The organism is Leclercia sp. M-A074-M, from assembly GCF_965195605.1.
GTDB lineage: Bacteria > Pseudomonadota > Gammaproteobacteria > Enterobacterales > Enterobacteriaceae > Enterobacter.
Genome location: NZ_CBDAHM010000010.1, coordinates 1 through 115,343 on the forward strand (window position 1 = coordinate 1; position 115,343 = coordinate 115,343).

The window sequence follows — 115,343 nt, forward strand, 5'->3', positions numbered from 1 at the left end:
CGCCGATGGTAGTGTGGGGTCTCCCCATGCGAGAGTAGGGAACTGCCAGGCATCAATTAAAGCCGAAAGCCCATCCTCACGGATGGGCTTTTTGCGTTGGGCGTTAAAAAAGCCGGGCGGCGGCTTCGCCTTACCCGGCCTAATACGACCTCATCCATTGTTGAATGAACCCGACGATCTCCTCCGCATTATTGATATCCAGGACCGGTACCTGAAGCGACAGTGAAATATCACTGGCCACCGCAATAACATGCTCATCAAGCGTTAACTCATTAACCTCATGTCCGGTATCGCTGCGAAACAGCAGGATCTTTGCCACCGGTTCATGCTTAAAACCCTCTACCAGGACCAGATCCAGCGTCGAATGATCCATCCGACTGATAAGGTAAGGCAGATCAAGGTCGTTCGCGTCCGGTGTCTCGGTCATTAAGGCCCAACGTTTACTGCTGGCAACAATGGTTTGTGCCGCGCCAGCTCTGCGCAGTTCATAGCTGTCCTTACCAGGAATATCGACATCCATATTGTGATGAGTGTGTTTGATAAGCCCAGGGCGTACACCTCTGGCGCAGAGCGCCGGGATAATGGCTTTTAACAGGGTGGTTTTCCCCGTACCGCTCCAGGCGGCGATCGCTAAAACAGGTATCATTTGTGCCTCTGCATAGTGTCTATCTGTTCGAGAGTATTGATGTTAATAAACGCCTGTTTCATATCGCTAAAATCGACAGAATGTCCGCCAGCTTGTCGCATAAAGACCATCACCCGACGCTCTCCCGCCGCCAGGTAGTTCTTTAATTCCGGCATCAGCTGACGGTGCATTAGCGCAATGGTTGGATGATCGCGTTCGCCGTCATGCGCCCAGACAACCGCTGACGTTTCCCTGTGTTTAACAAAGCGCTCAGCCAGACAATAGGGGATAAACGGTGTATCGCAGGGGCAAAACAGAAACCACTCGGCATCGCACTGCTGCATAACAGAAAGCATCCCCGCCAGCGGCCCCGGGTAATCAGCCAGCGAGTCGGGATAGACGGGGTGTCCACTTTCCCGATAAACGGCGAGGTTTTTGTTAGCACTGATGGCTAGCGTACTCACTTGTTTACTCAGCGTGTGTGCCACGTGCTGCCATAACGGTGTGCCGTTCAACGTCTGCAGGCCCTTATCGACTCCCCCCATGCGGGATGCCTTGCCGCCGGCTAACACCACACCCGTGATCGTGCTTATCTGGCTCAACAATATCGCCTCTTTTATTGTGGGATTGACCCTGCTAACGTGTCACTCTCAATGAAAGGAGTATTACCATGAAATGTAAACGTCTGAATGAAGTTATTGAACTTCTCCAGCCAGCCTGGCAAAAAGAGCCAGAGCTTAACCTCGTGCAATTCTTACAGAAACTGGCGCAGGAGTCAGGTTATGAAGGCGAACTGGCCGACCTTTCCGATGACATCCTGATCTATCACCTGAAAATGCGCGATTCTGGTAAAGATGCTGTCATTCCCGGTATTCAGAAAGATTACGAAGAGGATTTCAAAACAGCCCTGCTGCGCGCACGTGGCGTAATTAAAGAGTAAAAGCTTGTAAGAGGCGCCACCGTAATCGCCGTTAAATGATATCCTCAATCATTCGTATAATTTCCGGATAATCGGATGAACGACCAGGCCTTTACTTTCCAGACCTTACACCCGGATACCATTATGGATGCTCTGTTTGAGCAGGGCATCCGGGTGGACTCAGGTCTGACCCCATTAAACAGCTATGAAAACCGCGTCTACCAGTTTCAGGATGAGGATCGTCAGCGCTTCGTCGTGAAATTTTATCGCCCGCAGCGCTGGTCAGTCGATCAGATCCAGGAAGAGCATCAGTTCGCCCTCGACCTGGTAGCCGATGACGTTCCCGTTGCCGCACCTCTTCAGTTCAATGGTCAGACGCTACTGTCGCACCAGGGTTTTTATTTTGCCGTTTTCCCAAGCCTCGGTGGCCGGCAATTTGAAGCCGATAATATCGATCAGATGGAATGGGTTGCCCGTTATTTAGGGCGCATACATCAGACGGGTAAGAAAAGCGCCTTTACTTCGCGTCCCACAATCGGCATTGCGGAATATCTGCTCGAACCGCGTCAGGTATTTGAAACCTCCACGCTCATCCCCTCAGGGCTGAAAGCTGAATTTCTGGCCGCAACGGATAATTTAATTAACGCCGTCACAGCGCGCTGGGATAACAACGTCAAAACGCTGCGCCTGCACGGTGATTGCCATGCCGGAAATATCCTCTGGCGTGACGGACCATTATTTGTCGACCTCGATGATGCGAGAATGGGACCGGCGATTCAGGATCTCTGGATGCTGCTGAATGGCGATAAGGCTGAGCAGCGGATGCAGCTTGAGACGATTATCGAAGCCTATGAGGAGTTCACCCCTTTTAATTCAGACGAAATTGCATTAATCGAACCTTTACGCGCCATGCGTTTTGTTTATTATCTTGCATGGTTAATCAGGCGTTGGGACGACCCCGCGTTTCCCAGAAACTTCCCGTGGCTTACCGGAGAAGATTACTGGCGTAACCAGATATCCACATTTATTGAACAGGTAAAGGTTCTGCAGGAACCCCCTTTGCAATTAACGCCAATGTATTAATCGAACACATCCAGGAGAGAGTTGATCATGAAAAAAATATGGCTGGCGCTGGCAGGTATGATTCTGGCATTTAGCGCTTCGGCTGCACAGTTCACCGATGGTAAACAGTATATTACCCTCGACAAACCTGTAGCTGGAGAACCTCAGGTACTGGAGTTCTTCTCATTCTATTGCCCGCACTGCTATGAGTTCGAGCAGGTTCTGCATGTTTCCGAGAACGTGAAAAAGAAGCTGCCTGAAGGCACCAAAATGACCAAGTATCACGTTGAGTTCCTTGGCCCGCTGGGCAAAGACTTAACGCAGGCGTGGGCAGTCGCTATGGCCCTGGGCGTGGAAGACAAAATTACTGCAGCGATGTTTGAAGCCGTGCAGAAAACCCAGTCTGTACAGACCACTGCTGATATCCGTAAGGTATTCGTTGATGCAGGCGTTAAGGGTGAAGAATACGATGCAGCCTGGAACAGCTTTGTCGTGAAATCTCTCGTGGCACAGCAGGAAAAAGCGGCCGCCGATCTGCAACTGCGTGGTGTTCCAGCCATGTATGTTAACGGTAAGTACCAGCTGAATATGCAGGGGATGGATACCAGCAGCATGGACATCTTCGTGCAGCAGTATGCCGACACCGTGAAGTATCTGGTTGAGAAGAAGTAATAAAGAAAACGCCGGTCAATGACCGGCGTTGTTGTATTGGGCTTTAATCCTGTCGATTAGCACGTCTTTTTCCGTCCACAACGTATTCAGCCAGAGTTGGAAACGTCGCTTAAAGTTCTTATCGTTAACATAGTCCCCATGTAGCTCTTCTGCCACAGGCACCAGATCAATACGCACCACAATCCGGGTTAACTTGCCGCTGAGCATATCGTAAAACGGCGTCCTGTCGTTTTCCGGATAACAGAGCGTCACGTCCAGTAATTTGTCGAACTGTTGGCCCAGTACGTTAAGCGCCATGGCGATCCCCGCCGCTTTTGGCGGCAGCAGGTTGCTGTACGGTGAGCGGGTTTGCTGCTTTTTCTCTTCGGTAAAGCGAGAGCCTTCCACAAAATTGACGATGGTGGTGGGGTGCGCGCGAAACTTCTCGCAGGAGCGGCGTGTCGTTTCAACATCTTTGCCGCGGCGTTCAGGATGGCGGATCAGATAGCTACGGGAATAGCGCTTCATAAACGGCATATCCAGCGCCCAACAGGCCAGCCCAATAAAGGGTACCCAGGCGAGCTGCTGTTTAAGGAAGTACTTATTCATGGGAATGTGTTTGCGGAACAGTACGCATAACACCACGATATCGGCCCAGCTATGGTGGTTGCAGATAAGCAAATACCAGTTTTTCTTGTTAAGTCCTTCCAGACCCTGAACATCCCATTTCAGATGTGGATTAAGACGCAGAAGCACCGCCAGGCCTTCACACCAGCAGTACATCATAACGTTACAGAATGCAGATACGGCACGCCAGACAACGGGGATCGGTAATAGCAGTTTAATTATTCCGGCGATGATGATCGGCACAGAACAGGCGATGGTGACCAGAATAGTTAATGCGATACTTAAGAAGAGGGTGATCGCAGCCAGGAGTCTAGACATGATGAATTTTTTCAGGTAGTTAGCTATGGATGGCGCCTGATAAACAGGCACCGGGCGCTGATTTTACCAGAAAACGGCTAAAGGATGGCGCTTTAACTTGGCGGGCAAGCTGATTTGTATGCGCTGTGGAGAAAAATCCTGTTATGCCGATCCTGCGTGGCTTATATCCACATGGAGTAAATTGTCATCAACCGAAAATATGAGATCGTGATCAAATCACAAGTTATTGATTAATAAGTTTAATAATTATCTCATCGATCCTCATTAAGCACATTTAATCCAGGTTACAGAAAATATTCACAAACTTATCCACAGTTTTAATTTGCGAGCGATCCTCAGGATCACAAAATCTTTGGCTGTATTGGCCGTGAAAAACTGATGTTTTCATCCTTCTGTGGCATCCTTTATTCATAAATTACTTAAAGGCACGGACATTATGGTTCAGATCCCCGAAAATCCGCTTATTCTCGTCGACGGCTCGTCTTACCTCTATCGGGCATATCACGCATTTCCTCCGCTGACCAACAGCGCAGGAGAGCCTACGGGCGCAATGTATGGTGTGCTGAACATGCTGCGTAGCCTGATCATGCAGTATCAGCCAAGCCATGCCGCCGTGGTCTTCGATGCGAAAGGCAAAACTTTCCGGGATGAGCTGTTCGAGCATTACAAATCTCATCGTCCGCCGATGCCGGACGATCTGCGCGCGCAAATTGAGCCTCTGCATAAGATGGTAAAAGCGATGGGGCTGCCTTTGATGGCCGTCTCGGGCGTTGAAGCGGACGATGTTATCGGTACGCTGGCGCGTGAAGCAGAGAAAATGGGCCGCCCGGTCCTGATCAGCACCGGCGATAAAGACATGGCTCAGCTGGTCACGCCGGGGATCACCCTGATTAACACCATGACCAATACCATTCTTGGGCCGGAAGAGGTCGTCGCTAAGTATGGCGTGCCGCCGGAACTGATCATCGACTTCCTCGCGCTGATGGGTGACTCCTCCGATAACATTCCTGGCGTACCGGGCGTGGGCGAAAAGACGGCCCAGGCGCTGCTGCAAGGTCTGGGCGGGCTGGATACGCTGTATAGCGAGCAGGATAAAATCGCCGGGCTGACCTTCCGCGGTGCCAAAACCATGGCCGCTAAGCTTGAGCAGAACAAAGAGGTGGCCTACCTCTCTTATCAGCTGGCAACCATCAAAACAGACGTCGAGCTGGATCTGACCTGTGAACAGCTTGAAGTGCAGCAACCTGCCGTTGAAGAGCTGCTAGGCCTGTTTAAGCAGTACGAGTTCAAACGCTGGATAACCGATGTCGAAGCGGGGAAATGGCTGCAGGCGAAAGGGGCTAAACCAGCAGCTAAGCCAAAAGAGACCCTGGTGATCGATGCAGAAGAGGAGCCGGAAGAAGAAGCCAGCGTGCTCTCTTCTGAGCATTACGAAACCATTCTGGATGAAGCGCAGCTGCAACGCTGGATTGAAAAGCTACAGCAGGCACCGGTATTCGCTTTCGATACCGAAACCGACAGCCTCGATAATGTCTCCGCCAATATGGTGGGCCTGTCATTTGCCACAGAGCCGGGCGTTGCCGCCTATGTGCCGGTTGCCCACGACTATCTGGACGCGCCAGAGCAGCTTACCCGTGAGCGCGTGCTCGAACTCCTTAAGCCGATCCTTGAAGATGAAAAAGCGCTGAAGGTAGGGCAAAACCTGAAGTTCGATCGCGGTATCCTGCAAAACTACGGTATCGAACTGCGCGGCATTGCGTTCGATACCATGCTGGAGTCCTATATCCTCGACAGCGTCGCCGGTCGTCACGATATGGATTCGCTCTCCGACCGCTGGCTGAAGCATAAAACCGTCACCTTTGAGCAGATCGCCGGTAAGGGCAAGAATCAGCTGACCTTTAACCAGATCGCCCTGGAAGAGGCGGGGCACTATGCGGCAGAAGACGCTGACGTCACGCTGCAACTGCATTTAAAGATGTGGCCGAAGCTGCAAAAACACGCCGGGCCGCTGAACGTGTTCCAGAATATCGAGATGCCGCTGGTGCCGGTTCTGTCCCGCATCGAGCGCAATGGCGTGAAAATCGATCCGGCTGTGTTGCATAAGCACTCAGAAGAGATCGCCCTGCGTCTGCACGAGCTGGAACAAAAAGCGCATGAGATCGCCGGCGAGCCCTTTAACCTCTCGTCCACTAAACAGCTGCAGACCATCCTGTTTGAAAAGCAGGGTATCAAGCCGCTGAAGAAAACGCCGGGCGGCGCGCCGTCCACCTCTGAAGAGGTACTTGAGGAGCTGGCGCTGGACTATCCTCTGCCAAAAGTGATCCTTCAGTATCGTGGGCTGGCAAAGCTAAAATCGACCTACACCGATAAGCTGCCGTTGATGATCAACCCAAAAACGGGCCGCGTACACACCTCTTACCATCAGGCGGTAGCGGCTACCGGGCGACTCTCCTCAACCGATCCTAACCTGCAAAACATTCCGGTGCGTAATGAAGAAGGGCGCCGTATCCGTCAGGCGTTTATTGCGCCAGAGGATTACGTCATTGTCTCTGCTGACTATTCACAGATTGAGCTGCGCATCATGGCGCACCTCTCCCGGGATAAAGGGCTGTTGACCGCCTTTGCTGAAGGGCAGGATATTCACCGGGCCACGGCAGCCGAAGTGTTTGGTATGCCGCTGGAGAGCGTCACCGGGGAACAGCGCCGCAGCGCGAAGGCGATCAACTTTGGTCTTATCTACGGCATGAGCGCCTTTGGCCTCTCCCGCCAGCTCAATATTCCGCGCAAAGAGTCGCAGAAGTATATGGATCTCTATTTCGAGCGCTACCCGGGCGTGCTGCAATATATGGAGAACACGCGCGCCCAGGCAAAAGAAAAAGGCTATGTCGAAACCCTGGAAGGGCGTCGCCTCTATCTGCCGGACATCAAATCCAGTAATGCGGCCCGCCGTGCCGGTGCCGAACGTGCGGCAATCAACGCCCCGATGCAGGGGACGGCGGCAGATATCATCAAACGTGCAATGATCGCCGTTGACGCCTGGCTGGAGAAAGAGCAGCCGCGGGTGCGGATGATCATGCAGGTACACGATGAACTGGTGTTTGAGGTGCATAAAGACGATCTGGAGCCGGTCTCGAAAAAGATCCATGAACTGATGGAGAACAGCGTCAAACTGGATGTGCCGTTGCTGGTGGAAGTCGGCCAGGGAGAAAACTGGGATCAGGCTCACTAACGCTTTCTGGGATATGAACACTTTCTGTAAGTAAGCAACATATCCATGAACGTTTTGTGACGATCATTAGAATTCCCTATGTAAAGAATGAAAAAAAACTACAAAAAGTGCTTTGTCTGTAGTTCAAAAAAGGGTAGAGTTATCCACGTAGGGTACAGAGGTAAGATGTTCTATCTTTCAGACCTTTTACTTCACGTAATCGGATTTGGCTGAATATTTTAGCCGCCCCAGTCAGTAATGACTGGGGCGTTTTTTATTGCGGCAAAGAAAAGGTCAGCGCAAAAAAAAGCGCGGACATCGCCGCGCTCATCTTTACTCATCCGCTTCTGACGCGGGTTCCAGCTCGCTGTACCAGATATCCAGTTTCTCACGCAGTTTGTCCACGCCTTGCTTCTTCAGCGAAGAAAACGCCTCTACCTGGATGTCGCCGTTAAACGCCAGCACGGCTTCACGCACCATATTCACCTGCGCTTTACGCGCGCCGCTGGCCAGCTTGTCGGCTTTAGTGAGCAGTACCAGCACCTGGATCCCGCTCTCTACGGCCCAGTGGATCATCTGCTGATCGAGATCTTTAAGCGGATGACGAATATCCATCAGGACGACCAGGCCCTTCAGACACAGACGTTTTTCAAGATATTCCCCCAGCGCGCGCTGCCACTTGAGTTTCATCTCTTCCGGAACTTCTGCATAGCCGTAGCCTGGTAAATCCACCAGGCGCTTGCCCGGTGCGACTTCAAACAGGTTAATCAGCTGGGTGCGGCCAGGCGTTTTAGAGGTACGCGCCAGGCTTTTCTGATTGGTCAGGGTATTCAGAGCGCTGGATTTCCCCGCGTTGGACCGGCCAGCAAATGCCACTTCAAGACCCGTATCGGCGGGTAAATGGCGAATATCAGGCGCACTGAGGAGAAAATGCGTCTGGTGATAATTCAGGTTGGTCACGTGGTTGTCTCCAGAAATTCGTAACGTTGGGGGGATTATACCTGAACAGAGAGAAAAGGCTTTTCCCATCGGCAACCCGGCTGTAAGTAAAAACCCTGAGCTTTGTGAGAGATCTGCCATTTTTACTATGGGATATTTAAGAAAAATCGCAGCGCATTAAAAAATCAAAACGATTAAAATCAACCTATTAACTTTTAGTCTTAGTCTGAAATACTCGGTAAAAGTGCGTTTGTGGCTTGTGCGTTTAGCCGGAAACGGTAAAGTAGCGTTCAACGGCGAGGATGCCGACAGGAGCCAGACTTAAGGATTAGGGTCAGGAGCGCCAGGAGGCGAAGACACAGGAAAGTCAGGAAGACGTACGCCTTGGAGGCGTTACAAAGGGAAATGGAACCTATCACGGACGGTACCTGCTAATGGATAGACAGGGTGAGTCGTAAGCAAACAGGGATTGTCAGACCCGTAATGGGTTGTGAGTCAGGAAAAAAGGCGACAGATTGCTCTGTCGCCTTTTTTCTTTGCTTGCTTTCTGCTAGATTTCGCCGCAATTCTATACTCAAGAAAACGACTTTAAGACAAAACACATGAAAAAACCGACCTCCGCTGCAGGCGCTAAACGTCCTGCTAAAGCACGCCGCAAAACGCGCGAAGAACTGAATCAGGAAGCGCGCGATCGCAAACGCGAGAAAAAACATCGTGGTCATGCTGCGGGTAGCCGCGCGAGTGGCGGTACTTCGGGCGCGTCTGCGAATAACAAGCAGCAGAAAGACCCGCGTATCGGCAGTAAAAAACCGGTTCCATTAGGCGTGACCGATGCCCCGGTCACCAGGCAGCACAAACCGAAGAGCGAGAAACCTATGCTTTCACCGCAGGCTGAGCTGGATTTGCTGGAGAATGATGAGCGCCTGGACGCGCTGCTGGAACGTCTTGAAGAGGGCGAAACCCTGAATGCCGAAGAGCAGTCATGGCTAGATGCCAAACTGGATCGCATCGATGAACTGATGCAGAAGCTTGGCCTCTCTTACGACGATGAAGACGAAGAGGAAGAAGAAGAGAAACAGGAAGACATGATGCGCCTGTTGAAAGGTGGAAACTAACATTTGCACCCGGCAGGTTCTATTGTCCTGCTAATAACCCTTCCGGTTATATGTTATCTGGTGTGGTTATTCGTTAAACTACGGCGGTTGTCGCGGCGACAGAAGTGGCTGCGCACCCGATTCATGGCCCGCACAGGGGGCAGAACGGGCCGCCGTATACGAACGCGACACCAACGGAAGGAGTGAGCATGTCTGTAGCAACCATCGACTGGGATCTGGCCCTGATCCAGAAATATAACTATTCCGGGCCGCGTTATACCTCGTATCCCACTGCGCTGGAGTTTTCCGACACGTTCGGTCAAACCCAGTTTCAGCAGGCGGTAGCGCGTTATCCTGACCGCCCGCTCTCTCTGTATGTTCATATCCCGTTCTGCCACAAGCTCTGCTATTTCTGTGGCTGCAACAAAATTGTGACCCGCCAGCAGCACAAGGCGGATCACTATCTGGATGCGCTTGAGCAGGAGATCCTGCACCGCGCGCCGCAGTTCGCCGGTCGTCACGTCAGCCAGCTCCACTGGGGCGGCGGTACGCCGACCTACCTGAATAAAGCGCAGATCAGCCGTCTGATGACCCTGCTGCGGAATAACTTCCGCTTCAATGGCGATGCTGAAATCTCTATCGAAGTAGACCCGCGGGAAATCGAGCTGGATGTGCTCGATCATCTGCGTGCCGAAGGGTTTAACCGCCTGAGTATGGGCGTGCAGGACTTTAATAAAGAGGTCCAGCGGCTGGTCAACCGTGAGCAGGATGAAGAGTTCATCTTTGCTCTGTTAAATCATGCCCGGGAGATTGGTTTCACCTCCACCAACATCGATCTGATTTATGGCCTGCCGAAGCAGACGCCAGACAGTTTCGCCTACACGTTGAAGCGCGTGGCGGAACTCAACCCGGACCGCCTGAGCGTCTTCAACTATGCGCATCTGCCGACGCTGTTTGCTGCCCAACGCAAAATCAAAGATGCCGATCTGCCATCCGCGCAGCAAAAACTGGATATCCTGCAGGAAACCATCACATCGTTAACCCAGACCGGCTACCAGTTCATCGGCATGGATCACTTTGCCCGACCGGATGACGAGCTGGCGATTGCCCAGCGAGAAGGCGTTCTGCATCGTAACTTCCAGGGTTACACCACCCAGGGCGATACGGACCTGCTGGGGATGGGCGTGTCGGCCATCAGCATGATTGGCGACTGCTATGCGCAAAACCAGAAAGAGCTGAAGCTCTACTATCAGCAGGTGGATGAGACCGGCAACGCGCTGTGGCGCGGCATCGCGTTAACCCGCGACGACTGTATTCGCCGGGACGTGATCAAGGCGCTAATCTGTAACTTCCGTCTCGACTTCCGCGCGGTGGAAGCGCAGTGGGATCTCGTTTTTAAAGATTACTTTGCGGAAGATATAAAGCTGCTGGCGCCGCTGGCGAAAGATGGGCTGGTGGAGGTGACGGAGAGTGCGATTGAAGTTACGCCGAAAGGGCGTTTGTTGATTCGTAATATCTGTATGTGCTTCGATGCCTATCTGCGGCAGAAAGCCCGTATGCAGCAGTTCTCGCGGGTGATTTAAGCCGCATTACCGGGTGGCGGCTTCGCCTTACCCGGCCTACATTTCGCGCTTTCGTAGGCCGGGTAAGCGAAGTGCTAGCTAAACAACCCCACCAGCGCCGCACACAACACAGCTGCAATGGCCGTTTGTGGTGTATGTCCCGCTGCTGCGCTGGCTTCAAGGCCGCCAGACAACAAATTCACGATCGATTCCAGCATGATGACCCCCCCATTTTCCGGGCAAGATCATACTCAACTCATCAGTACAGTAAAGCGCAAAATAGCATCACTTTGCGCTTAATTAACTCTCTTTACACAGGGGGGAGGCGATCACTCCATCCCCAGTTCTTTTAACTTACGCGTCAGGGTATTGCGCCCCCAGCCGAGCAGGCGTGCCGCCTCCTGCTTGTGGCCCTGGGTATGGCGCAGCGCGGTGGTCAGCAGCGTGCGCTCCATTTCGGGCTGCGCCTCGGAGAGCAGGTCCTGATGACCGGAGCGCAACGCGCGATCGGCCCACTGCGCCAGCAGTGTCGCCCAGCTGTCGGGCAGGCTCTGGCCGGTGCTGCTTTCCGGAACGTGGGTTTCGAAAAGCTCGGGTGGGAGATCCTGAATCAACACCTCCTGGCCGGCAGCCATCACCGTCAGCCAGCGGCAGGTATTTTCCAGCTGACGCACGTTACCCGGCCAGGCCAGACGCGTCAGCGCCGCTTCGGTTTCCGGGTGCAGCAGCTTGGCTTCCACGCCCAGTTCCCGGGCGGCATCCTGCAGGAAATGACGCGCCAGGCGCGGGATATCTTCCCGGCGCTCACGCAGCGGCGGCAGGTGTACGCGAATGACGTTCAGGCGGTGGAACAGGTCTTCACGGAATTTGCCCTCCTGGACGCGCAGCTCCAGGTTCTGGTGGGTGGCGGCGATAATACGCACATCCACTTTGACCGGGGCGTAGCCGCCCACGCGGTAAAACTGGCCGTCCGCCAGCACGCGCAGCAGACGTGTCTGAACGTCGAGAGGCATATCACCGATCTCATCCAGGAACAGCGTCCCGCCGTCGGCCTGCTCAAAGCGACCCTGACGGATGGTGTTAGCGCCGGTAAAGGCCCCTTTTTCATGGCCGAACAGCTCGGACTCAATCAAATCCTTGGGGATCGCCGCCATATTCAGGGCGATAAACGGGGCTTTGACGCGCGGGCTGTGGCGATGCAGGGCATGCGCGACCAGCTCTTTCCCTGTGCCTGACTCGCCGTTAATCAGCACGCTGATGGAGGAGCGTGACAGGCGACCAATGATGCGAAACACATCCTGCATCGCCGGCGCTTCACCAATGATATCGGTGGTAGGCCCGAAAACCGGGGCATTACGCGGCTGCTGCTGTTCCTGATAGTGGCTAATGGCGCGTTCAACCAGCGCCACCGCTTCGTCAATATCGAACGGTTTTGGCAGATAATCGAACGCCCCCTGCTGGTAAGCGCTGACGGCGGCGTCCAGATCGGAGTGGGCGGTCATTATGATGACCGGAAGCATCGGATGACGCTGCTTGATCTGTTTTAACAGCGCGAGCCCATCCATTCCCGGCATACGGATATCGGACAGCAGCACATCCGGGGTTTTGGTGGTGAGTGCATCAAGCACATCGGCACCGCTCTCAAAAGCGGTGCAGCTTAAACCTGCTCCGGTAAGCGCCCGTTCAAGCACCCAGCGGATGGAGCTATCGTCATCAACTACCCAGACTATCCCTCGTTGCATAACCTAACCCTCTATTTCCTGATTGGCAGGTAAACCGAAAACTCGGTATGACCCGGCCAACTGGTAAATTCAATTTTGCCGGAATGCTGATCTATCAAATTACGGGCAATCGATAAGCCAAGCCCGGTCCCGCCTTCACGGCCGCTGACCATCGGGTAAAACAGCGTGTCCTGTAAATGGGAAGGAATGCCCGGACCGTTATCTTCCACATCAATGCGGGCCGCCAGACGGTAGCGTGTGCCGTGCAGGGTGAGCTGAAAGGCGGTGCGGGTACGCAGAATAATCTCTCCGCCTTCCGCCCCCAGCGCCTGCAGGGCGTTGCGCACGATATTCAGTAAAACCTGTTCAATCTGGTCGGGATCGTGCGGCAGTTCCGGCAGGCTGGGATCGTAATCCCGAATTAACCTGACGTTATCCGGCAGTTCCATCGACACCAGCTTGACGACGCGCTCCGCCACTTTGTGAATGCTTTCGGTGACATGCATCCCGGGTTGCTGCGGTCCCAGCAGGCGATCCACCAGGTTCCGCAGGCGGTCGGCCTGTTCAATGATGACGTTGGTGTATTCCGCCAGCGCCGGGTCGGGCAGGGCTTTGGTGAGCAGCTGCGCCGCGCCGCGCAGGCCGCCGAGCGGATTTTTGATCTCATGGGCGAGGCCGCGCACCAGATCGCGGGCGGCAATCTGCTGAGCATGCTGGAGCTGCTCCTGACTCAGGCGACGCTGGTTATCCATCGGCGCCATCTCCAGCAGAATGAGCCCTTCCGGCAGCCGCTGCGCGGTCAGCGACAGAATATGCGAGCGTCCGTCGATCACCAGCGTCACTTCGTTATCGGTAAAACCTTGCCCCGCCTGCAGACTCTCCTGCATCAGGCCGATATTCAGGGAAAAATAACTCAACAGCTCGGGCAGCGGCGCGCCAAACAGTTTGCGTGAACTTTGCGCCAGTAACTGCTGGGCCGCGGGATTGGCGTAATGCACCGCCAGATCGTCATCGACCAGTAAAATGCTGTTGATAAGAGAATTGAGGATCTGCCCAGCATCGGGCAGCGTGCCAGTTGCCATTCAGCAGTCTCCTGGAGTTGTTTGCACTATTTTAGTGCAGTATAGCGTTTTTACGGCGAAAAACGCGTCAGATCAGCTTGTTGGCGGTGAAAAAAGCCCATCCGAAGATGGGCTGAAAAGTTTCCACGGCAACAAAAAAAACGGCTATCAATCTCGCGCGGAAAAGGCCGCGCGACAGGGATTGAAGATTAGACGCTGTAGTACAGTTCGAACTCAACCGGGTGCGGCGTCATGCGAACGCGGTCGTTCTCTTCCATACGCAGTGCGATGTAAGCATCGATCGCTTCGTCAGTGAACACGCCGCCCGCAGTCAGGAACTCGCGGTCTGCGTCCAGCGCCAACAGGGCTTCTTCCAGAGAACCGGCAACCTGTGGGATCTCTTTCGCTTCTTCTGGCGGCAGGTCGTACAGGTTTTTGTCCATCGCTTCGCCCGGGTGGATCTTGTTCTTGATACCGTCCAGACCCGCCATCAGCAGTGCTGCGAAGCACAGGTATGGGTTAGCAGCTGGGTCCGGGAAGCGCACTTCGATACGACGTGCTTTCGGAGAAGCTACCACCGGAATACGGATAGAAGCAGAACGGTTACGGGCAGAGTAGGCCAGCATTACTGGCGCTTCGTAGCCTGGGACCAGACGCTTGTAGGAGTTAGTAGTTGGGTTCGCCAGGGCGTTGATCGCTTTAGCGTGTTTGATAACACCACCGATGTAGTGCAGTGCCTGCTCGGACAGACCCGCATACTTGTCGCCAGCGAACAGGTTAGTCCCGTTCTTGGACAGGGACATGTGGCAGTGCATACCGGAACCGTTGTCGCCAAACATTGGTTTTGGCATGAAGGTCGCGGTTTTACCGAAGCGGTGCGCAACGTTGTGAACAACGTATTTGTAGATCTGAATTTCGTCCGCTTTCTTGGTCATGGTGTTGAAACGGGTGGCGATTTCGTTCTGGCCAGCAGTTGCAACTTCATGGTGATGGGCTTCAACAACCAGACCCATCTCTTCCATAATCAGACACATGGTAGAACGGATGTCCTGGGAAGAGTCAACCGGTGGAACCGGGAAGTAACCGCCTTTAACGGCTGGACGGTGACCTTTGTTACCGCCTTCGTATTTGGTGGAGGAGTTCCATGCGCCTTCGATATCATCGATAGCAACGTGGGAACCGGAAGTGGTCGCACCAAAACGGATGTCGTCGAACAGGAAGAACTCTGGCTCTGGCCCGAACAGAACGGTGTCTGCGATGCCGGTGGAGCGCAGATACTCTTCAGCGCGTTTAGCGATAGAGCGTGGGTCGCGGTCGTAACCCTGCAGGGTGCCTGGCTCAAGAATATCGCAACGGATGATCAGGGTAGACTCTTCGAAGAACGGGTCAATGAGGGCAGTAGATGCGTCAGGCATCAGAACCATGTCGGATTCGTTGATACCTTTCCAGCCACCAATGGAGGAGCCGTCAAACATTTTGCCTTCTTCAAAGAATTCGGCATTCACCTGATGAGCAGGAATAGTGACGTGCTGTTCTTTACCTTTGGTATCGGTGAAGCGCAGATCAACAAACTTCACTTCATGTTCGTTCAGCATCGTCAAAACGTGTTCAGCGGACATACTTAACTCTCCAGATTGGTCATTGTCGTCGTGGTAACGAGGTCTTCAAATTCTGTATAAGGCAGGCGGTGGTGCCTTTTGTTGCCGTATTTTTTATAAAGCGAAATCTGTGCCAACTTTTAAAACACCCCAAAAAGGCGCTATCATGCGCACCGTAGTGCAAAAGGGCTGCACCACGGTGGTTTTGTTGCACCATTATAGTGCTTCAATGTGAACATTGAGCACCATATTGGTGCAATTTACGTTAAAGTGCCCTTTTACCGCTCCGTGAAAGCGATCACAAAGCATCTCTGCGATACTTGTTTGCGGGGGATGTTTGTGATCCTGTTTTGTAGTGCGATTAATCCGTGTACAATAACGCGCTATTTCTAATGCCTGAGGCAAAGTTGTGATCGAAAATCTGCGTAATATCGCCATCATCGCGCACGTTGACCATGGTAAAACTACCCTGGTTGATAAGCTGCTGCAGCAATCCGGTACGTTCGATGCGCGTGCCGAAACTCAAGAACGCGTGATGGACTCCAACGATTTGGAGAAAGAGCGTGGGATTACCATCCTCGCTAAAAACACCGCGATCAAATGGAATGACTACCGTATCAACATCGTTGATACCCCAGGGCACGCCGACTTCGGTGGTGAAGTTGAGCGCGTGATGTCCATGGTGGATTCCGTGCTGCTGGTGGTTGACGCATTTGACGGCCCAATGCCGCAGACGCGCTTCGTAACCAAAAAAGCATTCGCCCATGGCCTGAAGCCAATCGTGGTAATCAACAAAGTTGACCGTCCTGGCGCGCGTCCTGACTGGGTTGTTGATCAGGTCTTCGACCTGTTCGTTAACCTGGATGCGACCGACGAACAGCTGGACTTCCCGATCGTTTATGCGTCTGCGCTGAACGGTATCGCTGGTCTGGACCACGAAGACATGGCTGAAGACATGACCCCGCTGTACCAGGCGATTGTTGACCATGTTCCGGCACCAAACGTCGATCTCGACGGTACCCTGCAGATGCAGATCTCTCAGCTGGACTACAACAACTACGTTGGTGTAATCGGCATTGGTCGTATCAAGCGCGGTAAAGTGAAGCCAAACCAGCAGGTCACTATCATCGATAGCGAAGGTAAAACCCGTAACGGTAAAGTCGGTAAAGTGCTGACTCACCTGGGCCTTGAGCGTATCGAGAGCGACATTGCGGAAGCTGGCGACATCATCGCTATCACCGGTCTGGGCGAGCTGAACATCTCTGACACCATCTGCGACCCGCAGAATGTGGAAGCGCTGCCAGCGCTGTCTGTTGATGAGCCGACCGTAACCATGTTCTTCAACGTCAACACCTCTCCGTTCTGTGGTAAAGAAGGTAAGTTCGTTACCTCTCGTCAGATCCTTGACCGCCTGAACAAAGAGCTGGTGCACAACGTTGCGCTGCGCGTTGAAGAAACCGAAGACGCTGATGCATTCCGCGTTTCTGGTCGTGGTGAGCTGCACCTGTCTGTTCTGATCGAAAACATGCGTCGTGAAGGTTTCGAAATGGCGGTTTCCCGTCCGAAAGTTATCTTCCGTGAAATCGATGGCCGTAAACAAGAGCCATTCGAGAACGTGACGCTGGACGTTGAAGAGCAGCATCAGGGTTCTGTAATGCAGGCTCTGGGTGAGCGTAAAGGCGACCTGAAAAACATGAATCCAGATGGCAAAGGCCGCGTACGTCTCGACTACGTGATCCCAAGCCGTGGCCTGATCGGCTTCCGTTCTGAGTTCATGACCATGACTTCCGGTACCGGTCTGCTGTACTCCACCTTCAGCCACTACGACGACGTCCGTCCGGGCGAAGTGGGCCAGCGTAACAACGGCGTTCTGATCTCCAACGGTCAGGGTAAAGCGGTTGCGTTCGCCCTGTTCAGCCTGCAGGATCGCGGTAAGCTGTTCCTGGGTCACGGTGCAGAAGTTTACGAAGGCCAGATCATCGGTATTCACAGCCGTTCTAACGACCTGACGGTAAACTGCCTGACCGGTAAGAAACTGACCAACATGCGTGCGTCCGGTACTGACGAAGCAACGGTTCTGGTTCCACCGGTTAAGATGACGCTGGAGCAGGCTCTGGAATTCATCGATGACGACGAACTGGTAGAAGTAACACCACAGTCTATCCGTATCCGTAAACGTCACCTGACTGAAAACGATCGTAAACGTGCAATGCGCGGTTCAAAAGAAGATTAATACAGTCAGTCTGTAGGCCGGGTAAGCGCATGCGCCTCCCGGCAGGTAAAAAGCCGCTGAGCGATCAGCGGCTTTTTTATTAGAACGCGTACCGCACGCCCAGACGGATTCGGTACTGCTCGCGGTTGTAATCATTCCATCTGTCCAGCCACTGGAGTTCGAGGTACGGCAGCCAGTTTCTGTCGATTTTATAGCTGAACTCGTTCGTTATTTCCCAGTGGTGATCTTTGCCATTCTTACTGTGGTAATCATTTACCCGCTGGAAAAAGTGCGGCTCAAAGGTGTAGAAAAACGCATCCGTCACTTTAAAATTCCAGTAGTTAGCAAACTCGTGCGTGTCGTTCTTATCCATCTGCCCGTTATAGTCCGGCGTATCGTAATTGTTGTGGTTATAGCGATAGCGGAACGTCAGATTGAACCCATCCGTAAATTTGTAGTTGGTATCTAAATAAACAGCGCCGCCCGACCCTGCGCTGCTGTCGTTAATTAAACCGCCCGGCTGGAAAGTGAGTTTGTCGGTGGGTTTAAAGAGCGGATACCACCCCTCTATTTCGTTATAGCTGTGCTTAAGCTCATCCCATTTCCCCACGTTATAAGCGTTGGTGAACATCAGCCCCGCGCCCATATCGAAGTTATAGCCGGCTCGCAGGATCACCTCATGTAGCTCGGAGGCCGTATTGTATGCTTCTCGTGTTTCGACATACGCCCCGGCAAATACCGGGCAGGAGACAGACGACACGATCAGTACAGTAATGATTCTTTTCATAACTTATCCATGTAACAGATAAAGAAAGGCCACCCCTCCCATAGAGAGGGAAGGGATTAATGGCCGGATTTATTGTTATAAAGTGACTGCTGACGCTTTATCGTTGGTGGTTATCTCAGGGGTATTCGCTGATGGTTTTTTTCGTTTTGCAATCTCCTCAATAATAAAGGCGAAGCGCGCTTCGTTGAGTTTATAAAAGAGTCCCATCGTGATGGCGGCGATAATCGCCAGGCCGCAGGGCCAGAGAAAAATAAGCTGGCGCAGCCCCAGCAGCGTGCCTGCGCTCTGCACCGCATGGGGCACGTAACCGATCTGGGTCAGCATAATGCCAGGCAAGAAACCGGCGAGGGCCGCGGAGATTTTGCGCGAGAAGGTATAGCCGGTATAAACCGACCCTTCGGCGCGAATGCCGGTTTTCCACTCGCCATAATCAACGGTATCCGGCACCAGGGCCCAGTTCAGGCTGTTGACGAAAGCGGTGCCGAAAAAGGCCATACAGGAAAAGAGCACAAACAGCAGGGAGTTGCTCCCCCAGAAGAAGTTCAGCACGTCGCCCACCGCCCATAGCGTCAGCCCGCCCAGGTAAACTGGTTTTTTGCCGAAACGCTTAACCGCGCCGGGCACCAGAAACACGCCGACCAGAATACAGCCCATGCTGAAAAAGCCCATCCACGACAGCAGGTGCAGATCGTTCAGCACGTACTGGGTGTAATAGACCTGAATCGCCAGCTTGATGTTAAAGGCGGCAAGGGTACAGAGGTTGGCGATGCATAAGACCAGCAGCGGCGGGTTGCGGAAAATCGCGCAGAACGATTTCAGAATGCCGGGTTTATGGTGATCGGGTGTGACTTCCACATAGCGCTCTTTCACGCCGCTATAGCACCACCACATGCAGAACAGCCCGCCGGTGACAAACACCAGAGCGGCAACCAGATAGCCGAGGGAGGGCTGGCTGACGAACAGCGCCTGAATGGGCATAAAGCCGACGGTGCAGAGCAACAACCCCACCGTTGCGCCGCCCTGACGCCACGCCGCCAGCTGCGCGCGCTCGTTCGGGTTTTTGGTGATGGCCGGGACCATCGCACCGTAGGCGCAGTTCATCAGGCTATAGCAGAGGCCGAACATCATAAAGAGCACGGTGGCGATAGCCGTTTTCACCGTCAGGCTAAAGTCGTTAGCCATAAACTGCGCCGCAGCAACCAGCGCAACGGGTACCGAAGCATAGAGAATAAAGGGCCGGAATTTTCCCCGTGCGCCGATATTTCGCCGGGAGTCCACCAGCACGCCGGTCAGCATGTCGGTAAAGGCGGTAAAGAACTTCGCCACCAAAAAAATAATGCCGCCATAGAACGCGGGCATGCCCAGTTCGTCGGTGTAAAACTTCAGCAAATAGAGCGTGCCGATACAGAGCATCAGATTCGAGCCAAAATCGCCCATCCCGTAGGCGCACTTCTCTCGCAGGCTCAATTTCAGGGTTAACGGATCAGTGTTATGTGTCATGGTCGATCCTCAGAGCGCCCATAGGGCGCTCCATCTCGTCATTTATGCCGTACGTTTACGCAGTTCGATCTCTTCCACGATGCGCACATACATCTTTTCGTTGAGGTTGTAGAAACAGCCCATCGCCACGATGGTGATGACTGCCAGCAGGCTGGGGTAGATAAATATCAGCTGCCGCAGCCCTTCAACGGTCCCGGCGGATTGCACCACGTTGGGCACATAGCCGATCTGCGTAAGCATCATCCCCGGGAAGAAGCCCGCCAGTGCCTGGGATACCTTCCTGAAGAAGGTAAAGCCGGTGTAAACCGTCCCCTCAGAGCGCACGCCGGTGCGCCACTCGCCATATTCCACGGTATCGGACACCAGCGCCCAGTTCAGGCTGTTCACAAATGCGGAGCCAAAGAAGGCCAGACAGGAGAACGCCACAAAGCTCACCGAACCACCGCCGAAGAAGTAGTTAAGCAGATCGCCCGCCACCCAAATCATCAGCCCGCTGACATAGACCTTTTTCTTGCCGAAGCGCCGCACCGCGCCGGGCATCATAAAGACGCCGATAAAAATACAGCCCATGCTGAAGAAGCCCATGTATGACAGCAGGATCGGGTCGTTCAGCACGTACTGCGTGTAGTAAACCTGAATGGCGAGCTTGACGTTAAAGGCACCCAGCGTGCAGAGGTTGGCGATGCAGAGAATAAACAGCGGACGGTTCCCGGCGATGGCGCGAAACGACTGCAACAGTCCCGGTTTTTGCGCCGGATTAGCAGGCTGCGTTTCGACGTAACGCTCGGTCACGCCCTTATAGCACCACCACATAAAGAACAGCCCGAACAGCGAGAAAAGGGTGGCGGCAAAGATATAGCCAAGCTGGTCATTGCCCTCAATCAGGTTCATTACCGGGACAAAACCGACGGTACAGAGCAGCAGGCCAAGCGTGGCACCGCCCTGACGCCAGGCGGCCAGCGAGGCGCGCTCGTCCGGGTTTTTGGTAATGGCGGGCACCATCGCGCCGTAAGAGCAGTTCATCATGCTGAAGAACAGGCCGTACAGCATGAAGAGCACCGTCGCCATCACCGTTTTACCGGTGATTTCAAACGGCGTGCCGACGAAGTTGGCAATCGCCAGCAGCGTCACCGGGAAGGCGGCATACAGTACGAACGGGCGGAATTTTCCTTTCGGGCCGATCTTGCGCCGGGCGTCGAGCATGATCCCGGTGCCCATATCGGTGAAGGCGGTAAAGAACTTGGCAATCAGGAAGATGATCCCGCCGTAGGTCCCCGGCAGGCCCAGCACATCGGTGTAGAACTTCAGCAGATAGAGCGTGCCGATATCCAGCAGGATGTTAGAGCCGAGATCGCCCATCCCATAGGCGAGTTTTTCTTTAAACGGCAGGCGTAGGGTTGCCGGATCAGAAGTATGTTGACTCATTATTGTTCTCCGTCTGCCCGCAGGTCTCCCTGCGGGCGAGCCTTATCAGATATGACGTAAGGTGCTAAACAGATCTGCCCATTCGCTTTGCTGGCGATAGAAGACCGGCGGTTTGCCGAGTGGGGCCTCAACGGTCACATCACCGCCCTGGCAGGTTTCACCCGTCCACGCATTGACCCAGCTGTCCTGCGGCAGATAGAGCGACCAGTCATGGCGGCCCTCTTCATACACGGGCGCCACCAGCAGATCGCGGCCAAACAGATACTGGTATTTCAGCGTGTAGGCGCGCGCGTCCTCTTCATAGTGCAGGAACAGCGGGCGCATCACCGGCAGGCCGCTTTTCGCGTTCTGCGCGACGGCAGCTTTGATATACGGTTTCAGGGTGGTGAAGACGGTGGTCATACGCGCAAAGTGAGCGATGGTTTCGGCGTCGCCATCGAACTGCCAGTTGTCGCCAGGACGGTTGCCTTCGTGGGTACGCATCATCGGCGTAAAGGCGCTGAAATCGCACCAGCGCAGCAGCAGCTCTTTGGTGCGTTTCATCTCGAACAGGGTGGTATAGCCGCCGATGTCGCTGTGGTGCAGCCCGTGACCGGTCATCGCCAGAGACAGCGCAGCAGGTACGACGGACGCCAGACCGTCGTCCAGGCTCCAGTCGACGTTCTGATCTCCCGCCCACATCATCACCGAGTGCTTCTGGCTGCCGGTATAACCCGCGCGCATGAAGAACAGGATCTCGCCGAGCTTGCCGGTCTCTTCCAGCGCCTCGTAGTTACATTTCGCCCACAGGGCAGGCCAGGCGTTATGCATGATCTCCGCGCTGACGCCGTTGTGCAGGAAGGTATCGGTTGGCAGATATTCGCCAAAATCGGCCATCCAGCCGCCGCAACCCAGTTCGATCAGGTTCTTTTTGATCACCTCTTTGTACCAGCCGTAGGCTTCCGGGTTGGTCAGGTCGATGACGCCCGCGTAGAACTCGCCGAACTCGACGTGGTACTCCTTGCCGTCGGCATTTTTGGTCAGATAGCCGCGTTTTGCCGCCTCTTCGCAGAGATCTTTGTCGCTGGCGACGTAGGGGTTGATATAGGAGAGGAACTGCACCCCTTCCTGTTTCCACTGCGCAATACGCTCATCGAGCTGCGGATAGAGCTCGCTGTTCCACTTCCAGTTCCACATCACGCGTTTGCCGAAGGAGGTCATGCGGATGCCGGACCAGTCCTGCGCCCAGATGCCGTTCACCTTCACGCCACCTTCGCGCATGAGGTCGAGCTTCTGCTGGCACACGTCGGTGCCGCCCTGAATGCCCAGCGTCACCCCGTCGTAAACCCAGTCCGGCAGCTCCGGCTGACGCCCCAGCAGGCCGGTGAGTTTTTCCAGCAGATCGACATAGGTTTCTGCGCAGTCGAAGCGCAGCGTGGCGTTATCTTCCCAGAACGCCAGCTCGTGGAAGTCTGGCGCACTGAAGTCGAAGTTCATGTAGCAGCTGTTATCCACGTGGCAGTAGTACTTCTGGGTGCTCACAAAGGTGGGTTGCGGGAAGAAGGTCCAGTAGTAATCCCCGCCCGCGTTCTCTTTGCAGTCGGCCTGCCAGGTCACGTAAGTCTGCTTATTGCGGCCCACCCCCTGTTCGCTGGTCCACAGCGGGAACGGCTTGCCGCGCAGGTCGAAGTAGGAGAACTGCTCCCCGCAGCCGTAGATATGATCTTCAGGCTGGGCCGCCAGCCGCAGCCAGATGCGGTTATGGCGGGTGGCATCGTTTTTGAGCTTTAACGTCAGGCGGCCTTCCGTATCAAGATCTACCAGCAGCGTGGCGCTTACCGCATCGCCACGGGTGAAGCGGATCGCCCAGCCTGCGCTTTGCTGTGTAACGGTCGCGTCCGTCAGGGCGATTTTTTCGTTGAGCTTGTCTTTGATGCTGAAGTTGCCGCGAAACATTTCGATATCGGCAACGCCCGCGCCGATCCACAGGCAAGGTTCATCGGTGGAGTGGGATAAAATCAGACGGTCCTGCCAGCGCAGGGTGAAGCCATGTTCGTTATTTTTCAGATCAATATTGTGTAGGGTACGCATAGAAAACTCCGTCTTTATTATTTGGCCTGGCTATCCAGTAATCCGGCGGCTACGGCAGGGGCTAAGCCCGGGGCCAGCGGCAGGCGGGGGATCACCAGGCAGTGCAGCAGGTGGTAAATATCCTGCTTGCCGTCCCAGACTTTGGTGGTCACTTCGTTGTTGGTGTCCAGCTCCTGCCACCAGGAGCCGTTCTCGTAATCCATCAGGTATTTGATGCAGTAATCCCACCATTTCTGATACCAGGCTTCGTACTGCGCCTCGCCGGTCACGGTATAGAGGGCATAGGCCGTGCCCATCGCTTCGACGATCGGCCAGCGCACGCGTTCGCGCACAATAGGCTTACCATCCCAGCCGACGGAGTAGACGAAGCCGTCGGCCCCGTCCGGCGCCCAGGCATCGCGGATGGTGGCGTGGAACAGTCCTTTTGCGTCTTCCAGCAGCCACGCTGGCGGGGTTTCAAAGCGGGCTTCCAGTGCGGCGCGCAGATGCAACATCAGACGGCCCCACTCAATCCAGTGTCCCGGCGTACCGCCGTAGGCGCGGAAACGGTGGGCAGGGTTATCGATGTTGTAGTCGCGGATCGGGTTCCAGTTGGTGTCAAAATGCTCGTTAACGCGATACTCACCCTTGCGCGCCACGTCGTGAATAATCACCGAGGCGATGCGCAGGGCGCGGTCGAGCCATTTGCGATCGTGGGTGACGTCATAGACGATGAGGAAGGCTTCCACAGCGTGCATATTGGCATTGCCGCCACGGTAATCTTCCGTTTTGCTGAAGGCTTCGTCCCAGGATTCCAGGCACATTTGCTCCTGTTCGCTCCAGAAGTAGCGCTCAATCACCTCGATGGCGTCGTCCAGCAGCTTGCGCGCCTGCGGATGTCCGGTGGTAACGGCGCTCGCCGCGCCGAGCAGCACGAAGAAGTGCTGATAGCCCTGCTTGGAGGCATCCATCACCCCTTCATCGTTAACGCAGGCGTACCAGCCGCCATGCTGTTTGTCGCGCAGCGGGCCGTTCAGGGCATTGATGCCATGCTCAACCAGGGCGTATGCACCCGGGCGCCCCATATTGGCGGCCACCGCGTAGACGTGCAGCATACGGGCGGTGATCCACAGATGCGTGCCCATATCGCTGCGAACCTGGCCGTTATTGCCCAGCCAGCCAAAGCCGGTGGGAACGGCGGCGTTTTTGCCGAAGTCGAGAATGCGGTCGGTCTCTTGTTCGAGCCAGCGGTTATGGCTCAGGGTGTTAAACCATTTCATATTCGGGTCCTCTCTTAACGGCGGGCCATCATTTCGTCGACGATCTCGCCCAGACGCTGTAGTTTTGGTACAGAAATATCGCGGAGCATCAGCCCGGTGTCCGGCAGGCCAATCACTGATGACCAGACGGCGCGACCAGCTAAAAAGCCTGACGCGCCCGCCTGCATCGCCACGCTTACGGCGCGCGGGAAGAGCTTGTCGTCCACGCCGGAGGAGAGGATGACCCAGGGCATGTTGATCTGTTCGTTGAGCTTCTGCGAGGCCGCCAGCAGCGCCTGCTGCGTGCCTTTGCCAAACAGCGGCATCTCCACTTTGTAGAGATCGGCACCGCTGTCTCCCAGCTCTTTGGCCGCGTCGATAATCGCCTGCTCGCGGTTAAACGCGGCACCGCGGCGCGGCGGACGCACCACCGGCTCGATAATGCTCAACAGACCGTTGTCGTGACACAGCGTGTTGAACGCCTTCACCATCTCCAGACGCTGCTGCGGATCTTCGTCGCTGCGCCACAGCACCAGCAGCTTCAGCGCCTTGCCGCCATCGCGTTTGACCGCCTGCGCGTCGACATTCTTGTCGATCACCACGCTGTCGACAGGAATACCGTTCCCCGGAATAAACTCGTCAGCGGCCACAATCATCGCGCAGCTTTTCGCAACCGCGTGCTGCTCCACGATCTGGCGATAGCAGAACTGCTGGTCGACGAGGATCGCGGAGGCGTATGGCGACAGAATTTTCGCCGCGTTGACCTTAAAATCCGTCAGATGCTGGTCCGTGACCGGCACCGGCGCGCCTGCCGCAGCAAACATCAGGCGCATCGCTTCGCGCTGATCGACGGCCAGCATGGCAAAACCGCCGGAAGGTCGGGTGATATCTTTCAGGGTGTACATCGTCATTCCTCAGTCCTTTCGTATCAGTGTGATTTTTTCAGCCCGGCGGATGCGCGAACCTGTTCGAGAATGGCTGTCCAGTCTTCGCGCCCACGCCCGGCGGCGCGGGCCTGGTTGTAAACTTCGCGGGAGGCGGCGCCCAGCGGCATCGGAACGTGGAGCTGGTTGGCCACGTCCAGAGCGATCCCCAGATCTTTATGTGCAAGGTCGATCATAAAGGCGGGAGAAAGATCCCCTTTCAGCACCTTGTTCGGCCAGGAGGTGGTGAAGTGGCCTTTGCCCGCAGGGGTGCCGCTCATCACCTTCAGCGCCACCTCGAAAGAGAGGCCGAGGGCTTCACACAGCACGGCCGCCTCGGCAGAGAGGGCGTTCAGGGCGATACTCATGTAGTTATTGATGAGCTTCACGCGGATGCCCATGCCCGGCCCGCCGGCGTTAATCAGCTCATTGCCCATCGCCATTAAGACGGGGGTAGCGCGCTCAACCTGCTGCGCCGTACCGCCTGCCAGCAGGAGCAGCGTGCCGGCGATGGCGTGGTCAGAGGTGCGCCCGACGGGCACATCCATCAGGCTGAAGCCGCGTTCAGCCATGTCGCGGATCAGGGCGTCGGTTTGCAGGGGATGAATGGTGGACATATCGATCACCAGCGCATTGCGGGATAACCCTTCGCACACGCCGTGCTCGCCGAACAGTACGCTGCGCACCAGATCACCGTTGGGCAGCATGGTGATAACGAATTCGGCGTCCATTGCAGCCTGCGCGGGCGTAGTTGCTGCCTGGGCACCGCTTGCAACCAGCGTCTGAACCGCCTGGGGGTTCACATCAAAGACATGAAGCTGGTGGCCTTGCTTCAACAGATTCTTCGCCATTGGCGCGCCCATCTGCCCTAAACCGATAAATGCGATTGCTGACATGCCTCTCTCCTGTCATATCTTGTCAATTTTTGCGCGTTTATGTTGTCTGTTTTTGATCGTATTTGTAATTTATAGTCAAAAAATAGACATGGGTCACTTTTTAAACATTTGGTGAAATTAAAATGAGCGCAACAGAAAACGCAGAAGGAATCACCATGACTCGCATCGTTTGTGTTGGCATCACCGTGCTGGATCGCATCTGGTATCTCGATGATTTACCAAAGGAAGGTGGGAAATATGTCGCAAAAAATTATACGGAAGTGGGCGGCGGCCCGGCAGCAACCGCGGCGGTGGCGGCGGCAAAACTGGGCGCGAAGGTGGATTTTATTGGCCGGGTGGGGGACGACGATACCGGAACAAGATTGCTCACGGAGCTGGAATCCCTGGGGGTGAATACCCGCTATACGCGCGTCGTGAAAGGTGCCCGCTCGTCCCAGTCCGCCGTGCTGGTGGATGCAGGCGGGGAACGCATCATTGCCAACTATCCCAGCCCGGATCTCCCTGCTTCGGCAGACTGGCTGCATGAAATCGACTTCTCTCAGTGGGACGTCGTATTAGCAGACGTGCGCTGGCATGAAGGGGCCAGAGAGGCGTTTACCCTTGCCCGCCAGCAGGGCGTGCCGACCCTGCTTGATGCGGATGTCACCCCGCAGGATATCGCGGAGCTGATTACCTTAAGCGATCACGCAGCCTTCTCTGCGCCGGGACTGCGGCGTTTAACGCAACGGGAGGAAGTCGAAGAGGCGCTGAAAAAAGCACAAACGCTCACAAATGGACATGTGTATGTCACCCAGGGGCGAGACGGTTGCTTCTGGCTGGAGAACGGCGCGCTATGTCATCAGCCGGGCTTTGAGGTAGAGGTGGTTGATACCACCGGGGCGGGGGATGTTTTCCACGGTGCGCTGGCGGTTGGCCTGGGGCAAAAGCAATCTCCGTTGGAAGCGGTACGCTTCGCCAGCGCTGTTGCAGCACTGAAATGCACGAAGCCTGGCGGACGGGCTGGTATACCTGACTGTGATCAAACCCGCTCTTTTTTGTCACTTTTTGTATAAAATGCGGGGCGTGATGGTTTTCAGAGGACAGCCCATGAGCCTTACCGAACTGACCGGCAACCCGCGTCACGATCAGCTGCTAACGCTGATTGCCGACCGTGGCTATATGAACATTGATGAACTGGCGCAACTGCTGGATGTCTCCACGCAAACGGTGCGCCGGGATATTCGCAAGCTGAGTCAGCAGGGGCTGATTACGCGTCATCATGGCGGCGCGGGCAGGGCATCCAGCGTAGTTAACACCGCCTTCGAGCAGCGCGAAGTCTCCATGACCGAAGAGAAGCGGGCGATAGCCGAAGCCATTGCCGACTACATTCCCGATGGCTCGACCATTTTTATTACCATTGGCACGACGGTAGAGCATGTTGCCCGGGCGCTGCTTAACCATAATCATCTGCGCATCATCACCAACAGCCTGCGGGTGGCGCACATTCTTTATAAGAATCCACGTTTTGAGGTGATGGTCCCCGGCGGCACGCTGCGCCCGCACAATGGAGGCATTATCGGGCCTGCCGCCACGGCGTTCATCTCTGGCTTTCGCGCAGATTATCTGGTGACCAGCGTCGGCGCGATCGAGCAAGACGGCGCGATGATGGAGTTCGATGTCAATGAAGCCAGCGTGGTGAAAACCATGATGGCCCACGCCCGGCATATCTTACTGGCGGCCGATCATACGAAATATCACGCCTCTGCTGCGGTTGAAATTGGTAACGTGGCGCAGGCGACGGCGCTCTTTACTGACGAGCTACCCGGCTCCGCGCTGCAAACGCACCTTAAATCGAGCAAAGTTGAAGTCATTGAAGTCAATTCAAACGACGAACAGCAGGCGGGTTAACCCTCTTCCGGTCCGACGGTGAGCGTCGGGCCGTTCCTTTCTTTAAGCTGAAGCTGGCGCATAGCCAAACATCTCCTTTCCCGCTACAGTTACTTTTCACGGCAAACAAGGAGAGAGAAATGCTCTATATCTTTGATTTAGGAAACGTAATTGTCGATATCGACTTCAATCGCGTGCTGGGCGCCTGGAGTAATTTCAGTCGCGTGCCGCTGGCGACGCTTAAACAAAGTTTTACGATGGGCGAGGCTTTTCATCAGCATGAGCGCGGTGAGATTTCGGATGAAGTTTTTGCCGAAAAGCTCTGCCATGAGATGGCCCTCCCCCTCAGTTACGAGCAATTTTCCCATGGATGGCAGGCGGTCTTTGTCGGTATCCGCCCTGAAGTGATTGCCATCATGCACAAACTGCGCGAGCAGGGGCATCGGGTGGTGATACTTTCCAACACCAATCGTCTGCACACCACCTTCTGGCCAGAAGAGTATCCCGAAGTGAAAGCGGCTGCGGACAAGATCTATCTCTCTCAGGAGATGGGAATGCGTAAGCCGGAGGCGCGTATCTATCAGGCCGTCCTGCAGGCGGAAGGATTCTCTGCCGCCGATGCCGTCTTTTTTGACGATAACGTCGATAATATAGAGGGAGCTAACCAGGCAGGTATCACGTCAATTCTGGTGACCGGAAAAGAGACGATACCGAACTACTTTGCGAAGCAGTTATGCTAAAAAACGTTCATCAAAAAGCCAGCCACCACACCAGGCCGCTGCGTGCGTGGCTAAAACTCCTCTGGCACCGCATTGATGAGGACAACATGACCACGCTGGCAGGCAACCTTGCCTACGTGTCGTTGCTCTCTCTGGTGCCGCTGGTGGCGGTCATCTTTGCGCTTTTCGCCGCCTTTCCGATGTTTTCGGACGTTAGCCTGCAGCTGCGGCATTTTGTCTTTGCCAACTTTATGCCGGCAACCGGGGATGTCATCCAGAACTACATTGAGCAGTTTGTTGCTAACTCCAGCAAGATGACGGCGGTCGGGGCGGTGGGCCTTATTGTCACCGCGCTGTTGCTGATGTACGCCATTGATAGTGCCCTGAACACTATCTGGCGCAGCACCCGCGCACGGCCTAAAGTTTACTCGTTTGCGGTCTACTGGATGATCCTGACCCTGGGGCCATTACTGGCTGGAGCCAGTCTGGCGATCAGTTCCTATCTGCTCTCTTTGCGTTGGGCCAGCGATCTCAACAGCGTGATTGACGATGTGCTGCGGATCTTTCCGCTGTTCCTCTCCTGGCTCGCTTTCTGGCTGCTATACAGTATTGTGCCTACGACGCGCGTGCCTAACCGGGATGCGATGGTGGGCGCGCTGGTTGCCGCTCTGCTGTTTGAACTGGGCAAGAAAGGATTCGCGCTTTACATCACCATGTTCCCCTCCTATCAACTGATTTATGGCGTGCTAGCAGTGATCCCCATTTTGTTCCTCTGGGTTTACTGGACGTGGTGTATCGTCTTGCTTGGCGCGGAAATTACTGTCACTCTCGGGGTATACCGCGAGCTAAAAAAAGCAGCAGAAGCCGAAAAACAACGAGAAGCAGACCAACCATGATTGCATTGATTCAGCGCGTAACCCGTGCCAGCGTCACCGTGGAGGGGGAAGTGACGGGTGAAATTGGCCCGGGACTTTTAGTCCTGTTAGGTGTCGAAAGGGATGACGACGAGCAAAAAGCCAACCGCTTATGCGAACGCGTGTTGGGTTACCGCATCTTCAGCGATGCGGATGGCAAGATGAACCTTAACGTCCAGCAGGCGGGTGGCAGCGTGCTGGTGGTGTCACAGTTTACGCTGGCGGCTGATACCGAGCGCGGCATGCGCCCCAGCTTTTCTAAAGGGGCGGCGCCGGATCGGGCAGAAGCGCTCTATGAATACTTTGTTGAGCGTTGCCGCCAGCAAGAGATGCATACACAGACCGGACGATTCGCTGCGGATATGCAGGTTTCGCTGGTAAATGATGGCCCTGTCACTTTCTGGCTCCAGATATGAGTGAGCTGACGGTATGGCCGCGGGTAACCAGAGAGAGTACAGCTATGTATCACCTTCGAGTACCGCAAACGGAAGAAGAGTTAGCGCTTTACTACCAGTTCCGCTGGGAGATGTTACGTAAGCCATTACATCAGCCGAAAGGGTCGGAACGCGACGCCTGGGACGCGATGGCGCATCACCAGATGGTGATGGATGAAGAGGGCAATCTTGTCGCGGTTGGGCGGCTCTATATCAATGCCGATAATGAAGCCTCTATCCGCTTTATGGCGGTGCACCCTTCCGTACAGGATAAAGGTCTGGGCACATTAATGGCGATGACGCTGGAGTCCGTAGCCCGCCAGGAGGGTGTTAAGCGCGTCACCTGTAGCGCGCGCGAAGACGCGGTAGAGTTTTTTGCCAAGCTGGGTTTCATAAACCAGGGCGAAATCACCACCCCGCAAACCACCCCGATTCGTCATTTTTTGATGATCAAACCCATCGCCTCGCTGGATGATATTCTGCACCGCGCCGACTGGTGTGGACAGCTACAGCAGGCCTGGTATCAGCACATCCCCCTGAGCGAAAAGATGGGGGTGCGCATTCAGCAGTACACCGGGCAAAAATTTATCACCACCATGCCGGAGATCGGCAACCAGAACCCGCACCACACCCTGTTTGCCGGCAGCCTCTTCTCGCTGGCGACGCTCACCGGTTGGGGGCTTATCTGGCTCATGCTGCGCGAGCGCCATCTTGGTGGCACCATCATTCTGGCCGACGCCCATATTCGCTACAGCGCGCCAATCAGCGGCAAGCCGAGCGCAGTCGCCGACCTGGGTGCCCTGGGTGGCGATCTCGACCGCCTGGCGCGAGGCCGCAAGGCACGTGTGCAGATGCAGGTCGAACTGTTCGGCGATGAAACACCGGGCGCGGTGTTTGAAGGGACCTATATCGTTCTTCCTGCGAAGCCGTATGGCGCGTATGAAGAGGGCGGGAACGAGGAGGAGTAGTGTCCGGGTTCGAGAGTTACCGGTGGTAAAAGAGGTAACTCTCACTTTCATATCGTCAGGCTAATGACTTAAAAACGATAGCCCATGCCCACGTTAAAACCATTAATTGAATAGTCGCGATCCATACTGGCTTTTGTGCCTTCATAGCCGAGATTAATGGAGAGATTATCGACCGGGTTCATCACCATTCCCACTCCCCAGGCGAAAGACGCTGATCGCTCGGAAATACCGTCATGGTGCACTTCATTATGACCATAATTCACCCAGCGGGTATTCCCGGACGCTTTTACCCATGCGGTACCGCCGAGGGCATAGAGTGAAACATAGTCATTAATGCGGTACGCCGGTCCTGCCAGCAAAGAGTAGTAATTTACGTCTATATCATTGTGAACAATGTCGCGGGTTGCTAAATAATCTTGTTTAGTGTGCGTTTTCATCCAGGTAAAAGAGCCAAGAAGGCCGATCGGTGAATCAAATTCATAGCGATACTGGACGTTAACGCCGTTCAGGTTGTCAAAATCTTTTACGTCGCTGTGCGCGTAGCCTAAAGAAAAGGTGTGATGATTTGCAAAGGCCAGGCTGCTGGTCAGAGAGGCAGCCAGTAAAATTACCAGAGCGCTTTTATTCATTGATGTAATCCATTAATCAAAGAAACTAAATATTTAATAATGATGGTAAGAGGGGAGCGTGAAGATTATTTTCCCTTTATCACACTGCCTTGGGCGATTTATTTTGCGTTGCTAGCTTTGCGGGTGCAAACCTTAATTGCTTTATCACCAATGTGGGATTTCTTAATTCGTTTTCTTTGTCTGCTCACCATGCAGAGACCCTGCTGCGGTACTCGCTCGCCAGGCTATATCCTGAATAACATCCCGGGCAGCCTGGCTAATCCCACCCAGTTGAAAGAAGCCGTGGATCACGCCAGACCAGCGTTGACAGGTAGAGTTCACCCCTTGATCGATCAGGTGATGATGCAAGGCTTCGCCTTCGTCGCACAATGGGTCATATTCGGCGGTAATGATATGAGTTTTCGGCAGGCCATAAAAATCGTCCCGCCACAATGGGCTGGCTTCAGGATGTTGGCGCTCGGTATGAAGAAGATACATGTCGTAACCGCTGAGTAGCGTGTCGCGGGTAATTACGTAGTCCAAACCATTGCGGGTGTAGCTTTCAAAACAGGCCGTTGCGTCGAGCATAGGATAGATAAGAATCAGCTGTGCAGGCTGCCACAAACCCGTGGTTTTGAGCCGCAGCGCAGTGACCAGGGCCAGGTGTCCGCCCGCGCTGTCTCCGCAAAGGGTGATACGGTTTTTATCCACCCCCAACCGTTCAGCGTTTTGCCAGAGCACGTTTGCCCCTTTCTCAGCGTCATCGTGAGCAGCCGGAAAGGTGTGCTCTGGTGCGAGCCGGTATTGCACCGCAATGACCCGGCAGTTGCCGTAATAAGCCAGCTGACGCAGCTGGTTATCATGCGTATCGAAGCCGCCACTAACAAAACAACCCCCATGATAATAGATAACGGCAGGCAGCGTTGCGGGTGCATTGAGCGGTGAGAATATGCGAAAAATAATTCCGTCGAGTTCAAGCTTTGTCACCTGTACACGGGTTTCTTTCTCTCCGGCAAGCACTGTACTGGCAACGTAACCCGCTCTCCGGTCATCAATATTCTGGCGACGAGAAGAAGGTCGCCCTGCGGTGATAAATTCCTGAACCAGTTTATTAATACCCTTTTCCAGTGCCATAGATGCCTTCCTTTTCCTGTATGGATACACAGCGTTATAGCCTGGTTTTATGCAGATGAAAACAGAGGATGGTGATGAGGATTAGAATCTGGAAAGCGGCTCGCAAATGCGAATACAACGGTTTGAATGCGCTTCAATGTATGAGGCGTAAGCGGCGTCTTTTTCATACTGTCTGCTAGCCCGGAGGGTGGTCGATAACTTCCGCCTCGTCGAGCCTGCGCTGCTCGCGCACCCAATCGCGGTCACAACGGTTTCACAGGATACAGGTGGGTTCCCACTGCACGCTTCCCTGATTTGCTCCTGCTGCTCTTTTGTCCATGAATCAACGGTTCCCGGCTTGTTGGCCTCTATAGCCGCCAGGACATGCGCCAGCGAATTATTCTCAACCACCGTCTTCCCGCTCTGCGCCCCGGCCACTGCCGCAGCCGTACCGTCACCCGCCAGGCCGCCCGCAATACCCGCCGCGATGGTTGCCAGGCTGCTGATGGTCTGCTTCTGGCTTTCACTCAGCTCAGCCACCTCCTTCCCGTACATCTCCTTCGCAATCGAGCCTGCCAGCTCCCCGGCCACGGCACCTGCTGCGCCCGCCAGGGCGCTCTGCCCCTGCATGGCGGCGAGGGCGGCATTCGCCACCGCGTGGGCCGCGGCTTTTTCCATGCCGTCCTCCAGCCCGGAACGGTGCCCGATGACCTCCGCCACGTACGCGTATCCTTACTTTTCTTCATTAAGTTATTCTCAACAACAAAGTCATTAAGTTAGATATAGTTATCGACAAAAAACCATATTAATTCTTTTGGAAAAAATAAAATAAGGCATCCATATAACCACACCAAGTATTCCACTTACTAATAATCTTATGTCATCTGAATTCAGCTGCACGTTAAAAAGAATAGCAGGTAATACAGTAAAGTAGAGAGCAATAATTAATCCTGTTGCATAATAAGTGATCATTATTTTTCGAGTTCCTTTTTTGTGTCTAAAAAACAACCATGCTGCATAAAGAGAAATAATGAATCCATATATCAGAAACGAAAATGCTCCCATAGCGTAATAAGATAAAAAACCAATTTCATTAAAATGATTGAATGCAGTCATGGTGAAGCTGTAAAGTCCATTAGCACTACCAATAACACCCAAGATGAGCCCCAAAGCAGGAAGATACAGTAGTCCATTAATTTTGCTTAATTCCTCTTTCTCACAAGCATCACACAATCCAGACGTTTTGTTTGCTTCTATGATTTTACATTTTATACATTCCATTTTTATTCCCTCGTTCATTCATGGTGTGGCGATAATGTTTGGTTTTGTACCCCCATCACATGGATGGGGATTGCTATGTCATCTTTTTTTACTTTTCCTGTAGCGTTGGTAATAAATCCACCAACAGCCAGACCCTGAAAGAACCCCACAAAATACGCCAGTTTTTATTGCTTTTATAAAGTTAATATTTAGAAAGCTAAAATTAACTGAGTAATACAATGAATAAAAGAACTCTGTCCCAATCTGGACGAGCATAAACCATAGGGAAAAAACTAGCACAAGAGCTAAGTTGAGATACAAGAAAGTAAATAACCAATTAATTTTTTTACTTTTCATTTCTGCGCCTCCGAATGAACATTAATCCATTTTCCGGCCTGATCATTTGAAAATTCAGTTGTCCCGGAACCGAATATATTTCCTGCAACTCCTGGCAACGGATCTAACGGCAAAGGTTTGGATATACCCATGCCAACATCAACCCATCCCCAGTTTTTCCAGTTTGGGTTAATAAACTTATCGAGTTGCCCCTGAAGCACCTTACCGGCACCATAACCCAGCCCGGAAGCCATACCGCTCATTGCTCCACCAATTAACGGATCATCTTCTTTCAGGTAACTGGACGTCGCTCCGCTGCCTGCATTTACTGCCATAGTGCCCCACAAGCCTGTTCCGGCTGTCAATGCACCAGTCCAGTAACCCAGAATGACGTCATTCGGATTTATTTCATGATTAATCAGCATGCCCACTCCTGCATTGGCACCGGCCCCAATCAGGCTGGTCGTAGCTGCGGCTCCCGGCAATAGCGGCCACGCCATTGCACTTCCCATTGCAGCTACCGCTGTTTCACACGACACCGGTGTTCCACTACTGCACGCTTCCCTGATTTGCTCCTGCTGCTCTTTTGTCCATGAATCAACGGTTCCCGGCTTGTTGGCCTCTATAGCCGCCAGGACATGCGCCAGCGAATTATTCTCAACCACCGTCTTCCCGCTCTGCGCCCCGGCCAGCGCCGCTGCCGTGCCGTCACCCGCCAGGCCGCCCGCAATACCCGCCGCGATGGTTGCCAGGCTGCTGATGGTCTGCTTCTGGCTTTCACTCAGCTCAGCCACCTCCTTCCCGTACATCTCCTTCGCAATCGAGCCTGCCAGCTCCCCGGCCACGGCACCTGCTGCTCCCGCCAGGGCGCTCTGCCCCTGCATGGCGGCGAGGGCAGCATTCGCCACCGCATGGGCCGCGGCTTTTTCCATGCCGTCCTCCAGCCCGGAACGGTGCCCGATAACCTCCGCCACGTACGGCGCAGCTGCCCCGGCCAGCGCGGCGCTGAGGTCGCCTCCGGCCGCACCCTTCACGGCGGCGGTGGCGGCCTGGATGGCCCGCTGGATATCGCTGCCGGTGCCGTACTCCGCCATCGCCGTCCGGCCCGCCTGTTCCGCAATCTCCTGCGGCGTCGGGCTGGCGTTGCCTCCGGCCCTGAGCTGCTCTTCGGCGGCACGCAGGGCGGCGGGGTCCTTCATGGCTTTTTGCTGCGCAATCTGGCCTTCGGTGCGGGCAATGTCCGACATCTGACCGCCGATATCGCTGATAAGCTGCGCTTCGTCGAGCCTGCGCTGCTCGCGCGCTTTGTCGAAGATAACGCCGACGGTATCGTTGGCATTCGCCGTGTCGCGGGAGAGGCGGGCGGTATCCTGCGTCTGGCTGGCCGGGTCGCGGATGATGATATCGCCCTGCGCGACGGCGGAGCGGGTGGTGCTTTCGGCGCTGTCATGGTTGTTAATGCCGGCCAGCAGGTTGCTGGCCATATTGCCGGTGAACTGGCCGTCGATGCTGGCCCCGCCCGAACTGAAGCCCGCGCTCTGATGCTCAACCGAATACTCCGCGTGGTTGCGGATATCCCGCCAGCCCAGGGTCCCGGTGTCGAGGCGGTTGTTTTCAGCTGCCGCGGTGGAGGCAATAACGGCGCCATCCAGCTGGGTGTGGCCGCCCGTGCGGATATCAAAGCCGCCGTCACCCGCGAAGAGCCCGGTCTGCTCCTGCACTGATTTGTAATCGCTGTCCATTTTATCGCGACTGGCGCTGATGCCACCCGAGCCGGTCATCGTCCCGAGGCTGAAGTTGCCGCCTGCGTTGATGCCCTTCTGAGTGCTGTTATAGCTGTCGGTGTCCTGCTGGCTTTGCAGGGTAAGATTGCGGCCAACGTCCGCCACTATGTGTTCCCCGCTGGCTTGTGCGCCTCTCAGGGTGGTGTCGCGCCCGCTCACAATCACGAGATTATTCCCGGTGTTCAGCGTGGTTTCGGTGTAAGTGGTGGAATTGCCTTTCTCCTTACCTTTACCGGCATTGAGGCCAGCAGAGAAATTAATGCCCGCACCGCCGGAGCCATAGCCAATACCGACCCCCGCGCTGCCGCCGTGGCTCTCATTTTTACCGTCGAGCCGGGAGGTATTTTGTGCGGAGATAAGGTTTACGTCGCGGCTAGCCTGAATCAGCATATCGTTCTCTGCCGCAAGGCTGCTGCCCTGTACCAGCACATCGCCATCAGTGGCTACCACGGTGAGGTTGTTCCCGGCGGTCAGGCTGCTTCCGCTGGCGTGTGTCTGCTCACGGGTCTGAGTCGTTTTTGACGACTGAGAGCCGTAAGAAAGGCTGATGCCCACAGTGTTATCGTTGCCTTTCTGGTCGCCGGTGGCCTGGTCCAGGCGTAACGCCTGTGACGTCTGCACGCCATAAAGCCCCGCTTTCACCGCCTGAAGGGCCGCCAGACGACCGCTGTCGGCTTCACTGGCGCGTGTCGTTGTACGTACGGCGCTGTCGAGCGCGCTGCCCGCACTGCCAGACAGGGCCAGCGTCAGGCCTGAGGATTTCTGCTCGACCGTATGGGTCTGGCTGCTGCTCTCCGTGGCAGCGACGATGCGCACGTCTTTACCTGCCAGCGTCATGTCGTGACCGGCCACCAGATCGGAGCCGTTCACCTGAAGCGCATTACCGGCAGTCAGCGTGACGTCGCCATTAACCGAGCCGATTGTGCTGCCCCGGTGAGATACATTCTGCGCATCATCCGTCACCTTCAGAGTGTTGCTGCCGTAGCTAAAGCCGATGCCGCCCGTGCCGGAGAAGCCGGACCTTTTCTCCTGCCGCTTATGGCTTTCCTGGCTGCGCTCTTCCGCCGTGGTGATGGTCAGGTTGTTCTGCGCCGAGAGGCGGAGATCGTTATCACCGACAACATCGCTGCCCTGAACGAGCAGGTCACGTCCTGCCTGCATGGTTACGCTGTCGCCGCTGAAGAGGGAGCCCTGCGCTGTCTCGCTGTTCACCACATCGTGGGTAGTAATGGTTTTTTTAGAGAATGCGCTGCTACTGCGGGTGGATTTATGGTGCGACTCGAATTCGCTGCGATCGGTGGCGGCCACGATAGAAATGTCGCGACCTGCGCTGACGCCGAGGCTTTTGCCCGCCTCGACGGAGGCTGCTTCGGCGTTAACGTCGCGTCCGGCCATCATCAGGAGCGAGCCTTCGCCCGCCACCTCGCTGCCCGCCTGCTGCAGGGTGGCCTGCTTCAGCCAGTTATCTTTATCCCACGTCAGGTTATCGCTGGCTGAGGTGGTCACGGTAGCAAGGTTCAGATCGCGTCCGGCGTTAAGTATCGTCTGGCCGTCGCTGCCGCTGTTAACGACCTGCGCGGCGGTCAGGTTGAGATCCTGCCCCGCGTTTAGCACCAGCTTGCCGTCATCCCCCTGCACGTAGATACCCGCCACGCGCTCAATAGTGGTGCGCTCAAAGCTGTTTTTACCGGTCGTGCTTTCTGCGCTGCGGGTGGTGGTAGTGAGGTTGATATCACGTCCGGCAGTCGCCAGCACTGAATTGTGGCCGGAAATCGTACCGCCGATATTGTTGATATCCGTGCGGGCCAGCAGGCTGACGTCCGCTCCCTGAATCGTGCCGGCGCGGTTGGTAAGCATGTCTGCGCTAAGCTGTACCACCTCCCGGCCATGAAGCGTAACGCTGTTCACCAGATCGCGGTTCAGGTTCATCACTACGTTCTGGCCGCCCATCAGCGCGCCAGAACCGTTAACGTCGCCCGGCTGTACGCGAACATACACCTGCGGCACCATTACCGTCTGCCAGCTTCCATCTGCAAGCTGCACGCGGGTATTGACCAGCCACACCATATCTTCTGTCAGCAGGCTCATCTGTTCGGCAGTGAGCGCCACGCCAGGTATGAGCTGATGCGCCTTGCCGAAGGCAATGCCTGCATCCATCAGCGCTCTGAATTGTGTTTCGTCGTCACGGTGATCGCCCAGGTAACGGCCGCCTGTCAGGGCAATGATCTGCTCACGAACCAGCCGCTGTTCGTAGTAACCGTCACCCAGACGTTTGTGCATGTTGTCATGGTTCAGCGCGAATGCGTCCTGCATGTAGTCGCTACCCAGCCACATTTTATTGTTTGTAAATCGCGGATCGGTTTCAATCAGATAATGGGCCTCCGGCGCCGGTAGGGTGTTGAACAGGCTGGTATCCGGCAGACGTGTATCGGGAGCGATCGCGCGGATCACGCCATTCTCCGCGCCGCTGGCAGGCGTTTCGATCCATTTTCCTGACGTATCGCTGGCAGGTGATTCCGGCGAGGCCACATCCACACCGACGGACAGGTCACCGGTTCCATTGAGCACGGCATCTGTCCCGCGTGCGGTGGCGGGGGAGAGGGTCATGCCGCTACCTTCGGCCTGGCTGTTGCCGTCCATCCTGCCGGGTGAGAGGGTAATCGACTGGATCACCGTGGGTGGCACATAGTCTGAGGTGCTTTTGCCCTGCGAGTCGCCGCCTTTTTTGGACTTACGGCTGTAGTGGGTCACGGAACCTTCATCGCTGATCCACCGGCTGCCTTCTGGCATCACGTTATCTACCGTATCGGCGAAGATACCGAGCGTTCCTCCCGCCACAATCTGGCTTTTGTCGTTCAGAACGTGGTTCGCGCTGATGACCATCTGGCCGCCCGAGAGGATCTTGCCCGGGTCGCTCTCTACAATCACCTCCTCTTCAATGGTGCGGGTATAGTTGTACTCGTAAAAGTTGTCATTATTGGCCCCGGTATCATCCGGCGTGTTGAGGTTCAACAGCTTGTCAGCAGAGTTGCGGTCGACAAACACGCCTTCAGTGCTGGCGTCCCAGCGGTCAGGCGATCCCTTATGCTGGTACTCGTGCATCTGCTCGGTGGAGATCCACTGCATTTCGGTGCTGAAATGATCGTTGATGTTATTGAGCTGGCTGACAGAAAGGATCATATCGCCAGCAGATTCAATGGTCGCGCTGTGGTTGTTCAACGTGCGTGCCTGGCCGGTGGCAAAGCCGTTTTCGTTCACCTGACCGCCGATAGCCAGCGCGCCATCGCTGTAGATAAGCGCGTGGTCGCGGTTGTTGATTGTGTCCGCACCGATGTCCACGCGTTGACGACCGGCGATGGTTGCCGCTTTTTCACCTTGCGCGAGGTTGTTTAGCGTGGCCGCCTGGAGTGAAAGATGATCGCCATAGATGCGACCCGTTCCGGCGTTGGTCAGCGTGCCTGCTTTAAGCCACGTCTGGCTACCGTCGATAAGGCCGTAATTGTTGAGATCAGCGGTGACCGTAAGCCACGTCGCGCCAGCGGCAATCTCACCAGTCGTGGTATTCAGCAGGCTGGCGGCGCTGAAGTTAAGCTTCTCACCTGCCAGCAGGTTGCCGCTGTTGGTCACGCTGCCCAGCGTGGTAAAGGTGAGATTATCATTGGCGATGACATCCCCCTGGTTGTCAAAGGCCTGACGCGTGTTGATGGTCATCTCCCCGAGCGAAAGCAATCGCCCATCTCCCGTCAGCTCCTCCGCGTCAATGGTGGCCTTCTCACCGGCTAACGTCACGCCGCCAGTGTTGACAAGGCGCAGAGCCGCACCGCTCAGCGACAGTTCCCCTGCGGCAGACAGTTCGCCCTGGGTATTATCAAGGGTTCCGGCGTTAGCAATATCCAGCGTATCGCCGGAAAGCACCGTTCCTTGGGTGTTATCGAGCTGCTGGCTGACGATTTTTATCTCCAGCCCCTCTATACCTTTCTCCGCCGCCTGGGTGTTGCGGTTAACCAGGGAAGCGGCGTGAAGCGTCACCGTAGCGCCGCTGCGCATCAGCCCCAGGGTGTTGTCGATAAGCCCGGATACGGCGTTAACCATCAGGTTGCCGAGAGACTGTATCTCACCCTGCTGGTTATCCACACGCTCAAGATCCAACGCGATCGCCTGTTCGCTTACCACGCGCCCACCGGTACGGTTGTCCAGCGAAGTTGCCTTCAGCGTAACGTCGCCCTTCGCCCCGAGTGTGCCGTTCTGGTTGTTCAGCTCACCCGTTGCCAGCTGCATCGCCGCCAGGCTATAGAGCGTGCCCTGCTGGTTATTCAGCAGATGGCCGTGCGTATCAAGGGAGATGCCTGTGCCCTGAATAATCCCCTCGCGGTTATCCGTATCGCTTTGTGTTGCGAGCTTCAGCGCCTCCAGTGCGACCAGCTTGCCAGCGATATTGCTGAAGCGGGCGGCGTTCACCGTCGCCCCTTTTCCTGCCAGCACGACCCCGGTATTGTTTTGCAGGTCGTTTGTGGTGATCGACATATTTCCCTGACTGACGATCCCGCCCGCGTCCCCGCTGTCGCGGTTGCTGATATGTTCACTGTTTAGCGTGAGATCGCCACCGCTCTGCACCAGCCCGCCGCTGTCGTTATCCAGCCGTTGCGCAGTAAGGCTGAGATCGCGTTGAGCAACCATAGTCCCTTGCTGATTGACGATCCCGGCCGTTTCCAGACGCGCGTTATCGCCAGAGACCAGCACTCCCTGCGTGTTGTCCAGCGTTTCGGTACTGGCGTTCAGTGCTCCCCCTGCGTGGATGGCGCCGAGCTGGTTATCGATGGCGCTGGCGTGAATATTCAGCTCACCAACACTGACGATGCCCCCCGTGGCGAGGGTATTTTTGTTTGAAAGGCGGCTACCGTGAGTATTGATGGCCATTCCTGCGCCGGACTGGATAAGCCCTTCGTCGTTATTCAGTGCGCCGCTGTCGAGGGCCAGGGTGCTGCGGGCAGCGATTTGCCCGCCGACGTTCGTTACCTGGTTTTTACTGGTGAGTGCGATGTGGCCGTTTTCAGCACTGATAAGCCCGTCGTCATTGCGCAATGTGTCTGTCGTCACGCTGACGTTTTGCGCGGCAGCCAGCACGCCCTCGTGGTTATCCACTCCGCCGGTTGTCTGCAATGAAAGACTGCCCATCTCAGCCGCCAGAATGTGGCCTTTACGGTTATCCAGCGAGGCGGTATTCACAGTTATCGCGGCATTGGCGGCAATCATGCCGTCGCGGTTATCGATTCCGCCCTGTTGGTTGAGTGCCAGCGCCTCTGTCCCGCTCTGGCTGATCTGACCTTTCTGGTTCAGTAACGCTTTCGCCGTAAGCGTGAGTTTCCCGGCAGCCAGCAGGCCGCTGCGGTTATCGTGGGTGCCGGGCGTTATGGCGCTAAGCGTGTCATCCGCCACAATCTGTGCGCTGGCGGTACTTAGATCGCCTTGTCCAGAGTTGAGGGTAATGTTTTTCGCCTGCGTCAGGCTGCCGGAAGCGTCCAAACCTTGGCCGGAGGCGTTCAGGTTACCACCGGCCAGATTCTGTCCGTGCAGTTCTAGCTTACCGCTGGCGCTGAGCATCAGATCTCCACCGCTGCCCATTGTGCCGTCTGGCTGAACGCCTGCGGCCAAGGTACCGGTGTTGGTAATCGTTTTGCCTGTGAGGCTGACATTATGCTGAGCGGCGATAGATCCGCTGTTCTGCACCTCGGCGGTGCCAGAGATGGCAATATCTTCTGAAGACCAGACGGCGCCGCTGTTCTGGATTTGTCCATCGGCGGAGAGGGTGACCATTCCGGCTTCTGCGCCGATGTTGCCCGCATTACGTACGCCGACGCCTTTTTCCGTCCCGCGAAGGCGAATTTTCCCCGCGTACATGCCGCCCACTTGCGAGACATCCAGCGCCAGGCTGGGTTTTGCCGTGCCGTTATCCGCGAGCGCGTCGATCTGTTCATGAGCAGCATCGACGCGGTTACGCCCGGTTGTCACACGTAAATCCTGAGCATGAATGGCGGCGTTTACCTTCACCGCACGACCAATAATATCGGTGTGGTTCTGGCCGGTTGAATCCAGCCCGTTGCCGTTAATGTGAATTTCACCTTGCTCAACCTGATAGCCGGTTATCTTTCCGTTCTGCATCTGCGCGGTACCGGTGGTGAGCGTGGCGCGTCCGGCATTGATAAATCCGCAGCCATTACAGGTAATGCCCGACGGGCTGGCGATGACCACGTCCGCTTTTTGGCCTGCCACTTCGATAAAGCCGTTAAGCTGGCTTGGATTGCGAGCGTTAACCTCGTTGAGGATAATTTTCGCCTCGCCTTTGGCCAGCCATGGGTTGGCAGCGACCATTCCGCCAAGCTGGGTAGCGGTATTTTTATGAGAGTTGTTAAGGATGACCCCGTTCTGGCCGACGTCGAACTGGCTATAAGTATTCCTGGAGACGCCTCCTGCAGATGGCGTCTGGATATTCACCTGCGGTGTACCATTGGCGGTGCTGATGATGGTCGCCTGCTGTTTATTCGGCGCCGATTGATCCGCCACAATCCCGGCCGCCTGTACCGCTATCGCACCGCTTGCCAGCCACAGACCGAGGCTAATCGCACCTATACGGCAGATAAGGTGCTGGTGGTTATGCGAAATCCCGGAAGAGGGCGCGCTGCCGGAACAGCCACGGGCAAGCTCCGATACCACCATCAGCATGCCGCGCGCTTTGTTGAAGACGATACGGTAAAGAAGTTTGTTCATGTGAAAATCCTTTTATTTTTTATCCGTGCAGCGGATGCGTCTTTTTCCAGTCCAGCAGCGTGTCGCGCGTCACCCGTTTGCCATAAAAGGTTCTGATACGACGCCCCTTTTCACCGCCGCGATGCCATAGCGAGCGGCCAATCTGATGCGGGAAAATCTCCTCGCGCAACAGGCGGAACAGGGCTTCCGTATGGCCAAAGGGGGCGATAAAGTCGCGAAACCACAACCGATCCCCGTTGCACCAGTCGGTTTCCGGCAGGACAACCGTCGCGTCGTTGAGATAGCGGTGTTCAGCCTCTTCGTTCATCCATGCCCAGCTCAGAAAAAAGATCGGGCGGCCTTCCTTTTCCACCAGCACGTACTGCTGACGTTTGATAACCGGTAGAAGGACAACGGGCAGCACGTGCAGCGGAGCATCCCGGTGGTTGAAAGAGTGCATCCAAAGCCAGACCGATGCGCCAAAGGCTTCCGCTTCATTAAGGGTATTGCCCAGCACCAGCGGGCAGTGGACCGTAAAATCGCCATAGCGCATCGTCATAGCGCCATATTCAGGTTAAAGCCGAAGGTGGCGGGGCTGGTTTTAAAGCCTTCTGGACGAGAGAACGGCACGCCAGCAAACATGTCAAAGCCCACTTTCCACAGTGTGCCGCGCAGCCCGGCGGCTCCCCCTGCGAGGTGGTTTCCGGTCAGGTATTCCGTTCCTTTGCCTGCCACTTCGCCGTAATCGGCAGCCAGATAGAATTCGGTGTCCGGAAGAGGGAGCTGCCATGAGAGATCGTTACGCACCAGCCAGCCGCGATCGGCATTTAGCGTGCGTTCCCCATCGAAACCGCGGACTGTCCAGCGACCGCCGATAGAGAACTGATCCTGCGTGGTGAGCGGCGTATTACTGGTCTGACGCTGCCATGCAATGTCGTAACGGAAACGCTGGTTGACCAGCGCAAACGGCAGACTCAGACGTGCATCGGTACGTAGAATGCGGCTTAGCGCCGTGGCTTCATCGAACATCTCTTCTGGCGCTGGCTGAGCGCCAAACCAGCGAGTACCGCGTTGATAGCTTATTCCGGCATCCAGCGTTGCCGGGCCAAGGTAGTGACGATGCTGGAGCCCGGCTTTCCACGAGGAGACGTGTCGGCGCTGAACTTCAATTTCTGTGTCACTGATGTAGTTACGCGTCGTACGACTCTCGACGTCCCAGGTGAATGAGGTTTTTTGCGCGCTGCTGCGGTGCAGAACCCGGCTGAGTTGCGCCACCAGACTCTGGCTCTTACCGCTATAACGGTAATCGTCGCTCAGCCCGGCCACCGTCTGGTGATAGTGATAATCGCTGCCGGTAAGAGAAAAGGCCCACCAGCCCACCGGAACAGACCAGTGGGCGCTAAGGTTCTGGTTGCCTTTTTCCGGCCCGGTTTGCAGATCGTGGTTAACGGAAAACCAGAACAGATCGCTCAACGCCAGCGGGTTATCCAGTGAGAGGGTGAGTCCCCCCTGATAGCGCCCGGTTGACGTCGAACCTGCGTCATCCAACGACAGACCAAGCCGCCAGAATTTGCTCTGCTGGCGGGAGATAATGATATCGCTCTCGCCAGGTTGCTCGGCGGGAACAATCTCCATCTCCACCTGCACGGTGGGCAGGCGCTGCAGATTTTCCAGCCCTTGCTCAATGTCCCGCAGATCCAGCAAATTTCCGTCATGTGCCGGGAAGGCGCTATAGAGCCAAAGCCAGCGGCTGCTGTCATCGGTAAAGGTGACGTGCCGAATGGTTCCCGGAATGACGGCCAGCTTCAAATGACCACTTTTAATATCCTGTCCGGGGGCCAGCACACGTGCGGTCGTCCAGCCGTGAGATATCAGCCGGTTCTGAAGCGAACTCATCAGCTGATTAATGCCTTGTGCGCCCAGGCATCTGCCGACCGCACGATCGGCGAGGCGCTGCAATGGCAACCAGGGCGGTAGGGCTTCCTGACCGGTAAGCGTGATATCATGGATAACGAAACAGGGAGATTCGTCAGGAAACGCTGCGCTTGCGCCGTCTTCCACGGTAGTGGCAAGCCGGACATCCGGCACAGGTGGGTTCAGTTGCGCTTCCAGAGCCTGCTGGCGTTGCTGCTGAAGGATAAACTGCCCATCCCCTGGCGCAGCGTTAGTAGCCGTCGTAAGGCAGAATAAAGCGCTGTTGAGGAAAATCGGTATGCACGTCGCCAGGCGTCGAAGTTCCATTTCGATACCATCCCTTACAAAATATAATATTTTAGGGGGCAATAGTGAAGAAGGAGAGGCGGATTATCTATACAGAGAAGGTAAACAGAATCCTAAAATGCAGCGTGCACGTACTGTAGGCCGGGCAAGCTTGCGCCGCCCGGCACTCTCACAGGAGATTACTCCCCTTCACCCGGGAACAGAAACGGGTTAATAGAGCTGCGGGCAAAGCCCTCCTGCTCCATTTTTGCGTCCAGGATCAGCGTTGCGAGATCGTCAGCGACGGCTTCCACTTTCGGGTCTTTTTCCTGATACAAAATCTTCAGGTAGGTGCCGCAATCGCCGCAGCTCTCGGCTTTCACCGCGGACTGTTCATTTTCCAGCGACCAGTAGTGCAGATCGCGGGTCTGTTCACAGTTGCTGCACTTCACGCGCACCACGTGCCACTCGGTTTCACACAGGTTGCAGTGCAGGTAGCGCAACCCCTGAGTGGTTCCAATTTGCACCATGCTGGAGACCGGCATTGAACCGCACACCGGGCAGAACTGGCGGGCTTCACCATATTCAGCGCGGGCTTTACCCGGGATGAGGCTCGCCATTTGCGCCCAGTAGAGCGACAGGGCAGCCCAGATGAACGGGGCTTTATCGCTGCTGACCGAGGCAAAATCAGAGGCAAACAGCGCGCTCGCCATCTGCTCCAGCTCCTGCTCGGAGGCTTTCTCAAGATTCTCGATCACCGCCAGCGCCGGGCCGCTCATCTCAGGCTTCAGTTCGGCAATAAGCGAATGCAGCAGCTTATGCCAGTGCTTGTCGCGCGGCAGAACGTGGATATCCAGCGGCGGTTTGCCCTGCTCGCTCGCCTCTTTAATGCGCGCGGTCAGGTCCATCTGCAGCGGATGGTCGTACAGCACCACTTCCTGGGCGTGGGCGATCAGCGCCGCAAAGCGCAGATAGTCGCCAAGCGGGTTGCTCTCAGCCAGCTCACGCAGGCGTTCCGCGCGGCGGTTGTAGAGGTTTTTTAGTCTGGGGAACAGTAACGGCGGAATCACTTCCGCCGTGCGTTTCTCGCTCGAACCCAGCTCATCTTGCGGGATTATGCGAATACTCATTCAGTTTTCTTTTCCGTTGTCTTTCGGACTTCGCGGTACCAGCGCGGGTGATGTTTCTTCGCCCACGTTTTGGTAACCCAGCCCTCCACCATCGCGGTAATGGTGCCTTTCACCCAGAGGGCGGCGTAGATATGCACCATGATAACCACAATTAACGCCACTGCGGCAAATGAATGCAGCATTAACGCAAATCGGATTACCGGGATTGAGAAAGCAGGCGCAAAGTACGGACGCCAGATGATCACGCCGCTCACCAGCAACAGGACCAGGAAGATAATCGCCGCCCAGAATACGCACTTCTGGCCGAAGTTATAACGCCCGGTGTCACCCACTTCCTCGTTGACGACGATCTTACGAATATTCTTCGCCCAAAAGATATCATCCCGATTGATTAGGTTATGGTGCCAGTAACGGAAAAACATGATGATGAACGAGGCAAACATCACCACACCCACGAACGGGTGCAGGATGCGCGCCAGCTGCGGCGTACCCAGGATCTGCATCAGCCAGTTGAAGGAGGGGAAGAAGAACCCCAGCCCGCTTATCGCCGCCAGCATGAAGCAGAAGGCGGTGACCCAGTGGTTGATACGTTCCGGTGCCGTGTAGCGCACGATGGTGTCACGTCTTTTCATTTGCGCACCTCGTCTTTCTCTTCATCCAGGTTGTCCTCTTCCTCTTCCGCACGGTTCGGACCGACACCCACGTAGTGGAAGATGCTCGCGGCGAAGGTGGCAGCAAAGCCCACCGCTGCCAGCGGCTTCCAGATACCTTTCCAGAACTTCACGGTGGCGCTGATCTCCGGGTTCTCCGGCAGGCCATGGTACAGATTCGGCTTGTCGGCGTGGTGCAGCACGTACATGACGTGCGTGCCGCCAACACCGGCCGGATCGTACAGGCCCGCGTTGTCGTAGCCGCGGGTTTTCAGCTCGGCTACGCGCTCACCCGCCAGGGTTTTCATATCCTCTTTGGAGCCAAAGTGGATAGCGCCGGTCGGGCAGGTCTTCACGCACGCCGGCTCCTGGCCGACGTTCACGCGGTCAACGCACAGCGTGCATTTGTAGACGCGGTTGTCTTCCGGGTTCATGCGCGGCACGTCGAACGGGCAGCCGGCGATGCAGTAGCCGCAGCCGATGCACTGCTCGGACTGGAAGTCGACGATGCCGTTGGCATACTGAATGATCGCTCCTTCCGACGGACACGCCTTAAGGCAGCCCGGATCCGCACAGTGCATACAGCCATCTTTGCGGATCAGCCACTCCAGTTTGTCGTTCTGCTCCACTTCCGAGAAGCGCATTACCGTCCAGGACTTGGCGGTCAGGTCGGCGGGGTTATCATAAACCCCGACGTTGTGACCCACTTCGTCACGGATGTCGTTCCACTCTGAACAGGCCACCTGACAGGCTTTACAGCCGATACAGGTGGTTACGTCGATAAGCTTCGCCACTTCCTGCTGGTGGTCCCGCGCCTGGGGCGCGGGGGTGAACCCGTTAGTCGCGGAACGACGAATGATGTCTTGCGATTGATAAGCCATAAGTCGTCTCCGTTACACCTTTTCCACGTTCACGAGGAAGGCCTTAAACTCCGGCGTCTGCGTGTTCGCATCGCCGACGAACGGCGTCAGGGTGTTGGCAATAAACCCTTTCTTCGCCACGCCCTCATAACCCCAGTGAATCGGAATACCGATGGTATCCACCTCCTGACCGTGAACGTTCAGCGTGCGAATACGCTTGGTCACCACTGCCTTGGCCTTGATGTAGCCGCGGTTAGAGGAGACCTTCACGGTGTCGCCATGGGCGATGCCGAGCTTGTTCGCCAGCTTCTCGCCGATCTCCACAAACTGCTCCGGCTGCGCGATGGCGTTCAGCAGCGCGTGCTTGGTCCAGTAGTGGAAGTGCTCGGTCAGACGGTAAGTGGTGCCCACATACGGGAACTTGTCTTTTTTGCCCAACGCCTCGAAATCGCTCTTAAAGATACGGGCGGCCGGGTTAGAGACCACGTTCGGGTGCAGCGGGTTAGTGCCCAGCGGCGTCTCAAACGGCTCGTAGTGTTCCGGGAATGGCCCTTCCGCCATCTTATCGATAGCAAACAGGCGTCCCATCCCTTCAGGCTGCATGATAAACGGCCCGACATCGCTGCCCGGAGGCGCGGTGCTGTAGTCCGGAATATCCACGCCGCCCCACTTCGCGCCGTCCCACTTCAGCAGCTGACGCTTCGGATCCCACGGGTTGCCCTGCGGGTCAGCAGAGGCACGGTTATAGAGAATGCGGCGGTTCAGCGGCCACGACCATGCCCAGCCCAGCGTATTGCCGAGGCCCGACGGGTCGGCGTTATCGCGGTTAGCCATCTGGTTGCCTTTCGGCGTCCAGCTACCGGCAAAGATCCAGCAGCCGCTGGAGGTGGTGCCGTCGTCGCGCAGATGGGCAAAGGTACTCAGCTGATCGCCTTTCTTCGCCAGCACCGCCCCGGTGGCCGGGTCGATAACGTCTGCCAGCGCCTTACCGTTGCTCTCCATCGCCACCTCTTCCGGGGATGGATTCTCCGGCGTCGAGTAGTTCCAGGTCATGTTCAGCACCGGTTCCGGGTTCGCGCCGCCTTCAGCCGCGTACATCTTACGCAGACGTAAGAAGATACCGGCCAGGATCTCGCCGTCGTTCATGGCGATGCCCGGGGCGTCTGCGCCCTTCCAGTGCCACTGCAGCCAGCGACCGGAGTTAACGATAGAGCCGTTCTCTTCCGCGAAGCAGGTGGATGGCAGACGGAACACTTCGGTCTGAATCGTCGACGGATCGACGTCGTTCGATTCGCCGTGGTTCTGCCAGAAGGTCGAGGTCTCGGTATTGAGCGGGTCAATGGTGACCAGGAACTTCAGTTTCGACAGGGATGCCACAACCTTGTTCTTGTTCGGGAAGGATGCCACCGGGTTAAAGCCCTGGCAGATATAGCCGTTGACCTGGCCCTGGTGCATCATCTCGAAGTACTGGAGTACGTCGTAGCCTTTGTCCCACTTCGGCAGCCAGTCAAAGCCCCAGCTGTTTTCCGCCGTCGCCTTGTCACCGAAGAAGGCTTTCATCATCGAGACGAAGAACTTCGGATAGTTGCTCCAGTAGTTCACCTGGCCTTCAAGCAGCGGTTTCGGGGTGCTGGCCGTCAGGTAGGTTTGCAGGTCGGTCTGTTTTTCGCTTGGCAGGCTCATGTAACCGGTCAGGCTCTGCGACAGCAGGCCGAGGTCGGTCAGACCCTGAATGTTGGAGTGGCCGCGCAGGGCGTTCACGCCGCCGCCTGCCATCCCCATGTTGCCGAGCAGCAGCTGAACCATCGCCATGGTACGAATGTTCTGCGCGCCGATGGAGTGTTGCGTCCAGCCGAGGGCATACAGGAACGACGCGGTTTTATCGTGAACGCTGGTTTCAGCGATCATCTCGCACACCTTCAGGAAGTCCGCTTTCGGCGTCCCGCAGATGTTTTCGACAACCTCCGGCGTATAGCGGGAAACGTGCTCTTTCAGCAGGTTCCACACGCAGCGCGGGTGTTGCAGGGTGGTGTCGCGCTTCGCAAAGCCATTCTCGTCCAGCTCGTAGTTCCAGCTGGTCTTGTCGTACTTGCGTTTTTCGGCGTCATAACCGCTGAACAGGCCATCTTCGAAGTGGTAATCCTCACGCACGATCAGGCTGGCGTTGGTATAGGCTTCGGTGTATTCGCGGTTATATTTTTCGTTAGTCATCAGGTACAGCAGTACGCCTGACAGGAAAGTGATGTCAGTACCTGAACGAATAGGGGTGTAGAAATCCGCCACCGACGCTGTACGCGTAAAGCGGGGATCGATCACAATCAGTTTCGCACCGTTGTGGATTTTGGCTTCCATCGCCCAGCGGAACCCAACAGGGTGCGCTTCAGCGGCGTTACCGCCCATCACCACAATAAGGTTGGCATTTTTGATGTCGACCCAGTGGTTGGTCATCGCACCGCGACCAAATGTTGGAGCAAGACTTGCTACCGTTGGTCCGTGTCAGACACGCGCCTGGTTGTCGACTGCGAGCATACCGAGTGCGCGCGTAAATTTCTGGGTTAAATAGCCGGTTTCGTTGCTGGAGGCCGAGGCGCACAGCATGCCGGTGGAGAGCCAGCGGTTTACCGTTACGCCATCTGCATTCTGGGCAATAAAGTTGGCATCGCGATCTTTTTTAATCAATGTGGCGATGCGGTCAAATGCCTCTTCCCAGCTGATTTGCTGCCATTTATCTGAACCTGGCGCACGATACTCAGGATATTTCAGGCGGCTTTCGGAGTGAATAAAGTCCACCAGACCGGCCCCTTTCGGGCAGAGCGCGCCGCGGTTAACCGGATGATCCGGGTCCCCTTCAATATGGAAAATAGATGCTTTGGCGTTTTTCGCGCCGTCGCCGAGGCTATACATTAACAGCCCACAGCCGACGGAGCAGTATGTACAGGTATTACGGGTTTCGCGGGTGCGCAGCAGTTTATACTGCCGCGTTTCCGCCAGCGCGACGCCGGGCGCAAAGCCCAGTGCTGCTGCCGTGGTGCCTGCCATACCGCCAGCGCAGATCTTAAAGAACTGCCTTCTGCTGACCTGCATGGGTCACTCCTTGTTTCGACATTGCTACCCTTCACTCTTCACGCCTGCGCGAATTATTTGGGGTCATTATTGTTTTACTTCACGGTTGATTTTTTGACCGCAAAGTTGAAAATTTGCGTTAAACCCTCATTTCCACGAGGGGTATGCCAGAATACCACAATGTCGGTACGCTTGTTCCAACGGCGTTAAAACAAAGTGAACGTATTATCACGGTGATGATTATAAAATGTGATATTGATCACATGGTGCCCCCGAACTGTTACAAACCTGTTCATGCGTCGGGTTTGTCCCTCAGGTAAAGTTGCGCGGACAGAGCGGTAAAAATTGATCCATACTATGCGCCAGGCCGGAAAAGTATGGTGCAATAGCAGGCCTCCCCACGTGGTTGCTCAGGAAATGCGTTGTGTTGAAACAAAATGGTGATACCCACCTTACGTCACTGCCTGCCGGTGTGGCAGAACGCCGGGTACACAGACCCCCTCAGATTAGCCTCCCGACTCCCGATTTTCTGGCGGAAGAGGTGCCCGTCGCGCTGGTTTATAACGGTATCTCCCATGTGGTAATGATGGCCTCCCCCAAAGATTTGGCGCTGTTTGCCATCGGCTTTTCGCTGTCTGAAGGCATCATTGAGCACCCGCGTGAGATCTACGGCATGGAGGTGATATCCGTTTGCAATGGTCTCGAAGTGCAGATTGAGCTCTCCAGCCGTCGTTTTATGGCCCTCAAAGAGCGCCGCCGCGCGCTGGCCGGACGCACCGGCTGCGGCGTCTGTGGCGTGGAGCAGCTTAACGATATTGGCAAGCCCGTGGTGCCGCTGCCGTTCACCCAGCGCTTTAACCTGGCCCACCTCGATCGGGCGCTTGCGCATCTCAACGACGTGCAGCCTATCGGGCAGCTAAGCGGATGTACCCATGCCGCCGCCTGGGTATTACCGAACGGCGAGATTGCGGGCGGGCATGAGGACGTCGGGCGACATGTGGCGCTGGATAAACTGTTGGGCCGTCGGGCCGGGGAAAGCGACGTCTGGCAGCAGGGCGCTGCGCTTGTCTCCAGCCGCGCCAGCTATGAGATGGTGCAGAAGGCCGCTATGTGCGGCGTTGAGATCCTGTTTGCCGTCTCGGCCGCCACCACCCTGGCGGTGGAGGTGGCAGAGCGCTGTAACCTGACGCTGGTGGGCTTCTGCAAGCCGGGAAGGGCCACGGTGTATACCCATCCGGGGCGTCTGATAATTGATCAATAATTTTGAATGTTGAGAGCAAATCCTTCCGCTATCAGTTGTCGGTGATGAGGTCTATTATTTATCACATCAAGGCACGGCGCCTTACACCAACAACTTACTGAAAGGATTTACATCATGAAAAGCATCAAAACTTTTGTCGCAGTAATCGCTCTGGCTACTTCTTTCGGTTCTTTCGCTGCCCAGTCCGTCACCGCCTCCGCCAGCACCATTGAAGGCGCGGAAGCGAAAATTGCCGCTCAGGCTGAGCAGGCAGGCGCCTCCTCTTACACCATTACTCAGGCCTTCTCCGGTAACCGTGTCCACATGACCGCTGAACTGAACAAATAAGCACACAGCATCTGTCGAAAGAGCGCCCCCGGGGCGCTTTTTTAGTTTATGCCCGCCAGACGTAATAGCGCCGTCACCACCGCCGCCGCGACAATCACGAAAATCAACGGTACCTTGCGCCAGGCGAGGAACACCGCAAAGGCCACACCCAGCACCCGCGCCATCCCGGCGAAATGTTCCCCTTCATAGAAGGTGGTCGCCAGCGCCACCGAAAAGAGCAATACCGTTGCCGCATCCGAGAGCAGCGCCTGGGAGCGTTCAGAGAGGGCTAACCGGCTGCCCAGTTTCGCCCCGCCGAGACGCATCAGGTAGGTTCCTGCGGAAAGCAGGGCGATGCCGAGAATAAAGACGGTCATATTTTCCATTATTTCTTCCTCGCCGCGAGACCAAGCAGGGAGAGCAGCACGGGCAGCCCCACCGGCGCAAATGGCACCGCGGCCAGGGACAACGCCGCCCCGCTACAGGCGCGAATCAGCGTGGTGCGGTTTTTAAAGGCGGGCACGACTAAGGCCAGCAAAATGGCCGGGAAGACCGCATCCAGCCCGATGGTCTCCGGCTCCGGCAGCAGTTTGCCGACCATCGCCCCCAGCAGAGTACCCAGCGGCCAGATGATGGCCACCTCCAGGCCGCAGAGCCAGTAGGCGGCTTTGCGCTGTTCCGGCGTTTTTTGCGACAGGCCAAAGACCACGCTTTCGTCATTCATAATGTGACAGCCCAGCAAGCTGGCGCCGCGTTTGCCCACCAGCTCACGCACCGTTACGCCAAACGGTACGTGGCGGGCATTGACCAGCAGCCCGGCGGCGGCCGCGGCAAGGGGATTACCGCCGCTGGCGACAATGCCGATAAACATAAATTCCGAGGCGCCCGCCAGCACCGAAATGGAGAGTACAAACGGCACCCACAGCGGAAAACCGTACGCCATCGCCAGCGAGCCGTAGGACATCCCCACGACGCCCACCGCCAGACAGACCAGGATGATGGCTTTGACCGTGTCGCCATTGAGACAAGAGAACGTGTGCTTCATACAAATTTAGCCATATCGAACGAGTATCCATTATAATGAACGCAATAAGATCGTTTATCAAGATGAACGATTCGTTCGTTTTAACAGTGTGTGAGATCGTTTTATGACGCAGCCAATTAGCGTGATCGCCAAAAGTCTGGTGCGAGAGCGTACGCGGACCGGGCTTTCACTGGCGGAGATCGCCCGCCGTGCCGGGATCGCCAAATCCACGCTCTCCCAGCTGGAGTCCGGTAACGGCAACCCCAGCCTCGAAACGTTATGGTCGCTCTGTGTGGCGCTGGATATTCCGTTTGCCCGCCTGCTTGAACCGCAGCAGCCTGCCACCCAGGTGATCCGCCTGGGTGAAGGCACAAAAGTGGTGGCGGAACAGGCAAACTATGAGGCCATTTTACTGGCGGCATGCCCGCCGGGCGCCCGACGCGATATCTATATTTTGATGGCCCAGCCCGGCGCGGACCGTATCTCCCATCCGCACCCGCCGGGTTCGGTTGAGCATATTATTGTGATGAAGGGGCGGGCGCTGATTGGCCTGACCGAATCGCCCGAGGAGCTGGGGCCAGGGGACTATATTTGCTATCCTGCCGACCAGCCGCATCTCTTCAAAGCCCTTGAGCCCGATACGTATGCGCTCATGGTGGCGGAACAAAACTAACCCAAAGACACGGATAATCATGTCGCTTAAAGCCATTGCTAAAGAACTGGGACTGTCGGTAACGACGGTAAGCCGCGCCCTCAACGGCTATTATGACGTTTCCAGCGAGACGCGGGCCCGTGTGGAGGCTGAAGCGCAGCGGCGCGGCTATCGCCCGAATACCTTTGCCCGGCGTCTGAAGATGGGCAAGATCGACGCCGTGGGGCTGGTCTTTCCGGTTCATCCCGTTCCGCTCAATAACAGCGTCTTTATGGACATGGTCGGCGAAATTAGCCACCAATTAGCGCGTCATGAGATCGACTTACTGCTCATTGCCGACGACGATCTGGCTGATAAACACAGCTATATGCGGATGGTGCAGAGCCGTCGTGTGGATGCGCTGATTGTGGCCCATACGCTGGATAACGATCCGCGTCTGGAGCAGTTGCAGGCCGCCGGGTTCCCCTTCCTGGCGCTCGGGCGCAGCCATCTGCCAAAGCCCTATGCCTGGTTCGACTTTGATAACTATGCGGGCACGCATACTGCCACCCAGCACCTGATTGCGCGCGGGCATCAACGCATCGCGTACCTGGGCGAAAGCCACAATCAGGCTTTTATCACTCAGCGCCGTCAGGGTTATCTCGATGCCCTGAAAGAGGCCGGACTCTCCAGCGAATGGCTGCGCACCATGCCGCCTTCACGCCGCGCAGGCTATACCACTACCCAACAACTGCTGGCGCTGGATGCGCCCCCGACAGCGATCGTCACCGATTGCAACACTCACGGTGACGGTGCGGCGATGGCGCTGGCGCAGATGGGACGCTTAACCGGCGAGCATGCCGTGTCGCTGGTGGTGTATGACGGCCTGCCGCAGGACAGCATTGTCGATATCGACGTGGCGGCGGTGATCCAGTCCACCCGTCAGGGCGTGGGTAAGCAGATCGCCGATATGGTGCTGCAACTGATTAATGGCAGCGAAATAAGCCAGCTTCAGGTGTTATGGCAACCGGAATTCTCTCCGGGCCAGACGGCATAATTCTCCCTAATTTCTAAACCCGATCACAAATCCGAAACGTTTTGGTTTGTATCCGAAACGTTTCGGATCAACACTCAGGATATCCCGATGACAGGAGATGTCCGATGCAAGAGGCTATTTTACGACTCGCGAGCGAAACGGTGGATGTGGTGATCAAAACCCATCCGTTCGCCGAAATTCTTTACTGGGGGCCACACCTTCGCCACTTTTCGCCGCAAGATGCGGCCACGCTTTCCCGCCCGATTGCTAATGGCCGGCTTGACGTTGACTCGCCGGTGACGCTGATGGCGGAGCTTGCCCACGGCCTGTTTGGCGCGCCGGGCATTGAAGGCCACCGTCAGGGTCTGGATGGTTCGCCACGGTTTCGGACCGTGGCAGTCGCGCAGCAGGGGCAAAGTCTGATCCTCACCGCCGAAGATGAGATCGCTGGCCTGCGTCTGACCAGCGAGATAGCCCTTGATGACAGCGGCGTGCTGGCGGTTCGTCACGGCCTGACTAACCTCAAAAGCCAGCCGTGGCAGGTGGAGCGCCTGGCCGTCACCCTGCCGCTGGCGGAGCGTGCCCGCGAAGTGATGGCCTTTCATGGCCGCTGGATCCGCGAGTTTCAGCCGCATCGCCTGCTGCTGGAGCACGACAGCTTTGTGATTGAGAACCGCCGGGGCCGCAGCTCCCACGAGCATTTCCCGGCGCTGATCGGCGGCACGCCGGGCTTTAGCGAAATGCAGGGTGACGTCTGGGGCGTGCATCTGGGCTGGAGCGGCAACCATCGCCTGCGCGCGGAGGCCAAAACCGATGGCCGCCGTTATCTGCAGGCCGAAGCGCTTTACCTGCCGGGGGAAATGGCGGTGGAGGAGGGGGAAACCCTGTGGACGCCACGCCTTTATGCCAGCTACTCCGCGCACGGGCTGAACGGTATGAGCCAGCAGTTCCACCGCTATCTGCGCGCCAACATCATCCGCTTTCCGGAGAACAAACCGCGCCCGGTGCATCTCAACACCTGGGAGGGGATCTACTTTAACCACGACCCGGAATACATCATGCGGATGGCGGATGAAGCGGCCTCGCTGGGGGTGGAGCGCTTTATCATCGACGACGGCTGGTTCAAAGGCCGCAATGACGACCATGCCGCGCTGGGGGACTGGTATCTCGACGAGCAGAAATACCCCAACGGCCTGACGCCGGTGATCAACCACGTCAAAGATCTCGGGATGGAGTTTGGCATCTGGGTTGAGCCGGAGATGATTAACCCGAACTCCGATCTCTGTCGCGCCCACCCGGACTGGGTGCTGGCCCTGCCGGGGTATGAACAGGCCACCGGCCGCCACCAGTGGGTGCTGAACCTCAACATTCCTGCCGCTTTCGACTACCTGCTGGAGCGCATGAGCTGGCTGCTGGGTGAGCATCAGGTTGACTATGTGAAGTGGGACATGAACCGCGAGCTGGTGCAGCCGGGCCATAACGGTAAGGCCGCGGCCGATGCCCAGACCCGCCAGTTCTACCGCCTGCTGGATATCCTGGGCGAGCGCTTCCCGCACGTGGAGTTTGAATCCTGCTCCTCCGGCGGCGGGCGTATTGACTATGAAGTGCTGACCCGCTGCCATCGCTTCTGGGCCTCGGATAACAACGACGCGCTGGAACGTAATACTATCCAGCGTGGCATGAGCTACTTCTTCCCGCCGGAGGTGATGGGCGCGCACATCGGTCATCATAAATGTCACGCCACTTTCCGCCAGCACAGCATCGCCTTCCGGGGCCTGACGGCGCTGTTCGGCCATATGGGGCTGGAGCTGGATCCCCTCGCCGTGGATGAGCAGGAGCGCGAAGGCTACCGGCACTACGCGGCCCTGCATAAGCAGTGGCGCGAGGTGATCCACCACGGCACCCAGTGGCGGGTGGATATGCCGGACAGCACCACCCTGGCGCAGGGAATTGTGAGCGCGGATCAGCGTCAGGGGCTGTTTATTGTCAGCCAGATGGCGATGCCGGACTACACCCTGATGATGCCGCTGCGTATGCCGGGGCTGGCGGCCAACGCCCGGTACCGCATCACGCTGCTCGATCACCCCAATATCCGCCTGACCGGGGAGGGAGGGCACACCATGCGCAAGCTGCCGGCCTGGATGGAGACGCCGCAAACGGTGAGCGGCGAATGGTTGATGCAGGCGGGGCTGGCCCTGCCGGTTCTGGATCCGGAAACCGCCATTCTGATTGGCGTTGAACGCGTATAAGGGTAACGGGCCGGGCAACCGGCCCTGAGTTGAGGATAAAAATAATGAACACGACTGCCTGTACCCATAAAGACAATCCGAACTTCTGGATCTTCGGGTCGTTCTTCTTTCTCTACTTCTTCATCATGGCCACCTGCTTTCCGTTCCTGCCGATCTGGCTGTCGGATATCATTGGTCTGAATAAAACCCATACCGGGATCGTCTTCTCCTGCATCTCGCTGTTTGCCATCTCGTTCCAGCCGGTGCTGGGGGTGGTGTCGGACAAGCTGGGGCTGAAAAAACATCTGCTGTGGATCATCGCGGTCCTGCTGTTTCTCTTCGCGCCCTTTTTCCTCTACGTCTTCGCCCCGCTGCTGAAGACCAACATCTGGCTCGGGGCGCTGAGCGGTGGGGTCTATATCGGCTTTGTCTTTTCGGCGGGATCGGGCGCCATTGAGGCCTATATTGAGCGCGTAAGCCGCAACAGCTTCTTTGAGTACGGCAAGGCGCGCATGTTTGGCTGCCTCGGCTGGGGGCTGTGCGCCTCGACGGGCGGCATCCTGTTTGGCATCGATCCGTCGTATGTCTTCTGGATGGGCTCCGCCGCGGCGCTGGTCCTGATGCTGCTGCTGGTAGTGGCAAAACCAAAACCCAACCAGACCGCGCAGGTGATGAATGCCCTTGGCGCGAACCAGCCGCAGATCACCGTCAAAACCGTCATCAACCTGTTCCGCCAGCGCAAAATGTGGATGTTTATTCTGTACGTGATTGGCGTGGCCTGCGTCTATGACGTCTTCGATCAGCAGTTCGCCACCTTCTTTAAAACCTTCTTCGCCACGCCGGAGGAGGGCACGCGGGCGTTCGGTTTTGCGACCACTGCCGGAGAGATTTGCAACGCCATCATCATGTTCTGCTCGCCGTGGATCATAAACCGCATTGGCGCGAAAAATACGCTGCTGATTGCCGGGGTGATCATGGCGACGCGTATTATCGGTTCGTCATTTGCCACCACCGCCGTCGAAGTGGTGGCCCTGAAGATGCTCCACGCGCTGGAAGTCCCGTTCCTGCTGGTGGGGGCGTTCAAGTACATCACGGGGGTGTTCGATACCCGGCTGTCGGCAACCATCTACCTGATTGGCTTCAACTTCGCCAAACAGCTGGCGGCGATTTTTCTCTCCGCCTTTGCCGGGAATATGTATGACCGGATCGGCTTCCAGGATACCTACCTGATGCTGGGCTGTTTTGTGCTGGCGGTGACGGTATTGTCGGCGTTTACGTTGAGCAGTAAGCGGGAGATCGCTGCCGCGAACGCGGCAGCGTTAACACATCAGGCCAGGTAAAACACCTCTTTCAGCCCGGTGCTCACCGGGCTGTTGTCCGGGTTAGCGGGCATCACCTCCCCCATATATTTCCACCAGCGCTGGCAGACATCGGTGTTCGCCACCGCATTCCAGCGCTCTTCCGATTCGATCTCCACCGTGGCAAACAGCAGGTGACGTTCTTTATCGAGATAAATGGCGTAGTGGTGGGCGCCATGGTCTTTCAGCACCGCTTCCAGCTCGGGCCAGATGGGGTTGTGGCGACGTTCATACTCCTCGTGTGCGTCAGGGTTCACCTGCATCACAAAGGCTTTGCGGATCATAATGCCTCCAGATAGAGTTCGCGCACCTCGTCGCGGCTGGCGCTGCGTGGGTTGCAGGGGGCGCAGGGGTCGGCGAGGGCTTTGTCGAGCCAGCCTTCGATGTCGGCTTTGGTGACGCCCAGCTTGCTGAAGCCGGATGGAATACCGACGCGACTGCTCAGGGTGCGGATGGCGTTGATCGCCGCCATGCTGGCCGCTTCGTCGCTCATCTCGCGGGTATCCACGCCCATCGCCTGGGCCACGCGGGCAAAGCGTTCCACGGCGTTCGGGCGGTTAAAGTTTTCGATGATCGGCAGCAGGATGGCGTTGCACACGCCGTGCGGCAGGTTGTGCGTGGCCCCCGGTTGGTGGGCCAGGGCATGCACCAGTCCCAGTCCGGCGCTGTTAAAGGCCATACCTGCCAGATACTGGCCGTAGGCCATCTGCTCGCGCGCCTCCAGGTTATGTCCGTTGTCGACCGCCTCCGGTAGCCAGTGGGCGATCAGGCGAATCGCCTCCAGCGCGTTGGCATCGGTGAGGGGGTGAGCGCCGACGGAGACATAGGCTTCGATGGCGTGGGTCAGGGCGTCCATCCCGGTGGCGGCGGTGACGGAGGCCGGAATATCGAGCATCACGCTGGCGTCATCCACGGCAATGTCCGGGATGATGTTCGGGTCGATAATCACCTCTTTGACCTGACGGGCAGAGTCGATGATCACCGCATTGCTGGTCATCTCTGCCGCCGTACCTGCGGTGGTGTTGATGGCCACCAGCGGCACGCCGGGGTTGAGCACTTTGCCGACGCCGGAATAAGCGGTAGACGGGCCAGGATTGGCGGTGAGAATTTTAATCGCTTTGGCGGTGTCGATCGGGCTGCCGCCCCCGAAGGCAATGATGTAATCGCACTGCGCATCCTGGAAAGCGGCAAAGCCCTGCTGCACCAGTTCTTCCGTCGGATTCGGGAAGACCGCGTCAAACAGGTGATACGACATCCGCTCTGCGTCGAGAGCGGTAAACAGGCTGTCGAGCAGGCCCATTTTTACCAGCTGACCGTCGGTGACAATCAGCGCGGTGCCCCACTGTTTGTTTGCCACCAGCTTAACCATATCGCCGATTGCGCCTGCACCGTGCAGGCTGATTTTCGGCAGCGCCAACATAAAGCTCATGATAATTCTCCTTAATTACGGTGATTTTTATGCCCGGCGGCGCTGCGCTTGTACACAGCGCCACTCGGCACTAGATCCGTCTTCGCTGCATCACGCGGCGGGTGATGATCGGCAGGGAGATCACCACAATCAGCATCGCGCCGATAATTACCGACATCACGATGCCCGGCACGTTGAGCAGGCTCAGGCCGAAGGTGACCAGCCCCATCAGGAAGGCGGCGATAATCACGCCTACCATGCTGCCGGAACCGCCGAGAATATTGACCCCGCCAAGCACCGCCATGGTCACCACCGCCAGCTCCCAGCCCATCGCAATCGTCGGGCGGGTACTGCCCAGACGCGAGGTGAGCAGCACCGAGGCCAGCCCGGCCATCAGCCCCACCAGGGCGAAGAGGATCAGATTGTGACGCTTGACGTTGATGCCGGAATACCATGCCCCGGTGGGGTTATTGCCGATGGCGTAGGTACGACGCCCGAAGTTGGTTTTGTGCAGCACGAAGGCAAACACCACCGCCAGCACCATAAACAGCGCGAACTCAAACGACAGCGCACCCCAGACGTATCCCTGGCCGAACCAGGCGAAGCTCTCCGGCCAGGTATTAAGCGCCTGGTCACCCAGCAGAATGTAGGTGATGCCGCGGTAGAGGCTCATGGTGCCGATGGTGATCACAATCGACGACAGGTTAAAGCGGGTCACCAGCAGGCCGTTGAACAGCCCGCACAGCAGGCCAACCCCTAACCCCACGCAGACCAGCCACGGTGTATCCAGCCCCGCCGCCGCGCAGAAGCCCATCACCGTGGAGCTCAGGGCGATAGTGGAGGCCACCGACAGGTCAATCTCCCGGGCGATAATCAGCATCGCCATCGGCAGCACGATGATCGCCTTTTCGGTGAAGTTGAAGGTCGCATCCGACAGGTTCCAGATATTCAGGAAGTACGGGGAGGCCAGGGCATTGCCCACGAACACCGCCAGGGTGACCGCCAGCAGAAAACCCTCCCAGCACAGCAGGCGCTGGAAAATGCCCGCCGGAGCCGGGGTATTTTTCATCTCTTCAGAGGTCATCACTTTACTCATGATCTTACCGCCTGTTTCTGACGTGCCAGCGCCGCATCGCGCAGGATCAGCCGTCCTTTGCGCTTGTTGCCGCGTTCATTGAGCAGCACCGCAATCACAATCACCGTCCCGGAAATCGCCATCTGCCAGAACGGCGATACGCCGATCACCGGCAGGGCATTGTTGATGACGCCGAGGAAGAGCGCCCCGCACAGGCAACCTAACACCCGGCCAGTGCCGCCCATGGTGCTGATGCCGCCGATCACGCAGGCCGCCACCACCTGAAGCTCAAAGCCGTTCGCCACGTCGACATAGGCCACCGCGAAGCGCGAGATCCACAGATAGCCGCAGAACCCGGCCAGCGCCCCGGAGAGGCAGAAGCTGACAAACTGCATTTTGCCGGCGTTGATCCCGGTGTAGTACGCCGCCGTGGCGTTACCGCCTGCGGTGTAGAGCGCCCGCCCGGTGCGGCTGTAGCGCAGGAAATAGCCCACCAGCAGCAGGGCGGCGATGGCGCACCAGCTCAGCACCGGTAAACCCAGCACCGACGCACGCGGCAGGCCGAGGAAATCCGCCCCCATCTGGTTAGAGTTGACCCAGCCGCCGCCGGAGAGCAGAAAGATAATCCCGCGGTAGATGCTCATGGTGCCAAGCGTTACCACAATCGCCGGGATGCCCATCTTCCACACCAGCAGACCGTTGATAACGCCCATCAGCAGGCCCAGGGCCGTCGCCAGAATGAGCAGTACCCAGACCGGCACCTCGGGGTAATGAAAGTTAATCAGGGCGACAATCATCCCGGTCAGCGCCAGGTTCGCCGCCATCGACAGGTCGATGCCTTTGGTGAGCAGCACCATCATCTGGCCGAGGGCGAGGATGATCAGAATCGAGGTGTCGTTAAACATCTCCACCAGGTTGCCCGGCGCGATAAACGACGGGACGCGGGTGCCGATGGCGATCACCATCAGCACAATCACCGCCGCCAGCAGCGCCTCGCGGTGTTTAAGCAGTTGTTGCACCATTATGCGGCCTCCTGTCTGGCACCGCTGGCGGCGCTGACGATGGTTTCCGCCGTCGCGCCCCCCGCCTGATACTCCGCCACCATTAACCCTTCATGCATGACGATGATCCTGTCGGCCATGCCCATCACTTCCGGTAGTTCAGAGGAGACCATGATCACCGCCAGCCCCTGACCGACCAGCTCGGACATAAACTGATGCACCGCCGCTTTGGAGCCGATATCGATCCCTTTGGTCGGTTCATCCAGAATGATGACGTCAGGATGGGTCGCCAGCCATTTGCCAATCACCACTTTCTGCTGGTTGCCGCCGGAGAGGGTTTCCACCGCCTGTTTCCAGCTAAAGGCTTTCACCTGGAGCCGCTTTGCATATTCATCCGCCAGCTGCCACTCGCGCGCGTCGTTCAGCACGCCGCTGGCGTTGAGTTTGCTGAGCTGGGGCAGGCTGATGTTCTGGGCAATCGACAGCTCAATAATCGCCCCCTGCTTCTGGCGCTCTTCCGGCACGCAGACGATCCCGGCTCTGATGGCGTCCGCCGGCTGGCGGAAATGCTGCGCTTTGCCGTTCAGCACAATGCTGCCGGAGGAGGGGCGCGAGACGCCGGAGAGCGCCTGCATCAGCTCGGTACGCCCGGCGCCTACCAGGCCATAGAAGCCGAGGATTTCGCCTTTGCGCAGGGTAAAGGAAATATTGGCGAACTCGGTGGGGTGGCAGAGATCCTGCACCTCCAGGACGATGTCGCCTTTTTCGCATTCCACCTTCGGGAAGGTCTGGGTAATGGCGCGCCCCACCATCATCGCCACCATCCGCTCTTCGGTGATGTCGTTGATGGCCCCGGCGCCGACAAATACGCCGTCGCGCAGGATGGTGTAGTGATCCGCCAGCTCAAAAATCTCGTCGAACTTGTGGGAGATAAAGAGGATGGCTTTTCCCTCCTGCTTTAAGCGTTCGACAATCTGATAGAACTCGAGAATTTCATGCTGCGACAGGGCGGCGGTGGGTTCATCGAGGATCACCACCTGGGCATCAAACGACAGCGCACGGGCAATCGCCACCATATGCCGCTGGGCGATGCTCAGGGTTTTCAGCGTCGCACGCGGGTCAATCTGCACCTCCAGACGGGTGAGGATCGCCTGCGCCCGGCGGTGCATCTCCGGCCAGTCGAGCTTTTTGAAAAAGCCTTTATAGAGATACTGACCGACAAAAATATTTTCGGTGACCGACAGCTCATCGAACAGCACGGTCTCCTGGTGGATGGCGGTAATACCCACCTTGTGCGCCGCGTCAGGGGTCGGCAGCTGGATGGGGATCGCTTTATAGAGGATTTCGCCCTCGTCGGGCTGGTAGATGCCGGTCATCACTTTCACCAGCGTCGATTTGCCCGCGCCGTTTTCACCGATCAGGGCGGTGACTTTGCCGGGCCAGAGTTCAAGCTGCACGTTTTCAAGGGCACGCACGCCAGGGAAAACTTTGGTGATGCCGTTGAGTGCCAGTAATGGGGTCATGATAGTTCTCCACCATAGGGGATTTTGTAGGCCGGATGGCGCTACGCTTATCCGGCCTACAAAACGCATCAGAAGATTTTTGAGAACTTATCAATGTTGCTGGCATCGTAAACGAACGGCTCCGCCATCGCGCCGTTGCCGTCGGCATCCAGCTTCACTTTGCCCAGTTTGCCCATGCTGGCTTCGTCTTTGGTCGCCGTGCCTTTCACCAGATCATCCGCTAAGTAAGTCGCGGCATAACCGAGGTCAATCGGGTTCCAGATGGCGAAGCTCTTGCTGGCGCCGGATTTCACCGCGCCCGCCATTTCAGACGGCAACCCTAAGCCGGTGACGTACACTTTGCCGATCTTGCCCTGATCTTTCACCGCCTGCGCCGCCGCCACGATACCGACTGACGACGGGGAGACGATCACTTTCAGATCCGGGTAGGTTTTAAGCAGGCCAACCGCTTCGCGGTAGCTCTTGTCAGAGAGATCGTCGCCATAGGCCACGGTCACCAGATTGACGGACGGGTACTGCGGCAGCACCTTTTTCATCTCGGCAATCCAGGTGTTCTGGTTAGTAGAGGTAGGGGTAGCGCTCAGCACCGCCACGTCGCCTTTCTCCACATTCAGCGCTTTCAGCGCGTCGGCCGCCAGCTTGACGTTGGTCTCGCCAATCAGCGCGTTATTAGAAGGGTTGAGGTGGATCTGGCGCCCGGCTTTCGCCACGCCGGAATCCCAGGAGACCACTTTGATCCCGCGCTGCATCGCTTTTTTCAGCACCGGCACCACGGCGTCAGGATCGTTGGCGGAGATAGCGATCGCATCGACACCCTGAGCGATCAACCCGTTGAGGACTTCGATCTGGGCTTCGGCGGTGGTGGTGGTCGGCCCGGTATAGATGACTTTGACATCCCCCAACTCTTTAGCTGCCTCCTGGGCACCCACGTTTGCCGCTTCAAAGAAGCCGTTACCTAAGGATTTCGCCACCAGGGCGATTTTCACTTCAGCTAAAGCAGAACCGGACAACGCCAGGGCGGCAACGGTGAGGATCAAGCTTGTCTTTATTTTCATTGCTTTTACTCCACTTAATTGAGTTTTGTAGGGTTTGCAGGTGTAGATTCGCCCCGTCTCAATGAGCGGGGCGCGATGTTCTTATTTGTAGAGATCTAACGCTGACTGCACAGGATTAACGCCAAAGCGTTTACCCAGCGCAATCAGTTCTTCCCGGGTGATGGTCTGCTTCATGCCACCCATTGAATAAACTTTTACCAGCACTTCCGCAGACTTCTCGGCGGTATCGATCAGGCCAAAGGTTTCGTCCAGCGTCGGGCCGCTGCCGAACACGCCGTGGAACGGCCACAGCACCAGCGAATGTTTTTGCATCTCCACCGCCGTGGCGCTGCCGATTTCGTCGGTACCCGGCACCATCCACGGCAGAATGCCCACGCCATCCGGGAACACCACCAGACACTCGGTGCTGCCTTCCCACAGCTGACGGGTGATGACGTCTGAGTTGTTCTCCAGCACAAAAGTCAGGGCGATCAGGTTGGTGGCGTGGCAGTGCATGATCACGCGGTCTTTTCCCCCCGTGGCTTTGATGCGCTCGCAGTGGGAGAGGAAGTGGGCCGGCAGTTCAGATGTTGGCACCGCTTCGTCAGTCAGCCCCCAAAGAATGTGGTAGCCCGCGCCGTCGCTGTCCACTTTTACCACCCCTAAATTGGCGGTGGGATCGAGCTGTACGTTGCGGAAGAATTTGCCGGAACCGGTGACGATAAACGGCGTGTTGGCGAGCAGCGGCATCGGCTGGCTCAGGGCGATATAGCGCGGTTTGGCGTGGAAATCCGCTTCAAACGGGGCGATATCCGCGTCATCCAGGCGCAGCGTCAGGTTGCCGCCGTTGCGCTCGTCCCAGCCTTTCAGCCAGGCGTCGGAGGTGGCTTTGATCATGCCCTGGACGAACCAGGATTGGGTGATGGTCTGCATTTTTTGATTCCTTTGAAAACGCCCGGCGGCGCTTCGCTTGCCGGGCCTACAGCTAAACGTAGGCCGGGTAAGCGAAGCGCCACCCGGCAATGTTATTTACGTGCGACTGGCTAATACGTCCTGCTCATACGCCCGGACGTTATCCAGCCACTGGCTGCCCGCCGGGGCGTCGTTGCGCTGGCAGTACATCTCCCATACCGCCTGCCACGGCAGTGATTTTTGCTCTTCCAGCAGGGCCAGACGCGCGGTGTAATCCCCCGCGGCTTCCAGCGCGCGCAGCTCGGCGGTGGGCTCCAGCAGAGCGCGCAGCAGGGCTTTCTTCATGTTGCGGGTGCCGATCACCCACGCCGCGATGCGGTTGATGGAGGCATCAAAGAAGTCGAGGCCGATATGTACCCGGTCAAACAGGTCATGGCGGATAATTTCGCTGGCGATGGCCTGGGTTTCGTCATCCAGCAGCACCACGTGGTCGCTGTCCCAGCGCACCGGACGGCTGACGTGCAGCAGCAGGTGCGGCACATAGAGCATCGCGGCGGAGATCTTGTCGGAGATGACTTCAGTCGGATGGAAGTGACCCGCGTCCAGACACAGCGCGGTCTGGCGGCTGGTGGCGTAACCCATGTAGAACTCGTTGGAGCCCACGGTGTAGCTCTCGGCGCCAATGCCGAACAGCTTGCTTTCCACGGCATCGATGTGGTGCGCCGGGTTCAGCTTTTCACTGATGGCTTCATCCAGCGCCGCCAGCAGGCGCTGACGTGGGGCGAGGCGGTCAACGGTGATGTCTTTCATCCCGTCCGGGATCCAGATATTCATCACCGATGGGGTGCCAAGCTGCTCGCCAAAGTACGCCGACACGCGGCGGCTGGCCTTCACGTGGTCGATCCAGAACTGGCGGATCTCGTCGTTGGCGTGGGCGAGGGTAAAGCCGTCGGCGCTCAGCGGATGCGAGAAGCAGGAGGGGTTAAAATCCAGCCCCAGCTTGTTAGCTTTCGCCCACTCGACCCAGTTTTTAAAATGTTCTGGTTTGATGGCGTTACGCTCGACGGGCTCGTCGGATTCCAGATAGATGGCGTGCAGGTTCAGGCGCTTAGGACCCGGGATCAGGCTCAGGGCCAGCTCCAGATCCGCCCGCAGTTCGGCGGCGTTACGCGCCTTGCCCGGATAGTTACCGGTGGCCTGAATACCGCCGGTCAGCGCCCCGCCCGGGTTCTCAAAACCGGCGACGTCATCACCCTGCCAGCAGTGCATAGAGACCGGCAGACGGTCGAGCTGACGCAGAGCCTCCTCGACATCCACGCCCACGGCGGCGAAACGCTGTTTAGCCAGTTCCCAGGCTTGTTCAAGTTGAGTGGTCATGCGCAAAGCTCCTTTGTCGGTCGTTGTTGCTGAAACTGCGCCCGGTAGCGGGCAATCTCATGATCGGGATGAGGGGTAAAGGTGGTCAGGCCATAGTTGCCGGTCACCACCTGGCGGAACTGGTCGACGTTGTTCAGTTCGTCGAGGGTCATCAGCTGAATGCCAATATTGCCGAGGGTGGAGGCCTCGACCGGCCCGGCTAACACCGTGATGCCGCAGGCGTTGGCGCACAGCTGGTTGAGCAGCTGGTTCTGGCAGCCGCCGCCCACAATGTGCAGCTGGCTGAACGGCTTCTCGCGCAGGGTGGCCAGCTCGTGCAGCACCTCGGCATAGAGCAGGGCGAGGCTGTCGAAGATGCAGCGCGCCAGCTCGGCGGCGCTCTCCGGCACCGGCTGCGCGCTTTCGCGGCAGGCGGCCTGAATCTCGGCGCTCATATTGGCCGGATTGATAAAGCGGTCGTCATTGGGGTTGATCAGGAAGCGGCACGACGGCAGGATTTCCGTCTCAGCGATCAGGGCAGCCAGGTCGCTGATACCTTTTTCCTTCAGCACCCGCTGTAGCAGCCACAGCCCCATAATGTTTTTCAGCACCCGGTAGCGGCCCTCTGCGCCGCCCTCGTTGGTGATGTTGGCCGCCAGCGCGCTATCGCTGGTGTAGGGGGTTTTGCTCTCAAAGCCCATCAGCGACCAGGTGCCGGAGGAGAGATACGCTGCATCCTTTGAGGCCAGCGGGGCGGCGATCACCGCGCTGGCGGTGTCATGGCTGGCGACGGCCACCACCGGGATGGCATTCTCCCGGGGGCAAATCCAGTGACCGATTACATTGCCCGGATGGGTCGGCGTGCCAAACCAGTCGCGCGGCGCGCCGGTCCAGTTGAGCAGGTTCTCGTCCCAGGTATCGGAATTGATGTTCACCAGCTGGGTGGTGGTGGCGTTGGTATATTCCCAGTTCATCTGGCCGGTAAGGCGGTAGCTGAAGTAGTCCGGGATCAGCAGGGCGTGGGCGACCTTCGCCACCAGCTCCGGCTGCTGTTCAACCAGGGCACGCAGCTGATAGAGGGTATTAAACGGCAGGAACTGGATGCCGCTGCGGCCATAGATCTCCGCTTTGCCCAGCTGCGCCAGCGCGTGCGCCATTACCCCGTCGGTGCGGCTGTCGCGGTAGGAGACCGGCAGGCCCACACGCTGGCCGTTGCTGTCCAGCAGCACATAATCCACGCCCCAGGTATCAATCCCGATGCTGTCGATGCGAATGCCTTCTTCACAAACCTTATTCAGCCCGGTGCGGATCTCCGCTTCCAGGGTGTCGATATCCCAGCAGTCAAAGCCGTCCCGCTTTTGCAGACAGTTAACGAAACGGTGGATTTCGCGAAGCTGAAGCGTGCGCGCCTCGCGGTGGTAGCTTGCCAGCATCACCCGGCCGCTGGATGCGCCTAAATCGACAGCCACACAATGGCGAAAAGTCATGGTCCGGTCCTTCCTGAAGTCATTGCCGGACAGTGTAAAAAAGGGAAGGGAAGGCGACCTTCTTGCTACTGACAGCGCATTTCAGGCGCTGGCAAGAAAGCAAAGATGAACGTGAGAGAGTTCACATTTTCCGTTTTTAACGGCACTTGCAGGCGATGTGACGGTGACCGCATTTCCAGATCTTTCCCGCCGCTTCTTGAAAAAGCGACAGGGTTTGCGCCATTTGCTGTCGAAAATTTAAGGTGAGGCGGGGAACCCTAAATTACTATTTTGAGAACTCTTATCATCTGGTGACCCGTTATGACCGTACTGCACAGCGTGGATTTTTTTCCTTCAGGCCACTCGCCTGTGGCGATTGAGCCGCGGCTGCCCCAGGCTGCCTTTCCGGAACATCATCATGATTTTCATGAGATTGTGATCGTGGAGCACGGTACGGGTATCCACGTCTTCAACGGCCAGCCGTACACCATCAGCGGCGGAACGGTCTGCTTCGTGCGCGATCATGACCGGCACATGTATGAACATACCGATAACCTGTGCCTGACCAACGTGCTCTATCGCTCCCCGGAGGCGTTCCAGTTTTTGTCGGGGTTGAACCAGCTCCTGCCCCAGGAGCTGGACGGGCACTATCCGTCGCACTGGCGGGTGAACCAGGCCACGCTGCAACAGGTGCGCCAGCTGGTGAGCCAGATGGAGCAGGCTGAAGAGGGGCAGGAGACCCACGCCCTCGCCAGCCGTGAAATCCTCTTTATGCAACTGCTGGTGCTGCTGCGCCGCGGCAGCCTGGTCGAAGGGGCGGCGGATAATGACGCCCGCCTCAACCAGCTGATGGCCTGGCTGGAAGATCACTACGCGGAGGATGTCTGCTGGGAGACGCTGGCGGATAACTTCTCTCTCTCGCTGCGCACCCTGCATCGCCAGCTCAAACAGCACACCGGGCAGACGCCGCAGCGCTACCTGAACCGTCTGCGGCTGATTAAAGCGCGGCATCTGCTGCGCCATACCGATGATAGCGTCACGGATATCGCCTATCGCTGCGGTTTCGGCGACAGTAACCACTTTTCGACCCTGTTTCGCCGGGAATTTAGCTGGTCGCCGCGCGATATTCGCCAGGGCCGGGATGCTTCACTTCAGTAACGCGAGGAAAATCACCGTTTTATTGCCGCAAAGCGGGTAATAATGTCAGGTTATTCCCCGGTGAGGTTGTGACGTGGCAGGACAGTTGATTCTTCGCAGAGCCGATTTTTTTGCATCCGCTGCTCAGGCCGTCGCGGTGGCGGACCGCTATCCGCAGAATGTCTTTGCCGAACATACCCACGACTTCTGCGAGCTGGTGCTGGTGTGGCGCGGCAACGGCCTGCATATCCTCAACGATCGCCCCTACCGTATTACCCGCGGTGACCTGTTTTACATCCGCGCGGAAGACAAACACGCCTACGCCTCGGTGAACGATCTGGTGCTGCAGAACATCATCTACTGCCCCGACCGGCTGAAGCTCAACGTGGACTGGGGAGCCAATATCCCCGGCTTTATGAACGCCCGCGGAGCACCGCACTGGCGGCTTGGCAGCAACGGTATGACTCAGGTGCGCCAGATCATTGCCCAACTGGAGCAGGAGAGCCTGAAGGACGATCCCCACGGCTATGACCTGGCGGAGCTGCTGTTTGCCCAGCTAGTGATCATGCTCAAACGCTACCGCTACGCCCCGGACAACCCGACCGCCAGCGAGCCGGAAGCGCTGCTGGATAAGCTCATCACCGCGCTGTCTGGCAGCCTGAACCGCAGCTTTGTGCTGGAGAAGTTTTGCGAGCAGGAGCAGTGCAGCGAGCGCGCCCTGCGCCAGCAGTTCCGCACCCAGACCGGCATGACGGTGAACCACTATCTGCGTCAGCTGCGGATCTGCCATGCGCAGTATCTGCTGCAGCATACCGAGCTGATGGTCAGCGAAGTGGCGATGCAGTGCGGCTTTGAGGACAGCAACTACTTCTCGGTGGTGTTTAACCGCGAAGTGGGGATGACCCCGGTTCAGTGGCGCCACCGCAGCCATAACGCCGCGTAATAGAATCCCAGCTCTACCCCTGACTTCTCCGCAGCCCCCGCCAGATCAGTGACATAACGAAAAGTTATAACCTTATTAAAACTACGGCATTGATAAACATTTTCAATATCATTTAATTAACTATAATGAACCAACTGCTTACGCGGCATTAACACGTTTGCCGCCCGACAATAATGGAGATGATTATGAGCTATACCCTGCCATCCCTGCCGTACGCTTACGACGCCCTGGAGCCGCATTTCGACAAGCAGACGATGGAAATCCATCACACCAAACACCACCAGACTTACGTTAACAACGCCAACGCGGCGCTGGAAAGCCTGCCAGAATTCGCGAGCCTGCCGGTTGAAGAGCTGATCACCAAACTGGATCAACTGCCAGCCGACAAGAAAACCGTACTGCGCAACAACGCGGGCGGCCATGCTAACCACAGCCTGTTCTGGAAAGGCCTGAAAACCGGTACTACTCTGCAGGGCGACCTGAAATCCGCTATTGAGCGCGACTTCGGCTCCGTTGAGAACTTCAAAGCTGAGTTTGAAAAAGCGGCTGCTACCCGTTTCGGCTCCGGCTGGGCGTGGCTGGTTCTGAAAGGCGACAAACTGGCGGTAGTCTCTACGGCTAACCAGGACTCCCCGCTGATGGGCGAAGCGATCTCTGGCGCATCCGGTTTCCCAATCCTGGGTCTGGACGTGTGGGAACACGCTTACTACCTGAAATTCCAGAACCGTCGTCCGGACTACATCAAAGCCTTCTGGGACGTCGTCAACTGGGACGAAGCTGCGGCACGTTTCGCTGCTAAAAAATAAGGTTGCAAAGCCTTCTGTGAGAAGCGAGTCTGATGACTCGCTTTTTTTGTATCTGAAGGAGTAGAGATGCATTACCCGGTGAATGTGTTTACAGGCAAGGTAAGGGACTACGACGGCAGCCGCCCGAGCGCAATTGCTAAAGTGCAGGTCGACGGTGAGCTGACCTTAACCGACCCTGGACTGGCAGGTGACGAGCAGGCGGAAAAGAAGATCCACGGCGGGCCCGACCGCGCGCTGTGCCACTATCCGCGGGAGCACTATCAGCACTGGGCAAGGGAATTTCCCGCTCAGGCCGATCTGTTTGTCGCCCCGGCGTTTGGCGAAAACCTCTCAACCGAGGGGCTGACGGAGGAGAACGTCTTTATCGGCGACATCTTTCGCTGGGGGGATGCCCTGATCCAGGTGACCCAGCCGCGCTCGCCGTGCTTCAAACTCAACTTCCATTTCGGCATCAGCGATATGGCTACGCAGATGCAGAACGCGGCGAAAACCGGCTGGCTCTATCGGGTGGTGCTGGCAGGGCAGGTATCGGCGGATGCGCCCCTGAAGCTGGTGTCACGCCTGAGCGACGTATCGGTACATGACGCCTGCGCTATCGCCTGGCATATGCCGTTTGACGACGAACAGTATCAGCGTCTGCTGGCGGCGGCGGGCCTGTCAACAAGCTGGACCAGAACCATGCAGAAACGGCGTTTAAGCGGGAAGATCGAGAATAATTCCCGCAGATTGTGGGGAAACCAGGCCGGGTAAGGCGAAGCCGCCACCCGGCATAACAGGCGACAACTACGAACGTTTATACAACGGCAGCCAGAGGGTTAAACGCAATCCACCCAGCGGGCTGTCGTCCGCTTTCACCCAGCCGCGATGCTGCTGAATGGCGGTTTCGACAATCGCCAGACCCAGTCCGGTGCCGCCAGATTCACGGTCGCGGGCTTCGTCAGTACGGTAGAACGGACGGAAAATCTGCTCGCGATCTTCCGGGCTGACGCCAGGACCATCGTCATCCACGTTAATAGTGATGCCGTCTTTATCCACCGAGAACGCCACCTCGATTTTGGTATGCGAGTAGCGCAGGGCGTTACGGACGATATTCTCCAGCGCGCTTTCCAGCGCATTCGGGTTACCGTACAGCGGCCACGGGCCCGGCGGGAAATTAACGGTGAACGATTTACCCATCTGCTCCGCTTCGAAGGCGGCGTTATCCAGCACTTCGCCCCAGAGGTGGTTAGCCTTCATCGTTTCGCTGACCAGCGCGTTTTTCTGCTGATTGCGTGACATCACCAGCAGGTCGTTGATCATGCTGTCCAGACGGTGGGCTTCCGTTTCGATACGCTCCAGCTCCTTGCTCTCACCACTGCGGCGGCGCAGCAGGGCGGTGCCAAGTTGCAGGCGCGTCAGCGGGGTACGCAGCTCGTGCGAGATATCAGAGAGCAGACGCTGCTGGGTCGTCATCATCCGCTCTAGCGCCGTCACCATCTGGTTGAAGCTGGCCCCTGCCGCCAGGAACTCCTGCGGCCCGGCTTCCAGCTCGGGGTGCTGTCGCAGGTTGCCCTGCGCCACTTCATCCGCGGCGTTTTTCAGTTTGCGCGCCGGCTTCGCCAGGCTCCATGCGAGCCACAACAACAGCGGTGAACTCACCAGCATGGTGACAATCAGCAGCAGCAGCGGGCGGTCAAACAGCAGGTTGATAAAGTCGGACTGGGAGCTGCTCGCCGGGCGGATCAGGTAGAGCTGGTAATTATCCTCCCCGTCATTGACGGAGAATGGCCCCACCATCTCCACCCGACCATATTTTTTCTTTTGCGGGTGATCGGCGTTATCCGCCTGGCCAATGAAGTTACGGATGATCTGCATTTCATTGCGGTCCGCACCAATCACGCGACCTTCGCTGGTCACCAGCAGCAGGCGTTGTCCGGGAGGCGCCCATTTTTCGATAGCGCGAAACAGCCTGCGCCACCACATCAAATCATTGGGCGGATCGGTGGCCAGCTCTGCTTCTACGTGTTGCTCGATCATCACACCCTGACGTTGCTCGCTGTCGAGGAGCTCCGTCATCTGGCGTGAGTCGAGTTTTGGCAACATCAATACCAGCATTAAAACCAGTGCCAGCGTCAGCCAGAAAATGGCGAAGATGCGGGCGGTTAAGCTACCTATCATGAAGCGGAAACCATCAGATAGCCGCGTCCACGCAGGGTTTTAAACCACGGGTGACCATCTTTGCGCTCCGGCAGCTTACGGCGCAGGTTCGAGATGTGCATATCGATGGCGCGGTCGAACGGCGTCAGGCGTTTACCCAACACTTCCTGGCTCAGATGTTCACGCGACACCACCTGGCCCAGATGCTGCGCCAGCAGATAAAGCAGGGTGAATTCGGTGCCGGTCAGCTCCAGCGCCTGGCCGTCAAAGCTCGCTTCCTGGCGGCCTGGATTGAGGCTCAGGGAGTCGACTTCCAGCGTCGGTGAACCGTTGTCGGTGTTTTGCTGCTGCTCGCTCCAGTGGGAACGGCGCAGGATCGCCCGAATACGCGCCACCAGCTCGCGGTCGTTAAACGGTTTTGGCAGATAGTCATCAGCGCCCAGCTCAAGGCCGAGTACGCGGTCAAGTTCGCTGCCGCGCGCGGTCAGCATAATAACGGGGGTCTGGTGTGTCTGGCGCAGCTCTTTAAGGGTGTCGATACCGTTTTTCTTCGGCATCATGACGTCGAGCAAAAGCAAGTCGATGCTATCGTCGAGTAGACTCAGCGCCTGCTCCCCATCATGGGCAACCGACACGTCAAAGCCTTCCATGTCGAGCAACTCCTTTAAAAGGGATGTCAGCTCTCGGTCATCATCAACTAACAGGATTTTATTCATTGTTTAAATACCTCCGAGGCAGAAATTACGTCATCAAGGCTATCTAATCCATGACTTTACGTTGTTTTACACCCCCTGACGCATGTTTGCAGCCTGAATCGTAGACTGTCTCTCGTTGAATCGCGACACGAAAGATTTTGGGAGTAAGTGATGCGCATAGTTACCGCTGCCGTCATGGCCTCAACGCTGGCGTTTAGTGCATTTAGCCAGGCTGCTGGAGCTATCACCGGCGATAACCGTTCCTCAGCAGAGGGCATTGCGCAGCAAAACGGCCAGGGCCACATGTTTGACGGCATAAGTTTAACCGAACATCAGCGTCAACAGATGCGAGATCTGATGCAGCGGGCTCGTCATGACCAGCCCCCTGTTAATGTTAGCGAAATGGAGACAATGCACCGCCTTGTCACCGCAGAAAATTTTGACGAAAACGCTGTGCGCGCTCAGGCAAACAAAATGGCGCAGGAACAGGTTGCCCGCCAGGTCGAAATGGCCCGGGTCCGCAACCAGATGTTTCACCTGCTAACGCCAGAGCAGCAAGCGGTTTTGAACCAGAAACACCAGCAACGTATGGACCAGTTGCGCGAGGTTGCCCGGATGCAGAAGAACGCTGAATCGACGCTTTTTAGTAGCAACACCCGTAGTAACCAGTAAACCCTGTTTTCCTTGCCATAGACACCATCCCTGTCTTCCCCCACATGATGTGGGGGTTTTTTTTGCCCATCATTAAAATGCGTTAACCGTTTATTCATCTTATTGACTCCTCCGCATCCGTTATACTAGCGGCATAGCGTGACAGGAGTGTTTATGAATCAATCCTATGGACGGCTGGTGAGCCGGGCGGCAATCGCCGCGACGGTCATGGCGTCGTGCCTGTTAGTCATTAAAATCTTCGCGTGGTGGTATACCGGTTCGGTCAGTATTCTGGCGGCGCTGGTGGACTCCCTTGTGGATATTGCCGCCTCGGTGACGAACCTGTGGGTGGTGCGTTACTCGTTACAGCCGGCGGACGAAGAGCATACCTTTGGTCATGGCAAAGCGGAGTCGCTGGCGGCGCTGGCGCAAAGCATGTTTATTTCCGGTTCGGCGCTGTTCCTCTTTTTGACTGGCATTCAGCACCTGTATACCCCGTCGCCGATGAAAGATCCCGGCGTCGGCGTGATCGTTACCGTTATTGCACTTATAAGCACATTAATTCTGGTAACGTTCCAGCGCTGGGTGGTGCGTAAAACGCAGAGCCAGGCGGTACGGGCGGATATGCTTCATTATCAGTCTGATGTTATGATGAACGGTGCGATTCTTATTGCGCTCGGTCTGGCCTGGTATGGCTGGCACCGGGCCGATGCGTTATTTGCGTTAGGGATTGGATTCTATATTTTATACAGTGCGTTGCGTATGGGGTACGATGCAGTGCAATCCCTGCTCGATCGCGCACTGCCAGACGCAGAACGGCATGAAATCTTTGAAATTGTGACCTCCTGGCCCGGTGTCAGCGGCGCTCACGATCTTCGCACGCGGCAGTCAGGGCCGACCCGCTTTATTCAGATTCATTTAGAAATGGAAGATAACCTGCCGCTCGTTCAGGCCCATCTGGTGGCGGAACAGGTTGAGCAGGCGATTTTGCAGCGTTTCCCGGGGTCAGATGTCATTATTCACCAGGATCCCTGCTCAGTCGTACCTAAGCCAGGTAATGGACATTTTGAGCTTTCGTAATTCGTTGTAAAAAAGTGAACCGGGGCAGCATTTTGTGGAAAAATAACCGCCATTTGGTCTGACCTGAATCAATTCAGCGGGAAGTGATTGATATACTATTTGCACTATTCGTTGGTCGATAGGACGTCTTCCGGCAACAGATTTCATTTTTGCATTCCTAAGTTCAGAGGTAGTCATGATTAAGAAAATCGGTGTGTTGACAAGCGGCGGTGATGCGCCCGGCATGAACGCAGCAATTCGTGGTGTAGTGCGCGCAGCGTTGACGGAAGGTCTGGAAGTTTTTGGTATCTATGACGGTTATCTGGGCCTGTATGAAGATCGCATGGTGCAGCTCGACCGCTACAGCGTGTCCGACATGATTAACCGTGGCGGTACCTTCCTGGGCTCCGCGCGTTTCCCGGAATTCCGCGATGAGCGCATCCGTGAAGTGGCTATCGAGAACATGAAAAAACGCGGCCTGGACGCGCTGGTTGTTATCGGCGGTGACGGTTCCTACATGGGGGCAAAACGCCTGACCGAAATGGGCTTCCCATGCATCGGTCTGCCAGGCACCATCGACAACGACATCAAAGGTACCGACTACACCATCGGTTACTTCACTGCGCTGGGCACCGTGGTAGAGGCGATTGACCGTCTGCGCGACACCTCTTCTTCTCACCAGCGTATCTCCATCGTCGAAGTGATGGGCCGCTACTGTGGCGACCTGACCCTGGCGGCGGCGATTGCCGGCGGCTGTGAGTTTATCGTGGTGCCGGAAGTGGAATTCAGCCGTGAAGATCTGGTTAACGAGATCAAAGCCGGTATCGCTAAAGGTAAAAAACACGCCATCGTAGCCATCACCGAGCACATCTGTGACGTTGACGAGCTGGCGAAGTACATCGAAGCTGAAACCAAACGCGAAACCCGCGCGACCGTTCTCGGTCACATCCAGCGTGGCGGCTCTCCGGGTCCTTACGACCGTATCCTGGCATCCCGTATGGGCGCTTACGCGATTGAACTGCTGCAGCAGGGCTTTGGCGGTCGTTGCGTCGGTATTCAGAACGAAAAACTGGTTCACCATGACATCATCGACGCTATTGAAAACATGAAGCGTCCGTTCAAAGGTGACTGGCTGGAGTGCGCGAAAAAGCTGTACTGATCGGCGGCTGTTGCCCGGTGGCGCTGTGCTGACCGGGCCTACAAAAGCATGGTTCGTGGGCCGGGTAAGGCGTAGCTGCCACCCGGCTTTTTTGTGCGCTCACACCCTCTTTTTATTCCCCTGTGTTATAGCCAATCTTTTTTTATTCTTTAATCATTGGTTCGCTTTCTGGCACCCTGCACTCATCAAACACAACATTAAGAGAGTTGGGCGATGAATAAATGGGGCGTGGGTTTAACGTTATTGCTGGCATCGACCAGCGTTCTGGCAAAGGATATTCAGCTACTGAACGTGTCTTACGATCCGACGCGTGAACTGTACGAGCAGTACAACAAAGCGTTTGCCGCACACTGGAAACAGGAAACCGGCGATAACGTCGTGATCCGCCAGTCCCACGGTGGCTCCGGCAAGCAGGCGACCTCGGTGATTAACGGCATTGAAGCCGACGTCGTGACCCTGGCGCTGGCGTATGACGTGGACGCCATCGCGGAACGCGGCCGTATCGATAAAAACTGGATCAAACGCCTGCCGGATAACTCCGCGCCGTATACCTCCACCATCGTTTTCCTGGTTCGCAAAGGTAACCCGAAACAGATCCATGACTGGAACGATCTGGTTAAGCCGGGCGTATCGGTCATCACTCCAAACCCAAAAAGCTCTGGCGGCGCACGCTGGAACTACCTGGCAGCCTGGGGTTACGCCCTGCACCAGAACAATGGCGATCAGGCTAAAGCGCAGGATTTCGTGAAAGCGCTGTTTAAAAACGTCGAAGTGCTGGATTCCGGCGCACGCGGCGCAACCAACACCTTCGTTGAACGCGGCATTGGTGACGTGCTGATTGCCTGGGAAAACGAAGCGCTGCTGGCGGCGAACGAGCTGGGTAAAGATAAATTTGAAATTGTCACCCCAAGCGAATCTATTCTGGCTGAGCCAACCGTCTCTGTGGTCGATAAAGTGGCGGATAAGAAAGGCACCCAGGCCGTGGCGGAAGCCTACCTGAAATACCTTTACTCCCCGGAAGGCCAGGAGATTGCCGCGAAGAATTTCTACCGGCCACGTGATGAGGCGGTGGCGAAAAAATATGAGAACACATTCCCGAAACTGAAGCTCTTCACTATCGATGAGGTCTTCGGCGGCTGGACGAAAGCGCAGAAAGATCACTTCTCGAATGGCGGCACCTTCGATCAGATCAGCAAGCGTTAAGCATTTTTTGAAGAACGACACGGGACCCGGTGTGAGAAATCCACCGGGTTTTTTATTTGGTCACTTTTATGCGTTACTCTTTGGCGTCAGGTGGATACAGGGAATGCGCTGTGAAAAAAATAATCGTGTTGGTACTGGTTATGATTGCGCTCGCGGCAGGCGGCGGGTTCTGGCTGAAAGCGGGTAACCCAAACGCGCTGCGGCATATCGTTCTCGACCAGTGTGTGCCTGGTCAGATGCAGAACCGTAACCCGGCGCCCTGTGCGCTGGTAAAAACGGATGCGGGATATGTGGTGTTTAAAGATCGCAACGGGCCGCTGCAATATCTGCTGATGCCCACGTACCGCATCAACGGTACCGAAAGCCCGCTCCTGACCGAGGCTCATACGCCCAATTTCTTCTGGCTGGCGTGGCAGTCGCGCCACTTTATGAGCATGAAGCGGGGGAGCAACGTGCCCGACAGTGCAGTTTCACTGACCATCAACTCCCCGACCGGCCGCACGCAAAACCATTTTCATATCCATATCTCCTGCCTGCGCCCGGACGTGCGCGAGAAGCTCAATGTTAGTCAGGGGCAAATCAGCACCCAGTGGCTGCCGTTCCCCGGTGGGCTGGAGGGGCATGAATACCTGGCGCGTCGGGTGACGGAAGCGGAGCTGGTGAAACGCAGCCCGTTTATGATGCTGGCAGAAGAGCTGCCGGAAGCGCGCGACCATATGGGGCGTTTTGCGCTAGCGATGGCGCAGCAGGCGGACGGATCGTTTGTATTACTGGCAACGGCGCGCAATTTGCTGGCGCTTAACCGCGCTTCTGCTGAGGAATTGCAGGATCATCAATGCACTATCCTGAATGAACCCCACCATAAATAGCGTTTACTCGCCCTGCCTGTCGCCGTAGACTTGCTGAAAAATTCTACAGGAGACAGGCATGTCGCTCTGGTTCACTCACCCGCTGTTTCTGCCCTCGCTGATTATCGTCGTCACCATCATCCTGTGGGCCACCTCGCTGTTGCCGGAATTCCTCACTGCGCTGCTGTTCTTTACCGCGGCGATGATCGCGCGTATCGCCCCGCCGGAGGTGATTTTTGGCGGTTTTGCCTCGTCAGCGTTCTGGCTGGTGTTCAGCGGATTTGTGCTGGGGGTGGCGATCCGCAAAACCGGGCTGGCGGACAGGGCGGCGCGGGCGCTGTCGGCCAGGCTGACCGACTCCTGGCCGCTGATGGTGGCAAGCGTAGTGCTGCTCACCTATGCGCTGGCGTTTGTGATGCCCTCCAATATGGGGCGTATTGCGCTGCTGATGCCCATCGTGGCGGCGATGGCGAAGCGGGCGGGCATTGCCGACGGCTCCCGGGCGTGGTTCGGCCTGGCGCTGGCGGTGGGGTTTGGCACCTTCCAGCTTTCGGCCACCATCCTTCCGGCCAACGTTCCTAACCTGGTGATGAGCGGGGCGGCGGAAGGCTCTTACGGCATCCATCTTAACTATGTTCCGTACCTGCTGCTGCATACTCCGGTGCTGGGTATTCTCAAGGGTCTGGTCCTGATCGGCCTGATCTGCTGGCTGTTCCCCGGCGCGCCAAAACCGGTGAAGGATTTGACCCCGCCAGAGCCGATGGGCCGCGACGAAAAGCGCCTCGCCTGGCTGCTGGCGGTGGTGCTGGTGATGTGGGTAACCGAAAGCTGGCACGGCATTGGACCGGCATGGACCGGGCTTGCGGCGTCGATTGTGGTGATGCTGCCGCGGGTTGGCTTTATCACCGGGGATGAATTCTCGGCGGGGGTGAATATGCGCACCTGTATTTATGTGGCGGGTATTCTCGGGCTGGCGATCACCGTGACGCAAACCGGTATTGGCAGTGCCGTGGGCGAGGCGCTGATGCGGGTAATGCCCCTGGATGCCGATGCGCCGTTCACCAGTTTCCTGGCCCTGACTGGCATCACCACCGCCCTGAATTTCATTATGACCGCCAACGGCGTACCGGCGCTGTATACCACCCTGGCGCAAAGCTTCTCGGACGCCACCGGCTTTCCGCTGCTGTCGGTGATTATGATTCAGGTGCTGGGGTATTCCACGCCGCTGCTGCCGTATCAGGCGTCGCCGATTGTGGTGGCGATGGGGCTGGGAAGAGTGCCTGCGCGGGCGGGGATGCTGCTCTGTCTGGCGCTGGCGGTGGCAACCTATCTGGTGCTATTGCCGCTGGATTATCTGTGGTTTAGCCTGCTGGGACGGCTGTAAAAAAGCCCGGTAGCGCTGGCGCTTACCGGGCCTGGAGTATCGTAGGGCGGGTCAGCGAAGCGCCACCCGCCGCAGATGCTCTTACGCCTGTTTCGCTGCTTCTGCTGCTTTAACGATCACCGCGAAAGCGTCTGCTTTCAGGGATGCGCCGCCAACCAGCGCGCCGTCGATGTCCGGCTGGGTGAACAGTTCTGCTGCGTTAGATGCGTTTACGGAACCGCCGTACTGGATGATCACTTGCTCAGCAACTTTCGCGTCTGCTTTCGCAATGTGGTCACGGATGAATTTGTGAACGGCCTGAGCCTGTGCTGGGGTGGCAGATTTGCCGGTACCGATCGCCCATACTGGCTCGTAAGCAATGACCGCACCTTCGAACGCGCTTGCGCCCTGAGTGGTCAGGACTGCGTCGATCTGACGTGCACAGACTTCTTCGGTTTTGCCCGCTTCGTTTTCTGCTTCGGTTTCACCGATGCACAGAACCGGGATCAGACCCTGCTCTTTCAGCACAGCGAATTTCTTGGCGATGAATTCGTCGGACTCTTTGTGGTAGGTACGACGCTCAGAGTGGCCGATGATGATGTATTTTGCGCCGATATCTTTCAGCATTTCAGCGGAGGTTTCACCGGTGAACGCGCCAGACAGGTTAACGTCAACGTTCTGGGCACCCAGAACGATGTGGCTACCGTCAGCCGCTTTCTTAGCCATATCCAGGTACATATCCGGCGGAGCGATAGCAACAGCACAGCCAGTCACACCAGCCAGCTCTTTACGCAGGTTAGCTACCAGCTCGTTTACCATGTGGCGGCTGCCGTTCAGTTTCCAGTTACCCATCACTAAAGGATGTCGCATTTCAATTCTCCACGCTCAAGAGCGAATTAAGGAATATGGCCGCCCAACAGGGCAGCATGGTCTGTGAATCAGTATAGAGATTTTCCCTCGAAAGGCTTTGCTTTTTGTCATTAATTCGACCCGCCGAGTGCCTCAGATAGCGCCAGCTTAATCGGTTCAACAGCGAAGGTCAGCCCCTTTTCGCCGTTATCTGCCACGACATAGCGAACCGCGCCTTCCGTTTCGGCGTAATAGCGCTTGTTTTTACCAGCTGTGAGGAGCTTTTGCAGCTTTTGCTGGCTTTGGGCTTTGGTCAGGGCAGGGGTAAAGGCGCGTAAAATGGCGCTCATATACTCCAGCGCTTTAGCTTTGGCGGCTTTCTGCTCCGGCCCCTGAATCGGCAGCCAGGTAATCTGCATACTCTTGATTTTGAGGGTTCCGCGCTCAAGCGCCGTCGAGGCGTACAAATTCTCATTAATTTTGCTGGCAGCCCGGGTCAGGTTCGGGGTGTCGCGGGTGCCATCAATGGAGCGAAACTCATTGAGCGGCAGCTTTGGATTATCCTGATTGAAAGCTTCACGGAACAGGCTGATAGACTGATCAAAGGTCGGCGCGCCCGGCATCACATAGGGTGCGGTAGCCGATACGGAAGTCTCAGCAGCATGCAGAGGTGCGCTTGCACCCAACAGTGTTAAACCCAGCCAAATAAGGTGAAACCACATCTTCATCAATAAAGTCTCTGAATGTTACTGCCCACGATTAAAACGGGATCCGGCTGGCTTGTCAAAAGGAGGCGACTCCAGGGTAAACTACGCGCCGCGATGACTTTTAGGAACCTGACATGACCATACAGCAGTGGTTGTTTTCATTCAAAGGGCGTATTGGACGCCGTGATTTCTGGATCTGGATTGGCGTATGGATTGTCGCCATGCTGGCTCTGTTTATTTTTGCCAATAACGCCTGGCTGAGCACCCAGACGGCGGCCTTCGCGCTGGTGTCGCTGCTGTGGCCGACCGCGGCGGTGTTAGTAAAACGGCTGCACGATCGTGGGCGTTCGGGGTTGTGGGCGCTGCTGGTGATACTGGCGTGGATGCTGCTGGCCGGCAACTGGTCGATGCTCCCCTCCATGCTGCCGTGGGTGGTGGGCAGACTGATCCCTACCATTATTTTTGTGATGATCATTGTCGACCTGGGCGCGTTTGTGGGCACCCAGGGCGAGAATAAATATGGTAAAGATACGATCGACGTAAAGTACCGCTAATTACCAGTAGTGTTCTGCGGTCATATGGCCCGGCCGACGGCGTAAATGCTTGGTCATTTGCCGGGTCTCTTTCAGGAGCTGTTGGGTATCACGCACCATTTGCGGGTTGCCACACAGCATCACGTGGCTGGTGTCGGCCTCCATCTTCAGACCCACGGCGGCTTCCAGCTCGCCATTTTCAATCAGGGCCGGTACGCGCCCGTGGAGTGACCCCGGCACCGTTTCACGGCTCACTACCGTCTGGATTTTCACTTTCCCTTCATAACGCTTCTGCAGTTCCTGCATCAGCGGCAGGTAGCTCAGGTCTGCGGCGTAGCGCGCGGCATGCACGAGAACGATATTTTTAAAGCGATCCAGGTCCTGCCCGTATTGCAGGATCGACAGGTAAGGGCCGATGGCGGTACCGGTTGCCAGCATCCACAGCGTTTCGCAGTCTGGCACTTCATCCAGCACGAAGAAGCCTGCGGCTTCGCTGACAATCTGGATCTCATCGTCGGGTTTCAGTGCCGCCAGGCGCGGGCTGAGTTTGCCATCGGGAACGGTGACAAGGTAGAACTCGAGATCCGGGTTATCCGGCGCGTTGACATAGGAGTAGGCGCGCTGCACGCGTTCGCCGTCGATCTCCAGCCCCAGCTTGGCAAATTGCCCGGCCGTGAAAGGCTGGATGGGCGCATGTACGGTGAGGCTAAATAGCGCATCGGTCCAGAACTCTACCTTTTTGACTTTACCTGTTACCCAGTCTGCCATGATGTTCTCCTGTACTGATCTCGGGTTCTATCTTCCTTACCTGAGAGGGAGATTTCCAGCCCAGGCGGGCCGGAAAGCTCTATTGATCAAACGGTTTTACAGAATGTGGGTCTGCACGTCCGGATCTTTACGGTCGAGATAGTGAATCGACTGGATGCGGCGAATGGTGCGTGATTTACCGCGGATCAGCAGCGTTTCGGTGGTCGCCATATTGCCTTTGCGGCTGATGCCGTCCAGTAGATCGCCTTTGGTGATGCCGGTCGCCGAGAAGATAACGTTATCGCTGCGCGCCATATCATCCAGACGCAGCACGGTATTGGCTGCAATCCCCATCGCCGCGCAGCGGGCCAGCTCCTGCTCACCGATGCGGCGGTTCTCTTCGCTATCGCCTTTTACGTCATGACGGGCCAGCAGACGGCCATGCATATCGCCGTCGAGGGCGCGGATCACCGCGGCAGAAACCACCCCCTCCGGTGCGCCGCCGATACCGTACAGCACGTCGACTTCGCTGTCCGGCATGCAGGTGAGGATGGAGGCCGCCACGTCGCCATCGGGGATAGCAAAGACGCGCACGCCTAACTGCTGCATCTGGGCGATGACCGCATCGTGACGCGGTTTCGCCAGAATGGTGACCGTCAGTTCGCCAAGGGGCTTATTAAGCGCGGCGGCGATATTACGCAGGTTTTCCGCCAGCGGCAGATTGAGGTCGATGACCCCTTTTGCGCCAGGGCCGACAATCAGCTTCTCCATATACATATCGGGCGCGTTGAGGAAGGTGCCTTTATCGCCCACCGCCAGTACTGCCAGGGCGTTAGCCTGGCCCATGGCCGTCATGCGGGTGCCTTCAATGGGGTCTACCGCGATATCCACCGCATCGCCGTTACCGGTACCGACTTTTTCACCGATGAATAGCATGGGGGCTTCGTCGATCTCACCTTCACCAATCACGATGGTGCCATCGATGTTGACCTGGTTAAGCATGATGCGCATGGCATGGACGGCTGCGCCGTCAGCAGTATTTTTATCACCACGGCCAAGCCACTTGTAGCCTGCCAGAGCGGCGGCCTCGGTTACGCGGGAAAACTCGATAGCAAGTTCACGTTTCATCAGATACTCGTGCAATCAAAAGGAATTGCACGAAGTTTATCACAGAGTGGGAGAGGCGGTTTGGACCCCTCACCCCGACGGGGTGAGGGGGAGGTATTATGACTCGTCGTGCTCTTCCCAGGCCAGCGCGCGTTTCACGGCTTTTTTCCAGCCGCTATAACGGTAGTTACGCTCGGTGGTTTCGATACCCGGACGGAATTCGCGCTCGATGACCGCTTTCTCCTGCAGTTCGTCCAGGTTCTGCCAGAAGCCAACCGCCAGGCCGGCAAGATAGGCCGCACCCAGCGCCGTCACTTCACGCACTTCCGGGCGTTCCACGCGGGTACCCAGAATGTCGGACTGGAACTGCATCAGGAAGTTGTTTGCCACTGCGCCGCCATCCACGCGCAGGGCGTGCAGACGAATGCCGGAGTCAGCCTGCATCGCTTCCAGCACGTCACGGGTCTGATAGGCAATCGACTCCAGCGTGGCGCGGATGATGTGGTTAGAGTTTACCCCACGCGTCAGGCCGAAAATCGCCCCGCGGGCATAGGGATCCCAGTAGGGCGCGCCCAGCCCGGTAAAGGCCGGCACGACGTACACGCCGTTGGTGTCTTTCACCTTGGTGGCGAAATACTCCGAGTCGAAGGCGTCGCTGATAAGCTTCATCTCATCGCGCAGCCACTGGATAGAGGCTCCGGCCATAAACACTGCGCCTTCAAGCGCGTAATTCACCTCGCCGCGCGGGCCGCAGGCGATAGTCGTCAGCAGGCCATGCTCCGATTTCACTGCCTTCTCGCCGGTGTTCATCAGCATAAAGCAGCCGGTGCCGTAGGTATTTTTCGCCATCCCTTCTTTCACGCACAGCTGGCCAAACAGCGCCGCCTGCTGGTCACCGGCGATCCCGGCGATTGGAATACGGGTGCCGCCTTTACCGCCGATGTTGGTCTGACCGTACACTTCAGACGACTTACGTACCTGCGGCAGCATGGCGCGCGGGATGTCCAGCGCGTCCAGCATTTTGTCATCCCAGTCCAGATCGTGGATGTTGAACAGCATGGTGCGCGAGGCGTTGGTGTAGTCGGTGACGTGGACGCGCCCCTGGGTCATCTTCCAGATAAGCCAGGTGTCCACGGTGCCGAACAGCAGTTCACCGCGTTTGGCACGCTCACGAGAGCCTTCGACGTGGTCGAGGATCCATTTTACCTTGGTGCCGGAGAAGTAGGGGTCCACCACCAGGCCAGTGGCGCTACGCACGTACTCTTCCATGCCGTCGCGCTTGAGCTTCTCGCAGATGTCCGCTGTGCGGCGGCACTGCCAGACGATGGCGTTGTAAATCGGTTTACCGGTTTCGCGTTCCCAGACGATGGCCGTTTCACGCTGGTTGGTGATGCCAATTGCCGCAATCTGATCGGAACTGATATCGGCTTTCGCCAGCACTTCAACCAGCGTCGAGCTTTGCGACGCCCAGATCTCCATCGGGTCGTGTTCAACCCAGCCTGGACGAGGATAGATTTGCTCGAATTCGCGCTGCGACACGCTGACGATGTTCGCGTCATGATCCATAACGACAGCGCGGGAGCTGGTCGTGCCCTGGTCGAGCGCAACGATATATTTTTTGTCGGTCATAGTTGTGGTCCCGTAGTCAGATTACAGCGAAGCGTTTTGTTGTGTGGCAGAGGTGGCGTCCTTCTCCTCTGTGACACAGGTGTCGCACGGCAGGTGGCGGCCAATCAGCTTACGATAGCCAAATGCTCCCAGCGCAGCACCTACAATAGGGCCGAACAGCGGCACCAGGAAGTAAGGAATATCCTTGCCGCCGGTGAAGGCAACGTCGCCCCAGCCGGCAATAAAGGCGAAAGCTTTCGGTCCGATGTCGCGGGCCGGGTTCATGGCGAAGCCCGTCAGCGGTCCCATCGATGCGCCGATCACCGCAATCAGCAGGCCAATCAACAGCGGCGCCAGCGGACCGCGCGGAATGCCGTTGCCGTCATCGGTCAGCGCCAGGATGGTACCCATCAGGATGGCGGTGATCACCATCTCCACCGCGAAGGCCTGCACAAAGTTAATGTGCGGGTTAGGATAGGTGGAGAAGATCCCCGCCAGCTCAAGGCTTTCGGTACTGCCACGCACCATATGGTGCGTCTGCTCGAAGTCGATAAACAGATTGTAATAGAGCCCGTAAACTAACGCCGCTGCACAAAACGCACCAGCAAACTGCGCCACAATAAAAGGCACAACCTTGCGTTTGTCGAAGCAGGCAAACAGACACAGCGCGATGGTGACCGCAGGGTTGAGGTGCGCACCCGAAACACCCGCCGTCAGGTAGATAGCCATCGCCACGCCCAGACCCCAGATCACACTGATTTCCCACTGACCGAAACTGGCACCCGCCACTTTCAGTGCAGCCACACATCCTACGCCAAAGAAAATCAACAACCCAGTACCCAGGAACTCTGCGATGCATTGGCCTTTTAAGGTTGATGTTTCACTCATAATCGGATCCTGAAAAATGATTAATGGTTATTGTTGGCGCGACGGTCGCCATGACCGGCACGATGTCCTGTAGACATAGTGTTAATTTATCGTTAACGAACAAAAACGAGAAATATCGAACTTAAAATGTGTGTGCCGCGTCAACAAAATGAGCGATAACGCGCCATGAAGCGGGCGAGAACTGCTGTAAGCGAAAGGGGGAGTAAGCTTTCTATTAACTAAAGTGTTAACAATTTAGGGGTATATGGCGCGAATGCACCAGGAGGAGACTGAAAAGTGTTGCAAACCGCAATCTGCGCGGTCTGCCGCTGGACAGGGAGGGCGGGGCTCCATACAATCGACACCAGGTGTTGTGCGCGTTTACGTCAAGCGTCGCCTTGCAAATTCAGGAGAGGTAGCATTATGTCGTTAGAAGTGTTTGAGAAACTGGAATCGAAAGTACAGCAGGCGATTGATACCATCACCCTGCTGCAGATGGAAATCGAAGAGCTGAAAGAAAAAAACAACGCGCTGTCGCAGGAAATTCAGACTGCTCAGCATGGTCGTGAAGAGCTGGAGCGTGAAAACCACCAGCTGCGCGAACAGCAGAACGGCTGGCAGGATCGTCTGCATGCTCTGCTCGGGCGCATGGAAGAGGTCTGATTCCGAATTCCTGAAAAAGGCATCCACAATGGATGCCTTTTTTATTTTGCAGGAATAAGATCGCTCAACATGTTACTCATAAGGAATGCGAGATGACAAAGCGAAGCGATATTATTGATAATTCTGACCGATATATTACCCGTAATACTCCCTCTGGCCTCATTTATACAGAAAATCTGGGATGGATAGACTTAGGGCACGCAAATCCCTTCGGTGCTGAACGATTATGGCAACAAATGATAATGCCTGGCGCAGGAGGCGCTGACTGGTTTGAAATCCATTATCATCAAAGCATGTCCAGGAACATCGCAGGATTAAATACGACAACCGGGATATACAGACGTTTTTTAGTGCGGAGAGGCTTAAGCGAAGAGGTCTTAAGAGGAGTCGCCTTATCCATTTTTATGAGTACTTCTCACAGCTTTGAATCCTTGCAGGGTTTTTGGCCCTATATTCTGATTACGGATAGCGGTTACAGCGCAGAAGATTTAGTTTCTAATCTTTTTGGTTTCTGCCAGGCCGTTAACTATGCAGATTACACACCTTTCCTGGACATTTGTTCCAAAGAGAAAGCTTATCGCATCTGGGACTACTATGGCCCCGTTGGGCAATTTAAAAATAAAAGTGTCCTTCCCTTACTGTTTCCAGACCCTAAGGATAAGCGCCTAAAACACCAACCATTCCCGGGCCATTTGCCTGCATTTATGGATTCTATTGTGCCAGTATCTGATCCTTCCGTCGTCAGGGAGGTTCGTATATGAAATGTAGGCATGTCATCATTTTTCTATTCGTTCTGGTGGCCGTGCTCTATTGCGTAATAATGACCAGAATCTTTTCTGATGAATATTATAAACAAGGCAATCTAATTCAATATTACTTATTAACGCCCAAACCACTCAAGGATGCACCAAGGATCACAGAAAACTGGTATTTCACGAAGCAAACCGTTGAAGGGAGTGGTTTGCAGATCAGTACACTCACTTTCACCGGTATCCAAAAGAGTGATCTTCAGAGGATGCACGAAAAGCTTGAAACCTGGATTGATAACTATCCGGATCGTCATGCAACAATGAGCATAGCGGTAGAGGAAAAGAAGGGGGTGTTTGAACTCCGCATTACTCATTACGATACGAATAAAGATAATTAAAAAAAGGCCATCTACATAACAGATGGCCTTTTTTTCTACTCAATATCCAGCGGATCTTCAGAGAGGATAATGCCGGTGTTATCGGCATAGAGATGGTCGCCGGAGAAGAAGGTCACCCCGCCGAAATTGACGCGCACGTCGCTTTCGCCAATGCCATCACCTGCTGCGCCAACCGGAATGGCCGCAATCGCCTGAATGCCGATATCCAGCTCTTCGAGGTCATCCACCTGACGCACCGCGCCATAGACCACAATGCCTTCCCACTCGTTCTGGGTGGCGAGACGGGCAAGTTCTGCATCGATTAACGCGCGACGCACGGAGCCGCCGCCATCAACCAGCAGAATGCGTCCACGGCCGTTCTGTTCGAGCAGATCGTACAGCAACCCGTTGTCCTCAAAACATTTCACCGTAATGATTTGTCCGCCAAACGACGACCGTCCTCCAAAGTTGGAAAACAGCGGTTCTACGACGTTGACATCTTCCTGGTAGATGTCACAAAGCTCGGAGGTATCGTATTTCATAGGCTTAAGTTCAGTTGCTGCGAGTGTTTTCAGTATATCGCGCGAATTGCATTGTTGGCAAAATCATCAATTGTTAATTGATATTTGTCAGCTAATTTAGCGTCTGACTAAGAATAATCCCTATCACGAACAACAGGTTAGTCAGCAGTGCGCCTTTTACCGTGCGTTCCAGCATTGGCGGCATGGCCGAGGCGCTCTGCTCGCGCATCACGTAGCGCGCCTGTTTAACCAGCAGCGGCGTGGCGAGTACAAACAGCCAGCCCCACAGGCTGTGCAGGGAAAGCAGGTTAAACAGTGCCAGACAGAGCAGGGCACCCATCAGCAGGCAGGCATGGTAACGGCGCGCATTCACCGCGCCTAACCGCACCGCCAGGGTGTTTTTACCGTTCTGACGATCGCTGTCGATATCGCGCAGGTTGTTGATATTCAGCACCGCTGTCGCCAGCATGCCGCAGGCGGTGGCTGGCAGGAACAGGGCAGGAATTAACGAGTGCGCCTGCAGATACCAGCTGCCCATCACGCTCAGCCAGCCGAAGAAGACCAGCACGGAGATATCCCCCAGCCCGATGTAACCGTAAGGGCGGGTGCCGACGGTATAGGTGATGGCCGCGACAATCGCCAGCAGACCGAGCACGAGGAAGCCGACCGCATCCGCCGGGGTTTTACAGGCCACCAGCACCAGCGCAATCCCGGAAAGACAGATCAGCGCGACGGTGATAATCAGCGCCCGTTTCATCTCCTCCTGGGTGATCACCCCTTTCTGCATTCCACGCAATGGCCCGATGCGGTCGGGCTTATCGCTGCCCTTGACGGCATCCCCGTAATCGTTAGCGAGGTTAGAGAGGATTTGCAGAAGCCCGGCGGTCAGCAGCGCCAGGGCAGCCACCAGCGGGTCGAAATGCCCCTGCCACCACGCGAGGGTAGTGCCAACAATAATGGCGGCGAAAGCGAGAGGGAGCGTTTTAGGACGCAGGCTTTCCAGCCAGGCCTGCGTACGGCTGATTTCAGTCATAGTAATTATGTGCCAATAAAAATGGGGCCTTTCAGCCCCATCATTTGTGATGAAAATGCAATTGCCGCGATTATAGGATAAAACGGCTCAGATCTTCATCTGCTACTAAAGCATCAAGGTGCTTACTCACATAGTCGGCATCAATTTTAATGCTTTGACCATTCAGGTCGCTCGCATCATAAGAGATATCTTCCATCAGGCGTTCCAGCACGGTATGCAGACGACGCGCACCGATGTTTTCGGTGGTCTCGTTAACCTGCCATGCGGCCTGGGCGATACGCTTGATCCCATCTTCGGTGAACTCAATGTTCACCCCTTCGGTCGCCATCAGCGCTTTGTACTGCACGGTGATGGAGGCGTTTGGTTCGGTCAGGATGCGCTCGAAGTCTTCGGTGGTCAGCGCCTGCAGCTCAACGCGGATCGGCAGACGGCCCTGCAGTTCCGGGATCAGATCCGACGGCTTGGCAACCTGGAACGCGCCAGAGGCGATAAACAGAATGTGATCGGTTTTCACCATGCCGTGCTTGGTGGAGACGGTGCAGCCTTCAACCAGCGGCAGCAGGTCGCGCTGTACGCCTTCACGGGAAACGTCCGGGCCGGAGGATTCGCCGCGCTTACAGATTTTATCGATCTCATCGATAAACACGATACCGTGCTGTTCAACCGCGTCGATAGCGTCCTGCTTCAGCTCTTCCGGGTTCACCAGCTTCGCCGCTTCTTCTTCAATCAGCAGCTTCATCGCGTCTTTGATTTTCAGCTTACGCGGCTTTTGCTTCTGCCCGCCCAGGTTCTGGAACATAGACTGCAGCTGGCTGGTCATCTCTTCCATACCTGGCGGAGACATAATTTCCACGCCCATTGGCGCGGCGGCGAGCTCGATCTCAATCTCTTTGTCATCCAGCTGGCCTTCACGCAGTTTTTTGCGGAACGCCTGGCGCGCAGCGGATGGCTCAGCAGGCTGTTCTGCCTGGCCCCAGTTGTTTTTCGCCGGTGGGATCAGCACATCCAGCACACGCTCTTCCGCCATCTCTTCAGCGCGATAGCGGTTTTTTTCGATGGACTGGACGCGGACCATCTTAATGGCAGAGTCGGTCAGATCGCGGATGATAGAGTCCACTTCTTTACCGACATAGCCCACTTCGGTGAACTTGGTCGCTTCGACTTTGATGAATGGTGCGTTGGCCAGTTTAGCCAGACGACGGGCGATTTCGGTTTTACCAACACCGGTTGGGCCAATCATCAGAATGTTTTTTGGCGTCACTTCATGGCGCAGCACTTCATCCAACTGCATACGACGCCAGCGGTTACGCAGGGCAATCGCCACAGAACGCTTGGCGTTATCCTGGCCGATGATGTGTTTGTTCAGTTCGCTGACAATTTCGCGTGGGGTCATTTCAGACATGAGAAATCCTTACGCCTTAGACGGCAATTCTTCGATGGTGTGGAAGTGGTTGGTATAGATGCAGATATCACCTGCAATATCCAACGCCTTCACAGCGATATCGCGTGCGCCCAGATCGGAGTTTTCCAACAGCGCGCGGGCGGCGGCCTGGGCGTACGGGCCACCGGAACCGATAGCAATCAGGTCATTTTCTGGCTGCACCACGTCACCGTTACCGGTGATGATCAGCGAGGCATTTTCATCGGCCACCGCCAGCAGTGCTTCCAGCTTGCGCAGCATACGGTCGGTACGCCAGTCTTTCGCCAGCTCAACGGCAGCTTTCACCAGATGGCCCTGATGCATTTCCAGTTTACGTTCAAACAGCTCAAACAGCGTGAAGGCGTCCGCAGTACCGCCCGCAAAACCGGCGATCACTTTGTCGTTATACAGACGACGCACTTTTTTCACGTTGCCTTTCATGACGGTATTACCCAGCGTGGCCTGGCCATCACCGGCAATCACCACCTGGCCGTTACGGCGTACACTTACTATTGTTGTCACGAGCAGACCCCCTGGTTACACATTCGGAAAATAGAGGCCCTGAGCCAGTGCTCAGGGCTGAATAGAATGATAGATGGGGGGGATTTTGGGGGTTTCAACCCCCGGAAGCGAGTCGAATGCAGTTTGTGTGACCTGCCATCTTCAGACGGCTGATGGTGCCATCGGCATTGTCTTTGCCTTTAACCGGACCGATCACTACGCGATTCCAGCCGTTATTGGTGGTAATGCGTGAGTCAAAGCCTTCAAAGGCCAGCTGAGCACGTACGGTTTCCGCCTGCTCTGCGCCTTTAAAGGAACCGCACTGCACCATCCAGCGACGTTCATCTTTCTTCTCAGCCGTTTGCTTCGGCGCCTCGGTCTCTTTGGTGACCGGCGCGGCTTTCGGCTGCTGCGCAGTGGTATGCGCAGGGGTTTGCAGCAGATCCTGATACGGCTGCGTGTTGCTATTTTGCTTCGCAGGCTGCGTCTTCGGCTGTTGCGCCGGTTGCGCCGGTTGCGTCTGTGCCACCTTAGGCTGCTGGTACGGTTGTTCCGTCACCCGCTGCTGTGTTTTCGGCTGCTGTACCGTCTGGGACTGCGCCCACTGCTGCTGCTGTTGCTGCTGAATTTGTTGCTGCGCCTGGCGCTGGCGCTGCAGCGTTTGCTGACGCTGTGCTGGCGTCTGCTCATTCCACGGCACTTCGTTGAGCTGGGTAGGCTGCTGGCGCATATCGGCCTGCATCTGTGCCAGCAGCTGACGTTGTTCGTTGGTTAACTGGTTAGGATCCACCACTTCGCCACCCGCAGAGGGTTCGGTAGGCGCACGCACGCCCGGCTGGCGGCTCTCAAGCTCTTTAATATAGCGCCAGCGCTCTTCCGGTTTAGGGGGCAAGCCATTGCCGACCACTTTATTGCCCTGCAGCGCTTCTGCTTCTTCTTTTTTATGGTGCGTAATGAACCAGAGGCCGCCGATAAATGCCACCAGGACCGCCGCCGCGATCGCCACCATAGCCGGTGAGACTGCGGGCAGGCTGCTGCGTTGCGGTTTCCGTGAGCTACTCTTTTTGCGTCGCGAAGGTGCCGGCTGGCCGCGACGTACATAATCTCGTTGTGCCACTATCGTTTCGCTGTATTTTTTCGTTTGTCAGCCCGTCATGTTACTTAAGCGACGGGCCTTTGACCAGATGAGGACGTCTGAAAGGCGTTTACTTTAAGTCAGGGCCTGGGTTGAACCTCTGACGATCAATTCACAGTCCAGTAAACGGGAGCCGCTGCTAACTGTTTGTCCGTTCAGCTGATCCAGTAACAGCAGCATCGCTTCCCGGCCAATATCATAGCGGGGTTGTGCCACCGTCGAGAGCGGAGGATCGCAAAATTCAGACAGAGAAATATTATCGAAGCCGATGATTGAGAGGTCTTTCGGCACTTTCAGACCGCGCCGTTTGGCATAGGAGAGCGCGCCCAGCGCCATCACGTCGCTGTGACAGAACACCGCGGTCGGCGGCTGCGGCAACGACAGCAGTTTTTCCAGCGCCAGGCCGCCTGCGGCATAGGTAAAATCGCCCCGGGCGATACAGTGCGGATCCACCGTCGCCCCGGTGCGGCGCAGCGCCTGAACATAGCCCTGCAGGCGATAGTGGCACAGCGGCATCTCTTCCGGTCCGGCGATACAGCCGATACGTTTGTGGCCCAGCTCCTGGAGATAATTCACGGCGTTAAAGGCGGCGGTGAGGTTATCAATATGGACGGTAGGCAGTTCCAGCTCAGGGGCAAACTCGTTGGCCATCACCATCGGCGGCAGATTGCGTTGCTCTTCAATGCTGGCATCAAAGGGCAGGCGCGAACCGAGCAGCAGCATACCGTCGATCTGCTTGGTGATAATCAGGTCAATGAAGGTCTTTTCCTGCTGATTCTGATGCGCGCAGTCGCCAATCAGCACCAGGTAGCCCTGCGCGGCGGCGGTCACTTCGATACCGCGGATAATTTCGCTGAAAAAGGGATCGCAGATGTCGGGCACAATGACCAGAATGGTGCGGGATTCGTTCCGTTTGACGTTACGGCCCATAGCCTGGGGCAGATAACCCACCTCCAGCGCAGCCTGCTCAACACGGTTACGCGTGCTCTGAGAGACTTTGTCGGGATTCATTAATGCTCGGGATACCGTTGCCGTTGAGACTTTTGCTTTCAGGGCAACATCTTTCATGGTCGCCGAGGCAACCTCTTTCCTGGACTTCAACTTCTTCTCCTCGCAGGCGTATCACCGCACTTCTGACTGTGTCAGTTTTATCAGATTGCGAATGGAAGCGGTTACAGAATTTTCATAAAAAGTGTGAGTCGTGTTTAATTTTTCGATCCGCCTCCCACCCTTTTTTAGCTTTCGATAGGATCAACGTCCAGGACCCACTTCACTTTACGCGCTTCCGGCAGGGTATTAATCAACGCCAGCGTGCCGCTGACGATATGCTGTAGCCGCAACCGGGAAGGGTGTTGCAGCAGGATTTGCCAGCGATAGCGTCCGCCGCGCTTGGGGGCCAGGGCCGGAACCGGACCTAAAATCCACAGCTGATTATCCACCAGCGGGCTGGCCTGCAGCAGGTTGCGCAGCTGCTGGAGGAACAGTGGCGCCTGCTGGTTGTTGTGATCCTCGGCGCGGATAATCACATGGCTTGTCCACGGTGGGAGTTGCAGGGTCTGACGCTCCGCCAGCGCCTGTTCGGCGAAGGCGTCGTAGCCTTTATGCAGCAGGGTTTGCAGCAGCGGATGCTCGGGGTGGTGGGTTTGTAGCACCACCTCGCCCTGTTTACCGGCGCGCCCGGCACGGCCTGCCACCTGGGTATAGAGCTGGGCAAAGCGCTCCGCGGAGCGGAAATCAGCCGAGAAGAGCGCCCCGTCGACATCCAGCAGCGCCACCAGGGTCACGTCCGGGAAGTGGTGTCCTTTGGCCAGCATCTGGGTACCGATCAGAATACGCGCCCCGCCGCGATGCACTTCCGCCAGCTGTTGCTCAAGGGCACCTTTGCGGCTGGTGGTGTCGCGATCGATACGTGAGATAGCCACGCCCGGGAAGAAGGGGGCCAGCGCCTGCTCCAGCTGCTCGGTGCCCAGACCGACCGGCACCATATGGGTCGAGCCGCAGGAAGGACACTGGCGCGGCACCGGTCGCTGGCTGTCGCAGTGGTGACAGCGCAAATGGTGCTGGGCCTGATGCAGGGTATAGTAGTGATCGCAGCGCGGGCATTCAGCGATCCAGCCGCAGTCGTGGCACAGCAGCGCCGGGGCAAAGCCGCGACGGTTGAGAAACAGAATCACCTGGTTGTCGGCCTGCAAATGCTGGCGCATGCGGGCGATCAGCGCCGGGGCTAGCCCGGCCTGCACCGGCTGACCTTTCAGATCCAGTACGTGCTGCATGGCAGGACGGGCATTACCCGCCCGCCGCGTCAGGCGTAATAGATGGTATTTTCGCTGGCGCACATTATGCAGCGTCTCCAGCGCAGGGGTCGCGGAGCCGAGAATGATTGGGATCTGTTCGCTGTGGGCGCGATAGACCGCCAGGTCGCGGGCGTGATAGCGCCAGCCTTCCTGCTGTTTATAAGAGCTGTCGTGCTCTTCGTCGATGACGATCACCCCGAGATTTTTAAAGGGTGTAAACAGGGATGAGCGGGTGCCAATCACGATTGCTGCTTCGCCATTTTTCGCTTTCAGCCAGGCGCTCAGGCGCTCGCTGTCATTTAAGCCGGAGTGCAGCACCTCGACCGGGGCGTTGAAGCGCTCGCGAAAACGGGCGATGGTCTGCGGGGTCAGACCGATTTCCGGCACCATCACCAGCGCCTGCTTGCCCTGAGCCAGCACATTTTCCAGTACGCTCAGATAGACTTCAGTTTTACCGGAACCGGTCACGCCCGCCAGCAGCCAGGCTGAAAAGCGATCGGACGCGCTGTGGATCGCCCCAACGGCGGTCGCCTGTTCGGTATTGAGCCGCAGACGGTCGCCCGCGACGCTAAAGCCGTCGCGCCAGTCGATAAGCGCTGGGGCTTCGCAGGCCAGTTCGCTCAGCCCTTTTTTACGTAAGCTCTGCAACGCCGCGTCGTTAAAGTCGAGGCTCTCAACCTGATGCCGCCAGATCCTGCCCTGGCGTAACGCCGCCAGCGCCTGCTGCTGTTTCGGGGAACGTTTCAGGCTATTAATATCTACCGCCTGGCCCTGCTCGGTGGCAAACCAGTACCACATCGGCGCATGGCTGGCGCTTTTGCCCTGTCGCAGCAGAATGGGTAAGGCGTGAAACAGCACATCGCCAATGGGATGATGATAATAGTCGGCCGCCCACAGCAGCAGTCGCCAGACGCTGGCGGAAAAGACCGGCTCGCTGTCCAGCACCTCGACCACGCTTTTGAGTTCACTGAGAGGCAACTCGCTGTGCTGGCTTACGGAGACGACAATACCCACCCGCTGCTGTTTGCCAAACGGCACATTCACGCGACAGCCCGCCTCAGCCTGCATGTTGTCTGGCAGCAGGTAGTCAAAGGTACGGGGAAGCGGAACGGGCAGGGCAACGTGAGCAACGGGCATCGAATCTTCCTGACTTGAAAAGTGGCGCGTTAGTATACACATTAGTGAAAGGCGGCGTGCGGATCAGTTTGCATACCCTGGTTAAATTCTGTATGATTCGCCGCCTTTGGTGCACTTTGCATCAAAGAACTTACATTCAACATCGCGTGGTGTCTGGCGTTAGGGCTGGAAGAGCGACGCGGCCTTAACTGAGGTTCTCCCATGAAAAAAGATATCCATCCTAAATACGAAATGATTACTGCAAACTGCTCTTGCGGTAACTCTATCCAGATCCGCTCCACCGTGGGTCACGATCTGAACCTGGACGTGTGCGGCCAGTGCCACCCGTTCTACACTGGTAAGCAGCGTGACGTTGCAACCGGTGGCCGTGTTGACCGCTTCAACAAGCGTTTCAGCATCCCGGGTTCCAAGTAAGTTTCCCGAAAAAAAAGCGCCGCAAGGCGCTTTTTTTGTATCTGTAAATCAGTATTCCCACGTCTCCGGGTCGATACCCAGCTCACGCATGATCACCTTTGCCTCTTCCGGAATTTCATCGCTACGCTCTTTGCGCAGGTCTTCATCGTTCGGCAACGGTTGACCGGTAAACGCGTGCAGGAACGCTTCGCACAGCAGTTCGCTGTTGGTAGCGTGACGCAGGTTATTCACCTGACGACGCGTGCGTTCATCGGTGAGGATCTTTAACACCTTCAGAGGAATGGAAACCGTAATTTTTTTTACTTGTTCACTCTTCTTACCGTGCTCAGCGTATGGGCTGATATATTCGCCGCTCCATTCAGCCATGAGATACCTTTAATCCTCTCTGTCATTAATATGAGGCTGACACCGCAGCGATACGCCGGGGTTCTAGCCATAATCGCGCGTAGTTTACCGTAGAGATGCCGTTGTGACACGGATATTGCCTCTGCGGTATGCGCTAAAGCATATAATTTTAACGGCTATTTGCGCATTGCTCAATCTATACGCAAAGAAGTTTAGATGTCCAGATGTATTGACGTCCATATAATCAATGTTTACTCTGGTGCCTGACTTTTCATCCATTAAGCCAGGAAGCCTTCACCATGACGCGTAAACAGGCCACCATCGCAGTGCGTAGCGGATTGAATGATGACGAACAGTACGGCTGCGTTGTCCCGCCGATTCACCTCTCCAGTACCTATAACTTCACCGGATTTAATGAACCACGCGCCCATGACTACTCGCGCCGTGGTAACCCTACGCGTGATGTCACCCAGCGCGCGCTGGCGGAGCTGGAAGGTGGCGCAGGTGCGGTGATGACCAATACCGGCATGTCGGCTATTCACCTGGTGACCACGGTGTTCCTGAAACCTGGCGATCTGCTGGTGGCCCCACACGACTGTTACGGCGGCAGCTACCGCCTGTTTGACAGCCTGGCGAAGCGTGGCTGCTATCGCGTGCTGTTTGTCGATCAGGGTGATGAGCAGGCGCTGAAACAGGCGCTGGCAGAAAAACCGAAGCTGGTATTAATCGAAAGTCCGAGCAATCCATTGCTGCGCGTCGTGGACATTGCAAAAATTTGTCAGCTTGCAAGGGATGCGGGAGCGATAAGTGTAGTGGATAATACGTTCCTCAGTCCGGCGCTACAGAACCCGCTGGCACTGGGAGCAGACCTGGTATTGCATTCATGCACCAAATATTTGAACGGCCACTCGGACGTGGTTGCCGGGGTGGTGATTGCGAAAGATCCAGAGGTTGTCACTGAACTGGCATGGTGGGCGAATAACATCGGCGTCACCGGCAGCGCGTTCGACAGCTATCTGCTGCTGCGTGGTCTGCGTACCCTGTCGCCGCGTATGGATGTGGCGCAGCGTAATGCCCAGGCGATTGTCGATTTCCTGAAGACCCAGCCGCTGGTGAAAAAGCTCTATCACCCGTCGCTGCCGGAGAATCAGGGACACGAGATTGCTGCGCGTCAACAAAAGGGTTTTGGCGCGATGTTAAGTTTTGAGCTGGATGGCGATGAGCAGACGCTACGTCGCTTCCTGAGCGGGCTGTCACTGTTTACGCTGGCGGAATCTTTAGGTGGGGTTGAAAGTTTGATCTCCCACGCCGCCACCATGACGCACGCGGGCATGGCGCCAGAAGCGCGTGCCGCCGCCGGGATCTCCGAGACGCTGTTGCGTATCTCAACCGGTATTGAAGATTGTGAAGATTTAATTGCCGATCTGGAAAATGGCTTCCGGATCGCAGCCAAGGGGTAATCATGAGTGTGATAGCGCAGGCAGGGGCGAAGGGTCGCCAGCTGCACAAGTTTGGTGGTAGTAGTCTTGCTGATGTGAAATGTTACCTGCGGGTCGCGGGGATCATGGCAGAGTATTCGATGCCGGGGGACATGATGGTTGTCTCTGCGGCGGGCAGCACCACCAACCAGTTGATTAGCTGGCTGAAGTTAAGCCAGACCGATCGTCTCTCTGCGCATCAGGTTCAACAAGCGTTACGCCGTTATCAGAGTGAATTGATCGCCGGGTTACTGCCTGCCGACGTGGCCGATGGCCTGATCAGCCACTTTATCCAGGATCTGGAGCGGCTGGCCGCGTTACTCGACAGCGGCGTGACCGATGCCGTTTACGCCGAGGTGGTGGGCCACGGTGAAGTGTGGTCTGCCCGTCTGATGGCGGCGGTTCTGCAACAGCAGGGGCTGGAGGCCGCATGGCTGGACGCGCGGGACTTCCTGCGTGCCGAACGTGGCGCTCAGCCACAGGTTGATGAAGGCCTCTCTTATCCGCTGCTCCAGCAGCTGCTGGTGCAGCATCCGAATAAACGTATTGTCGTGACCGGCTTTATCAGCCGCAGCAATGCGGGTGAAACCGTGCTGCTGGGGCGTAACGGCTCCGACTACTCCGCAACGCAGATTGGTGCGCTGGCGGGCGTGTCGCGCGTCACGATCTGGAGCGACGTGGCGGGCGTCTATAGCGCCGATCCGCGTAAGGTTAAAGATGCCTGCCTGCTGCCGCTGCTGCGTCTCGATGAAGCCAGCGAGCTGGCCCGTCTGGCGGCCCCGGTTCTCCACGCCCGTACCCTGCAGCCGGTTTCCGGCAGCGATATCGATCTGCAGCTGCGCTGTAGCTATACGCCGGATCAGGGTTCCACCCGCATTGAGCGCGTGCTGGCTTCCGGCACGGGGGCGCGTATTGTCACCAGCCATGACGATATCTGCCTGATTGAGTTCCTCGTTCCCGCCGGCCACGATTTCAAACTGGCGCATAAAGAGATCGACCTGATCCTCAAGCGTGCCCAGGTGCGCCCGCTGGCCGTGGGTGTGCATACCGATCGTCACCTGCTGCAGTTCTGCTACACCGCCGAAGTGGCCGACAGCGCGCTGAAGATTCTGGATGAAGCGGGCCTGCCGGGCGAGCTTCGCCTGCGTCAGGGGCTGGCGCTGATTGCGATGGTGGGCGCGGGCGTCACCCGTAACCCACTGCACTGCCACCGTTTCTGGCAGCAGCTGAAGGGGCAGCCGGTTGAATTTACCTGGCAGTCCGAGGAGGGCATCAGCCTGGTGGCGGTCATGCGCACCGGGCCAACGGAGAGTCTGATCCAGGGCCTGCACCAGTCGCTGTTCCGCGCCGAAAAACGCATCGGTTTGATGCTGTTTGGGAAAGGGAATATCGGTTCCCGCTGGCTGGAGCTGTTTGCCCGCGAGCAAACCACGCTGTCAGCGCGTACCGGTTTTGAATTTGTACTGGCGGGCGTGGTGGACAGCCGCCGCAGCCTGCTCAGTTATGAAGGGCTGGACGCCAGCCGTGCGCTGGCCTTCTTCAACGATGAAGCCATCGAACAGGATGAAGAGTCGCTCTTCCTGTGGATGCGCGCCCACCCCTATGATGATCTGGTGGTGCTGGATGTCACCGCCAGCGAGCAGCTGGCCGATCAATATCTTGATTTCGCCAGCCACGGCTTCCACGTCATCAGCGCTAACAAGCTGGCGGGCGCCAGCAATACCCGTAACTATCGTCAAATCCATGACGCCTTTGAAAAAACGGGCCGTCACTGGCTCTACAATGCCACCGTTGGTGCCGGTCTGCCGGTGAATCACACCGTGCGCGATCTGATCGATAGCGGCGACAGCATTCTGGCGATCAGCGGTATCTTCTCCGGCACCCTGTCATGGCTGTTCCTGCAGTTTGATGGCACCGTACCCTTCACCGACCTGGTGGATCAGGCGTGGCAGCAGGGGCTGACCGAGCCCGACCCCCGCGTTGACCTCTCAGGGAAAGACGTGATGCGTAAGCTGGTGATCCTGGCGCGTGAGGCGGGCTACGACATCGAGCCGGGTCAGGTTCGCGTGGAGTCGCTGGTGCCGGCGGGCTGCGAAGAGGGGTCTGTGGATCACTTCTTCGAGAACGGTGAAGCGTTGAACGAGCAGATGCTACAGCGGCTGGAAGCGGCGCGCGAAATGGGTCTGGTGCTGCGCTACGTGGCGCGTTTTGATGCCAACGGCAAGGCGCGCGTTGGGGTTGAGGCTGTCCGCCCGGAACATCCGCTGGCGGCGCTGCTGCCGTGCGATAATGTCTTCGCCATTGAAAGCCGCTGGTATCGCGATAACCCGCTGGTGATCCGTGGTCCAGGTGCGGGCCGCGACGTGACCGCCGGGGCGATCCAGTCCGATATCAACCGTCTGGCGCAGCTGCTGTAAAGCCCTATGCCCGGTGGCGCAACGCTTACCGGGCCTTCTTTTTTCCCATCCTGAACTTTTTTCAACTTCCCTGAACATTCCTCACCGTCAATGGTGATATTTTCAGTTGACGCCAGTCCGCTTTTCCGTCATTTTTACATCTGGACGTCTAAACGTATAGAAGTTCGAAGCATAACAAACAACGACACGCGATTGATGAGGTAAGGTATGAGCTTTTTTCACGCCAACCAGCGGGAAGCCCTGAATCAGAGCCTGGCTGAAGTAAACGGCCAGATTAACGTCTCTTTTGAATTTTTCCCGCCGCGCACCAGTGAAATGGAGCAGACCCTGTGGGCCTCTATCGATCGCCTGAGCAGCCTGAAACCCAAATTTGTCTCCGTGACCTACGGCGCCAACTCCGGCGAGCGCGACCGCACGCACAGTATCATTAAAGGCATTAAGGATCGTACCGGTCTGGAAGCTGCCCCGCATCTGACCTGTATCGACGCCACCCGCGACGAGCTACGCACCATCGCCCAGGATTACTGGAATAACGGTATCCGCCACATCGTGGCCCTGCGTGGCGACCTGCCGCCGGGCAGCGGTAAGCCGGATATGTACGCGACCGATCTGGTAGCGCTGCTGAAAGAGGTGGGCGATTTCGACATCTCCGTTGCGGCTTACCCGGAAGTACACCCGGAAGCGAAAAGCGCCCAGGCGGACCTGCTCAACCTGAAACGCAAAGTGGATGCGGGTGCCAATCGCGCCATCACCCAGTTTTTCTTTGATGTTGAAAGCTATCTGCGTTTCCGTGACCGCTGCGTCTCTGCCGGCATCGACGTGGAAATTATCCCTGGCATCCTGCCGGTTTCTAACTTTAAGCAGGCCAAGAAATTTGCCGACATGACCAACGTGCGCATTCCGCACTGGATGGCGAAGATGTATGAAGGCCTGGACGATGACGCCGAAACCCGCAAGCTGGTGGGTGCCAGTATCGCCATGGATATGGTGAAGATTTTAAGCCGCGAAGGGGTGAAGGATTTCCATTTCTATACCCTCAACCGCGCCGAAATGAGCTACGCGATCTGCCACACGTTAGGTGTTCGCCCGGGTCTGTAAAAACCAGGCCCTCAGTAAGATGAGGGCTTTTTTATTTCAGCCGGATAACAACGGTATTAACTATCAAATCTGTGGATTGTTTCAATTATCTCTTATTCCCGGTGGTGTATATCCTAACGATAAAACCATAGAGGGAGCAGAGCGATGAGTACGTCCGACGAGAACCAGAATTCAGGTAAGTGCCCTTTCCATCAGGGCAGTTATGACAAGAGTGCAGGTGCCGGCACCAACAGCCGGGACTGGTGGCCTAAACAACTTCGTATTGATCTTCTCAACCAGCATTCCGAACGTTCCAACCCGCTAGGCAAAGATTTCAATTACCGCAAAGAATTCAGCAAGCTGGATTACTCCGCTCTGAAAGGCGATCTGAAAGCGCTCCTGACCGATTCCCAACCGTGGTGGCCTGCAGACTGGGGAAGCTATGCCGGTCTGTTCATTCGCATGGCGTGGCACGGTGCGGGCACCTATCGCTCTGTCGACGGGCGTGGCGGCGCAGGCCGCGGTCAACAGCGTTTCTCTCCGCTTAACTCCTGGCCAGACAACGTCAGCCTCGATAAGGCGCGTCGTCTGTTGTGGCCGATCAAACAAAAATATGGCCAGAAAATCTCCTGGGCCGATCTGTTTATTCTTGCGGGCAACGTGGCGCTGGAGAACTCTGGCTTCAGAACCTTTGGCTTTGGCGCCGGACGCGAAGATGTCTGGGAACCAGATCTGGACGTTAACTGGGGCGATGAGAAAGCCTGGCTGGAGCATCGCCATCCGGAAAGCCTGGCGAAAAGCGCCATTGGCGCCACCGAGATGGGGCTTATTTACGTTAACCCTGAAGGGCCCAACGCCAGCGGTGAACCGCTGTCGGCGGCAGCGGCTATCCGCGCCACCTTTGGCAACATGGGGATGAACGATGAAGAGACCGTCGCGCTGATCGCAGGCGGCCATACGCTGGGTAAAACCCACGGGGCAGGGGAAGCCAGCCATGTGGGTGTCGATCCGGAAGGCGGCCCGCTTGAGGCTCAGGGCCTGGGCTGGGCCAGCACCCACGGTACCGGTATCGGGGCGGACGCCATTACCTCCGGCCTGGAGGTGATCTGGTCCCAGACGCCGACCCAGTGGAGCAACTACTTCTTCGAAAATCTCTACAAATACGACTGGGTGCAAACCCGCAGTCCGGCTGGTGCTATCCAGTTCGAAGCGTCAAATGCGCCGGAAATTATGCCGGATCCCTTCGACCCGTCGAAAAAACGTAAACCGACCATGCTGGTGACCGACCTGACGCTGCGTTTCGATCCGGAATTCGACAAAATTTCCCGTCGTTTCCTCAACGATCCGCAGGCCTTTAACGAAGCCTTCGCCCGGGCATGGTTCAAACTGACCCACCGTGATATGGGGCCGATTTCCCGTTATATCGGGCCGGAAGTACCGAAAGAAGAGCTGATTTGGCAGGATCCGCTGCCGCAGCCGTTCTTCCACCCGACCGCTGAAGATATCGAAAGCCTGAAGGCGGACATTGCGGCTTCTGGCCTGTCGGTCAGCGAGCTGGTGTCGGTGGCATGGGCGTCGGCTTCCACCTTCCGCGGTGGCGATAAGCGTGGCGGGGCCAACGGCGCACGTCTGGCGCTGGCACCGCAGCGTAGCTGGGATGTCAACGCCGTGGCTGCGCGCGTACTGCCGGTGCTGGAAGGGATCTATAAATCGGCGCATAAAGCATCGCTGGCGGACATCATCGTGCTGGCCGGTGTGGTGGGCGTTGAGCAGGCGGCGAAAGCGGCGGGCTTCAACATCACCGTACCGTTTACGCCAGGCCGCGTTGATGCGCGTCAGGATCAGACCGATATCGGCATGTTTACGCTGCTGCAGCCGGTTGCCGATGGTTTCCGTAACTACCGGGCGGCGATTGACGTCTCCACCACCGAATCGCTGCTGATTGATAAAGCGCAGCAATTGACGCTGACCGCGCCAGAGATGACGGTGTTGCTGGGTGGGCTGCGCGTGTTGGGCGCTAACTTTGATGGCGGTAAGAGCGGCGTCTTTACCGATCGCGTGGGCGTACTCAGCACCGACTTCTTCGTCAATCTGCTGGATATGGGCACACAGTGGAAAGCCACCGATGAATCCAGCGAGCTGTTCGAAGGGCGCGATCGTGTGAGCGGGGAAGTCAAATATCTGGCGAGTCGTGCCGACCTGGTGTTCGGTTCTAACTCCGTGCTGCGTGCCCTGGCGGAGGTTTACGCCAGCAGCGATGCCCACGAGAAGTTCGTGAACGACTTTGTCGCGGCATGGGTGAAAGTGATGAACCTCGACCGGTTCGATCTGCTGTAAACAGGAAAATCCCCGCTCCGGCGGGGATTTTTTTGCCCGGCGGCGCTACGCTTGCACGGGCCTACGGGTTTTGTAGGCCGGGTAAGGCGCAGCCGCCACCCGGCAATAAGGGCTACTCTCACTCCTGCATAAAACGCTGACCGTACTGGTCGGCCACCAGCAAGGCGGCATACACCTGATCCGCCGTTGCCCCGCCCGGCATGTTATGGATGGTTTCATCTTTCGCACAGGCTGCTGTCGCCACCAGGCGCATTTTAGCGGGGATATCTTCGGTAATATCCAGCTGCGCCAGCGTGATGGGCAACCCTACGCTGTGGCAGAGTGCCGCGACGGTTTCAATCTCTTCAACCGGGGCATTCTCCAGCACCAGCTGGGTCAGCGTGCCAAACGCCACTTTCTCGCCGTGATAGTAATGATGGGCGTCCGGAATGGCGGTCAGGCCGTTATGAATGGCGTGGGCCGCTGCCAGGCCACCGCTTTCAAAACCGACGCCGCTCAGATAGGTGTTGGCTTCAATGACCCGCTCAAGGGCAGGAGTCACCACATGCTGCTCTGCCGCCAGCATCGCTTTTTCACCCTCTTCAATCAGGGTGTTGTAGCACAGTTCGGCCAGCGCCAGCGCGGCCTGGGTGCATTTGCCTCCCGCCATGGTGGTAGCGCCGCTGCGTGAGCAGGCCCGGGCTTCAAACCAGGTTGCCAGCGCGTCGCCGATGCCGGCTGCCAGCAGATGTGCAGGCGCCCCTGCCACCACTTTGGTATCCACAATCACGATGTTCGGGTTATGCGGCAGCATCAGGTAGCGATCAAACTCCCCGCTGTCGGTGTAGATAACAGAAAGCGCGCTGCAGGGTGCATCGGTAGAGGCAATGGTCGGGGCGATGGCGACCGGGACATCCATGAAATGCGCCAGTGCTTTAGCGGTATCCAGTGTTTTACCGCCGCCGATGCCGAGGATTGCCTGGCAATCTGCACTTTTCGCCAGCTTGCGCAGCCGGTCGATCTCGTTCTGTGAACATTCGCCGCCAAATGGCGCGATTTCTACGTACAGTTCCGCCTGTTTAAAGCTCTGGCGCAGCGTCTCTTCCGCAAAGCCCAGCACAAATTTATCGCCCACCACCAGCCAGCGCGCCGCCAGCGGTTTCAGGTAGTCGCCGAGGCGTGAGAGCACATCTGCACCCTGAATGTATTTGCCAGGTGATTGAATAATACGATCCATCCTATGTCTCCTTTACAGGTTGAGGCTACCAAACGCGTTTTTCCAGTCCTGCTCAAACTTGTCTATGGCTGACTCTACCGCTGGCGTATTGAGCATTTGTTGCGCTACATCAGTCGGCAGGGTGATCGCTTCACAACCGGCGAGCAGGCAGTCCAGCGCCTGACGTGGCGTTTTGAAGCTGGCGGCCAGCACGCTGCTCTCTGGTGCATGCATTTCCAGCAGGCTTTGCAGCTCCTGTACCGTGCAGATCCCGTCGCCTCCCTGGGCATCCACGCGATTGACGTAGGGCGCGATGTATTTCGCCCCGGCTAACGCCGCCAGCAAACCTTGTGAGGCGCTGTAAACTGCGGTGCCGAGCGTAGTAATACCCTCTTTTTTAAGGGATTTAATTGCAACCAGCCCTTCAGCGGTAACCGGAATTTTGACCACGATAGTAGGGATCGCTTTACGCAGGCGTCTGGCTTCGGCAACCATACCTTCGGCGTCGCGGCTCATTGTCTGGGCAAACAGGATGCCCTGCGGGCCGATGACGTTCTGCAGGCGCGGCAGGACTTCCCAGAGCGGCTCACCGCTGGCGGCAATAATGCTCGGATTGGTGGTGACGCCAGCAATGGGGAAGATGCGGGCGAGGCGTTCAACGTCCGCCACGTTGGCGGTATCCAGATACAGTTCCATGACTCTTCCTCGTTTTACAGTTCTAATTCATGTTGCAGCAGGGTGGCAATAGCCTCTTCGGAGCTGGCATTGACCAGCGCGTTGCGGAAATCGGCATGCATAATCCGGCGCGCCAGGCGCGAGAAGATGCGCATGTGCTGGTCACCAGCGGCATGTTTATTGAGCGTGAGCATAATAATGAACTGGGCCTCCTCCTCGCCCCATGGCACCGGGGTTTTTAATCGGGCGACGCTAATGGTCGACTGTTCAATATGTTCAGATTTGCTATGTGGGATGGCGAAGCTAAAGCCGAGGCCCGTAGAGAACACGGCTTCACGCGCCCAGAGATCGGCCTCCAGCTTGCGCGGATAGCGGCAGCGCCCGGCGAGGAGCAGATTATCCGTCATGCCTTTCAGCACCTCTTCTTTACTGCGCCAGTCGTTATCCAGCGAAATGCAGACCGGGGTCACCAGCGGCGTGTCCTGTTGATTCATACGGAACTGCGCCAGCAGATGTTCAACTTCCAGCGAGGTGCGGCAATTCATTGCCTGATTAAGCAACTGACGGCAGGCGCGGCTGTCCAACTGCGCAAGGCGCGCTTTGGTTGCCGGGATCGCGGGTGAACCCATGCTGATTTCATCCAGCCCCAGGCCGACCAGCAGCGGCAAGACTGAGCCTTTGGCGCCCAACTCGCCGCACAGGCCAATCCATTTTCCCTGGCGGTGGACTGCCTGCACGGCATAATCCAGCGCGCGCAAAAACGCAGGGTTCAGGCTGTTGTAGTGACGGGTGACTTTGGCGTTATCGCGGTCCACCGCCAGCAGATATTGCGTCAGGTCGTTGCTGCCGATACTAAAGAAATCAATCTCTTCGCAGCACTGATCGATGATGAACATCACGGACGGCACCTCCAGCATGATGCCGAGCGGGATTTTTTCATCAAAGGGGATCTGTTCGCTGCGCAGCTGCTGTTTTGCTTCAGCGAGCTTCTCTTTGACCCACAGGATCTCTTCCATTGAGGAGATCATCGGGATCATGATCTTCAGCCTGCCGTGGGCTGATGCGCGGAGGATCGCCCGCAGTTGAGTCGTGAAGAGCGCGGCGTACTCTTCGTAAATACGTACCGCGCGATAGCCCAGAAATGGGTTGTTCTCCGCCGGGATGTTCAGGTACTCCACTGGTTTATCGCCACCGATATCCATCGTGCGCACGATGATGCTGCGCCCACCTGCGCTCTCCAGCGACTGGCAAAAAATGTTGTAAAGCTCGTTTTCACTCGGCGCGCTGGCGCGGTCCATATAGAGCATTTCAGTGCGGAACAGACCGACCGCTTCTGCGCCGTTGCCAAAGGCTGTCTGGGCTTCCAGCGCATGCGCGATGTTGGCAGCCACCTCAATACGCAGGCCATCCGCGCTTCGCGCCTCCTGGTTCAGCCAGACGCTCTGCTGCTGACGCAGGGCTTGCTGAACATACGCTTCCTGCTGGTAATAACGCGCCACAGCTTCGCTGGCGTTCACCACCACCGCGCCGGCATTGCCGTCAATAAATACCGGCTGGTTGCGCCACTGGAGCAGGCTTTCGCTATCAACCCCCACCAGCGTCGGAATATTAAAGGAACGTGCAAGAATAACGGTGTGCGACGTGGTGCCGCCGCTTTTTAACAGCAACCCTTTCAGCAGCGTTTTATCAAGCTCAAGAAACTGGCCGGGAGTAAGATCGTCAGCCAGGCAAATACTCGGTTGCGTCAGCTGGCCCGGCACCGGGAAGCGCTGCTCGCCGTAGATGTGCTGCAACAGCTGATAGCAAACATCGCGTACATCCAGCACGCGCTCCTGAAGATAACTGCTGCTGGAGCGGGCAAACTCTGCGCAAAAATGGCTGGCGGTCTTAACCACGGCCTGCGCGCAGCTTAACCCTTCATTAATGCCTGCCAGAAGCTGCTGGCGCAGCGAGGCGTCCGCGGCCAGCGAGCGATGCGCCTCCAGAATGGCGCTGGCCGTACTGTCGTTATCCAGCATGCGCAGCTCAATGTTTTTAACCAGCAGCTTCAGGCCATTATCCAGCGCCGACTGTTCCTCTTCCTGGGTTCCGGCAGTGGGTAAATCGGTTAACGCATTGAGATCAAGGGAGGTCAGGAGCGTTAAGACCCCCTGGGCGCTACCGCTGCAAACCGCCAGCGCGCGAAACAACGTGGGATTAAGGCGCGTTAAGGATTCAGGGAGCGGGGAAAGTTCGGTATTGATGGCGGCAGCCAGCGGAGCATCGCAGTGAGGAAACTCTTCTTTAAACCACCTTTCAAGTTGCTGATGCGCATCCTGTTCATCCGCGCCAGTAATAAGCAGACGGCAAGCATCCCCTGCCAGCGTGTCGGTGCCAATCAGCGCCAGCGCGCTTTTCGCACTGCCTTTCCGGCCGCTACGCAGATTGTGCCACACAATCTGTGACGTAAATGAATTACACAGCGTTTCAACATGACTTGCCGGCCGCGCATGAACGCCATTAGGCAAATCACAGGTAAATTCCACCACCAGAGCCATAACCACTCCTGAAATCACGAGTCATACATGGCAATCAGCATACGAGTGTGGCGAGGATGCGCGCTATGTGACATTTCTGCCAAAAACTGGACAAATGTAATGTCTCGCTGGAAGTGAGACTTTGTTCACAACACGCCTTTTATCTGGCGCGAGTCAGAAGGAGAAGAAATTAAGAGGCGGATCGCATTTTTCTTTCTATATTACAAAAATCCAGTAAATGGCGTTTTTATCCACTGTCTGTACCCCGCCGGATTGCCTATTGTTTGCCACAACATCGTTATGGATTTGGGCCAAACATAGCCCGGGAGCGACCTATGAAAGAACTGGTGCAGATTCTTAAAAACACGCGACAGCATCTGATGACAGGGGTATCGCATATGATCCCCTTTGTCGTGGCGGGCGGTATCTTGCTGGCGATATCCGTAATGCTCTACGGCAAGGGCGCGGTGCCGGATGCCGCGACCGATCCCAATCTGAAAAAACTGTTTGATATTGGTGTTGCCGGACTCACGCTGATGGTGCCATTCCTGGCCGCCTACATCGGTTATTCCATTGCTGAGCGCGCGGCGTTGGCGCCCTGCGCCATTGCGGCCTGGGTTGGCAACAGCTTCGGCGCCGGGTTCTTCGGGGCGATTATTGCCGGGGTACTGGGCGGTATCGTCGTCTATTACCTGAAAAAGCTGCCCGTAGCGAAAGTTCTGCGCTCCGTCATGCCCATCTTCATCATCCCCATCATCGGCACCTTTATTACTGCAGGCATCATGATGTGGGGGTTGGGTGAACCTGTTGGCGCGCTCACAACTGGCTTAACCCAGTGGCTGCAAGGTATGCAGCAGGGAAGCATCGTCGTACTGGCCGTGATCATGGGGCTGATGCTGGCCTTCGATATGGGTGGGCCCATCAACAAAGTTGCCTATGCCTTTATGCTGATTTGTGTGGCTCAGGGGGTTTATACCGTCGTGGCGATTGCCGCGGTTGGCATCTGTGTGCCGCCGCTGGGGCTGGGCCTGGCAACGCTGATTAACCGTAAAAATTTCAGCGGCGAAGAGCGTGAAGCCGGGAAAGCGGCTCTGGTGATGGGCTGTGTTGGCGTCACCGAAGGGGCGATTCCTTTTGCCGCCGCCGATCCCCTGCGGGTTATCCCCTCGATCATGCTGGGCTCCGTCTGTGGCGCCGTGACCGCGGCAATGCTTGGAGCGCAGTGTTACGCCGGATGGGGCGGCCTGATTGTGCTGCCCGTCGTGGAAGGCAAGCTGGGCTATATCGCTGCGATTGTGGTCGGTGCGGTGGTAACGGCAGTGAGCGTCAATGTGCTGAAGAGTCTGGCGCGTAAGAACACGACTCAGGTTGCGCAAAAAGATGACGACCTGGATCTGGATTTTGAAATTAACTGAGTGAGGAAGAGAGCATGACCCGAATTGTTGCAGTAACCGCATGTCCATCTGGCGTAGCGCATACCTACATGGCTGCGGAAGCGCTTGAAAGCGCGGCGAAAGCGAAAGGCTGGGAAGTCAAAGTCGAAACGCAGGGCTCGATTGGTCTGGAGAATGAGCTTACAGCCGAAGAGATCGCCGCGGCGGATATGGTCATTCTGACCAAAGACATCGGCATCAAATTTGAAGAGCGCTTCACTGGAAAAACCATCGTGCGCGTCAACATCAGCGACGCGGTAAAACGCGCCGAAGCGATCATGAACAAAATTGATGCGCATCTGGCGCAAACTGCCTGATCTCCACCCGCCCTGAGGGGCGGGAGTGTTTTCCTCTACCGGAGTGTCCTCATGACGAACCGTATCCAACGCCTGAAAGACGCGCTATTTGCTCACCCACGAGAGATTTCGCTCGAACGCGCAGTGCTTTACACCGCCAGTCATCAACAAACGGAAGGTGAACCGGTAATGATACGCCGGGCGAAAGCGACGGCGTATATTCTTGACCACGTAGAAATTGCGATTCGTGATGAGGAGTTGATTGCCGGTAACCGCACGGTGAAACCGCGCGCCGGGATTATGTCTCCGGAAATGGATCCCTACTGGCTGCTGAAAGAGCTGGATCAATTCCCCACCCGCCCTCAGGACCGTTTTGAAATCAGCGAGCAGGATAAGCAAACCTATCGCGAACAACTTTATCCCTACTGGGAAAAACGTTCGATGAAAGACTTCATCAACAGCCAGATGACGGATGAGGTAAAAGCCGCCGTTGGCACCCAAATATTCAGTATTAACCAGACGGATAAAGGCCAGGGCCACATTATCATCGACTATCCGCGCTTGTTGAATAACGGTTTGGGCGCCTTAGTGGCCCAGATGCGCGCGCACTGCGCGCAAGATCCACAAAACATCTTCTACCAGGCCGTCTTGTTGCTGCTTGAAGCCTCCCAACGCCACATTTTGCGTTATGCGTTGCTGGCGGATCAGATGGCGGCAAACTGCCCGGATGCCGCGCGTCGTCAGGAGCTACTGACCATCGCTGAGATCTCGCGGCATAACGCGCAGCATAAGCCGCAGACCTTCTGGCAGGCGTGTCAGCTGTTTTGGTATATGAACATTATTTTGCAGTATGAATCGAACGCCAGTTCGCTCTCCATTGGTCGCTTCGACCAATATATGCTGCCGTTCTACCAGGCTTCGCTCACCCAGGGCGAAGACGCCGCGTTCCTCAAAGAGCTGCTGGAATCGCTCTGGGTAAAATGTAATGACGTGGTGCTGCTACGCTCCACCAGTAGCGCCCGCTATTTCGCCGGGTTTCCGACCGGTTATACCGCGCTGTTAGGCGGCCTGACCGAAAATGGCCGCAGCGCGGTGAACGTATTGTCATTTCTCTGTCTGGACGCCTACCAGAGCGTTCAGCTACCGCAACCCAATCTTGGCGTACGCGTCAACGAGCTGATCGACAGGCCCTTCCTGCTGAAAACGGCAGAGACTATCCGCCTCGGTACCGGCATCCCACAGATTTTTAACGATGAAGTGGTGGTGCCCGCATTCCTTAATCGTGGCGTGTCGCTGGAAGATGCCAGGGATTACGCCGTTGTTGGCTGCGTTGAGCTTTCTATACCGGGCAAAACTTACGGTCTACACGATATCGCCATGTTTAACCTGCTGAAAGTCATGGAAATCGCCATGCAGGAGAACGAAGGTAATGCCGGGTTGACCTATGAAGGATTGCTCGACGATATTCGCCACAAAATAAACCATTACATTGCCCTGATGGTTGAAGGTAGCAATATCTGCGATATCGGGCATCGGGACTGGGCGCCAGTGCCGCTGCTCTCTTCCTTTATCAGCGATTGCCTGGACAACGGAAAAGAGATCACCGACGGCGGCGCCCGCTATAACTTCTCTGGTGTGCAGGGCATTGGGATCGCCAACCTGAGCGACTCGCTACATGCATTAAAAGGGATGGTGTTTGAGCAGCAGCGCTTAAGTTTTGATGAGCTACTGGCACTATTGAAAGCCAATTTTGCCACTCCGGAAGGAGAAAAAATCCGGGCGCGTCTGATCAACCGCTTCGATAAATATGGCAATGATATCGACGAAGTTGACAATATTAGTGCGGAACTGCTGCGCCATTATTGCAAAGAGGTCGAAAAATATCGCAATCCAAGAGGTGGGCAATTCACGCCGGGCTCTTATACGGTGTCGGCGCACGTCCCGCTAGGTGCCGTAGTGGGAGCTACGCCAGATGGTCGGCTGGCAGGGGAGCAGCTCGCGGATGGCGGTCTCTCACCGATGCTCGGTCAGGATATGCAGGGGCCTACGGCGGTGCTGAAATCCGTCAGTAAACTGGATAATTATCTGCTCTCCAATGGCACTTTGCTCAACGTGAAATTTACTCCGGCGACGCTTGAGGGCGATGCCGGGCTGCAAAAGCTGGCCGATTTCCTGCGCGCGTTTACCCAGCTCAAACTACAGCACGTTCAGTTCAACGTGGTGAATGGAGATACGCTGCGTGAAGCCCAGCTGCGCCCGCAGGATTTTGCCGGGTTGGTGGTCAGGGTTGCCGGATACAGCGCCTTCTTTGTCGAGTTGTCGAAGGAGATCCAGGATGACATTATCCGCCGCACCGCGCATCAGCTGTGAGGTCATTGAGACACGCGCGCCTGTGGCGCGCATCTTCAATATCCAGCGTTACTCCCTGAATGACGGGCGCGGCATACGTACCGTGGTCTTCTTTAAAGGGTGCCCGCATACCTGTCCGTGGTGCGCCAACCCTGAATCGATGTCGCCAAAAATCGAAACCGTACGCCGGGAGAGCAAATGCCTGCATTGCGCGCCCTGTTTACGCGATGCCGATGAGTGCCCTTCGGGGGCGTTTGAGCGGATCGGCCGGGATGTGACGCTCGACGAGCTGGAACAGGAGGTGATGAAAGACGATGTTTTCTTTCGCGCTTCTGGCGGCGGCGTCACGCTGTCAGGCGGAGAAGTACTGATGCAGGCGCCTTTCGCCACACAATTTTTGCAACGTTTGCGCCGTTATGGCGTGCATACCGCAATCGAGACGGCGGGTGATGCGCCGTTGTCGCGTTTGCTGCCGCTGGCGCAGCAGTGCGATGAAGTGCTGTTCGACCTGAAGATCATGGAACCAGAGCAGGCGCGGGCTATCGTGAATATGAATTTGCCCCGCGTGTTACAGAACTTGCGCAGCCTGGCGGCAGAGGGGGTTAACGTCATCCCCCGGATTCCGCTTATCCCGGGCTACACACTGGACTCGGCCAACATCACGCGCGTGCTGGAATTTCTGATACCCTCAGGGATACGGCAGCTGCATTTACTGCCTTTTCATCAATATGGCGAACCAAAATACCGTCTGCTAGGGCAAACATGGTTAATGCGTGATGTGGCCGCGCCGGATGCGAATGAGATTGCCGCCATACGCCTGCTGGCAGAACGTGCAGGTTTTCAGGTAACCGTGGGAGGTTAACAATGTCAGTCATGACGGGAAGACAACTGGTGGCGGTAACAGCCTGCGTGAGCGGCGTGGCGCACACCTACATGGCCGCCGAGCGTCTGGAAAAACTTTGTCAGCAAGAGAACTGGGCTGTCCGTATCGAAACCCAGGGGGCGTTAGGGATTGAAAACGAGCTGACAGAAGAGGATATCCATCGTGCCGATCTGGCACTGTTAATCACCGATATTGAACTGGCGGGTAGCGAACGCTTTGAATATTGTCGTTATGTGAAATGTGGTATCAACGCCTTTCTGCGCGAGCCGCACAAGGTAATGAGCGCCGTGCGGAAGTTGTTAACCGCCCCTCAGCACACGCAGGTTAATCTGACTTAACGGCCTTACCGGTCAACTGGCTATGATACTGGCGACGATACTCTGACGGGGAACGTTCCGTGTTCTTACGAAACAGCCGACAAAAATAGTTGCTGTCGACAAATCCGCAGGCGTGCGCCACCTCTTTCACTTTCAGATCATAGCCCTTAAGTAACTGACGCGCGTGTTCAAGACGGATATGCGTCAGGTATTCATTAAAGCCCACCGCACCGGTTTTTTGAAAAAGATGCGACAGGTAGTTGGGTGAGATATAAAACGCCTGGGCTACAGATTCCCGGGTAAGCGGCGAAGCGTAATTATCATCGATGTGGCTGCGAATAGCGTCGAACAGCGCCTGGCTGCGCGATGCCGTCTGGATCTGGCTGCCAAGCAGGTCGTTGCAATGACTCAGCAGACTGGCGACGACCAGGCGCGCGGTCTGCTGTTCCTGCGGCTGCATCTGCATTTCGTGCAGCGTTTGTAGCAGAAAAGAACCAATGCGCGGCCCGCGCCGGGCAACATGTTGTTTAGCCAGATTGCGGTGCATGACGCCATCCCATTGCAGGACGCTAAAACCGAGCTGCTGTTTGCCGAAGAGGATACTCAAGGTTGTCGCAGGCTGTCGCCAGTGAGGGAAATTCCATCCGCCCGCGGGTATAT

The 115,343-nt window shown here is 56.6% G+C and carries 99 protein-coding genes and 1 pseudogene (1 of these 100 running past the window's edge); 43 read left to right on the top strand and 57 right to left on the bottom strand.

Annotated features, from left to right (window positions below; all coding sequences use genetic code 11):
- Positions 1 to 139: 139 nt before the first annotated feature.
- Both mobB and mobA read right to left on the bottom strand, forming a co-directional pair.
- Entirely contained in the window at positions 140 to 646 is a 507-nt protein-coding gene (gene mobB / locus ACOKCT_RS18930) for a molybdopterin-guanine dinucleotide biosynthesis protein MobB (RefSeq protein WP_159340280.1), read from the bottom strand.
- Positions 643 to 1,227: a molybdenum cofactor guanylyltransferase MobA gene (gene mobA, locus ACOKCT_RS18935; protein WP_103177588.1), complete on the bottom strand. Its 585-nt coding sequence runs from the start codon at positions 1,225 to 1,227 to the stop codon at positions 643 to 645. Before mobA ends, mobB begins: the two co-directional genes overlap by 4 nt.
- Before the next feature lie 68 nt (positions 1,228 to 1,295).
- Between mobA and ACOKCT_RS18940 the strand changes: the two genes are divergently transcribed.
- The 3 genes from ACOKCT_RS18940 (at position 1,296) to dsbA (ending at position 3,278) form a co-directional block, all read left to right on the top strand.
- Positions 1,296 to 1,565: a YihD family protein gene (locus ACOKCT_RS18940; RefSeq protein ID WP_039032193.1), complete on the top strand. Its 270-nt coding sequence runs from the start codon at positions 1,296 to 1,298 to the stop codon at positions 1,563 to 1,565.
- Between the two features lie 75 nt (positions 1,566 to 1,640).
- Positions 1,641 to 2,627 carry a serine/threonine protein kinase gene (locus ACOKCT_RS18945; protein ID WP_103177587.1) on the top strand — a complete coding sequence of 329 codons (987 nt, stop codon included), beginning with the start codon at positions 1,641 to 1,643 and terminating at the stop codon, positions 2,625 to 2,627.
- A 27-nt stretch (positions 2,628 to 2,654) separates the two neighbouring features.
- On the top strand, positions 2,655 to 3,278 hold the full coding sequence (gene dsbA, locus ACOKCT_RS18950) for a thiol:disulfide interchange protein DsbA (RefSeq protein ID WP_159340281.1): 624 nt from the start codon (positions 2,655 to 2,657) through the stop codon (positions 3,276 to 3,278).
- A gap of 15 nt (positions 3,279 to 3,293) precedes the next feature.
- Here dsbA and ACOKCT_RS18955 read toward each other — a convergent pair whose 3' ends face one another.
- Positions 3,294 to 4,202, bottom strand: a complete 909-nt coding sequence (locus ACOKCT_RS18955; protein ID WP_159340282.1) for an acyltransferase — start codon at positions 4,200 to 4,202, stop codon at positions 3,294 to 3,296.
- Positions 4,203 to 4,638: 436 nt separating this feature from the next.
- Here ACOKCT_RS18955 and polA point away from each other — a divergent pair, with 436 nt between their 5' ends.
- On the top strand, positions 4,639 to 7,431 hold the full coding sequence (gene polA / locus ACOKCT_RS18960; protein WP_180210443.1) for a DNA polymerase I: 2,793 nt from the start codon (positions 4,639 to 4,641) through the stop codon (positions 7,429 to 7,431).
- 312 nt (positions 7,432 to 7,743) lie between these two features.
- Here the strand turns inward: polA and yihA are convergent, their stop codons facing one another.
- On the bottom strand, positions 7,744 to 8,370 hold the full coding sequence (gene yihA / locus ACOKCT_RS18965; RefSeq protein ID WP_103177583.1) for a ribosome biogenesis GTP-binding protein YihA/YsxC: 627 nt from the start codon (positions 8,368 to 8,370) through the stop codon (positions 7,744 to 7,746).
- Positions 8,371 to 8,951: 581 nt separating this feature from the next.
- Between yihA and yihI the strand changes: the two genes are divergently transcribed.
- Entirely contained in the window at positions 8,952 to 9,464 is a 513-nt protein-coding gene (yihI, locus tag ACOKCT_RS18970) for a Der GTPase-activating protein YihI (RefSeq protein ID WP_420193777.1), read from the top strand.
- Between the two features lie 188 nt (positions 9,465 to 9,652).
- The gene (gene hemN / locus ACOKCT_RS18975; RefSeq protein WP_420193778.1) at positions 9,653 to 11,026 is read left to right on the top strand and encodes an oxygen-independent coproporphyrinogen III oxidase; all 1,374 of its coding nucleotides are present in this window, start codon (positions 9,653 to 9,655) and stop codon (positions 11,024 to 11,026) included.
- A gap of 74 nt (positions 11,027 to 11,100) precedes the next feature.
- Here hemN and ACOKCT_RS18980 read toward each other — a convergent pair whose 3' ends face one another.
- From ACOKCT_RS18980 to glnA, 4 genes are all read right to left on the bottom strand, one after another.
- Positions 11,101 to 11,223: a YshB family small membrane protein gene (locus tag ACOKCT_RS18980; protein WP_139156310.1), complete on the bottom strand. Its 123-nt coding sequence runs from the start codon at positions 11,221 to 11,223 to the stop codon at positions 11,101 to 11,103.
- Positions 11,224 to 11,334: 111 nt separating this feature from the next.
- Positions 11,335 to 12,747 carry a nitrogen regulation protein NR(I) gene (gene glnG / locus ACOKCT_RS18985; protein WP_103177579.1) on the bottom strand — a complete coding sequence of 471 codons (1,413 nt, stop codon included), beginning with the start codon at positions 12,745 to 12,747 and terminating at the stop codon, positions 11,335 to 11,337.
- An 11-nt stretch (positions 12,748 to 12,758) separates the two neighbouring features.
- Positions 12,759 to 13,808: a nitrogen regulation protein NR(II) gene (gene glnL / locus ACOKCT_RS18990; RefSeq protein WP_103177578.1), complete on the bottom strand. Its 1,050-nt coding sequence runs from the start codon at positions 13,806 to 13,808 to the stop codon at positions 12,759 to 12,761.
- Positions 13,809 to 13,996: 188 nt separating this feature from the next.
- Positions 13,997 to 15,406 carry a glutamate--ammonia ligase gene (glnA, locus tag ACOKCT_RS18995; protein WP_103177577.1) on the bottom strand — a complete coding sequence of 470 codons (1,410 nt, stop codon included), beginning with the start codon at positions 15,404 to 15,406 and terminating at the stop codon, positions 13,997 to 13,999.
- 388 nt (positions 15,407 to 15,794) lie between these two features.
- On the opposite strand from glnA, the gene typA reads away from it, so the two are divergent.
- Positions 15,795 to 17,618, top strand: a complete 1,824-nt coding sequence (gene typA / locus ACOKCT_RS19000) for a ribosome-dependent GTPase TypA (protein ID WP_103177576.1) — start codon at positions 15,795 to 15,797, stop codon at positions 17,616 to 17,618.
- 79 nt (positions 17,619 to 17,697) lie between these two features.
- Here the strand turns inward: typA and ompL are convergent, their stop codons facing one another.
- The 7 genes from ompL to yihU form a co-directional block, all read right to left on the bottom strand.
- Positions 17,698 to 18,384 (bottom strand): porin OmpL, encoded by a 687-nt coding sequence (gene ompL / locus ACOKCT_RS19005; protein WP_420193779.1) that lies wholly within the window; start codon positions 18,382 to 18,384, stop codon positions 17,698 to 17,700.
- A gap of 75 nt (positions 18,385 to 18,459) precedes the next feature.
- On the bottom strand, positions 18,460 to 19,884 hold the full coding sequence (locus tag ACOKCT_RS19010) for an MFS transporter (protein ID WP_103177574.1): 1,425 nt from the start codon (positions 19,882 to 19,884) through the stop codon (positions 18,460 to 18,462).
- 42 nt (positions 19,885 to 19,926) lie between these two features.
- Complete coding sequence (locus tag ACOKCT_RS19015; protein ID WP_420193780.1) at positions 19,927 to 21,309, bottom strand: MFS transporter; 1,383 nt, start codon at positions 21,307 to 21,309, stop codon at positions 19,927 to 19,929.
- 45 nt (positions 21,310 to 21,354) lie between these two features.
- The gene (locus tag ACOKCT_RS19020; RefSeq protein WP_420193781.1) at positions 21,355 to 23,379 is read right to left on the bottom strand and encodes an alpha-glucosidase; all 2,025 of its coding nucleotides are present in this window, start codon (positions 23,377 to 23,379) and stop codon (positions 21,355 to 21,357) included.
- A 17-nt stretch (positions 23,380 to 23,396) separates the two neighbouring features.
- On the bottom strand, positions 23,397 to 24,638 hold the full coding sequence (yihS, locus tag ACOKCT_RS19025) for a sulfoquinovose isomerase (protein ID WP_156655404.1): 1,242 nt from the start codon (positions 24,636 to 24,638) through the stop codon (positions 23,397 to 23,399).
- Positions 24,639 to 24,652: 14 nt separating this feature from the next.
- On the bottom strand, positions 24,653 to 25,528 hold the full coding sequence (gene yihT / locus ACOKCT_RS19030; RefSeq protein WP_103177570.1) for a sulfofructosephosphate aldolase: 876 nt from the start codon (positions 25,526 to 25,528) through the stop codon (positions 24,653 to 24,655).
- A gap of 17 nt (positions 25,529 to 25,545) precedes the next feature.
- Entirely contained in the window at positions 25,546 to 26,436 is an 891-nt protein-coding gene (gene yihU, locus ACOKCT_RS19035; RefSeq protein WP_159340287.1) for a sulfolactaldehyde 3-reductase, read from the bottom strand.
- 155 nt (positions 26,437 to 26,591) lie between these two features.
- Here yihU and ACOKCT_RS19040 point away from each other — a divergent pair, with 155 nt between their 5' ends.
- The 6 genes from ACOKCT_RS19040 (at position 26,592) to fabY (ending at position 31,337) form a co-directional block, all read left to right on the top strand.
- The gene (locus ACOKCT_RS19040; protein WP_156655400.1) at positions 26,592 to 27,488 is read left to right on the top strand and encodes a sugar kinase; all 897 of its coding nucleotides are present in this window, start codon (positions 26,592 to 26,594) and stop codon (positions 27,486 to 27,488) included.
- 34 nt (positions 27,489 to 27,522) lie between these two features.
- The gene (locus ACOKCT_RS19045; RefSeq protein WP_156655399.1) at positions 27,523 to 28,323 is read left to right on the top strand and encodes a DeoR/GlpR family DNA-binding transcription regulator; all 801 of its coding nucleotides are present in this window, start codon (positions 27,523 to 27,525) and stop codon (positions 28,321 to 28,323) included.
- A gap of 119 nt (positions 28,324 to 28,442) precedes the next feature.
- Entirely contained in the window at positions 28,443 to 29,042 is a 600-nt protein-coding gene (yihX, locus tag ACOKCT_RS19050) for a glucose-1-phosphatase (RefSeq protein ID WP_103177566.1), read from the top strand.
- The gene (locus tag ACOKCT_RS19055) at positions 29,036 to 29,917 is read left to right on the top strand and encodes a virulence factor BrkB family protein (protein WP_114316354.1); all 882 of its coding nucleotides are present in this window, start codon (positions 29,036 to 29,038) and stop codon (positions 29,915 to 29,917) included. Before yihX ends, ACOKCT_RS19055 begins: the two co-directional genes overlap by 7 nt.
- Positions 29,914 to 30,351: a D-aminoacyl-tRNA deacylase gene (gene dtd / locus ACOKCT_RS19060; RefSeq protein ID WP_103177564.1), complete on the top strand. Its 438-nt coding sequence runs from the start codon at positions 29,914 to 29,916 to the stop codon at positions 30,349 to 30,351. The genes ACOKCT_RS19055 and dtd overlap by 4 nt, the downstream gene beginning before the upstream one ends.
- Before the next feature lie 44 nt (positions 30,352 to 30,395).
- Positions 30,396 to 31,337, top strand: a complete 942-nt coding sequence (fabY, locus tag ACOKCT_RS19065) for a fatty acid biosynthesis protein FabY (RefSeq protein ID WP_032615389.1) — start codon at positions 30,396 to 30,398, stop codon at positions 31,335 to 31,337.
- Positions 31,338 to 31,405: 68 nt separating this feature from the next.
- On the opposite strand, the gene ACOKCT_RS19070 is transcribed toward fabY, so the two are convergent.
- The 11 genes and pseudogenes from ACOKCT_RS19070 to fdnG all read right to left on the bottom strand — a co-directional run bounded on the left by ACOKCT_RS19070 (position 31,406) and on the right by fdnG (position 51,105).
- Positions 31,406 to 31,966 (bottom strand): Ail/Lom family outer membrane beta-barrel protein, encoded by a 561-nt coding sequence (locus ACOKCT_RS19070; protein WP_103177562.1) that lies wholly within the window; start codon positions 31,964 to 31,966, stop codon positions 31,406 to 31,408.
- A 162-nt stretch (positions 31,967 to 32,128) separates the two neighbouring features.
- Positions 32,129 to 33,079: an alpha/beta hydrolase gene (locus ACOKCT_RS19075; RefSeq protein ID WP_420193782.1), complete on the bottom strand. Its 951-nt coding sequence runs from the start codon at positions 33,077 to 33,079 to the stop codon at positions 32,129 to 32,131.
- A 366-nt stretch (positions 33,080 to 33,445) separates the two neighbouring features.
- A pseudogene (locus ACOKCT_RS19080) lies at positions 33,446 to 33,781 on the bottom strand (VENN motif pre-toxin domain-containing protein); the annotation flags it as partial.
- A gap of 63 nt (positions 33,782 to 33,844) precedes the next feature.
- A complete protein-coding gene (locus tag ACOKCT_RS19085) occupies positions 33,845 to 34,339 on the bottom strand; it encodes a DUF2569 domain-containing protein (protein ID WP_420193783.1) in 495 nt (164 codons plus the stop codon).
- 332 nt (positions 34,340 to 34,671) lie between these two features.
- Positions 34,672 to 43,203 (bottom strand): hemagglutinin repeat-containing protein, encoded by an 8,532-nt coding sequence (locus tag ACOKCT_RS19090; RefSeq protein WP_420193784.1) that lies wholly within the window; start codon positions 43,201 to 43,203, stop codon positions 34,672 to 34,674.
- 19 nt (positions 43,204 to 43,222) lie between these two features.
- Complete coding sequence (locus ACOKCT_RS19095) at positions 43,223 to 43,735, bottom strand: toxin-activating lysine-acyltransferase (protein ID WP_214422625.1); 513 nt, start codon at positions 43,733 to 43,735, stop codon at positions 43,223 to 43,225.
- A 2-nt stretch (positions 43,736 to 43,737) separates the two neighbouring features.
- Positions 43,738 to 45,423: a ShlB/FhaC/HecB family hemolysin secretion/activation protein gene (locus ACOKCT_RS19100; protein ID WP_156655391.1), complete on the bottom strand. Its 1,686-nt coding sequence runs from the start codon at positions 45,421 to 45,423 to the stop codon at positions 43,738 to 43,740.
- 158 nt (positions 45,424 to 45,581) lie between these two features.
- Positions 45,582 to 46,511 (bottom strand): formate dehydrogenase accessory protein FdhE, encoded by a 930-nt coding sequence (gene fdhE / locus ACOKCT_RS19105; RefSeq protein WP_103825281.1) that lies wholly within the window; start codon positions 46,509 to 46,511, stop codon positions 45,582 to 45,584.
- A complete protein-coding gene (gene fdoI, locus ACOKCT_RS19110) occupies positions 46,508 to 47,143 on the bottom strand; it encodes a formate dehydrogenase cytochrome b556 subunit (protein ID WP_103177557.1) in 636 nt (211 codons plus the stop codon). The genes fdhE and fdoI overlap by 4 nt, the downstream gene beginning before the upstream one ends.
- Positions 47,140 to 48,042 (bottom strand): formate dehydrogenase subunit beta, encoded by a 903-nt coding sequence (gene fdxH / locus ACOKCT_RS19115; protein WP_103177556.1) that lies wholly within the window; start codon positions 48,040 to 48,042, stop codon positions 47,140 to 47,142. Before fdxH ends, fdoI begins: the two co-directional genes overlap by 4 nt.
- A gap of 12 nt (positions 48,043 to 48,054) precedes the next feature.
- Positions 48,055 to 51,105 (bottom strand): formate dehydrogenase-N subunit alpha, encoded by a 3,051-nt coding sequence (gene fdnG / locus ACOKCT_RS19120; RefSeq protein ID WP_139156309.1) that lies wholly within the window; start codon positions 51,103 to 51,105, stop codon positions 48,055 to 48,057.
- A gap of 403 nt (positions 51,106 to 51,508) precedes the next feature.
- Between fdnG and fdhD the strand changes: the two genes are divergently transcribed.
- Positions 51,509 to 52,345 carry a formate dehydrogenase accessory sulfurtransferase FdhD gene (gene fdhD, locus ACOKCT_RS19125; RefSeq protein ID WP_156655389.1) on the top strand — a complete coding sequence of 279 codons (837 nt, stop codon included), beginning with the start codon at positions 51,509 to 51,511 and terminating at the stop codon, positions 52,343 to 52,345.
- Positions 52,346 to 52,459: 114 nt separating this feature from the next.
- A complete protein-coding gene (locus ACOKCT_RS19130; protein ID WP_159340292.1) occupies positions 52,460 to 52,672 on the top strand; it encodes a DUF1471 domain-containing protein in 213 nt (70 codons plus the stop codon).
- Between the two features lie 41 nt (positions 52,673 to 52,713).
- Here ACOKCT_RS19130 and ACOKCT_RS19135 read toward each other — a convergent pair whose 3' ends face one another.
- Both ACOKCT_RS19135 and ACOKCT_RS19140 read right to left on the bottom strand, forming a co-directional pair.
- Entirely contained in the window at positions 52,714 to 53,037 is a 324-nt protein-coding gene (locus tag ACOKCT_RS19135) for an AzlD domain-containing protein (protein WP_103825275.1), read from the bottom strand.
- On the bottom strand, positions 53,037 to 53,696 hold the full coding sequence (locus tag ACOKCT_RS19140) for an AzlC family ABC transporter permease (RefSeq protein WP_420193785.1): 660 nt from the start codon (positions 53,694 to 53,696) through the stop codon (positions 53,037 to 53,039). Before ACOKCT_RS19140 ends, ACOKCT_RS19135 begins: the two co-directional genes overlap by 1 nt.
- A 103-nt stretch (positions 53,697 to 53,799) precedes the next feature.
- Between ACOKCT_RS19140 and ACOKCT_RS19145 the strand changes: the two genes are divergently transcribed.
- The 4 genes from ACOKCT_RS19145 to ACOKCT_RS19160 all read left to right on the top strand — a co-directional run bounded on the left by ACOKCT_RS19145 (position 53,800) and on the right by ACOKCT_RS19160 (position 58,910).
- Positions 53,800 to 54,348: a helix-turn-helix domain-containing protein gene (locus tag ACOKCT_RS19145; RefSeq protein WP_103177540.1), complete on the top strand. Its 549-nt coding sequence runs from the start codon at positions 53,800 to 53,802 to the stop codon at positions 54,346 to 54,348.
- A gap of 19 nt (positions 54,349 to 54,367) precedes the next feature.
- Entirely contained in the window at positions 54,368 to 55,363 is a 996-nt protein-coding gene (locus ACOKCT_RS19150; protein ID WP_103177539.1) for a LacI family DNA-binding transcriptional regulator, read from the top strand.
- A 104-nt stretch (positions 55,364 to 55,467) separates the two neighbouring features.
- On the top strand, positions 55,468 to 57,591 hold the full coding sequence (locus ACOKCT_RS19155; RefSeq protein ID WP_420193786.1) for an alpha-galactosidase: 2,124 nt from the start codon (positions 55,468 to 55,470) through the stop codon (positions 57,589 to 57,591).
- A 44-nt stretch (positions 57,592 to 57,635) separates the two neighbouring features.
- Positions 57,636 to 58,910, top strand: coding sequence for an MFS transporter (locus ACOKCT_RS19160; protein WP_114388311.1), 1,275 nt, complete (start codon positions 57,636 to 57,638; stop codon positions 58,908 to 58,910).
- Here the strand turns inward: ACOKCT_RS19160 and rhaM are convergent.
- The 9 genes from rhaM to rhaB all read right to left on the bottom strand — a co-directional run bounded on the left by rhaM (position 58,898) and on the right by rhaB (position 68,724).
- The gene (gene rhaM, locus ACOKCT_RS19165) at positions 58,898 to 59,212 is read right to left on the bottom strand and encodes an L-rhamnose mutarotase (RefSeq protein ID WP_103177536.1); all 315 of its coding nucleotides are present in this window, start codon (positions 59,210 to 59,212) and stop codon (positions 58,898 to 58,900) included. The two genes, ACOKCT_RS19160 and rhaM, sit on opposite strands and share 13 nt — an antisense overlap.
- Positions 59,209 to 60,357 carry a lactaldehyde reductase gene (gene fucO, locus ACOKCT_RS19170; protein ID WP_159340294.1) on the bottom strand — a complete coding sequence of 383 codons (1,149 nt, stop codon included), beginning with the start codon at positions 60,355 to 60,357 and terminating at the stop codon, positions 59,209 to 59,211. Before fucO ends, rhaM begins: the two co-directional genes overlap by 4 nt.
- Positions 60,358 to 60,427: 70 nt before the next feature.
- On the bottom strand, positions 60,428 to 61,432 hold the full coding sequence (locus tag ACOKCT_RS19175; RefSeq protein ID WP_103177534.1) for an ABC transporter permease: 1,005 nt from the start codon (positions 61,430 to 61,432) through the stop codon (positions 60,428 to 60,430).
- Complete coding sequence (locus ACOKCT_RS19180; protein WP_103177533.1) at positions 61,429 to 62,433, bottom strand: ABC transporter permease; 1,005 nt, start codon at positions 62,431 to 62,433, stop codon at positions 61,429 to 61,431. Before ACOKCT_RS19180 ends, ACOKCT_RS19175 begins: the two co-directional genes overlap by 4 nt.
- Complete coding sequence (locus ACOKCT_RS19185) at positions 62,433 to 63,935, bottom strand: sugar ABC transporter ATP-binding protein (RefSeq protein WP_420193787.1); 1,503 nt, start codon at positions 63,933 to 63,935, stop codon at positions 62,433 to 62,435. Before ACOKCT_RS19185 ends, ACOKCT_RS19180 begins: the two co-directional genes overlap by 1 nt.
- Before the next feature lie 68 nt (positions 63,936 to 64,003).
- Positions 64,004 to 64,990 (bottom strand): rhamnose ABC transporter substrate-binding protein, encoded by a 987-nt coding sequence (gene rhaS, locus ACOKCT_RS19190; protein ID WP_103177531.1) that lies wholly within the window; start codon positions 64,988 to 64,990, stop codon positions 64,004 to 64,006.
- Positions 64,991 to 65,071: 81 nt separating this feature from the next.
- Positions 65,072 to 65,902: a rhamnulose-1-phosphate aldolase gene (gene rhaD, locus ACOKCT_RS19195; RefSeq protein WP_103177530.1), complete on the bottom strand. Its 831-nt coding sequence runs from the start codon at positions 65,900 to 65,902 to the stop codon at positions 65,072 to 65,074.
- 96 nt (positions 65,903 to 65,998) lie between these two features.
- Positions 65,999 to 67,258 carry an L-rhamnose isomerase gene (gene rhaA / locus ACOKCT_RS19200; protein WP_156655382.1) on the bottom strand — a complete coding sequence of 420 codons (1,260 nt, stop codon included), beginning with the start codon at positions 67,256 to 67,258 and terminating at the stop codon, positions 65,999 to 66,001.
- A complete protein-coding gene (gene rhaB, locus ACOKCT_RS19205) occupies positions 67,255 to 68,724 on the bottom strand; it encodes a rhamnulokinase (protein WP_420193788.1) in 1,470 nt (489 codons plus the stop codon). Before rhaB ends, rhaA begins: the two co-directional genes overlap by 4 nt.
- 300 nt (positions 68,725 to 69,024) lie before the next feature.
- Here rhaB and rhaS (ACOKCT_RS19210) point away from each other — a divergent pair, with 300 nt between their 5' ends.
- The 4 genes from rhaS (ACOKCT_RS19210) (at position 69,025) to yiiM (ending at position 72,339) form a co-directional block, all read left to right on the top strand.
- Positions 69,025 to 69,861, top strand: a complete 837-nt coding sequence (gene rhaS / locus ACOKCT_RS19210) for an HTH-type transcriptional activator RhaS (RefSeq protein WP_103177527.1) — start codon at positions 69,025 to 69,027, stop codon at positions 69,859 to 69,861.
- A 73-nt stretch (positions 69,862 to 69,934) separates the two neighbouring features.
- Entirely contained in the window at positions 69,935 to 70,783 is an 849-nt protein-coding gene (gene rhaR, locus ACOKCT_RS19215; RefSeq protein ID WP_103177526.1) for an HTH-type transcriptional activator RhaR, read from the top strand.
- A 185-nt stretch (positions 70,784 to 70,968) separates the two neighbouring features.
- The gene (gene sodA / locus ACOKCT_RS19220; RefSeq protein ID WP_103177525.1) at positions 70,969 to 71,589 is read left to right on the top strand and encodes a superoxide dismutase [Mn]; all 621 of its coding nucleotides are present in this window, start codon (positions 70,969 to 70,971) and stop codon (positions 71,587 to 71,589) included.
- Positions 71,590 to 71,655: 66 nt separating this feature from the next.
- Entirely contained in the window at positions 71,656 to 72,339 is a 684-nt protein-coding gene (gene yiiM, locus ACOKCT_RS19225) for a 6-hydroxyaminopurine reductase (RefSeq protein WP_156655380.1), read from the top strand.
- Between the two features lie 33 nt (positions 72,340 to 72,372).
- On the opposite strand, the gene cpxA is transcribed toward yiiM, so the two are convergent.
- The gene (gene cpxA, locus ACOKCT_RS19230) at positions 72,373 to 73,746 is read right to left on the bottom strand and encodes an envelope stress sensor histidine kinase CpxA (protein WP_103177523.1); all 1,374 of its coding nucleotides are present in this window, start codon (positions 73,744 to 73,746) and stop codon (positions 72,373 to 72,375) included.
- Positions 73,743 to 74,441, bottom strand: coding sequence for an envelope stress response regulator transcription factor CpxR (gene cpxR, locus ACOKCT_RS19235; protein WP_039032144.1), 699 nt, complete (start codon positions 74,439 to 74,441; stop codon positions 73,743 to 73,745). The genes cpxA and cpxR overlap by 4 nt, the downstream gene beginning before the upstream one ends.
- 150 nt (positions 74,442 to 74,591) lie before the next feature.
- Between cpxR and cpxP the strand changes: the two genes are divergently transcribed.
- The 6 genes from cpxP to ACOKCT_RS19265 all read left to right on the top strand — a co-directional run bounded on the left by cpxP (position 74,592) and on the right by ACOKCT_RS19265 (position 80,724).
- Positions 74,592 to 75,092, top strand: a complete 501-nt coding sequence (cpxP, locus tag ACOKCT_RS19240) for a cell-envelope stress modulator CpxP (protein WP_103177522.1) — start codon at positions 74,592 to 74,594, stop codon at positions 75,090 to 75,092.
- A 153-nt stretch (positions 75,093 to 75,245) separates the two neighbouring features.
- On the top strand, positions 75,246 to 76,151 hold the full coding sequence (gene fieF / locus ACOKCT_RS19245) for a CDF family cation-efflux transporter FieF (RefSeq protein ID WP_420193789.1): 906 nt from the start codon (positions 75,246 to 75,248) through the stop codon (positions 76,149 to 76,151).
- 175 nt (positions 76,152 to 76,326) lie between these two features.
- Positions 76,327 to 77,289: a 6-phosphofructokinase gene (gene pfkA, locus ACOKCT_RS19250; protein ID WP_103177520.1), complete on the top strand. Its 963-nt coding sequence runs from the start codon at positions 76,327 to 76,329 to the stop codon at positions 77,287 to 77,289.
- A 213-nt stretch (positions 77,290 to 77,502) separates the two neighbouring features.
- Positions 77,503 to 78,492: a sulfate ABC transporter substrate-binding protein gene (locus tag ACOKCT_RS19255; protein ID WP_103177519.1), complete on the top strand. Its 990-nt coding sequence runs from the start codon at positions 77,503 to 77,505 to the stop codon at positions 78,490 to 78,492.
- 110 nt (positions 78,493 to 78,602) lie between these two features.
- Positions 78,603 to 79,361: a CDP-diacylglycerol diphosphatase gene (locus ACOKCT_RS19260; RefSeq protein ID WP_159340298.1), complete on the top strand. Its 759-nt coding sequence runs from the start codon at positions 78,603 to 78,605 to the stop codon at positions 79,359 to 79,361.
- Between the two features lie 58 nt (positions 79,362 to 79,419).
- Entirely contained in the window at positions 79,420 to 80,724 is a 1,305-nt protein-coding gene (locus tag ACOKCT_RS19265) for an SLC13 family permease (RefSeq protein WP_103177517.1), read from the top strand.
- A gap of 81 nt (positions 80,725 to 80,805) precedes the next feature.
- Here ACOKCT_RS19265 and tpiA read toward each other — a convergent pair whose 3' ends face one another.
- Together tpiA and ACOKCT_RS19275 are read right to left on the bottom strand one after the other, a co-directional pair.
- The gene (gene tpiA, locus ACOKCT_RS19270; RefSeq protein ID WP_103177516.1) at positions 80,806 to 81,573 is read right to left on the bottom strand and encodes a triose-phosphate isomerase; all 768 of its coding nucleotides are present in this window, start codon (positions 81,571 to 81,573) and stop codon (positions 80,806 to 80,808) included.
- A 110-nt stretch (positions 81,574 to 81,683) separates the two neighbouring features.
- Positions 81,684 to 82,280, bottom strand: coding sequence for a DUF1454 family protein (locus ACOKCT_RS19275; protein WP_103177515.1), 597 nt, complete (start codon positions 82,278 to 82,280; stop codon positions 81,684 to 81,686).
- 113 nt (positions 82,281 to 82,393) lie between these two features.
- On the opposite strand from ACOKCT_RS19275, the gene ACOKCT_RS19280 reads away from it, so the two are divergent.
- Positions 82,394 to 82,813 (top strand): DUF805 domain-containing protein, encoded by a 420-nt coding sequence (locus ACOKCT_RS19280; protein WP_420193790.1) that lies wholly within the window; start codon positions 82,394 to 82,396, stop codon positions 82,811 to 82,813.
- Here the strand turns inward: ACOKCT_RS19280 and fpr are convergent, their stop codons facing one another.
- The 4 genes from fpr to ACOKCT_RS19300 all read right to left on the bottom strand — a co-directional run bounded on the left by fpr (position 82,814) and on the right by ACOKCT_RS19300 (position 87,142).
- Positions 82,814 to 83,560 carry a ferredoxin--NADP(+) reductase gene (gene fpr, locus ACOKCT_RS19285; protein ID WP_103177513.1) on the bottom strand — a complete coding sequence of 249 codons (747 nt, stop codon included), beginning with the start codon at positions 83,558 to 83,560 and terminating at the stop codon, positions 82,814 to 82,816.
- Between the two features lie 96 nt (positions 83,561 to 83,656).
- Positions 83,657 to 84,667: a class II fructose-bisphosphatase gene (glpX, locus tag ACOKCT_RS19290; RefSeq protein WP_103177512.1), complete on the bottom strand. Its 1,011-nt coding sequence runs from the start codon at positions 84,665 to 84,667 to the stop codon at positions 83,657 to 83,659.
- Between the two features lie 96 nt (positions 84,668 to 84,763).
- Positions 84,764 to 86,275: a glycerol kinase GlpK gene (gene glpK / locus ACOKCT_RS19295; RefSeq protein ID WP_103177511.1), complete on the bottom strand. Its 1,512-nt coding sequence runs from the start codon at positions 86,273 to 86,275 to the stop codon at positions 84,764 to 84,766.
- A 21-nt stretch (positions 86,276 to 86,296) separates the two neighbouring features.
- On the bottom strand, positions 86,297 to 87,142 hold the full coding sequence (locus ACOKCT_RS19300) for an MIP/aquaporin family protein (protein WP_103177510.1): 846 nt from the start codon (positions 87,140 to 87,142) through the stop codon (positions 86,297 to 86,299).
- Between the two features lie 402 nt (positions 87,143 to 87,544).
- On the opposite strand from ACOKCT_RS19300, the gene zapB reads away from it, so the two are divergent.
- The 3 genes from zapB (at position 87,545) to ACOKCT_RS19315 (ending at position 88,931) form a co-directional block, all read left to right on the top strand.
- The gene (gene zapB / locus ACOKCT_RS19305) at positions 87,545 to 87,784 is read left to right on the top strand and encodes a septal ring assembly protein ZapB (RefSeq protein ID WP_103177509.1); all 240 of its coding nucleotides are present in this window, start codon (positions 87,545 to 87,547) and stop codon (positions 87,782 to 87,784) included.
- A 92-nt stretch (positions 87,785 to 87,876) separates the two neighbouring features.
- Complete coding sequence (locus tag ACOKCT_RS19310; RefSeq protein WP_103177508.1) at positions 87,877 to 88,545, top strand: hypothetical protein; 669 nt, start codon at positions 87,877 to 87,879, stop codon at positions 88,543 to 88,545.
- Between the two features lie 59 nt (positions 88,546 to 88,604).
- Positions 88,605 to 88,931, top strand: coding sequence for a hypothetical protein (locus ACOKCT_RS19315; RefSeq protein WP_139156421.1), 327 nt, complete (start codon positions 88,605 to 88,607; stop codon positions 88,929 to 88,931).
- A 35-nt stretch (positions 88,932 to 88,966) separates the two neighbouring features.
- Here the strand turns inward: ACOKCT_RS19315 and rraA are convergent, their stop codons facing one another.
- The 7 genes from rraA to priA all read right to left on the bottom strand — a co-directional run bounded on the left by rraA (position 88,967) and on the right by priA (position 96,951).
- Positions 88,967 to 89,452 carry a ribonuclease E activity regulator RraA gene (gene rraA, locus ACOKCT_RS19320; RefSeq protein ID WP_103177506.1) on the bottom strand — a complete coding sequence of 162 codons (486 nt, stop codon included), beginning with the start codon at positions 89,450 to 89,452 and terminating at the stop codon, positions 88,967 to 88,969.
- Positions 89,453 to 89,543: 91 nt separating this feature from the next.
- Positions 89,544 to 90,470: a 1,4-dihydroxy-2-naphthoate polyprenyltransferase gene (gene menA / locus ACOKCT_RS19325; protein WP_103177505.1), complete on the bottom strand. Its 927-nt coding sequence runs from the start codon at positions 90,468 to 90,470 to the stop codon at positions 89,544 to 89,546.
- Positions 90,471 to 90,534: 64 nt separating this feature from the next.
- Positions 90,535 to 91,866: an HslU--HslV peptidase ATPase subunit gene (gene hslU, locus ACOKCT_RS19330; protein ID WP_103177504.1), complete on the bottom strand. Its 1,332-nt coding sequence runs from the start codon at positions 91,864 to 91,866 to the stop codon at positions 90,535 to 90,537.
- 9 nt (positions 91,867 to 91,875) lie between these two features.
- Positions 91,876 to 92,406, bottom strand: a complete 531-nt coding sequence (gene hslV, locus ACOKCT_RS19335) for an ATP-dependent protease subunit HslV (RefSeq protein ID WP_032615282.1) — start codon at positions 92,404 to 92,406, stop codon at positions 91,876 to 91,878.
- A 94-nt stretch (positions 92,407 to 92,500) separates the two neighbouring features.
- Positions 92,501 to 93,502 carry a cell division protein FtsN gene (gene ftsN, locus ACOKCT_RS19340; protein WP_159340303.1) on the bottom strand — a complete coding sequence of 334 codons (1,002 nt, stop codon included), beginning with the start codon at positions 93,500 to 93,502 and terminating at the stop codon, positions 92,501 to 92,503.
- Positions 93,503 to 93,595: 93 nt separating this feature from the next.
- Positions 93,596 to 94,621 carry a DNA-binding transcriptional regulator CytR gene (gene cytR / locus ACOKCT_RS19345; RefSeq protein ID WP_420193791.1) on the bottom strand — a complete coding sequence of 342 codons (1,026 nt, stop codon included), beginning with the start codon at positions 94,619 to 94,621 and terminating at the stop codon, positions 93,596 to 93,598.
- Positions 94,622 to 94,755: 134 nt separating this feature from the next.
- A complete protein-coding gene (gene priA, locus ACOKCT_RS19350) occupies positions 94,756 to 96,951 on the bottom strand; it encodes a primosomal protein N' (RefSeq protein WP_420193792.1) in 2,196 nt (731 codons plus the stop codon).
- A 201-nt stretch (positions 96,952 to 97,152) separates the two neighbouring features.
- Between priA and rpmE the strand changes: the two genes are divergently transcribed.
- A complete protein-coding gene (rpmE, locus tag ACOKCT_RS19355; protein ID WP_103177500.1) occupies positions 97,153 to 97,365 on the top strand; it encodes a 50S ribosomal protein L31 in 213 nt (70 codons plus the stop codon).
- Positions 97,366 to 97,413: 48 nt separating this feature from the next.
- Here the strand turns inward: rpmE and metJ are convergent, their stop codons facing one another.
- Positions 97,414 to 97,731: a met regulon transcriptional regulator MetJ gene (gene metJ / locus ACOKCT_RS19360; RefSeq protein WP_015966498.1), complete on the bottom strand. Its 318-nt coding sequence runs from the start codon at positions 97,729 to 97,731 to the stop codon at positions 97,414 to 97,416.
- 278 nt (positions 97,732 to 98,009) lie between these two features.
- Here metJ and metB point away from each other — a divergent pair, with 278 nt between their 5' ends.
- From metB to katG, 4 genes are all read left to right on the top strand, one after another.
- A complete protein-coding gene (gene metB / locus ACOKCT_RS19365; protein ID WP_103177499.1) occupies positions 98,010 to 99,170 on the top strand; it encodes a cystathionine gamma-synthase in 1,161 nt (386 codons plus the stop codon).
- Between the two features lie 2 nt (positions 99,171 to 99,172).
- Positions 99,173 to 101,605: a bifunctional aspartate kinase/homoserine dehydrogenase II gene (locus ACOKCT_RS19370; RefSeq protein ID WP_156655372.1), complete on the top strand. Its 2,433-nt coding sequence runs from the start codon at positions 99,173 to 99,175 to the stop codon at positions 101,603 to 101,605.
- Between the two features lie 207 nt (positions 101,606 to 101,812).
- Complete coding sequence (metF, locus tag ACOKCT_RS19375) at positions 101,813 to 102,703, top strand: methylenetetrahydrofolate reductase (RefSeq protein WP_032615268.1); 891 nt, start codon at positions 101,813 to 101,815, stop codon at positions 102,701 to 102,703.
- 144 nt (positions 102,704 to 102,847) lie between these two features.
- Entirely contained in the window at positions 102,848 to 105,019 is a 2,172-nt protein-coding gene (katG, locus tag ACOKCT_RS19380) for a catalase/peroxidase HPI (RefSeq protein ID WP_103177497.1), read from the top strand.
- Positions 105,020 to 105,137: 118 nt separating this feature from the next.
- Here katG and gldA read toward each other — a convergent pair whose 3' ends face one another.
- Genes gldA through ptsP form a run of 3 tightly spaced genes read right to left on the bottom strand, consistent with a single transcriptional unit; the run spans position 105,138 to position 109,426 of the window.
- Positions 105,138 to 106,235: a bifunctional L-1,2-propanediol dehydrogenase/glycerol dehydrogenase gene (gene gldA, locus ACOKCT_RS19385; RefSeq protein ID WP_420193793.1), complete on the bottom strand. Its 1,098-nt coding sequence runs from the start codon at positions 106,233 to 106,235 to the stop codon at positions 105,138 to 105,140.
- A 12-nt stretch (positions 106,236 to 106,247) separates the two neighbouring features.
- Complete coding sequence (gene fsa, locus ACOKCT_RS19390) at positions 106,248 to 106,910, bottom strand: fructose-6-phosphate aldolase (protein ID WP_420193794.1); 663 nt, start codon at positions 106,908 to 106,910, stop codon at positions 106,248 to 106,250.
- Positions 106,911 to 106,924: 14 nt separating this feature from the next.
- Complete coding sequence (gene ptsP / locus ACOKCT_RS19395) at positions 106,925 to 109,426, bottom strand: phosphoenolpyruvate--protein phosphotransferase (RefSeq protein WP_420193795.1); 2,502 nt, start codon at positions 109,424 to 109,426, stop codon at positions 106,925 to 106,927.
- A 314-nt stretch (positions 109,427 to 109,740) separates the two neighbouring features.
- Between ptsP and ACOKCT_RS19400 the strand changes: the two genes are divergently transcribed.
- From ACOKCT_RS19400 to ACOKCT_RS19420, 5 genes are read left to right on the top strand one after another with little or no spacing between them, the layout of a single operon-like run.
- Entirely contained in the window at positions 109,741 to 110,820 is a 1,080-nt protein-coding gene (locus ACOKCT_RS19400; protein ID WP_103177493.1) for a PTS fructose transporter subunit EIIC, read from the top strand.
- A 14-nt stretch (positions 110,821 to 110,834) separates the two neighbouring features.
- The gene (locus ACOKCT_RS19405) at positions 110,835 to 111,155 is read left to right on the top strand and encodes a PTS fructose-like transporter subunit IIB (RefSeq protein ID WP_103177492.1); all 321 of its coding nucleotides are present in this window, start codon (positions 110,835 to 110,837) and stop codon (positions 111,153 to 111,155) included.
- A 51-nt stretch (positions 111,156 to 111,206) separates the two neighbouring features.
- Positions 111,207 to 113,504 (top strand): formate C-acetyltransferase, encoded by a 2,298-nt coding sequence (locus ACOKCT_RS19410; protein WP_214422520.1) that lies wholly within the window; start codon positions 111,207 to 111,209, stop codon positions 113,502 to 113,504.
- Positions 113,470 to 114,345 (top strand): [formate-C-acetyltransferase]-activating enzyme, encoded by an 876-nt coding sequence (locus ACOKCT_RS19415; RefSeq protein ID WP_156655368.1) that lies wholly within the window; start codon positions 113,470 to 113,472, stop codon positions 114,343 to 114,345. Before ACOKCT_RS19410 ends, ACOKCT_RS19415 begins: the two co-directional genes overlap by 35 nt.
- An 11-nt stretch (positions 114,346 to 114,356) precedes the next feature.
- Positions 114,357 to 114,704: a PTS fructose-like transporter subunit IIB gene (locus tag ACOKCT_RS19420; RefSeq protein ID WP_371816563.1), complete on the top strand. Its 348-nt coding sequence runs from the start codon at positions 114,357 to 114,359 to the stop codon at positions 114,702 to 114,704.
- Here ACOKCT_RS19420 and ACOKCT_RS19425 read toward each other — a convergent pair.
- Positions 114,691 to 115,343: the 3' portion of a helix-turn-helix transcriptional regulator gene (locus ACOKCT_RS19425; RefSeq protein WP_103177488.1), read on the bottom strand. The gene runs 196 nt beyond the window's last position; 653 of the gene's 849 nt are visible here — the last part of the coding sequence; its start codon lies beyond the right edge, outside the window; its stop codon occupies positions 114,691 to 114,693. The two genes, ACOKCT_RS19420 and ACOKCT_RS19425, sit on opposite strands and share 14 nt — an antisense overlap.

Bases quoted from the DNA above. Each gene is read 5' to 3' on its own strand.
- pfkA (WP_103177520.1), top strand. From the start codon at position 76,327: ATGATTAAGAAAATCGGTGTGTTGACAAGCGGCGGTGATGCGCCCGGC.
- glpK (WP_103177511.1), bottom strand. From the start codon at position 86,275: ATGACCGACAAAAAATATATCGTTGCGCTCGACCAGGGCACGACCAGC.
- ACOKCT_RS19135 (WP_103825275.1), bottom strand. From the start codon at position 53,037: ATGGAAAATATGACCGTCTTTATTCTCGGCATCGCCCTGCTTTCCGCA.
- hslU (WP_103177504.1), bottom strand. From the start codon at position 91,866: ATGTCTGAAATGACCCCACGCGAAATTGTCAGCGAACTGAACAAACAC.
- yihU (WP_159340287.1), bottom strand. From the start codon at position 26,436: ATGTCAGCAATCGCATTTATCGGTTTAGGGCAGATGGGCGCGCCAATG.
- rraA (WP_103177506.1), bottom strand. From the start codon at position 89,452: ATGAAATACGATACCTCCGAGCTTTGTGACATCTACCAGGAAGATGTC.
- polA (WP_180210443.1), top strand. From the start codon at position 4,639: ATGGTTCAGATCCCCGAAAATCCGCTTATTCTCGTCGACGGCTCGTCT.
- yihT (WP_103177570.1), bottom strand. From the start codon at position 25,528: ATGACGATGTACACCCTGAAAGATATCACCCGACCTTCCGGCGGTTTT.
- fsa (WP_420193794.1), bottom strand. From the start codon at position 106,910: ATGGAACTGTATCTGGATACCGCCAACGTGGCGGACGTTGAACGCCTC.
- ACOKCT_RS19095 (WP_214422625.1), bottom strand. From the start codon at position 43,735: ATGCGCTATGGCGATTTTACGGTCCACTGCCCGCTGGTGCTGGGCAAT.
- ACOKCT_RS19140 (WP_420193785.1), bottom strand. From the start codon at position 53,696: ATGAAGCACACGTTCTCTTGTCTCAATGGCGACACGGTCAAAGCCATC.
- sodA (WP_103177525.1), top strand. From the start codon at position 70,969: ATGAGCTATACCCTGCCATCCCTGCCGTACGCTTACGACGCCCTGGAG.
- ACOKCT_RS19055 (WP_114316354.1), top strand. From the start codon at position 29,036: ATGCTAAAAAACGTTCATCAAAAAGCCAGCCACCACACCAGGCCGCTG.
- ACOKCT_RS19275 (WP_103177515.1), bottom strand. From the start codon at position 82,280: ATGAAGATGTGGTTTCACCTTATTTGGCTGGGTTTAACACTGTTGGGT.
- ACOKCT_RS18940 (WP_039032193.1), top strand. From the start codon at position 1,296: ATGAAATGTAAACGTCTGAATGAAGTTATTGAACTTCTCCAGCCAGCC.
- ACOKCT_RS19130 (WP_159340292.1), top strand. From the start codon at position 52,460: ATGAAAAGCATCAAAACTTTTGTCGCAGTAATCGCTCTGGCTACTTCT.
- rhaB (WP_420193788.1), bottom strand. From the start codon at position 68,724: ATGACTTTTCGCCATTGTGTGGCTGTCGATTTAGGCGCATCCAGCGGC.
- glpX (WP_103177512.1), bottom strand. From the start codon at position 84,667: ATGAAACGTGAACTTGCTATCGAGTTTTCCCGCGTAACCGAGGCCGCC.
- ACOKCT_RS19280 (WP_420193790.1), top strand. From the start codon at position 82,394: ATGACCATACAGCAGTGGTTGTTTTCATTCAAAGGGCGTATTGGACGC.
- ACOKCT_RS19075 (WP_420193782.1), bottom strand. From the start codon at position 33,079: ATGGCACTGGAAAAGGGTATTAATAAACTGGTTCAGGAATTTATCACC.
- ACOKCT_RS19155 (WP_420193786.1), top strand. From the start codon at position 55,468: ATGCAAGAGGCTATTTTACGACTCGCGAGCGAAACGGTGGATGTGGTG.
- katG (WP_103177497.1), top strand. From the start codon at position 102,848: ATGAGTACGTCCGACGAGAACCAGAATTCAGGTAAGTGCCCTTTCCAT.
- yihI (WP_420193777.1), top strand. From the start codon at position 8,952: ATGAAAAAACCGACCTCCGCTGCAGGCGCTAAACGTCCTGCTAAAGCA.
- ACOKCT_RS19315 (WP_139156421.1), top strand. From the start codon at position 88,605: ATGACCAGAATCTTTTCTGATGAATATTATAAACAAGGCAATCTAATT.
- priA (WP_420193792.1), bottom strand. From the start codon at position 96,951: ATGCCCGTTGCTCACGTTGCCCTGCCCGTTCCGCTTCCCCGTACCTTT.
- ACOKCT_RS19040 (WP_156655400.1), top strand. From the start codon at position 26,592: ATGACTCGCATCGTTTGTGTTGGCATCACCGTGCTGGATCGCATCTGG.
- dtd (WP_103177564.1), top strand. From the start codon at position 29,914: ATGATTGCATTGATTCAGCGCGTAACCCGTGCCAGCGTCACCGTGGAG.
- rhaD (WP_103177530.1), bottom strand. From the start codon at position 65,902: ATGCAGACCATCACCCAATCCTGGTTCGTCCAGGGCATGATCAAAGCC.
- metF (WP_032615268.1), top strand. From the start codon at position 101,813: ATGAGCTTTTTTCACGCCAACCAGCGGGAAGCCCTGAATCAGAGCCTG.
- cpxP (WP_103177522.1), top strand. From the start codon at position 74,592: ATGCGCATAGTTACCGCTGCCGTCATGGCCTCAACGCTGGCGTTTAGT.
- ptsP (WP_420193795.1), bottom strand. From the start codon at position 109,426: ATGGCTCTGGTGGTGGAATTTACCTGTGATTTGCCTAATGGCGTTCAT.
- ACOKCT_RS19255 (WP_103177519.1), top strand. From the start codon at position 77,503: ATGAATAAATGGGGCGTGGGTTTAACGTTATTGCTGGCATCGACCAGC.
- rhaS (WP_103177531.1), bottom strand. From the start codon at position 64,990: ATGAAAATAAAGACAAGCTTGATCCTCACCGTTGCCGCCCTGGCGTTG.
- ACOKCT_RS19415 (WP_156655368.1), top strand. From the start codon at position 113,470: ATGACATTATCCGCCGCACCGCGCATCAGCTGTGAGGTCATTGAGACA.
- ACOKCT_RS19045 (WP_156655399.1), top strand. From the start codon at position 27,523: ATGAGCCTTACCGAACTGACCGGCAACCCGCGTCACGATCAGCTGCTA.
- metB (WP_103177499.1), top strand. From the start codon at position 98,010: ATGACGCGTAAACAGGCCACCATCGCAGTGCGTAGCGGATTGAATGAT.
- ACOKCT_RS18980 (WP_139156310.1), bottom strand. From the start codon at position 11,223: ATGCTGGAATCGATCGTGAATTTGTTGTCTGGCGGCCTTGAAGCCAGC.
- glnL (WP_103177578.1), bottom strand. From the start codon at position 13,808: ATGGCAACTGGCACGCTGCCCGATGCTGGGCAGATCCTCAATTCTCTT.
- fdhE (WP_103825281.1), bottom strand. From the start codon at position 46,511: ATGAGTATTCGCATAATCCCGCAAGATGAGCTGGGTTCGAGCGAGAAA.
- ACOKCT_RS19310 (WP_103177508.1), top strand. From the start codon at position 87,877: ATGACAAAGCGAAGCGATATTATTGATAATTCTGACCGATATATTACC.
- ACOKCT_RS19370 (WP_156655372.1), top strand. From the start codon at position 99,173: ATGAGTGTGATAGCGCAGGCAGGGGCGAAGGGTCGCCAGCTGCACAAG.
- ACOKCT_RS19160 (WP_114388311.1), top strand. From the start codon at position 57,636: ATGAACACGACTGCCTGTACCCATAAAGACAATCCGAACTTCTGGATC.
- ACOKCT_RS19090 (WP_420193784.1), bottom strand. From the start codon at position 43,203: ATGAACAAACTTCTTTACCGTATCGTCTTCAACAAAGCGCGCGGCATG.
- rhaA (WP_156655382.1), bottom strand. From the start codon at position 67,258: ATGACCACTCAACTTGAACAAGCCTGGGAACTGGCTAAACAGCGTTTC.
- fabY (WP_032615389.1), top strand. From the start codon at position 30,396: ATGTATCACCTTCGAGTACCGCAAACGGAAGAAGAGTTAGCGCTTTAC.
- ACOKCT_RS18945 (WP_103177587.1), top strand. From the start codon at position 1,641: ATGAACGACCAGGCCTTTACTTTCCAGACCTTACACCCGGATACCATT.
- ACOKCT_RS19175 (WP_103177534.1), bottom strand. From the start codon at position 61,432: ATGAGTAAAGTGATGACCTCTGAAGAGATGAAAAATACCCCGGCTCCG.
- mobB (WP_159340280.1), bottom strand. From the start codon at position 646: ATGATACCTGTTTTAGCGATCGCCGCCTGGAGCGGTACGGGGAAAACC.
- ACOKCT_RS19410 (WP_214422520.1), top strand. From the start codon at position 111,207: ATGACGAACCGTATCCAACGCCTGAAAGACGCGCTATTTGCTCACCCA.
- ACOKCT_RS19085 (WP_420193783.1), bottom strand. From the start codon at position 34,339: ATGGAATGTATAAAATGTAAAATCATAGAAGCAAACAAAACGTCTGGA.
- ACOKCT_RS19145 (WP_103177540.1), top strand. From the start codon at position 53,800: ATGACGCAGCCAATTAGCGTGATCGCCAAAAGTCTGGTGCGAGAGCGT.
- rhaM (WP_103177536.1), bottom strand. From the start codon at position 59,212: ATGATCCGCAAAGCCTTTGTGATGCAGGTGAACCCTGACGCACACGAG.
- fpr (WP_103177513.1), bottom strand. From the start codon at position 83,560: ATGGCAGACTGGGTAACAGGTAAAGTCAAAAAGGTAGAGTTCTGGACC.
- ompL (WP_420193779.1), bottom strand. From the start codon at position 18,384: ATGAAAAGAATCATTACTGTACTGATCGTGTCGTCTGTCTCCTGCCCG.
- ACOKCT_RS19185 (WP_420193787.1), bottom strand. From the start codon at position 63,935: ATGACCCCATTACTGGCACTCAACGGCATCACCAAAGTTTTCCCTGGC.
- dsbA (WP_159340281.1), top strand. From the start codon at position 2,655: ATGAAAAAAATATGGCTGGCGCTGGCAGGTATGATTCTGGCATTTAGC.
- yihS (WP_156655404.1), bottom strand. From the start codon at position 24,638: ATGAAATGGTTTAACACCCTGAGCCATAACCGCTGGCTCGAACAAGAG.
- ACOKCT_RS19405 (WP_103177492.1), top strand. From the start codon at position 110,835: ATGACCCGAATTGTTGCAGTAACCGCATGTCCATCTGGCGTAGCGCAT.
- zapB (WP_103177509.1), top strand. From the start codon at position 87,545: ATGTCGTTAGAAGTGTTTGAGAAACTGGAATCGAAAGTACAGCAGGCG.
- fieF (WP_420193789.1), top strand. From the start codon at position 75,246: ATGAATCAATCCTATGGACGGCTGGTGAGCCGGGCGGCAATCGCCGCG.
- ACOKCT_RS19300 (WP_103177510.1), bottom strand. From the start codon at position 87,142: ATGAGTGAAACATCAACCTTAAAAGGCCAATGCATCGCAGAGTTCCTG.
- ACOKCT_RS19265 (WP_103177517.1), top strand. From the start codon at position 79,420: ATGTCGCTCTGGTTCACTCACCCGCTGTTTCTGCCCTCGCTGATTATC.
- fdxH (WP_103177556.1), bottom strand. From the start codon at position 48,042: ATGGCTTATCAATCGCAAGACATCATTCGTCGTTCCGCGACTAACGGG.
- yiiM (WP_156655380.1), top strand. From the start codon at position 71,656: ATGCATTACCCGGTGAATGTGTTTACAGGCAAGGTAAGGGACTACGAC.
- yihX (WP_103177566.1), top strand. From the start codon at position 28,443: ATGCTCTATATCTTTGATTTAGGAAACGTAATTGTCGATATCGACTTC.
- ACOKCT_RS19010 (WP_103177574.1), bottom strand. From the start codon at position 19,884: ATGACACATAACACTGATCCGTTAACCCTGAAATTGAGCCTGCGAGAG.
- rpmE (WP_103177500.1), top strand. From the start codon at position 97,153: ATGAAAAAAGATATCCATCCTAAATACGAAATGATTACTGCAAACTGC.
- glnG (WP_103177579.1), bottom strand. From the start codon at position 12,747: ATGCAACGAGGGATAGTCTGGGTAGTTGATGACGATAGCTCCATCCGC.
- ACOKCT_RS19180 (WP_103177533.1), bottom strand. From the start codon at position 62,433: ATGGTGCAACAACTGCTTAAACACCGCGAGGCGCTGCTGGCGGCGGTG.
- fdoI (WP_103177557.1), bottom strand. From the start codon at position 47,143: ATGAAAAGACGTGACACCATCGTGCGCTACACGGCACCGGAACGTATC.
- gldA (WP_420193793.1), bottom strand. From the start codon at position 106,235: ATGGATCGTATTATTCAATCACCTGGCAAATACATTCAGGGTGCAGAT.
- ACOKCT_RS19100 (WP_156655391.1), bottom strand. From the start codon at position 45,423: ATGGAACTTCGACGCCTGGCGACGTGCATACCGATTTTCCTCAACAGC.
- ACOKCT_RS19070 (WP_103177562.1), bottom strand. From the start codon at position 31,966: ATGAATAAAAGCGCTCTGGTAATTTTACTGGCTGCCTCTCTGACCAGC.
- rhaS (WP_103177527.1), top strand. From the start codon at position 69,025: ATGACCGTACTGCACAGCGTGGATTTTTTTCCTTCAGGCCACTCGCCT.
- fucO (WP_159340294.1), bottom strand. From the start codon at position 60,357: ATGAGCTTTATGTTGGCGCTGCCGAAAATCAGCCTGCACGGTGCAGGC.
- tpiA (WP_103177516.1), bottom strand. From the start codon at position 81,573: ATGCGACATCCTTTAGTGATGGGTAACTGGAAACTGAACGGCAGCCGC.
- cpxA (WP_103177523.1), bottom strand. From the start codon at position 73,746: ATGATAGGTAGCTTAACCGCCCGCATCTTCGCCATTTTCTGGCTGACG.
- ACOKCT_RS19150 (WP_103177539.1), top strand. From the start codon at position 54,368: ATGTCGCTTAAAGCCATTGCTAAAGAACTGGGACTGTCGGTAACGACG.
- ACOKCT_RS19020 (WP_420193781.1), bottom strand. From the start codon at position 23,379: ATGCGTACCCTACACAATATTGATCTGAAAAATAACGAACATGGCTTC.
- ACOKCT_RS18955 (WP_159340282.1), bottom strand. From the start codon at position 4,202: ATGTCTAGACTCCTGGCTGCGATCACCCTCTTCTTAAGTATCGCATTA.
- hemN (WP_420193778.1), top strand. From the start codon at position 9,653: ATGTCTGTAGCAACCATCGACTGGGATCTGGCCCTGATCCAGAAATAT.
- ACOKCT_RS19015 (WP_420193780.1), bottom strand. From the start codon at position 21,309: ATGAGTCAACATACTTCTGATCCGGCAACCCTACGCCTGCCGTTTAAA.
- metJ (WP_015966498.1), bottom strand. From the start codon at position 97,731: ATGGCTGAATGGAGCGGCGAATATATCAGCCCATACGCTGAGCACGGT.
- cpxR (WP_039032144.1), bottom strand. From the start codon at position 74,441: ATGAATAAAATCCTGTTAGTTGATGATGACCGAGAGCTGACATCCCTT.
- glnA (WP_103177577.1), bottom strand. From the start codon at position 15,406: ATGTCCGCTGAACACGTTTTGACGATGCTGAACGAACATGAAGTGAAG.
- ACOKCT_RS19420 (WP_371816563.1), top strand. From the start codon at position 114,357: ATGACGGGAAGACAACTGGTGGCGGTAACAGCCTGCGTGAGCGGCGTG.
- ACOKCT_RS19400 (WP_103177493.1), top strand. From the start codon at position 109,741: ATGAAAGAACTGGTGCAGATTCTTAAAAACACGCGACAGCATCTGATG.